Here is a 114,152-nt window from a genome sequence, read left to right on the forward strand (position 1 = left end):
GTCGATGGCGAGCGCGGTGCCCGCCGCGATCAGGGCGAGGATCAGGTACGCGGGATTGAGCAGCGCCACCGGGGTCTGCAGGAGCAGCAGGTCGCGGGCGATGCCGCCGGCGAGGCCACCGATGACGCCGAGCAGCAGTATGCCGACGACGGTGAAGTGTTTGTAGTGGTCGGGCCGGCGGGCCAGCAGCGCGGCGTTGAACGCGTTCGTCGTCGCGGCGATCAGGTCGATGATCGTGAAATCACCGAATCTCCAGTCCATCCACCTCGTCCTCAGCTCACCGGCTCGAATTGCAGCGTATGCCGGTTCCGGACGATACGAGATGGATAGTGGCATTCGGTGGCGCGCCCTGCCGGCCCGAGCGGTCAGCCGCCAGGGCGCGCCTGCCGGCGCTCAGCCCTGGTACGCGTTGGACGTGTAGGTGCGGGACAGGGCGCCCGGGATGGTGAAGTACTCCACGGCGACCTTCGCCGGGTCGGTGGCAAGCTGGCCGCGGCCCGGCAGGTCGTTGCCGTCGTCCCAGCCCCACGGCGCGTTCGCCGAGTTGGTGGTGCAGTCGTAGGTGCCCGCCCCGCAGTCGCCGGAGTCGTCCCCGGCGAACGTGCCCGCGCTCGCGAACAGGCTGGTGTTGGCGCGCTGCGCCCACAGGCCGCCCGACGCGAAGATGTCGATCAGCTGGTAGCGCACGTCGCGGTCGTCGCCGCTGCTCGGCGTCTCGGCGACGGTCGAGGGGTAGTACACCAGGCCGTCACCGTTGATGTTGTACTGCGGGAAGGCCTTGAGCCCGTGGCCCTTGGCCTCCTGCGCGGTGACCGGGTGCAGGAACCCGTCGTGCGGCGAGGACTGCAGCTGCAGGGTGCCGTCGACGCTCTCCCGGCCGCTGGACCAGGTGCTGCCGGACGGGGTGTAGGAGTAGAAGTCGGTGTGCGCGACCGTGACCGCGGCCCGCAGCACGCCGTAGTCGGAGCCGTCGCGCTCGACGACCAGCAGCACGCCCTCGCCGTCGTTCTCGTGCTCGGTCTCGAAGAACGGGTGGTCGGTCCAGTCGCGAGGGTGGAAGAAGAGGTAGGTCAGGTACCAGTGGGTGCTGGTCTCCACGACGGAGTAGTAGACGTGCGCGGCCAGCGAGACCCCGGCCTGGCCGGTGCGGTCCCAGTTGTTGCGGCCGTTGAGGTCGCCGTCGAAGTCGACCTTCGTGATGTAGTCGGACCTGCCGCTGAGCGCGTGGCTGCCGGTGGCGTCGACGTCCTGGTAGTGGATCGGCGCCCAGCGCAGCGCCAGCTGCGCCTGGGTCACCGCCGCGCCCGCGGGTGTCGGGGCGGCCAGCCCGGCGGTCGTGAGCGCCGCCGTCAGCACAGCCACCACCAGGGATCGCCCGGTGATCCTGAACCTGTCGAGCATGAGTGCTCTCCCTGCATCCGTGTCGATAGATGGATGCAGATGTTAGGCGCAACGGCGGTCCGCGCATATGGCCGCGCGGCGAATCGTCGATGGACGGTGATCGAAGATCCCGCCCGTCCCCGTTGCCCGCCGCCGAGACATATGCATGCGTCGGCGTGCACATCTTTTGATGTGGCCACATCAAAAAAGATGTGCACGCGAACCGGGACATGCCGCCGATCGGAGCTCGAGGGACGACTCGGACGCGCACACCGCCGGACGGTGACGCCCTGGGTGGCGCTCGCTTCTCAGGTCGCCTCGGCGGCGGCCCGGTGTGCCCGGTCGCCGGGCAGCCAGCGCACCGCGGCCAGGCCGACCAGCACGATCGGCACCGCGAACAGGGCCGCCAGCGGTGCGATGCCCAGCCACAACGAACCGAGCCCGAAGCAGCCGTAGACGGCCAGCGCGCCCAGCTGCGCACCGAACCCCGACACGGACAGCACGGTCGCCCGGGTATGGCCGCTCATCGTGTGCTGCAGCCGCGCCTCGGTCAGCACCCGGGTCAGCTGCAGCAGTCCGAAGCAGACCGCGATCGGCACCAGCCCGGCCACTCCCCCGGCCAGCGCACCCACCGCCAGTGCCACCCCGGCACCCGCGATGGTGAGACCGGTCGCCGGCGGTGTCGCGCGCCAGCGTTCGGCCAGCGCGCTGCCCAGCGCCATCGCCGCGATCAGGGCCGCGACGACCAGCGGCACCCCGGCGGTGGCCACACCCAGGTCGCGGACCAGCAGCGGCCCGTACTCGTCGAGCGCGCTCAGACTCGGCACCGCCGCCGCGATCAGCACCGCGTGCCACACCCGCCGATCCGTGCGCACCTCGGCGAGACCAGCCCGAAGATTACGCAGGTAGGCCCGGCCGCCGGTCGACCGCTCGCGGCGCACCCGGGGCCGCTCGGGCATGGCCAGCGCCGCCGCGACGCTCCCCAGGCAGGCCAGCACGCTGCCCGCGGCGACCAGCCCATAACCACCCAGGGCGTACGCCGGAAAGGCCAGCGCGCTCGCGGCCAGCATGGACACCATGGACACGGTCGCGGCCCGGCCCGCGAGCGCGGTGTAGCGGTCCGTCGCCCCCTCGGCCGCCAGCTCGTCGTAGAGCAGCGCCTCCTTGGTGCCGGAGCTGATCGCGCTGCGCACACCCCACAACACGAACCCGACCGCGAACCCGGCGTACGTCGGCCACAGGAACCAGGTCGCGAACCCGACCGCCCGCAGGAGCGCACCGAAGGCCAGCAGCCTGCGCCGGGAGTAGGTGTCCGCCCACGCCCCCGACGGCACCTCCAGCACGAACGCGACCGTGCTCCAGATGACCAGCAACGAGGTCAGCTGCACGGTGGACAGGCCCGAGTCGGCCATCAGCAGGGTGTACACCGGGAAGAACAGCACGCCCTCGTCGCAGGCGCGCAGCGTCGCGTAGAGCCGGCCCAGCCTGCGCACCGTCGCCGTCACCGCGGTCCCCCGTGGCTCCACCATGCGTCCACCCTGCCGGGACACCCGCCCGCCCGCAATCCGGTTGCCCGCACCGCCGCCGGTGAACGCGGCACCGGTCGGCGGCCCGCACGGGCCGCCGACCGAGGTGGGGTGCGGAGCGGATCAGTTCGGCGTCGACTGGCCCGGCGGCGTCGGGCGGGTCAGGCAGGACGGCACCGTGGTGACGATCACCGGGCGCACCATCGTGCTGCGCCCCTCCGTCCCGTGATCGATGGAGTAGCCGATCACGAGCGTGTCCGCGGCAGGGAGGTACTGCGGACGGATGATGATGAAGACCCCGTCCTCCCCCATCCGGTACTCGATCGGAGACGTCGCGAACTCGGGGGTGCCCGGCACCGGCAGCTCGTAGGTGACGTCGAACGACGGCCGGCCGGTGCACTGGCCGTCGGGCGCCATACCCAGCACGACGGTGCGCGCACCGGCGCGGGCCAGCGCGGCGTTCAGCTTCGCGGGGTCGGTCAGCTTGGCCGCGTCGAAGCTGACCTCGACCGACCCGTCGGCGTTCGTGGCCACGGAGTACGCCTCTGCCGGTGCGGACCAGGGTCCGGCCACCGCCAGCACACCAGCGGCCGCGAACACGGCCGTCCCGGCCAGCGCCAACGCCCACCGGCGGCGGGCGGGGCGGGGCCGGAGCTGCGGGATCTCCGTCCCGGTCAGGACGCGGTCGAGCATGGCGCGGGCGTACGGGTCGTGCGGGTCCGCGCCGGTCGGGGCCGGATCGGCGGCTCTCAGCCGGGCGAGGGCGGTGCTGCTGCGGTTGTTCATGAGGTGGTGTTCCCTTCGGCGACAAGCGACGGCATGGGCAGGCGGGAGGTCGCATGGGCGCCGGGTTCCTCGGTGGCCAGCAGCCGGGCGCCGAACCGGCGTCGGGCCCGGTGCAGGCGCACCTTGACCGCGGTCCGGCTGCAGCCCAGGACGAGGGCCGCCTCGGCCACGTCCAGGCCCTCCCACTCGGTCAGGCGCAGAACCTCCTGGTCGGCCTCGGACAGCCCGGCCAGCACGGCGCGTACCCGCAGGTGCTCGCCGACCTGCCCGGCGTGGTCCGCCACGGTGGCCTCGGCACCGACGGCGGCCTTCGCCGACAGCCGGTCCCGGCGGGCACGGGCGCGCAGCTCGTTGGCGATCACGTGCCGGGCCGTGGCGTAAAGCCAGGCCCGGGGGTTCTCGGCGGGCAGTTCGGCGAAGCGCCGCCATGCGACGAGGAACGTGCCGGAGACGACGTCTCCGGCCGCGTCGGGTCCCACCCGACGGGTGGCGAAACGCGTCAGTTCCGCGTAATGGGCGTCGAACAGCTCCTCGAAGCGCCCTCTGGCGGCCGCGTCATCTGGTTCCATGCCTGGGAATGTCCGCCTGTCGCGCTCGGGTTACCGGTCCGGGCCGATCATCTCGCGCCGCGGGCCGGACCGTCGCCGAGGACCGGCGACGAGGGTGCCCCCACGGGAGACCGCCACCGGGCCATGATGGCCGGATGCGGGTGTCGGTGGGTGACGTGGCGCTGTACTTCGACGTCGACGGCGGCGGGCTCGCGCCCGACGGCGACCGCATGCGCGAGCGGCCCACGCTGCTGCTGCTCCACGGTGGGCCGGGCGCCGACCACAGCCTGTTCAAGCCCGAGACGTCCGCGCTGACCGACGTCGCGCAGCTCGTCTACCTCGACCAGCGCGGATCGGGCCGCTCCGACGCGGGCGAACCGTCGGACTGGACCTGGACCCGCTGGGCCGACGACGTCGCAGCCTTCTGCCGGACGCTGGACGTCACCCGTCCCGTGCTGGTCGGATCGTCGAGCGGTGCACTCGTCGCCGTGGTCTGCGCCGCCCGGCATCCCGATCTGGTCGCCGGGCTGGTGCTGGACAGCGCCCTCGGCATGCCGACCACGCTGGACGAGACCCTGGACGTGTTCGAGCGCCGCGGCGGTCCGGTGGCGCGGGAGGCCGCACGCCGCTACCTCGGCGGCGACCGCAGCGACGAGTCGACCGCGGCATGGCGTGAGCACTGCCTGCCCCTCTACGGTGCCGCCGGAGCCGGCTCGGACCTGGCGTCCCGGATCGCCCGTGCCCGCATGAACAACGAGGTGCAGCTCCATTTCCAGGACGGTGGCTGCGGACCCGCCGAGATCGCGCCGTACGGGGCGGACATCACATGCCCCGTCCTGGTGCTCGCGGGCGCGCACGATCCGGTGTCGCCCGCGGCCGGAGCGCAGCGGCTGCCGGACGCGCTCCCGAACACCGACGTCGACGTCCACGTCCTTCCCGGCGTGGGGCACAGTGTGCTGCGTCAGGCCCCCGACGAGGCGACCGCCCTGATCCGCGGCTTCTTGAAACGGCTGGCTGCGGCCGCGTGAAACGCGTGGTTCGCCCGGAAACCCGACGGGTCAAGCCTGGACGGCGGCGAAGACGGCACTGGCCGCCAGCAGCACGAGGGCGAGCGCGAGGACGAGCCGGGTCACCAGGGCATGACGCATGGCAGCTCCCGCTCAGACCCAGTTGAAGCGTTCGGTGTGGATCCGCCCCGGGGCTACGCCCAGCGCGACGAGGGCGTCCTCCATCGCGTCCATCATCGGACCGGCTCCGCACACGAAGAACTGCCAGCGCTCGTAGCCCGGCGGCAGGTGGCGGCGCAGCATGTCCCCGCTGACCCGGCCGGTCTCCCCGGCCCAGCCGGGCGGTGGCTCGTCGAGGGCGTGCACCACGCGCACGTCGGGCCGGAAGGCGAGCCGCTCCAGCTCCTCGCGGAAGGTGACCTCGGCCCAGCTGCGGTTGGCGATGAGGGCGACGACCGGTCGGCGGTCGCCGCGCTCGGCGAAGGCACGCAGGATGCTGATCATCGGGGTGACGCCGACACCGCCGGCGACGAGGCAGAAGCCCGGCCCCTCGTACAGGTCGGGGCTGAAGACGCCATGCGGGCCGTCCAGGTACGCCCTGGTGCCGACGTCGAGGTCGGCCACCGTGGACGTGAAGTCGCCGAGCGCCTTGATGCTCACCTCGACGACGCCCGCCGCCTCGCCGCTCGACGACAGGGAGAACGGGTGCTTGCTGAGCGAGAACGGCGAGCGCCCGATCGCGAACCACGCGTACTGGCCGGGTGCGAACCGGAACCCCGGATGGCCGTCGGCGCGCAGCGTCAGCGTCGTCGTGCGGCCCCGCTCGGGCGTCACCCGCTCGACCGTCCACGGTCTGCGGCGCAGTGCCAGCGGTTTGCCGATCCGCACCCACACCAGCAGGGTGAGGAACGCGGCCGACATGACGATCCACAACACGCGTTTCCACGCGGCGTCCAGGTAGTGGTCGACGAGCAGCGCGTGCATCAGCGCGGCCACGATCACGACCACGGCGAGCACGGCGTGCAGCGCATGCCACGCCTCGTACGACAGCCGCAGGCGTTTGCGCCACAGCGACGACACGACCAGCGCCAGCAGCGCGATCGTCGACAGCAGCGCCCAGCGGACCCGCGCCGGGGTGTCCTCGGCGAAGGGCCGGACGACCAGGTCCCACGGCGCCGAGATCGCCACGTGCACGAGCACGAACACCAGGCCGACGAGCCCCATCTCGCGGTGGAACTGCACGAGCGCGTCGGTGCCGAACGGGGCGGCGACGGCCCGGAACCGGGCGACGAGGGCGAACTCCAGGCCCATCAGGGCGAGCCCGACGAAGCCGAGCGCGGCCGAGAACTCGGTGGCGAAGCCGCGGCCCAGACCCGAGAAACCGATCACGGCGAACACCAGCGGCGCGACCGCGACGCCGAGGAACAGCCCGATCCACAGCGCGCCCCGCACGACAAGGCTCATCGCGTCACCTCCAGCCGCTGCGGCCGCACTGGACGGGACCTATATACACCTTTGGTCGCTTTGCCCCGCCACTGTGCACCGTACCGTGCCGGCTAGGCGGATCAGTCCGGTTCGGCCAGGCTGAGCCGCCACGCGTCGACCAGCGGGGCGAAGCGCTCCGCGGCGTCGAACAGCGCGTCCGGGCCGAGCCGGTGCGCGTCCAGATGGGACAGCATCTCCATGCCGAGGTAGAGCGCGACCGCGGCGGTGGCGACCTCGCGCACCGGGATCAGCGCGGCCAGCGGCGTGCCGGCGAGCAGGCGCTCGATGACCCCGGCCGCGAAGTCCTGCCACACCGCCGTCTGCACCTTCACCTGCTCGGCCAGCCGGGCATTCGCGTTCGCCGCGGCGACCAGCTCCTGCACGGCGGCGATGTGCCCGGCCGCGCCGTCCTCGTCGTACAGGCGGCGCAGCCGGGCCAGGGTGTCCGAGGCGGTGCCGACGCCGTCGAGCTCGGCCCGGTAGCGGGCCAGCCGGGCCTCGCTGGTGAACTGCGACGTGGCCACGAACAGGTCGTCCATGTCGGTGAAGTGGTAGTAGATGACGCCGGGCGCGAACCCGCCGGTCTTGGCGATGGCGCGGGCGGTGCAGCGGCCGTAGCCCTCGTCGGCGAGGGTGCGGGCGGCCGCGTGCAGCACCCGCGCCCGGGTGTCGGCGCGAGGCGGCATCAGATGACCCGGACCGGGCGCACGCCCGCCGCGGACAGGTGCGGGTCGAGGCGGCGGGCCAGCTCGGGCAGGCGGTGGCTGGGGATCTGCGGGTACAGGTGATGCTCCAGGTGGTAGGTCAGCTCAAGGAAGATCGCGGGGATGACCCTCCCGCGCAGCGTACGCGTCTGCGTCAGCGGTTCGTCGCCGTAGGCGTGGTGCGGCAGGTAGACGGTGAGCAGCGGGTAGACCCAGCTGCCGACGATCGCCATCACCGCGTAGGCCAGCAGCGCCGGGGTGACCGGCCACAGCAGCACTCCCCCGGTCAGCGCGCCGAACGGCATCGCCCCCTCGACCAGTAGCCAGGTCCGCAGACCCCGGTCGCCGCGGGCGCGCCGCCACGACCACCACCACAGGCGGGCCAGGAACACCGGTCCGTAGAGGACCGCTCCGAACAGCGACAGGTTCGCCGGGTAGCCCTCCGGGTCCTCGTCGCTGGGGAACAGGCGGTGGTGCTGCAGGTGCGTGGACCGGTACGCGTGGCCGCTCTCCAGCAACACCAGCCCGGTGAAGAACAGCGCCCACTCGGTCTGCCGCGGGGTGAGGCCCAGGGCGCGGTGCACCACGTCGTGCGTCACGGTCACCACGGACACGAACACCCCGAACACCACCAGCGGCGTCAGCCACCACCAGCCGGCCCACGCCACGAGCGCGAAGACCCCGATCATCGCGTACGGCCGCACCAGCGCGACCCGGGTGCGCCACGGCGACACGGCCAGCAGGTCCGTGCCGACCTCGTTCAGGCTCGGCAGTCTCGTGCTCACGAGCGCACCCCCGCCCCGGCCGGCGCGTGGCGCTGCACGTCCTCGGCGACCAGGCGGCTGCCCAGCACGCAGGCCACGGTGCCCAGTCCGGGCCACGTCGTGTCGCCCACCTGCCAGAACCCCGGCAGCGCGGTGCGGTGCGGCACGGCGAACTGGTTGGCGTTGCGCAGCGTCTGCCGCACCCCGCCGACCGCGCCCCGGGGCCGCCAGGTGAACCGCTCGTAGCTGCGCGGTGTGCCGACCTGCCGGACCACGGCCCGCTCCCCCAGATTCGGGTACACCCGCCGGGCGTGCTCGATCAGGCGCTGCCCGATCTCCTGCTTGCGCGCGGCGTACTCCGGCTCGGACAGTCCCTGCCAGCCGGCCAGCTCGGTGTGCGTGGAGATCATGACGGCGCGGTGGCCGGGCGGCGCGCTGACCTCGTCACCGGGTGAGGACACGGACACGAACATGTTGTTGCCCTCCCCGAGCGGGCGCGCGTAGTCCTGCATCAGCTGGTGGTGGGTGAACTCCTGCCCGGCGACCTCGTGCTCGGGCACGCCGAGGAACACCACGACCGCCCCGCCCAGATCGGGCTCGTCCCGCTCCAGGTATGGCCGCAGCCCCGCCGCCACCGGAGTGCCCGCGGCCACCTGCGCCGTGATCTGCGCGGGCAGCGCGCTGACCACGGCGCCCGCCTCGACGCTGCCACGCGTGGTGTGCACGGTGAACCCGGCGGCACCACCCCTACGGTGTCCTAGGAGGCTGCCCTGCCGACTCGCGGCGCCGCGGCCGGTGACGTGCCGGACGCGGCAGCCGGTGCGCAGGTCGCCGCCGAGAGCGCGGTAGTGCGCGACCAGGACCCGCCAGAACCCGTGCATGCCGCCGCGGTGCCGGGTCAGCCCCGCCCCGCGGATGGTCACCCCGAGCGCCGCGTTGATCAGCGGGGCGCGGTCGACGGTGCTGTGCACGGTGTCCTCGACCAGCATGCCGAGCAGGGATACCAGCGAATCCTGATCTCGCAGGCCGTGCGCGCGCAGCGCGTCGCCCATGGTCCGGCCGAGATGGCGGACCAGCGGCAGGTGCCGCAGCCCGACCGCGCGCAGGTCGTGCAGCGCGTCGGCGGGCGTGCGCATTGGCAGGCGGATCCCGGCCCGGCTGGCCGCCCAGAACACCTCGGCCAGCCGGTCCAGCTCGGCCCAGAAGCGCCGGTGCGCCCGGGTGTCGCCGAGCGTGCGCAGCCGCTCCGCGTGCCACCGGGACTGCTCGCGGTGCAGCGTGACGACCCGGTCGGGCAGCCAGGCGACGTATCCGGGCAGCTGCTCGGCGTCGAGCGCGGGCGCGCCGGTCGTGGCCAGCAGCTCGTCGCCGACGCCGCCGGGTGCGAAGTCGACGAGGGTGGTCGCGCCGACGTCGAAGGAGAAGCCCCGGTGCCGGAAGTAGCCCGCGCAGCCGCCGGCGTGCCCGTGCGCCTCGAAGACGATCGTCGACAGCCCCGCGGCCTGCAGCCGCAGCGCGGTGGACAGCCCCGCGAGCCCCCCGCCGAGCACTGCGACGTCGCAGCGTCCGGGCAGGTCACGGGACCGGATGAGGGTCGGCGTCCGGGAGAAGCCCACGGGCGCAACATGATTCTGAACATCTGTTCTGAACACATGTTCAAATTAGAACGCCCGGTCCATCGAGTCAATGCCATGTTTCGAACCACCCCCCGACCGGCGGTTCGGGCAGATCTTCAGGCGGCTTCCAGCAAGTTTCGTGGATCAGCGGTTAGGGTCACGCCGATCACAGCAGCGTGGCGGGCCCGCCGACGGGCGCCGGCACGGCTCTATGATCGGCTCCGTCACCGCCGACCTCCTGGAGAATTCATGTCGAGCACCGCAGGCCGCTGGTTCCGCTACGCCGCCATCGCCGAGACCATCTCCTGGGCCGGCCTGCTCATCGGCATGTTCTTCAAGTACATCGTGGTCAAGAACGACATCGGCGTGTTCGTCTTCGGCCGGGTGCACGGTGCCATGTTCGTCTTCTACCTGGCGACCCTGCTCTGGACCGCCCGCGTCCACCGCTGGAGCTTCGGCCGCCTGGTCGTCGGCGGCGCGGCGTCCATCCCGCCGTTCCTGGGCCTGCTGTTCGAGCGCTGGGTCGCCAAGCGCACCCCGGACGCCGCCCCCGCCGAGGCCGAGCCCGCGACCGTCGCGGCCCGCTGAGCTACTCCAGCACGTCCGCGCCCGCCGGGGCGCGGCGGTGCATGTAGACGCCGAACGGCACGGTGATCAGCCACATCAGCACCGCGAGCGGCGTGCTGGCGAAGGCCACCGGGATCGAGATCAGGAACGCCACCACCGGCGACAGCGACATGATCGAGCCCCAGCGCATCACCTCCGGCGTCACCTTCACCCGCAGCAGATCGGCCTTCCAGGCGTAGCGCAGCAGCACCACCTCCAGGCCGCTGACGATCGCACCGGTGACGGCGTACGCGATCACCGCCAGCGGGTTGTCGAAGTAGTCGCCCAGCAGCGCGGTCGGGAACGGCATGAACGCGATGAAAGCCAGGTAGACGAGGTTGCGCGAGATCAGGCCGTAGTCGATCCCCCGCAGCACGCTGAACATCTGGTGATGGGCGACCCAGTACCGGCCGATCAGCACGAACGACAGGAAGAAGCCGACGAACTCCGGTATCAGCTCCTCCAGCCTGTCCAGCAGCTCGCGAACATCGCCGGTGTGGATCATGCGCGGCACCGCGACCTCGACGATGAGCAGCGTCATCGCGATGGCGAACAGGCCGTCGCTGAACCCGGTCACCCGGCCGAACTCCACCGTGTCGCGTCCCCAGACACGCGCGGAACCCCTGACCACATGATCACTTTAGTCGCGAGCAGGCCGTGAGCGGGCGAAATCCGGCATGCGCCCACGGTCAACGGCGCTGGCTGTGTCATGCCTCCTGTGCGGTCCGACGCCGGTTGCGCCACTTGGTGGCATACGGCAGTGCGAACAGGTAGAGCCCGCTGAGCAGGAGCAGGGCGAGCGGCAGCAGCGGCACGTAGGAGACCCAGACGGCCGGTTCCTCCTGCGCCAGGGCGATGAAGACGGCGATGACGCTCACCGTGAAGGCGACGGACACCCAGCGGTGCGCCTGCCTGATCCACTTGTTCCAGTTCACTGCGATCTCCGGTGGTCATGACGCGACACCCGCGTGCTTGGCCGTCACGCTAGGTGCGACCGTCCTCGCAGCGCTTCTCGAATCCTGACCGATCCGCGGGCCGGACAAGACGATCATCGACCGCTACCCTCGCCGCCATGGGAGCCTGGGCCAACTACGTCTGTGTACGCGACGGCGAGCACACCGTGCTGAGCAACAAACTCGGCGCGTACGAACTGCTTGAGATCAGCTTGATGGGACCCCAGGTGACCCGGCGCTACCTGGAGCGCTGGGAGCACGAGTTCGGACGGGACGACTGGCTCTCCGACGCCCTGACCGACGGCGGGCTGCTCGTCGACTGGGATCGCCGCGTCCTGATCGCATTCACCGTCCACCGCTCTGCGCAGGTGCGTGCCGCTTGGCTGGAGAACGCGGCCCACACCTGGCCGGGTTGGGAGGTGCGCTGGGCGTACGACGGCAACGGCGACCTCGCCCGCCACGTCGGCGCGGACGTCACCGCCATCCGTGCGCGGTTCGACGTATCGGGCCTGCTCTACGGCGTGGAGCAGCCGTGGACCTCGCCTGACCCGACCTGTCTCGTCACGATCGCCGACACCGCGGCCTACGCACTGACCCCGCTGGCGTTTCGGCCGTGGGAGACCGGTCCGGGCATGCTCGCGCAGCTGCGCACCGCCGACCGGGTAACCACCTGCGACTTCGTCCCGCAGGCAGGGCTGCACCTCGATCCCGCCACCCGCACCGCCGGGCTGTGGACCACGATCGATCCACTCGACGGCCTCGCCGAACGGTGGCCGGCCCGCTGGCCCGGCTGGACCCTCGAACTGTGGGACGACCGGCACGCCGAGCAGAGCGCACGCTGCATGCCCGGGGTGACCGTGCCGGACGCGGACCCCGGCGAGTGCCGCCGTCTGCTCGCCAAGGCGGTGGTGCAGGCCTGGGCGGTGTTCGTCGCCGAGGACGTCGACGGCAACCTGGCCGACGTCCATCCGGAACCCGAGATACGCGAGCACCTGCTCGAACCGCCGTCCTGGTACTCGGTGATGCGCCGCACCGCGGTCGGCCGTGCCGATCTGTCGGCTGTGCACCGCATGCTGACCGGCGAAGACCTGGCCCATCCCGTCTACGGACGCCGCCGCTGATCGGGCCGGGCCGCATCATGTCCGGGCGTTCCAGGCACGGGCCGGGCGATCAGGCGGAAACATCGTGAGGAGGGTGCGGCGGGAGGGGCGACGATGACGGGAGCGGGCGGCGTCCCGTACCGGACGTCACGGTCGCTGCGCCTGATCGTGCTGCTCACGATGGCCGCCGGGTTCCTCGACGCGTACACGTTCCTCGGTCGCGGCGGAGTGTTCGCAACGGCGCAGACCGGCAACGTGGTGCTGCTGGGCGTGCAGGCGGCGCAGGCGCAGTGGGACGCGGCGCTGCGGCACGTGCCGCCGATCATCGCGTTCGTGGCCGGGGTGTGGGTGGCCGAGACCATCCGGCTGCCACGCGTGGCCAGAGCTCTGCGCAAACCGGTGCGAGCCGCGCTGCTGCTGGAGATCCTGGTGTTGATCGTCGTCGGCCTGATGCCGTCCGGTGGATCCGACGACCTGGTCGCCGTGATGATCTCATTCGTGGCGTCGGTGCAGATCACGTCGTTCGGGATGATCGGCCGATGGACGTTCAACACCACGGTGACCACGACCAACCTGCGCAACGCCGCCCAGGCCCTGTACGGCGCGGTCGTGCGCCATGAACGCGACGCGACCGCACAGGCCCGCAACCTGTGGCCGGCCGTCGGTTCGTTCGCCGGGGGTGCGCTGCTCGGCGGCCTGTTCACCGTCCACCTCGGTGATCGCGCGGTGTGGGTCGCGACCGGCCTGCTGCTGATCGGCCTGGCGCTGTTCCACGCCGACGACCGTCGTCGCGGACTCTCCTGAAGGTCGGCGCAGGTGAAGGCCGACCGCGGCATTCCGCGCGTTCGTGCCGGTAGCTCCGAACCGCTCCCACGGCGCCGGGGTCCACCGCGGTGACCGGCGGCGTGCCTGCTTGCCGCGGGCTCGGGCGGCGACGAGACTCGATTCATGATCACGGTGGTGGGCGTGCCGATCGACTGCGTCGGGGTGCCCGAGGCGGGCGACCCGCCGTTCGGGACCGAGCTGTCCCCCGGTGCCCTGCGCGCCGCGGGCCTGGTCGCGGCCGTGGGCGGTCGCGACGGCGGGGATCTGCCGGTCCGCCTGGTCGGCAGGGTTCGCGACGAGCACACCGGCGTGCTCGCCTGGCCGTCGGTGCGCACCATGACCGACGTCGTCCGCCGCCACGTCCACCAGCTGCTCACCACCGGTCACCGGCCGCTGGTGGTCGGCGGCTGCTGCACCCTGCTGCCCGCCGTGCTCGCGGGGGCACGGGACGCGCTGGGCGGGGCCGGGCTGGCGTACCTCGACGGGCACCTGGACCTCTACGACGGCCGCACCTCCCCCACCGGTGAGCCGGCCGACATGCCGATCTCGGTGGTCACCGGGCACGGGCCGGTGGACTGGGTGGATCTCGTCGGCGGCCCGCTGGTCGCCCCGGACCGGCTGCGGCTGCTGGGCCCGCGCGACCGGGCCGAGGCGATCGAGTACGGCTCGGTGCTGCCCGAACAGCTCGGCTACCGGCCCGAGTCCACCCCCGACGACCTGCAGCGCGAGGGCATGGCGCAGGCGGGTGCGGCGGCTTGCGAGGCGCTGGCGAACGACGGCTCCTACTGGCTGCATCTGGACGTGGACGTGCTCGACCAGCAGGCCTTTCCCGCCACCGACTACCTGATGCCGGGCGGGCTGCGGCTGGCCGAGCTGCGCGAGCTGATGCGGCCGCTGACCGCTTCCGACGCCCTGGCGGGGGTCTCGGTCGGCTGCTACAACGCCGAGAAGGACCCCGACGGCTCCTGCGCGACCGCGCTGGTCGACCTGTTCGCCGACGTGCTGCGGCCGCGCTGAGGCAACGCCGGGGCGGACGGATCAGGCGCGCTCGGCGGCGCGGGCGATGTTGCGGGCCATCTCGCCGAAGACCATCGAGTGCAGGGGTGCGACGGCCCGCCAGTACACGTGCCCGGCCAGGCCGCGGGGGGCGAACACGCTGCGCTGGGTGTACCGGCTGCCCCGGGGGTCGTCGCCGACCCGCATCTCCAGCCAGGCCCGGCCCGGCAGCCGCATCTCGGCCCGCAGCCGCAGCAGCCGGCCCGGCTCGATCTCCTCGACCCGCCAGAAGTCCACCGTCTCCCCGGCGCGCAGCACGGCGGGGTCGCGGCGGCCGCGGCGCAGGCCGATCCCGCCGAAGGCCTGGTCGAGCAGGCCGCGCGCGGTCCAGGCCAGGTCGGAGGAGTACCAGCCGTTGTCGCCGCCGACGCCGGAGACGACCTCCCACAGCGCCGACGGCGGCGCCTTGACCCGCTCGGCGTGCTCGTCGACGTAGAGGCTGCCGCCGGACCAGTCCGGGTCGGTGGGCAGCGGCTCGGCCGGGGCGCGCGTCCACGACGCGGTCGACCAGTGGGTCTCCACCTCCGCGTCGCGGATCCGCAGCAGCGCCAGCCGGACCGCCTCGTCGAACGGCTTCAGCCCGCCCGTCGGGTCGGTGACGTACCGGCTGATGTCGTGCTCGTGGCAGACCGCCTCGTGGATCAGGCTCTCCACCAGCGGGGTCGCGATGGCGCCCGGGACGGGCGTCACCAGGCCCACCCACAGCGAGGACAGCCACGGCGACAGCGGGGGCACCGGGACGACGACCCGGCGGTTGAGCCCGGCCACCCGCGCGTAGCGGCTCATCATCTCCCGGTACGTGAGCACGTCCGGGCCGCCGATGTCGAAGGAGCGGTTCACGTCGCCGGGCACGCTCGCCCAGCCGACCAGGTAGTGCAGCACGTCGCGGACGGCGATGGGCTGGATGCGGTTGCCGACCCAGCGCGGCGTCACCATCACCGGCAGCCGCTCGGTCAGGTGCCGCAGCATCTCGAACGACGCCGAGCCGGAGCCGATGATCACCGCGGCCCGCAGCGTCACCGTGGGCACGCCGGAGTTGGTGAGGATCCGGGCGACCTCGTCGCGCGAGCGCAGGTGCGCCGACGCTTCGGCGGTCCGCTCCGGTGCCGGGCCGCCCAGGTAGACGATGCGGCGGACGCCCTCCTGCCGGGCCGCGTCGGCGAAGGTCTGCGCGGCACGCCGGTCGAGGTCCTCGAACCCGGGCGAGCCGAGCGAGTGGACCAGGTAGTACGCCACCTCGATGCCGCGCAGGGCCCGCCGGGTCGAGGCGTGGTCCGAGACGTCGGCCTCGACGATCTCGGCCCGGGCCGCCCAGGGCACGTCGCGCAGCCGGGTCGCCGACCGGGTCAGGCAGCGCACCCGGTGCCCCGCCTCGATGAGCCGCGGGGCGAGCCGTCCGCCGATGTACCCGGTCGCCCCGGTGACCAGCACCCGCCGGCCGTCCCCGGCCCGCCCGACCATGTGCCCAGCCTAGGACTGTCCGCGCCGTGCGCACGGCGGATTCGACCGGGCCGGGAACGGGACGGCGTCAACCGGAGCAATCGGCTATATCGGACCGCCGATCTCGATACTCTCGCGTGGGACGACCTGGACCGAAAGGGTGTGCAACCGTGAACCGTGTGCCGGCCGAAGGTCTCGTGCTCGTGCCGGGAGGCAGCCTGATCACGGCGACGCCCGAGGAGGGCCGCGCGCTCGCCCTGATGATCGCCCGGCACACCGTCCACAACATCCAGCCCGACCTGGACGTGCTCAAGGGCGGCCGGCCCAACTACGCCACGACGCCCGAGAGCATCATCGCCGCCGCGCACGTGGTCGCGATCGAGTTCGCGACGATCGCCGCGGCGAACGGCTACTGGCGAACGGGCGCCTGATCACCGCGACAGGAGCGCACATGGTCTCGATCGGACTCATCGCGACGCTGCACGCCGCGCCGGGCATGGAGGACGAGGTCGCCTCGTTCCTCGCCGGCGCGCTGCCCCTGGTCCAGGCGGAGCAGGGCACCGTGGCGTGGTTCGCGTTCCGCATCGACGAATCGACCTTCGGCCTGGTCGACGCCTTCGACGACGAGGCCGCGCTGCAGGCCCACCTCGACGGCGACGTCGCCGGGGCGCTGATGGGCCGCGCCGGCGAACTCCTCAGCAAGCCCCCCGAGATCCGCACGGTGCAGCTCCTGGCCGCCAAACTCCCCGGCTGAGGCGCGCGGCGACCGGCGGTCAGGACCGGAGGTATGCCAGCACGGCCAGGACGCGGCGGTGCTGGTCGGCGTCGGGGGCCAGGTCGAGCTTGGCGAAGATGTTGCCGATGTGCTTCTCCACGGCCCCGTCGCCGATGACCAGCGCCCGGCCGATGGCGGTGTTCGAGTAGCCCTGCGCCATCAGTTCCAGCACCTCGCGCTCGCGCGGGGTCAGCGTCTGCACCGGATCCCTCCTGCCACGCATCATCAGCTGGGCGATGACCTGCGGGTCGAGCACGGTCGCGCCGGACCCGACCCGGTCCAGCGCGTCCAGGAAGCCGTCGACGTCGACCACCGCGTCCTTGAGCAGGTAGCCGACCCCGCCCCGGCCGTCGGCGAGCAGCTCGTCGGCGTACGCCAGCTCCACGTACTGCGACAGCACCAGCACCCGGGTGCCGGGTGCCGCCCGCCGGGCCTGCACCGCGGCGCGCAGGCCCTCGTCGGTGTGGCTGGGCGGCATGCGCACGTCGACGACCGCGACGTCGGGCGTCTGCGAGGCGATGGCGTCGACCAGGGCCGGCCCGTCGCCGACCGCGGCGACGACCTCGTGCCCGGCCTCGATCAGCAGGCGGACGATGCCCTCGCGCAGCAGCACGCTGTCCTCGGCGACGACGACGCGCATCGGCTCACGCCACCGGCACGGTCGACGGCGCCTGCGCGACCAGGATCGTGGGTCCGCCGGCCGGGGAGTCCACGGCGAAGTCCCCGTCGACCGCGCGCAGCCGGTCCGCCAGCCCGGCCAGCCCGTGGCCCTTCGCCACGTGCGCGCCGCCCACCCCGTCGTCGGTCACCATCAGGTACACGCGACCATCCTGCTCGGTCACCTCCAGGCGGACGGAGGCGGCCCCGCTGTGCTTGGCGATGTTGGACAGCGCCTCCGCCGCGGCGAAGTACAGGGCGTTCTCGGTCGCCGCGGGCAGCCTGCCCTCGACGGCCAGGTCCAGCGTCACCGGCACGGTCGAGCGCTCGGCGAGCGAGGTCAGCGCGGCGGCCAGGCCCCGGTCGGCCAGGATCGGCGGCGCGATGCCGCGCGACAGCGCCCGCAGCTCGTCGAGCGTCTCCTTGGCCTGGCCGAGGGCACCGTCGATGGTCTGCCCGGCGGCGTCCGGGTCGTCGGTGAGCTGGCGGCGGGCCCGGGACAGCTCCATCGCGAGCCGGATCAGCCGCTGCTGCGGGCCGTCGTGGATGTCGCGCTCCAGTTTGCGCAGCGCCACCGCCTCCGCCGACACCGCCGCGGCCCGGCCCTCGGTCAACGAGTCGATGCGACCCTGCAGCTGGGCGAGCCGGGTCAGCAGCATCGAAGCGAAACCGGCGTGCAGCGCCGCCACGCCGCGCTGCACCACGTATACGGTGAGCAGCGCGAACACGCCGACCAGGGTGTTGAACAGGGTGCGGGTCGCTTCGGTGTCCGAGCCGAGCAGCTTCTCGATGACGATGTTCTGGCCGTCCTCCTCCGGGACGAAGCGACCCCAGATCCAGTACGTGAGGCCGCCGAGCGCCATCGCCCACCAGGTCACCGTGAACACGAACGCGATGATCGCCAGGGGCAGGTTGAGGATGCCGTGCAGCAGGTCGAGCCAGCTCTGGCCCTGGCGCAGCGGGGTGGCCATCCGGCGGATCCAGCCGGCGCCCTCCGGCGCGGCCTGGTAGCGCGGGCGCGGCACGGGGCGGCCGTACAGCTTCTGCAGGCGCAGCCGCTCGATGTCGGCGAACCCCCGGGCGACCAGCAGCGCGGCGGCGAGCACGGCGACCCCGACGAAGAAGGTCACCAGGGTGCCGACACCGGCGGCGAACAGCGCGATGCACAGCGCGAAGGAGGCCACCGCGAGCGGCAGACCCAGCAGGTTGTACGCGGCGTCGAGGCCGAGGCGGCGAAGGATCGTCATGCCGCAGACGCTATGCGCCCGGCCGGCCCGTTCCCATCCCGCTGCCCGCCGAGGTGATGGTGGGGACAGCCCTACCATCGCCGACCGCCCGGCCGCGGCCGAAACCCGCACGACGCCGGGGCCGCGCGCGGCCATCATGGTGCGATGGGTGCGGATCAGGTCGAGGTGCTGTTCATCGGTGGTCGTTCGGGCGTCGGCAAGTCGACCGTCGCCCTGGAGGTGTGCGCCCGGCTGGAGGCGGCCGGAATCGGGCACGTCCAGCTGGAAGGCGACTTCCTCGGACAGGTGTTCCCGCCTCCGGCCGGCGATCCGGACCGGTCCCGGATCGTGCTCGACAACCTGGCCGCCCTCTGGCGCAACTTCGCCGCGCTCGGCTACCGGCGGCTGGTCTACACCAACACCGTCAGCGTGCTGTACGCCGACGAGCTGGCGCGGGCGCTGCACGCGCCGGTGAAGATCGTCCGGGTGCTGCTCACCGCGTCGGACGAGGTCGCCAACGGCCGCCTCGCGACCCGCGAGCTGGGCAGCGGCCTGGACGTGCACATCGCCCGGAGCGCGCGGGCCGCCGCCCGGCTGGACCGCGACGCCCCGGCCGACGCCGTCCGGATCGCCACCGACGGCCGGTCGGTGGTCGACGTCGCCACCGATGTCGTCGCCGCGACCGGCTGGTCGGCGCCCTGATCCGGCTCGGCAGCGGCCTGCCCGGCAGAGCGCGGGCCGTGCCCGGCCATGGCGGTCAGGCGGCGTGCACGCCCCACTGCCCGCGGTGGATGACCTCGGCCGTGCCGCGGCGGCGCTGGGCGACGTGCGAGCCCTGGGCGGGGGCGTCCTCGGCGCGGTAGCCGATGCAGATGCCGCCGATCGGGACGTACTCGGCCGGGATGCCGAACTCGGCGCGCAGCGCGTCGGTGTGCGCGGGGACCTCGGTCACCGCGTCGAAGTCGGGGCCCTGCTGGGGCATGATGCCGAAGAAGCACGCGCTCAGGCCCTCGTCGACCGCGGACAGCAGCATCATCAGCGAGGCCATCCCGGTGTCGATGTGCCAGTAGGGCACCGGCCAGCGGGCCTCGGCCTGGTCCTCCCAGCCCTTGTCCGGCTGGGCATACCGGGCCAGGTAGGCGGCCTTGTGGGCCAGCGGGATGACGACCAGCGGGGCGAGCCGCATGGTGGGCGTCTGCGCCATCCGGGTCGGCACGAAGGGCCAGAACCGTGCCCGGTCGGCCGGCTCGGTCAGCGCCAGGAAGGCCCAGCCCTGCGAGAACCCGGCCGAGGGTGCGCGCAGCGCGCTGGCCAGGATGCGTTCCACGACCTCGGGGCTCAGCGGCCGGTCGGCGTAGTGGCGGACCATCCGGCGGCGGCGAATCACTTCCTTGAACTCCATGCGTCGGATCTTGTCACGCGGCCGCGACGTCGTCCGCCCGCTTGATCGCCGGTACGCTGCCGCATGAGGGCACCCATCGAACGGAGTTGTCGTGGTCGACGATACGGATCTGGCGCACCTGCGGCGCTGCGTCGAACTGGCGGAGCTCGCGCTGTCGGTCGGCGACGAGCCGTTCGGGTCGGTGCTGGTCGACGCGGACGGCGAGGTGCTGTTCGAGGACCACAACCACGTCGCGGCCGGCGACGAGACACGCCACCCCGAGTTCGAGATCGCCCGGTGGGCCGCCGAGCACCTGACGCCCGCGCGGCGCACCGCCGCGACGGTCTACACCTCCGGCGAGCACTGCCCGATGTGCGCGGCCGCGCACGCCTGGGTCGGGCTCGGCCGCATCGTGTACGCCGTGTCGTCCGCGCAGCTCACCGCCTGGCGCGACGAGATGGGTCTGCCGCCCGGCCCGGTCCGGCCGCTGCCGATCCAGGAGGTCGCACCGGGTGTGCCGGTCGACGGCCCAGCCCCGGAGCTCGCCGCCGAGATGCGCGAGCTGCACCGCAGGCAACACGGCGCGTAGACGGCATCGCCGGCGAGGTCCCTCCGGGCCGAAGGCGCAGGTCACCGGCTGGGCGGGCGGGTCGCGCCCGGCCTGCCGCGGCCAGTATCGTGCCCGTCCATGCAGCGCATCGTCGTACGTCCCAAGGTCCAGGCACCGATCCTCGTGGTCCTGTTCACCATGTGGGGTCTGCTCGGACTGACCTATTTCACCTCGGGCGACGTGGTGGCCGAGCGCAACTGGTTCGGCCTGGGACTGGGCGTGTTCGCGATCATGTCCGGCGTGCTCGGGGTCTGGCGGGCGCTGCGGATGGGTGTCGTCATCGACGCCACCGGGGTCCGGGTCCGCAACTTCGACAGCCGGGACGTCGTCACGCCCTGGCACGCGGTCCAGGCGGTGGACTGCGAGCAGGTCGACTCCCGTGCGGGCCTGCCGCTGTACGCCCCGGTCCTCCATCTGGCCGGAGGCCTGGTGCCGATCACGGCGCTCGGGTCCTATTCCCGTGACGGCGCCGAGCACAAGACCGAGCGGCTGCGGGCATTCCTGCCCGCCTGACGCGCGTCAGGTCCGGTGGGAGCCGATCGTGTGCGGGGTGAAGCAGGCGCCGTTGCGGGTGATCAGGCCGTCGGTGCCGGCGCCCTCGCGGATGCCCATGCCGGCCGGCTCACCGTCGATCATCCAAACCCCGAGGACCGGATGGTACGGCCCACCGGGCCCGTCGAAGGTCGGCAGCTCGGCCAGGCCCTGGACGATCATGCCGGTGTCCCCGTAGTCGCCGCCCGTGCTGGCCAGCACGATCCCGTCGCGGACCAGTTCGACGTTGGCGCCCTCGCGGGACCAGATCGGCTTGCGGGCGTAGCCGGTCATGTCGGCGGGCCGCTCGTCGGCGAAGTAGGCGGGCAGCAGCAGCTCGCGGTGCACCGGGTCGTCGCGGTACAGCTCCCACAGCACCGGCAGCAGCGCCTTGTTGGACCACAGCGCGGCCGTCCACGGCGGCTCGATCCACACGGTGCCGCGTTTGGCAGGGTCGGCCATGTTGGCGAAGATGGGCCGGCCGCCCTCCTCGTGCCACAGCCACTCCCACGGGTACAGCAGGAAGATGACGTCGATCGGGGTGGCGGGCGCGCCCTTGCTGGGCTCGTACACGATGCGGCCGTCGGCCATGTCGACGCCGATCTGCGCCACCTCGATCAGCTCGACCGGGTAGCCGGCCTGCCGGGCCGTCTCGGCGAGGTAGCCCGCGTTCATCAGGTCCTCGCCGGAGGCCTCGCTGCCGTCGTAGGCGAACCACACGGTCGGGCGCTGCGGGAGCCAGGGGCGGGCGGCGACGAGTTCGCCGAGGTTGCGCCGCCAGGCCTCGATCAGGCGCTCGTGCACGCTGGTCCACTGCCGGTCGTAGTGGTGGGTGTGGCCGGTCTCCTCCAGCCACCGCCACTGCACGACCGCTGCCTCCAGCAGCGACGTGGGCGTCTGCGCGTTGTATTCGAGCAGCTTCGGGGTGGTGCCGCGGCCGCCGTACCAGATGTCGAAGCGCCCGTAGACGTGCGGCGAGAAGTCGGGGCTCTGCCGGGTGTGGGCGTGCGTGCCGAACAGGTCCTTGTCGCTGTGCGTCCAGGTCTGCGGGCTGTTGTCGTACCAGGTGCGGATGACCTGCTCGTGCACGTACTCAGGCACGCCGGCGCGGCTGAGCAGGCACGTCCGCGGGGTGCACACCGAGGTCAGGTAGGCCTCGCGGCGCATCGCGGCGTCGGTGCGCGGGCAGCCCTCGACGATGCGGTCGCCGGCCGCCACGCACATGCGGTGCAGGGTCGCGGCGGCCTGCTCCAGGGTCAGGATCTCGTCGAGGTCGAAGTCGTAGAACGGTCCTTCGCGCCAGTACGACGCGACGGAGCCGTCCTCGGACACGGTGTCGTTGAACACCAGGCCCAGCGAGCGGTTGGTCTCCGCCCAGCCGGGCCGGGGCGTGCCGTGGTGGATCCGGCGCACCGCTCAGCTGCCCGCGGTGGTGCCGGAGCCGGTGCCGCCGACGATGCCGGAGCGCACGGTGCTGCCGTTGGTGACCTTCGACGGCAGGCCCCAGTCCGATCGGGTCGCGCTGTCGCCCGCGCTGAACAGGCTGCCGCCGGTGGGCACCCGCTGGCCGACGCGCAGGGTGCGCGGGAACACGGTGGCGGCGCCGTAGACCAGGTAGTAGGGCCAGTCGGCACCGTAGGCGCGGTCGCCGTCGCACTCGATCGGGTCGACGATGACCTCGCTCGCGTCCACGCAGTAGAAGACGTAGGTGTCGTCGTACACGGGCTGCGCGACGACCGGCTGCGGGGCGGCGGTCGTGCGGACCGGCGACGGCTTGGCCACCGGGGTCGGGCTCAGCGACGGCAGCGGCGTCGGCGACGGCACGACCACCGGCTCGGGCTGGTACGCCGGCTGCTGGTAGTCGACCGCGCTGGGCTGGTACACCGGGTCGTCCGGGGCGTCCGACCCGAGCCCGCAGGCGGCCGTGCTGCCCGCCAGTCCCAGGAACGCCGCGCTCAGCATCACGCTGCGCGACCTGAGCCGTACGCCGTCTGCCATGTGTCTCTCCCCGTAGCCGGATGTGGGTCATCACTGTGACAGGGGTCCGCAAGCCGCTCAAGGTTGATCTAGGGTGGTCCGAATGGACGACATGCCGGTACAGCTGGCCGTGGTGCTGCTCGTGAACCGCGCGGGCGAGCTGCTGCTGCAGCTGCGCGACGAGCACGCGCCGAACTTCCCGAACATGTGGGCCCTGCCCGGCGGGCACATCGAGCCGGGCGAGACGCCGGAGGAGGCCGCGCCGCGCGAGCTGATGGAGGAGGCGTCGCTGCGCCCCGACTCCCCGCTGCGGCTGTTCCTGGTCCAGCCGGTGCCCGAGCACCACCGGGTGAAGCACTACTTCTACGGGGTGACCTCGGCGGTGCAGGACGACGTGGTGCTCGGCGAGGGCGCGGCGATGGTGTTCACGCCGGCCGACCAGGTGTTCGAGGGGCGCGAGTTCACCCCGGGCACCGCGCGGGCGATCACCGACTTCCTGGCCTCCGCCGCGTACGCCGAGCTGCGGGCGCGGCGATGAGCGCGAACCGGTTGCTGTACCTGGTCCGCCACGGCGAGGCGACCGCGGACGGCGAGCTGACCGACGCCGGGCGGGAGCAGGCCCGGCTGACCGGCGCGCGGCTGGCCGCGGTGCCGTTCGCGTCGGTGCAGCACAGCCCGGTGGCCCGGGCGGCGCAGACGGCCGCGCTGATCACGGCGCACCTGCCGGGGGTGCCGGTCGAGCAGACGCCGCTGGCCGGCGACTACGTGCCGTACGTGCCGCCCGCGGCCGAGCTGCCCGCGTTCGCCAGGGGCTTCCTCGACGGCTACTCCCCTGCGGAGATCGCCGAGGGCGCGGCCCTGATCGAGGCCGCGCAGGCCCGCTACACGGCCCCCGCCGAGCATGACACGCACGAGCTGGTGGTGACGCACAACTTCCTGATCGGCTGGCTGGTGCGGCACGCGCTGGACGCCCCGCCCGCCCGCTGGATCGGCATCAACCAGGCGAACTGCGGGATCACCGTGCTGCTCTACCGAGCGGACCGGCCGCCGTCGCTGGTGTCCTTCAACGACCTGGCCCACCTGCCGGAACGCCTGCGCTGGACCGGTTTCCCGCCGCGGCTGCACGTCTGATCGCGGACGTGGGGCTGGTGTTCCATCCAGCGCAACCACTAACCTGCCCCCGAGCGTAAAAGCTGTAGTCGGAGAGGGGCGGAGTCATGGACCGGGCCCTGCGCGGATCGCGCCGGAGCTGAGGGGTCGCGGATCGTCGTGTTCTGCATCCATTTCACGCCGCGCGACCTCATGCAGACGCGGATCGTCACCGCCCCGGACCCGCTGTGGGAGATCACACTCAGCTCCCACCTGCTCGGCCGGCGCAACGAGGATCCGCTGCTGCTGGGCTGGCACCGTGCCGCCCAGCAGTCGCTGCGGGCCGGCACGGCGCTGCGCGGGAGCGCCGAGCTGTTCCTCGGCGTCAACTGGTCCCACGGCGACTTCCCCGACTTCCTCACCCCGGGTCCGGGCGGCGGCATCGACGACGGGCTGGAGGCGATCGGCGGCACCTGCCCGCGCCAGCTGCGCCGGGACGTGGCGCATGTCGCCGCCGGTCGCGCGACGGCGCTGCCCGCGGCGGCACAGGACCTCGGCGCGGGACGCGCGGCGGCGCTGCACGAGCTGACCTCCGGCATCCGCCAGTACTACGAGGCAGTGGTCCGGCCGCAGTGGCACTGGGTGACCGCCTCCTTCGCCGCCGACCACGCCGCACGGTGCCGCGCGGTCGCCGCGGGCGGACTCGCCGCGCTGCTCAACTCGCTGCATCCGTCGTTGAGCTTCGAGGACGGCGTGCTGCGCATCGCGGACTACCCCCGCGACCGGCACCTGCACCTGGGCGGCCGGGGCCTGGTGCTGGTGCCGTCGTTCTTCAAGCGCGCCACCCGGCCGATCACGATGATCGACGACGCGCTGCCGCCGGTGCTGGTCTACCAGGTCGACCGCGGGGCCGGGCTGCTCGCCGTCCGGCATCAGGAGGCGCTGTCGGCGCTGGTCGGCCGGACCCGGGCGGCGATCCTCGAACTGTGCGCCGAAGGCGGCTCGACCAGCTCCATCGCCGCGCGGCTGCACCAGTCGCCGAGCACCGCCAGCGAGCACCTGGCCGTGCTGCGCCAGGCCGGGCTGGTGTACAGCGAGCGGCGGCGCAGCAGCGTCGAGCACCGGCTCGCCCCGCTCGGCATGGCGCTGCTGGAGGGCAGGCCCGGCCAGGCCGAGCAGTGACGGCGCGGGCTCAGGCAGCGCGCGGGGTCGCGAACAGCAGCGCGAGCAGGACCGGGAACTCCAGGTACGCGTGGTAGCTGGCCAGCGCCTGGTACAGGGTGCGGCCCTGGCCGTAGTCGATGCCGAACAGCACGCCGAGCACCAGCGCGGCGGCGACGCCGAGCGCCCACGGCCGCCGGCCGGCCAGCCACGGCACCCGCTGCTCGAACGCGGCCGCGGCCTCGGGCGCGTGGCGCGGCAGGAAGCCCAGCCACACCACGTAGTGCATGGCCTGCAGGAACGCGAACACGGCGAGGAACCGCAGCCCGGCGGTGACGCCCGGTGGGCTGACCGGGGCGGCGATGGCCTGCGGCGTGCCCGCGAACTCCACCACCGCCGCCGAACCGTCGGCCAGCAGCGGGTCGAACACCCCGGCCAGCAGCAGCGCGGGCACCACCAGCACCCAGCCCAGCTGCGCGGCCCGGAACAGCGTCCGGTCGCGCCCGGCCAGCCGCCGCGACCACTCCCACAGGAAGAACAGCGGCACCACGTTGTGCAGGTGGGCCAGGACCACGAAGTGGTACGCGGGCCAGCTCAGCGACACCGCCGCCGCCCCGGCCAGCCCCAGTCCCGCGAGCGGCAGCCAGCGGCGCGGCACGGCGTGCCACACCCCGGCGGCCAGCACGCCGTAGCAGAGCACGATCTCCGGCCCGCGCAGCGCCAGCAGGCGGCAGAAGACGATCGCGGTGACCAGCGCCAGCGCGGTCCACAGCAGCCGTCCGGTGAGGATGTGCGCGAAGCGGCCCGCGACGTAGCGCAACTCCAGCACGTTGTGCAGCACGCCGAAGGCGATCAGCCCGAGGACCGTGGTCGCCAGCGGGGCGCGCAGCGCGGCGGCCAGCGCCACGGCCGCGCAGGCGGCGAACCCGAGCGCGAGGGCCGACGCCCGCGGCGCAGCGGGGGTGCGCGGGGCGGGCAGGGTCGCTAGCGTCATGCGGATGCTCCGTTACCCGGCCGCGCTCGCGCTGACGCTGGCCGTCGAGATCCCCGTGTACGCGGCCGCGCTGCGCTGGGGCTGGGCGGCGCCGGTGCGCCGGGCGCTGCTGGGCGCGCTGGGCGTGAACCTGGCGACGCATCCGCTGCTGTGGTGGCTGCTGGTGCCGTGGACCGGACGGGAGGCGTACCCACTGGTCCTGGTCTTCGCGGAGCTGCTGGTGTGCGGCGCGGAGGCCGCGCTGCTGGCCTGGTGGCTGGGCCGGCGTGACCCGCTGCTGGCGGTGCTCGCGGTCGCCGCGAACGCCGCCTCGGTGCTGGCCGGGTTCATTTTCGCGAGCGTTTGACCAGCACGACGACCAGGACGACGGCCGCCACGACGGCGAGCAGGCAGACGCAGACCGCGGCCAGCCCGAGCCCCATGTACTCCGGCGGCGGGGCGGCGTCGGCGAGAATTCTCGGCATCGGTCCAGTATCGCGACCGCGGCGCGGGCGTCCACCGGCCGAACGTGGCGTCCACGATGGCCGGTCGCCGCGACATCCGCCCGCGGGCCGCACCGCGCACGGGTGGATCATGTGGTCAGATGAGCCATGGGCGACGGGTGGCGCGAGGTGGCTCTCGACGAGGCGGACTGGCTGGCCGAGCTGCGGCCGGACGGCGCGTTGACCGGCTACGACCCCGGTGGCAGGCCGGACGCGGTGTGGATCCTGCACGCGATGTACGAGTGGGAGACGGGCGCGACCCTCACCACTCATCACGACCTGCGGCGCAGCCTGCTCGACGCGAACCTGGTCGAGCCGGAGCTGGTCGGCGGGATCAACCTCGACGAGTGGGGCGTCGTCGACACCGGCGGGGCCGTGGGCCGCTCGCAGCACCCGGGGACCGGGTGGCGGCGGCTGACCTGGGCCGAGCTCGCGGCGCGCACCGACGAGCCGGTGGTGCCGCCCGGCAGCGCGCCGGACTTCCGCAGCCTGCCGGGCGCGCATCCGGACGGCAGCTGGCCCGCCAGCATCGAACCGCCCGGCGAGGGTTCCCTGGACCGGGAGGGCTGGCTGCGGCTACTCGACCTGCTGATCGCCTGGTCCGGCCCGGACACGCCGTGCTTGGCCTACATCGCCCGGGGCGCGGCTCCCGACCAGGAGCCGCACGTGCTGGCCGGGCCGCTCGGCGAGGCGGCGGCGCTCTACGACGACGAGCGCGGCAGCGGCTCGCCGGCCAACCTCTGGCCCGCCGACCGGTCCTGGGTGACCTGGTCGGACTGGGACCTGTGGGGCACCAAGGTCGCCGGCCCGCCCGCCCTGGTCGAGGCGATCCTCACCGACCCCGAACTCGAAGCCCTCCGCCTGCCCTGGGCCTGACCGCTGTGGTCCTTGATCGCTGTGGTCCTTGATCGCTCGACTTGCCTGGCACCTGTGCGTATCTTGAGCCCGCTTCCGCACACCTGCCAGGCAAGTCGGACGATCATCGCGGCGGTCAGGGTTCGGTGAGGTCGATGGCGGCGGCCGGGCAGTTGTAGGCGGCCTCGCGCACCGCGTCGTACTCGGACTCGGGCGGTTCGGGTTGGCGCAGGACGACCAGTCCGAGGTCGGAGTCCTGGTCGAAGACCTCGGGCGCGGTGCGTACGCAGTTGCCCGAGCCGCAGCACGCGTCCCGGTCGACGGCGACCCGCAGCCGTCCGCTCACCACGTCACCGGCAGCCGCTGCACCCCGAACACGACCGCGTCGCGGTAGCGCACCTCGTCGGCGTCCACCGCCAGGGCCAGGCCGGGCAACCGTGTGATCATCTCGGACAGGGCGATGCGCAGTTCGGCGCGGGCCAGCGGCTGGCCGATGCACTGGTGGATGCCGAACCCGAACGCCATGTGCTGGTGCGAGCCGCGGTGCAGGTCGAACTCCGCGCCGGCGGGGAACACGTCGGTGTCGCGGTTGGCGGCCGACAGCAGCGCGATGACGCCCTCCCCGGCCGCGATACGGTGCCCGCCGACGTCGGTGTCGGCCACCGCGACCCGGGTCAGCCCGGTGCGCACGATGGTCAGGTAGCGCAGCAGCTCCTCGACGGTGTCGTCGATCAGTTCGGGCCGCTCCCGCAGCTGGCGCAGCTGCTCGGGGTGCTCCAGCAGCACGAGCGTGCTCAGGCCGATCATGTTCGAGGTGGTCTCGTGGCCGGCGATGAGCAGCAGCACGGACAGCCCGACCAGCTCCTCCTCGGTCATCTCGCCGGTGGCGACCCGTTCGGCGGCCAAGCGGCTGATCAGGTCCTCGCCCGGTGAGTCGCGGCGGTCGGCGATCAGCCGGGCCAGGTAGTCGCGCAGCTCCTCGATCGCGTCGCGGACCTGTTCGGGCGGGCTCGACCAGGCCAGCAGGATGCGGCTGCGCTCCTGGAAGTAGTCGTGGTCGGCGTACGGGACGCCGAGCAGGTGGCAGATCACCATCGACGGGACCGGCAGCGCGAAGTGCTCGACCAGGTCGGCGGGCGGCCCGGCGGCCCGCATCTGCTCCAGCGCGTCGACGACGGTCTGCCGGATCAGCGGTTCCAGCGTGCGGATGTGCTTGATCATGAACTCGGGGGTGAGCATGCGGCGGAACTTCGTGTGCTCGGGAGGGTCCATGCGGATCAGTGAGCCGTCCGGGCGGCGCGGCATGTCCTCCGGGATCGGCCTGATCAGCGGGAACCCGGGCCGGGTGAAGTCGCTGGAGAAGTCCGGGCTGCGCAGCAGCTCGCGCAGGTGCTCGTGCCGGGTGAACAGCCAGGCCTGCTGGCCGGTGGGCAGCCGCACCCGGCCCACCCCGTCGGGGCCGAGATCGGGCAGCAGCGGGTCGAGCCCCGCATTGCCGAACGGGTAGGTCGGGACATTCGTGGCCAGCGTGTCGGACATGTCAGACTCCCCCGTCGAACCCCCAGGACCACTCCAAGTTACTAGGATTTGACCCTTTTGGCAGAGTTCTGGCCGACCGGCCGGCTGGTCAGGGGACCACGACCACCGGCCAGCGGCCCTGCTTGACCAGCCGGGTCGCCACCGAGCCGACGAACCGGTGCCCTGCCTGCGCGGACGCCCCGACGACCACCATGTCCGCCTTCACCTCGTCCGCCGCGGCGCGCAGCTCACCGTACGGATCACCCCGGCGCACCATGAACGTCACCGGCAACCCCATCTCCTCGGCCGCCAGGCGCACCTGCTCGCGCAGCTCCCCGGCCAGCTCCTCGGCGGTCTCCAGCGCCGCCACCGCAGCCTGCCCGTAGACCGCGGCGACCAGCCCGGCCGACTCCCCCACGAACACCACCACGAGGCGGCTGCGCTGGCGGCGGGCCAGCCCCGCGGCGTAGGAGGCAGCCCGTTCCGAGGGCGGGCTGCCGTCCACGCCGACCATGATCACGCGGGGTCCGTCGGTGCCGCGCTCGAACGCGCACGGGGCGGCCGCCGGGCCGTAGTGCTCGGTGCGCTGCTGCGGAACGTCCACGGCCGTCTCCGCTCAGGCCCGGCCGAGCGTCGGGGCGGACTCGGTGAATCCGCCCGCGGCGACGGTGGGCAGGTCGCCGGGGCGGGGCCCGAAACCGTCGGGCACCCGGACCGCGCTCGGCGCGAAGCCGTACGACGGCGCGCCCTGCGGCGACCACCCGCCCGCCTGCACCGGGGCGTACGACTGGTCGCCGTAGGCGGGGGCCGGCAGGCGGGTGTCGCTGTGCGGCGGCCACGGAGTGGACGGCGCGTAGGCGAACGCGGGCGCCGGGGTGTGCGGGCGCGTGTCGGCCGTGGCGGGGGCAGGCGCGTAGGCGTACGCCGGGGCGGGGGCGTGCAGGCGCGTGTCGGCCGTAGCCGGGGCGGCGGCGGCGTACGCGTACGCCGGGGCCGGGGTGTGCGGGCGGGCGTCCGCGTGCGACGGGACCTGGGCGGCGAGTGCGGGGGCGGCCGGCGCGGGTGCCGGGGCCTCGGCGCCGGAGCGCAGCACGATGTCGGGCAGCAGCATCGCGGCGATCACGCCGACCACGCCGATGGTCGCGGAGATGAGGAAGATGTGGCCGGTCGCGTCGCCGTACGCCTCCCGGACGATGGTCTGGGCCATCGGCGGCAGGGCGTTGAGGTTCAGCGAGCCGCCGCCCGAGCCCGCGGGCAGGCCCGCGGCGGCCAGGTGCGCGGCGATGATCGACTGGACCCGGTTGGCCAGCACGGCGCCCAGCACCGAGACGCCGATCGTGCCGCCCAGCGAGCGGAAGAAGGTCACCGAGCCGGTGGCCGCGCCCAGGTCCTTCATGGCGGCGGTGTTCTGCACGGCGAGCACCAGGTTCTGCATGGTCATGCCGACGCCGAGACCGACCAGCAGCATGCCCACGCTGATCATCGTCAGCGGCGTGTCGTGGTCGATGAACGACAGCCCGAGGAAGCCGGCCACCAGCACGATCGCGCCGGTGACGATGTACGGCTTGACCTTGCCGGACTTGGTGACCATACGGCCGGTGACCGTCGAGGAGACCAGGACGCCGAGCATCAGCGGCATGGTGAGCAGGCCGGCCTCGGTCGGGGTGTAGCCGCGGCCGATCTGGAAGTACTGGCCGAGGAAGACCGAGCCGCCGAACATCGCCATGCCGACCGCGAGGCTGGCGAGGATGGACAGCGCGGGGACCCGCTTGCTGATCACGGTGATCGGGACGACCGGGCTCTCCGCCCGCAGTTCCACCCACACCGCCGCGGCCAGCACCAGCAGCGCCGCGCCGACCATGGCGAAGGTCTGCCAGGACAGCCAGTCGAACGAGTTACCGACGAACGACACCCAGACCAGCAGCGTGCTCACCCCGACGGCGATCAGGGCCGCGCCCACATAGTCGATCTTCGCCTTGATCCGGTGCCCCCGGGGCAGGTCCAGGGTCAGCCACAGCAGCGCGAAGGCGATAGCCGCGATGGGCACGCCGATGAAGAAGCACCAGCGCCAGCCCAGCCACGAGGTGTCCACGATCAGGCCGCCGAGCAGCGGCCCGGCCAGCGTCGCCACGGCCATGACGCCGCCGAGGTAGCCGTTGTAGCGGCCGCGCTCGCGCGGCGGGATCATCGCCGCGATCACGATCTGCACCAGGGCCTGCAGGCCGCCGACGCCGATGCCCTGCACGGCGCGGGCCGCGATGACCTGGCTGGTGTCCTGGGCGAAACCGCTGAGCAGCGAGCCCACGACGAAGATCACGATCGCGATCTGGACCAGGAGCTTCTTGCTGAACATGTCCGCCAGGCGCCCCCAGACCGGGGTCGTCGCGGTGGCGGCGAGCAGGGTGGCGGTGACGATCCAGGTGTACTGCGTCTGGGTGCCGTTCAGTTCGCCGACGATGCGGGGCAGTGCGGTCGACACGATGGTCGAGCTGATCATGGCGACGAACAGCACGAGCAGCAGCCCGCTCAGGGACTCCAGGATCTCGCGGTGGCCCATGCGCAGGTGGCGGGGGGTGTGGCCGGGGTTGCTCATGGCATCGAATATGGCACTCAATTTGCGCAGTGTGCAAAGTTTCCCGATGTGCATTTCGCCACGGCGGCCGGTATCGTCTCCTGCTCGTGGAGCCCACGACGACCGAGCCGACGACGACCCTGCGCGAGCGCAAGAAGGAAGCGACCCGGCAGGCCCTGCACGAAGCCGTGCTGCGCCTGGCCGTCGAGCGCGGCCTGGACGCGGTGACCGTGGACGCCATCGCCGACGAGGCCAACGTGTCGCGGCGCACCTTCTCCAACTACTTCGCCAACAAGGAGGACGCTCTCCTGTACGGCGACCGGATGCGCGTCAACACGCTGCTCGAACTGCTGCGCGCCCGCCCCGCCGAGGAGACTCCGTGGCAGGCGCTCACCAACACCGCCGTGAGCCACTTCGAGCAGATCGGCGAGGTCGACCCGAACTGGGTCGCGCAGACCCGGCTGCTCCGCCGCCACCCGTCCCTGCTCGCCCAGCAGGCAGCCGCCCAGACCTCGCTGGAGCAGGAACTGGCCGTGGAGGTCGCCGCACGCGACCCGGGCCATCCCGACGAGCCGATGCGCTCGCGGGTGCTCGCCGCCGTCTTCATGACCGCGCTGCGGACCGTGTTCGGCCTGTGGGTCGAGCAGGGCGGCGGAACCGCCCTGCCCGTCGCCGTACGGGCCGGGCTGGACCGCGCCGCCGAGCCGTTCGCGTAGCCCGTGCGCCCCCCGGCAGCGGCCGCCCGTGATCGGCATTCAGCAAACTTTGCGCTGTGTGCAGCGTTACGAGTCGCTCGACAAGCGACCCGCGAGCGGTATGGTCCGTGATCGTGAAGGCACTTCGCCGACGTAGCGCGCCGAAGGTCTGCCGACGCCTGGCCCGGCCGTACCGGTCCCCGCGCCGGCACGCCGCAGTACCCCGGGAGCGGGCCGCGGTGCGCCGCAACCCGCGCCCGCCCGCCGTGTCGGAGCAGCCGCCGCCGGAGGGCTGCAGACCGTCGACACCCGGCTGGCGTCGCTGGCTGCGCAGGCTGCTGCCGGTGGTCGTGGTCGTGCTGGCCCTGCAGACGGTCAGTGGCCAGATCCCCGGCCTCGACCAGATCGAGCCGGTCGTGGCCGACGGCGAGCTGGCCTGGATCGGGGTCGCGCTGCTGGCCGAGATCCTGTCGATGTCGCTGTTCGCCCGCCAGCAGACGAACCTGCTCAAGGGCGTCGGGGTGCACGCGAGCCTGGGCGGGGCGCTCGCGCTGGCGTACACCCGCTCCGCGCTCTCGATCAGCATGCCCGCCGGCACGGCGGTCTCCGCCGCGTACGCCTTCCAGCGCTTCCGCCGCTGGGGCGCGAGCCGCGAGGCGGCGACCGCCGTGATGATCATGTCGGGCGTCAGCTCGTTCGTCGCGCTCGCGCTGCTCTACGTCGCGGGCTACCTGCTCATCTTCCTCGCCTCGCCCGTGTCGACCTGGCAGGCCCAGCCGACGCTGACCCTCGCGGTCCTCACGGTGAGCGCCGGGACGGCCGCCCTGCTGGTGCGCCACCGGCTCCGGGCGCGCGCCTCGCTGACCATCGACGGACCGGTGAACGAGGAGGATCTCGACTTCCTGGCCACCGCCCCGGACCCGGCCGCCGGCGACGCCGGACGACCCACCCGCTCGGGCCTCGTCCGCGCGCAGCTGCGCCGGCTCGGACAGCTGCTGCGCGACGTGGCCGCGGTCGCCGAGAGCATGCCGCGACGCCACCGCACCGCCGCGCTGGGCCTGTCCGCGCTCAACTGGCTCGCCGACCTGGCCTGCCTCGTCGCCGTCGCGCAGGCCTTCCACCTGCCGCTGGACCTGCTCCAGCTCGGCACGATCTACGTGGCCGCGCAGCTGGTCCGGCAGATCCCGATCACCCCCGGCGGCATCGGGGTCATCGAGGCGACCCTGCTCGCCGCGCTGACCGCCGCGGGCGCGGAACCGGCCGCCGCCGCGGCGACCGTGCTCGGCTACCGGTTGCTGTCCTGCTGGCTGGTCATCCCCGCCGGCCTGACCACCTGGGCGTTCCTGCGCCGCGCCGACCGCCGCGCGACCGCCGAGCCGGCGACGGCACCCGAGGCCGGGCCGGCGGCGACCGGTCCGGTCACGGCGACGGCAGCGGTTCCGGAGACGACGACTGTCGCAGCCGGGACGAAGACCGTCGTGGCGAACGGCTGACGCGGCGAGTCACCGGCGGGGCGCGGGTTGCGCCACGTCGGGTCCGCCGGTGTGCACGCTGGGCACGTGGTGGGCCGCCGGTTTCGGCAGCGCCTCGACACAGGCCTGCGAGCAGGCGTTGACCAGCAGCGGGAGCACATCGGAGCCGACCGCTCGCGAGATCCAGACCTGTCGCGCCGCGCCACCCGACAGGACCTGGTCGCAGACGCCGCAGGTAAGGATCTCGTCGGCGCCCCATACTCCGGGACCGGCCGTCGCCGGCCGCGAGCCGGGTTCGGCGAGCCGCGGGAACGACAGTCGCGTCTTGTGGTTGCCGTACACCGCCCGGGTGCTCACGGTGCTGGCGACCAGCCGAGAGCAGCGGGTCAGCTCGTACGGGAACCAGTGCAGCCGGTAGGAGGTGTACGGCTCGAACCGTTCCAGGCTGCGCATCAGCCCGATCTGCGGCGGGATCCGCACGAGGTTGCCGCCGTACAGCACCAGGTGCTTGACCTCGGTCAGCATGCCGATCGACGCGGGCAGGGTCACCACCTGCCGCCGCTCCTGCGGGCTCAGCTCCGTCAGCGGCGCGAACCTCTCCCGGCCGTCGGCCGCCGCCTGCTCGATCAGCACCAGCAGCCGCAGCCACCCCGGCGCTCGCGTGTCCTGCAGGTCCTCGTGGAAGCGGGTCGCCCGCCTGGGCCGTTCCATGCAGCGGCAGGTGTCGCGGGCATCGCCGGCAACGGTCGTGTCACCGAACCGGTTGGTGAGCACGTGCGGCTGCTCGACATCAGACATGGCGGCACGATAGCCCGCCGGTCACCGGCCTGGGGCTGTGGCGGCGGATTCGCCGTCGGCGGGCGTGGACGACGCGCGCCACGCCCAGCGGCCCAGTGCCAGCACCGTGAGCACCTCGAAGGTGGCCATGCCGCGTTCCACGAAGCCGAGCGGGATGACGTCCCACCACGGCAGCCCGGTGTACGGGGTGAGCAGGTAGGCGCCGATGATGACGCTGATGAAGGCGAGGGCGGCCAGCGCGGGGATCGCGGTCAGCCAGACGCTGCCCCGCCAGCGCCGCTCCCGCCGCCACATGACGGTGACCAGCAGCGCACCCAGGGGCAGGCTGAGGAACGCGACCAGGCTCGCCATCCGGTGGATGGTCCCGTGCGTCGACGGGCCGACCGACCAGTCGTGCTTCGGGAAGTACACCACCGCGGCCAGGCCCGCCGACCACAGCAGCAGCCCCAGCGATGCGACCGAGGCGGGCCGGATCAGCTTGGCGTACGCCAGCGCGACGAACACGGCCAGTGAACCGGCGGCGAGGATCAGCACCCCGAGGTTGAACACCCAGCCGGTCTCGGAGTACGCGTACTCGCTGATGGTCCGGCGGACCGGGCTGATCGACGCCGTCGGCGGCAGCACGTGCAACGCGGACACGGCCAGCACACCGGTGAGTACGGCGACGAATCCGGTGGCGGCGAACGCGCGAGCCAGTGCGGTGGGCGGCATACCTCCGATCATCCCGTAACCGCCGCGTCAAACGGAGGCGGCCACCGGTTCCGGGGCGGTGGAATCCGCAGGGGCTCCGACACGGCCCGATCGCCAGGCGAGCACCCCCGCGCCGACGGCGAGCGCCGCGCACACCGGCCACAGCGCGCCCGGAGCGACCCCGTACAGCAGCGCGCCCAGCGGAGCCGCCAGCATGGTGCCGCTGGTCGCGGCACCGCTGTAGAGGCCCTGGTACTGGCCTGTCAGCTCGGTCGGGGCGCGGTCGAGCACGTGTGCGGTGGCGGTGGTCTTGTAGAGGATCTCGCCGGCGGTCAGCACCACCATCGCGGCGATCACCACGGCCGCGGTGGAGCCGAGGCCGAACAGCGCCATGCCGGCGCCGACCAGGGTGTATCCCACGGCGACGATGCCGGTCGCGGGCAGCCGCCGCAGCAGCATGGTCACCGGGATCTCCAGCAGCAGGATGAGCCCGGACCCGACGGCGAGCACGGTCGCGTACACGGTCAGCTGCTGGCCGTTGTCCCGCAGGTAGACCGGCAGCGTCGAGTAAAGCTGGCGGTAGACCACGTCGACCACGACGATCGCGGGCAGCAGGAGGAGCAGGCCGCGGTCGGCGAGCACGCTGCGCCACAGCCCGGCGGGACGGCCCCCGGCCGGTGTGGTCTGCCGCTCGGGCTCGGCCCGCAGCAGCGCCGTGGTGACCGCCCGGACGGCCAGGATGACCAGGCCGTCGATGACGAACAGGGCGGTGAAGTGTTCCACGGCGAGCAGTGCGCCGACCGGCGGTCCGATGACGCAGCCCGCGTTGAACGCGGCCCGGCTGATCGCGACGGCCCGCCGCCGGTCGCCGGCGGGCACGGCCAGCGCGGTCAGCGCGCCCTGCGAGGTGCCCGCGGTCGCGCCGGTGTAGCCGAGCAGTGCCGTCGACACCGCGAGCAGCGCCAGCGGCGTCCACGGGATGAGCAGGGTGGTCACGCCGGTGACGGTGGAGGCGAGCAGCATGACCCGGCGGTGGCCGAACCGGTCGCCGAACCAGCCGCCGGTGAAGTTGCCCGCGAGCAGGCCGACGCCGAGCGCTCCGCTGATCAGGCCGGCCTGTTCCAGCGGCAGCTGCCGCGGTCCGGTGAGGTACAGGAACAGGAAGGTGAAGACGAAAGATCCGGCAGCGTTGACGAATCGGCCGACGGCGAGGATCCACACGACCCGGGGTATGTCACGCACGCACGCACCCTAGAACGCGTGATCATGTTCGCGCAAAGGCGTTACCGCCGTCCGAGCAGATCACGTCCGGCTCGACGACGGACACGTTCATCATCGCCGGTCAGCTGCTCGACAGCACGATCACCCGGTCGATGGGCGGCATGACCTGCTCCTTGTCGGGGTTCAGCACCACCCCGTGCTCGTCGCCGCTGTCGGTCACCCGGTAGCCGATGGCGACCTCGCCGCGGCGGGCCGCCGCCGCGACCACGGTCGCGAAGGTGATCGTCGCGCCGGCCCGCAGGTAGTAGCTCGCCGGGCGGATGTAGATCTCCGCGCCGTCGGCGTCGAACAGGTCCGCGAAGACCGACTCGAGGTGGCGGTTCTCCGAGATCTGCGTCATCAGCAGGCTCACCAGCTGCTCGCTGACCACGAAGTCGTCGGCCTTGGTCAGCTGGGCCAGCGCCCGGTCGCGGTCGTCGCGCATCTCGCTGACGATCGACCCCGGCCCTCGCCCGGCGAGGATGTCGCGTAGGTGCAGCAGGGTGACCAGCACCCGCGAATCCGCGGTCAGCGCGTCGAGGTCGTCGTCGGACAGCACGATGACGTTGTGGTACGACGCCACGTCCAGCGTCTCCAGCACTCCGCGGTCGCGGGTGTCGCCCGCCTTCGACCGGATCAGCAGGCGGCGCAGCCGGGGTGCCAGCCGCCCCACGGCCGGGGTCGCGTCAGCCCGGTCGGTGACCACGTCCACCGTGGACCCGGCCGCGACGTACACGTCGAGCTGCTCGACGATCCGGGCGGCGCGCCGGTTCCAGCCCAGGATGAGTGTGCTCTCCGGAGCCGCCGGGCCGCGCACCCCGTGCACGATCGCGGTGTCGTCGACGGCGAACGGCGCGGTCGCCAGGGTGATCATCGAGTCGTCGCGAGCCAGCAGCACGATCCGGTCGCCGGGGCTGATCATCGTGCCGGGCGGCGGGTTGAGCACGGTCTTGCCGTCGGCCAGCAGCAGGCCCAGCGGGCAGCACTGCTTGTACGCCAGCAGCGCCTGCGCGAACGGCCGCCCGACCAGGGACGGCTCGACGGTCATGTAGATCTCGTCGCCGCCGAAGTCGAACAGGTCGTGGTAGACCACCGACAGCTTGGACTGCCGGGCGGTCTGCACGATGAGCCGCGCGCCGATGTCGTCGCCGTCGAGCACGATCGCGTCGCCGCCGGCCAGCTTGGCCACGGCCCGGTTGCGGCTGTCGCGCACGGCCGCGACGACGTGGTGCGGGCGGCCCCGGAACGCCGGACCCTTGTTGATCGCGAGCAGCGTCTTGAGCACGTACGCGTCGGCGTCCTCGGCCGTCGCGCCGTCCGGGGCCAGCACGATGATCGACCGGGCCTCGTTGAGGTTGACCATCTCGAGGTCCTTGAGGTCGAGCGGGCTGCCGGTACGGAAGATCAGCCGGGTGCGGCCGGTGTCGCCGATCCGGTGCTCCACCCGGTCCTCCATGGTGACCTTGTCCTGCTCGGCGAGCACGACCACGGCGGCGCGGCGGCGGCTCGCGTTGGCCTCCACCATCTCGGTGATCACCGTGTAGATCTGGTCGGACCACCCCAGCACCACGGTGTGGTCGCGTTCGAGCACCGCGGAGCGTCCCTTGCGCAACTGCTCCAGGCGGCGGTTGATGCCGCTGGTGAGCAGGCCGATCAGGGCGCTGGCGACGAAGATGCCGCCCAAAGCCAGCACGAACCACATCGGCAGCAGAATCCAGCCGGCGTCGGTCGGCGCGGACAGGCTGAAGGCGGTGACGAAGGTGGTCCACAGCACCCGCAGCGGGTCTCCGTCCATGGCTGACGGGTCCACGATCTCGATCGCCACGGTGACGAGCAGCACCAGGCCGAAGGAGGCGACGGCGAGCCAGCCGATGAGCCCGGTGGTGCCGCGCGACATGGTGTTGTCGAACCAGTAGCGCAGCCGGGCGCGGAGGCTCACCTTACGGGCCATGAGCTGGAAGTCCTTTGAACGCAGGGAGGGGGCATGCGCTGCGGTCGATCCAGGTGCGGTGGCTCACTCTAATGGCGGCCGCATGCGTGACGCGGCGGGGTGCCGGACCGGCCGGTAACGACGGAGCGGGCCGGTGCGCTCGGCACCGGCCCGCTCGCCCTCCCCTGCGGTTACGGTTGCTGGACCAGCCGGAACGACTGCGCTCCGGTGCCGTTGCAGGCGTACTGCACCAGCTGGACGCTGTCGGCCATGGACGCGGCGGGCACATCCAGGCACTTGCCGCTGTTGCGGTTGACGAGGTGGTAGTAGCCGCCGCCCTCGGCGACGGGCTGCCACTGCTGGTTGTTGCCGCCGCTGTAGGTCCACAACTGGATCGGCGCGTTGTCGGCCGTGGACACGTTGGTCACATCCAGCGAGCGGGCGCTGTTGAGCCTGATGTCGACGTGGGTGTAGCCGCCGGTGGTGGGTGTGAAGCGGAACTGCTGCGCGGTGGTGCTGTTGCAGGTGTACTGCTGGATCGCGGTGCCGTTGGCCGATGCCGCGGCGCGGGCGTCGACGCACTTGCCGCTGTTGCGGTTGACCACGCTGTACCAGGCGGTCGGCGAGATCGGCCCGGACGACGCCGACGGCGCCGGGGAGGCCGACGGGCTGGGACCGGTGGTCGCCCCGCCCAGCCACAGCAGGCCGTCGATCAGCCAGCGGTTCTGCACCTCGCTGGCGAACGTCGAGGACAGCCGCGTGTTGGTGTTGTAGTTCATCGCGTTGTGCCCGAAGTTCGCGTACAGCATCTTGTAGTTGCGGTTGGTCCAGATGAGCGGGTGGTAGCCGCTGTACCAGGTCTGGTTCGGGTCGGTGCCGACCGGGTAGCTACCGGGGTCGATCGAGGCCAGGATGTCGATGTTGGGGTTGGTGCGCAGGTCGTTGCGCCACGAGTACCACTCGCTGACCGCCGAGGTCCAGGTCGCGGGCAGCCGCGTGGTGGACGGGTGGGCGCGTTCGGTGCGCATCGTGACGCTCGTCGGCCCCCAGGTGTTGGAGACGAACGCGCCGGTGCCCAGGAAGGTGTTGTAGTACCAGCTCCAGGTGTTCGGGTCGGTGTTGAACGCGGTCACGTGGAAGCCCATCCACGCGCCCCCGTTCTGCATGTACTGCTGGAACGCGGCCCGCTGCCCGGACGGCGGCGCGTCGTCCAGGAACATGATCACCTTGTACTGGGCGAGGTTGCCGGTGTTGAGCCGGGTCCAGTCGGTGGTCGCCTCCCAGGTGAAGTTGTTCTGGGCGGCGGCCTGCGGGAACCAGACCAGCGCCTCCTTGTCGAAGTCGATGTGCGCGGCGTCCCAGGTGCCGTTGTAGAAGGCGAGCACCTTGAACGCGGGCGCGGCCTGTGCGGTGCCCGCGCCCGTGACCACCGTCGCGGTGATCGCGGTGAGCAGGGCGGCGAGTGCGGCGAGCCACCACCTGGCGGTGGTGCGCAGTGTTCTGGACACGACGGATCCTCCGGTTTCGTGCATAGCGGGGCGAGGAACGGGTTCTGCCCCTCCAGGACCACCTGGTGAAACCGTTCGTAAACATTCTTAACTGACAATCCGTCGATAGGCAAGATTGGTTTCCTATTCGGAGCGCCCGTCCACTCCGTGAAGAGGACTCACCTCCGGCTCACCCCGGTGGACCGGCGGCGCTATCCTTGCGGCTCGTTGATGGATCATCGGGATTCAGGAGGGCAGATGGCCGACATGGCGCACGACCCCGTTCCCGACGCGGCTCCGCTGACCGGCCACGATCCGCGCTCGCTGGGCCCGTACCGGCTGCTCGGACGGCTCGGCAAGGGCGGCCAGGGAGTCGTCTACCTCGGCGTCGACGCCAGCGAACGCCGCGTCGCGGTCAAGACGATCAATGTCGACCTGCAGCACAACCCGAAGGCCAAGGCGCAGTTCGCCAAGGAGATCGCCGCCGCCCGGCGGGTCACCCCGTTCTGCACCGCGCAGATCCTCTTCGCCGAGATCGACACCGAGCTGCCGTACGTCGTCAGCGAGTACATCGCCGGGCCGACGCTGCACAAGCAGGTCCGCGACCTCGGACCGCTCGCCGACAACGCGCTCTACCGGCTCGCCGTCGGCACCGCCACCGCACTCGCCGCGATCCACCAGGCCGGCATCGTGCACTGCGACTTCAAACCCGACAACGTCATCCTCGGCGGCGACGGCCCGCGCGTCATCGACTTCGGCATCGCCCGCGCGCTCGGCGCGGAGACCATGTCCGGGCACGTCATGGGCACCGTGCCGTACATGGCCCCGGAGCGCTTCCACAACGTGGACGTCGGTCCGGCATGCGACATCTTCGGGTGGGCCGCGACCATCGGGTTCGCCTCGTCCGGGCGCGGCCCGTTCGGGCACGACTCGATGGCCACCGTGATGGCGCGCGTGCTGTCGGAGCCGCCCGACCTGGACAACCTGACCGGGACGCTGCGCGAGCTGGTCGTCGCGTGCCTGGCCAAGGACCAGCACGCCCGGCCGACCGCGCAGCAGCTCCTCATGCGCCTGCTCGGCCACGAGGCCACGCCGGCCGCCCCGGTGCCGCTGGTCGAGGCACTCCAAGAGGGCAGCGACGCGGCAACGGCCCTGCTCCAGCCGGGCGACTCCCCCGCCGCGCCCGCGCCGACGGCGACCGCCCCGGCGACGCTCACCGCGACGGCGGCGCAGCCGTCCCCGCCGACCGTCACCGCGCCTGCCGTCACCCCCGCGGCGGCACCTGCCGTGTCTACCGTCACCGCTCCCCGACTGCCGACCGATCCGAGCGCGCTTGCGCCGCAGGCCCCGACGGTCCCGCAGCCCCCGGCCGCCAAACCCGCACCGCCGGCTCCCCAGCCAGCCGGTAGCCACGGCTCGCCCGCTCCTGCCGCGCGCCGCGCCACCCGGTCGCGGCGGCTGCTGCGGCAGGTCGGGGACCCGCTCGGCATCGCCACCGCGCTGGTGCTGGGCGCGGGTGGCTTCGCAGCCGGTTACGTCCCCTCCGCGCAGACCGGCACCGGCATGGCAGTCGGCGGCGGCGTGCTCGTTTTCGTCTACCTGGTGCGCCTGTTCACCGCCGTCGCACTCGACGACGGCGCACCCGACCCGACCGAGCTCTGAACCGATCGCAACAATGGCGGACAAGTGATGGCCAGGAAGCCGACCTCGCCAGGCAAGCGGCCTGATCGCGATCTTGCGGCCCTGCGTTGGGCAACCGTCGCGGCTGGGGGCTGGTCGGTCTGGCTGTTGGATCGAGGCAGCCGATGAAGGTGACCCGGATTGCGTACTCTGATCGGCTTAACCCGGGTAAGTACGCCGCGCTGGCCGAGCAGGCCCGCCGGTTGGGTCGGGTCCGTTCGGCGGTCTGGCAGCGTTACGGCTCGGTCGCGGGTGCCAGTTCGACGGACCGGCAGGTCCGGGACCGGTGGCCGGCCGACGGCACCCACCGGCAGTTCGAGGTCCTGGCGAACGCGTGGAAGGACACCGTCCGGGACGCGATGGCCGACATCGCCGCGAACCGCGCCGCGGCCAAGGCTGTGGTGCGCCGGGCGATCTGCCGCCACGCCGGAGACCCGGCCGAGCGCAAGCGGCTGTTCACCCTGCCGCGGGCCGACAAGTGGTCCGACGACCGTTACCTGACCCGGCAGATGCGGCAGCACGGTAAGCCCGGCAAGAACCGCACCCACAACCAGATCGTGGTGCGCGCCGACCAGCACAACACCCAGGCCGACGCCCGCGGCCGGCTGTGGCTGGCCATCCCTGGCCTGCAGCGCCGCCAGCTCGTGAGGATCGGGCTGAACACCACTGTCGCACCGACCGGCACGCTGCGGCTGATCCTGCGCGAGGGCCGGGTCGAGGTCCCGACATCACCCTGCGCACCCCGCACCGCATGGTGAAGCAGATCCTGCTGGACAGGACCGATCGCCGCCGGACCAGACTGCTTGTCCAGGACTCCAGCCAGGCACCAGCCGGGCGGAGAGCGAACTATCCGAACCGCTCGGCAACGAGCACCAAGTAGGAAAGCAGGAGTGCCATGGCTTCGCGCCGGACCCAGAGGTGGCTGCCGGTCGCCTTCGCCGCGACTGTCGGCTTCGCCCTGATCGCGGGCTCCTACGTGTACGTGTCGGCCGTCGCGGGCGACCGCAGCGACTGCGTCGCACTCGACGTCGTCTCCTCCACCGAGAAGAGCGACCTGGTCCAGGAACTGGCCGAGCGGTACAACGACACCAGGCGGCGCTTCGGCGGGCGGTGCGCCGACGTCACCGTCACCGGGCTCACCTCCGGGCAGGCCATGGAGGCGCTGGCCGGCGACTGGGCCGCACTGTCCGGCACCGGCAGCCCCCGGCCGCAGGTGTGGCTGCCGACCTCGACGCTGTGGACCGGGCAGCTGCGGCTGCTCGACAAGGCCGCCGGACACCCGGAGCAGACCCCCGGTGAGTACGCGTCGATCGCCAACAGCCCGCTGGTCATCGCCATGCCCGCGACCAAGGCCCGGTTCCTGCAGCAGCAGGGCGCGCTCGGCTGGGGCGACATCCTCGGCATGTCCGGCGACAAGGGCTGGGCCGAGTTCGGCAAGCCCGAGTGGAAGCGGTTCACCTTCGGCAAGGACAACCCGAACCTGTCCACCTCGGGCCTGGCCGCGACCATCGCGACGTACTACGCGGCCACCGGCACCTCCAGCGACCTCACCGCCGCCGACGTGCGCGACCCGAAGGTGACCAGGTTCGTCCGCCAGATCGAGGCGAACGTCTCCCATTACAGCGACGACGTCGTCGACCTGCTGCGCTCGCTGGCCGCCGCCGACCTCGCCAGGGTCGACGGGGAGGCCGCCGGCTCCGACCTCAGCGCCGTCGTCACCCAGGAGGAGCTGGTCTACCTCTACAACACGGGCGCGCTGAGCAACAACCGCAAGCCCCGCGAGCAGCTGGTCGCGCTGTATCCGAAAGAGGGCACCTTCAACCTCGACCACCCGTACGTGGTGCTGCCGCAGGCGAGCGACGCGCAGCGGGCCGGGGCCGCGGACTTCCTGGCGTTCCTGCAGGAGGCCCCGCAGCAGCGGGAGTTCGCCGCGATCGGGTTCCGCGACCACGAGCAGACCGCGTCCGACCAGCTGGTCCAGGTGGTCGGCGGCGCCAAGGCCCCGGGCACCTACTTCGAGCCGCCGTCGCCGGAGGTCGTGCAGGGCATCAAGGCCGGCTGGGAGACGCTGCGCAAGAAGGCCAACATCCTGATGGCGGTGGACGTGTCGGGGTCGATGACGGCCAACAAGGTCGGCACTCACACCCGGCTCGAATACGCGATGGACGCCGCGAAGAACGGCATCAAGCTGCTCAACAGCGAGGACCGGGTCGGGCTGTGGGCGTTCTCCGCCAAGCAGGCGGGTTCGCCCCTGCCGTACCGCGCGCAGCTGCCGCTGTCGCGGCTGGACGACCGGCAGTTCGGCGCGAAGCTGGACGCGATGCGCTCCGGCGGCGGCACCGCCCTGTACACGACCATCCGGGCGGCGCACCGGCACATGCTGGAGAACTACGACCGCACCCGGATCAACGCGGTGGTGGTGCTGACCGACGGGGAGAACGAGTACCCGGAGGACAACGATCTGGCCAAGCTGCTGCGCGACATCGCCCTCGACCCGGACCGTCCGGTGAAGGTGTTCTGCATCGCCTTCGACCAGGGTTCCGACCTGCCGACCCTGGAGAAGATCGCGGCCGCCGCCGCGGGCAAGGCGTTCGACGCCCAGGACCCGGCGAAGATCGACGAGGCCTTCGTGAAGCTGCTCAGCAGCTTCTGAGTCCGGTCGCCGGCCGGCTCACGCAGAGGCGGCGAGCCGGCTTTCGAAGTGCTCCCGGAAGTTGTGATGAGAGAGCCGGTAGACGCTCTGGCCGTCCTCGACGTCGAGCAGGATGTAGGGTGCCGCCGCGTCGAGCAGCTGGTCGATGTCGCCCTCCGTCACCGCGCGACCCGAGGTGAGCGCGGTGGCGACCGTGGCCCAGATGCCGTCGGACCTCGGCAGACCACGACCGCGGGAGAGCGCGAGCGCTTCCATGAGGGGATCGAACGTCGCGGAGACGGCGCTCAGCCGGGTGACAGCCGCCGCGAAGAGCTCCCGCTGATCCTTGCCGAGAAGTTCCGCCAGAGCCTTTGCCTGCTTGGGGGCGAGGATCCTCGGCCGGGCGAGGATCTCGTGCACGGCGAGCCGCGCGAACAGGAACTCGCCGTTGCCGGCGACGGTCGCCGCCGCATCGGCGACGGCCGTCGCCGTGGCCCGCAGGCGTCCGGCCTTGCGGGCCCCGTTCAGCCGCAGGCGCACGTACTCCTCCGTGGCCTCGGTGTCGCGGGGCACCCACAGCACGGACGTGGTCGGCCCCGCCCCCAACGCGTCGAGCAGCTCGGTGACCGGATTTCGACGCTGCGGGTCGTGCACCGACGGGCGGGTGCCGACGACGACTCGCACTGCCGGCAACGCGGCGATGCGGCGCAGCACGGACCCGGCGATGACCGCGGGTTCTTGGGCTTCGTCCATCGCGTCCAGCAGCACGGTCAGCGTGCGTTCCGACAATGCCTTCACCAGCGCGTCCAGATCGGCAGCGGCCCTCGCAGCGGGATTGATGCCGGCGACTTCGGCCAGCCGGCGAACGAGGTCCGCGGTGGTCATGCCGGCCAGGTGGATCACGCCGTCGAAGACCTCGGGTGGCGGCTGCTCCGCGTCAGGCAGCGCCACGATGAATCCCGCGTCGACCAGCAGATCGCGCAATCGCGTATTGCTGTGCACCACCACGTTTCCGAGCAGCGCGGACTTTCCCGAACCAGCCCCGCCCGTGACGACGAGCATGCCGCAGGCGGTGTCCTTGAGCCAGCCCGCGACTCTGCCGCGCTCCCTGCTCCGGCCGACGAAATACCAGGCGAGCTCGCTCAGCTCCGCGCCCTGGGCCTTGGGCACGAAGTGTCCACGCACGTCCGGCGGCTGGCGCTCGAGAAAGGCGCGCAGTTCGTGGTAGACGTTCACGGGTGCGGTGACGCCGCCCGGCACCACCGGCGACCGCCGCAGCGGTGTGCCGCCGTCGGGGGCGAACTCGTGCACGACCAGATCGGCCCCGACTCGCCTGCCGAGGTATGCCCGGAGCCGGTAGGCGAAGTCGGCGAGAGTGATGCTGTCGTCGTTGTCGCTGAAGCCCTTCTCGAGCATCTCCTCCAGGGCATCGCCGACCGCGCCGAGGTACGCGGCGCCTTCGCTGCCCACCCCGATCAGGATCAGCCGCTGGGGGTCGCGGGGCTTGCCCAACAGGTTCGCGATGAGGCGCTTGGCGAAGGTTCCGGCGCCGCAGGCCTGGATGAGCACGATCGACCAAGCGCCCTCGTCGCCGCTGCGTTCCAGCCACTCGTCCGAGACCGGGCCCGCGACGGTGTCGACGCTGATCCCCCGCCGGACGATGGTCGCCGCCGTGTCGTAGGCGGCCAGCCAGCCGCTGTCCTGGTTCGCCGCACCGTGGCCGATCCAGGCCAGCATCGAGTGCGGCAGGTCGTGCTCGCGGGAGGCCCAGCTCTGCATCCGGGCCTTGGCGTTGGCCTCGGTGCGCGACTCGGGCTCCAGGGGCCAGTGGCGGATGCTCGCACCCAGGTGCGCCAGCGCAGCGCCGATCCGGTCGACCTCACGGTCTGCGTCGACCAGCGCATCGTGGTGCAGATAGGCGGGAAAGGCGACGGGCACGAGCGCGAACACGGGTCCGGCGGCGCCGGGCTGCTGGAGTGGACTCACCGCGGCGCCTCGACTAGGCGATCGCCGGGACGGCCAGCATGAGCTGTTCCACCGCCGAGTAGCTGCCCTGCTTGACCGCGACACGGTAGAGGCCGGGCTGGACCACCCTCGCGGTGGCGACCAGCACGCCGTCCCGCCTGACGAACAGCGGCGGCGGCAGCTGGTCGCCTGTCGTGGCCTCCTCCAACGTGCAGGAGACGGCGGCCGGTCCGTCCGCGGTCTCGACGACGATGTCGAACGGCTCGCCCACCGCCACGACGTCCGGCAGGTCGACGCGGACCTCGTCGCCCCTGCCGGCCATCGGCGGCCCCTGCCGGTGTCCGGTGATCTCGGCGTGCACGAACGCGATGGACTCGCGGCACTTGGCCAAGGCGGCGTGGGATTGCGGCAGGACACCGGGCGGCGGCCCCGGCGGGCTCGCCGAGTCGCGGTAGACGGTGGAGTCGCCGCGCCGGTCCTCGCGTCGAGCGCCCCGGCCGAGGTCGCCCTCGATGGTGTAGCGCGGGTGGACGACGCCGTCGACGACGGACATGCTCTGCATCGTGGGCAGACCGACGCCGATCAGCGAGCGCAGGCCGCCGCCGTCGGCGCGGCGCAAGCGTTCGTGCATGGCGAACGACTGCTCAGCCAGCAGCGGGTCACCGCCGATGGCGGCGATGTCGGCGGGGGTCAGGCGCCGGGACCGGTCGCCCTCGCCCAGGCAGCGGTACACGGGAAGCAGGTCGTAGAGCCCCGGCATGCCCAACACCAGTTCCCGCAGCCGCATCCGCGGTAGCGGGACGGGACTGCCCTCCCCCGTGGACAGGAGGTACGCCGCCTTCACCGCGCCGTAGAACGGGGTGCCCAGGGTCAGCGTCGTGCGGACCATGCCGCCGTCACCCAGCACACCGGTCAGGTAGCGGGCGATGAGTCCGCCCATCGAGTGCGCGACGAGAACCAGGCGGGCGTTGCGGGAGCCGCGCGGGTGTGCCCGCCATCGCTCGAGATGGCGAGCGGCGGCGTCAGCCAGGCGCGCGGCGTTGTACGCGACCGGCAGCCGCCAGTCGTACGGGAACTCCGCAACCGCGTCCGGGTGCGCGGCCGCCGTCCGGACGCCCGCGAGCAGCGCGGTATAGGGCTCGACTCCGCGCAGCACCGGAATTCCGGCCGGAACCCGCAGCAGCCGGGTGGGCTTGATCCGGCCTACGACCCCCTCGCGCTCCTGCTCGGTGAGAGCCAACTCGCGCAGCGAATCCCCCGTGGTCCACGCCGATGCCAGCCATCTCGGATCGCTGATGCCCCACAGCACCCGCCCGGTGGCGGCGTGGACGAGCTCGGTGCCCATGATGCCGGGCAACACCATGACCGCGTCGGGGCCCGGGTCGTCCTCCACGCGCGATGTCCGCGGTTCTGCCATCCGGTGCGCCCGTCCTTCCGTCCGGTACAGCTCATGATTCTTCAGTGCTGGTCGTTGATGGTCCAGGGCAGGCCGGGCCTCCGGTCGGATACCGGTCACCGCTCGGTGAGCAGTGACTGCACCGATTGCGGATCGACGTCGAGGGCGAGCAGTCCGAGCGCTCCGCCCACCATGATCCGTCGGCCGAGTAGAACCAGGCAGTGAATCTGCATGCCGATCGGGAGCCGGCTGAGCGAACGGCCGCTGCCGACGTCGATCAGCTGGAGCACCTGATCGTCACCTCCGGTCGCCGCGATGACCCGGCCCCCGGGCAGCCGCATCAAGGCGATGCTCCGAACCGGACCCTCGTGGCCGTGCCGGATGCCCGCCCGGTGCCCCGCGATGTCCGGGCCAGGGTGCGGGGCCCGGCCGGTCGACGGCTGGACGGCGACGTCGTCGACGTCAGCGGCTGACAGCTCACGTGCGGTAGCCGCGTCCCAGAACCGGATGGAGGCGCCGACCGCGGCAGCGATCACGCAGCGACCGTCGGGCGTGGTCAGCGTGGTCAACGCCGTCGGCGGCCGGCCAAGCGTGATCACCGGAGAGTCGGGCAGGCCGGTCAGCGGATTCCAGATCCGCATCGTGCCGTCGTCCCCGCCGCTGACGAGCACGCCACGACGGGCGGGCGTCGCGGCCACGAGGTGGCGCACCGCTCCTTCGTGCCCGTTCAGCCGGCGGTAGGTCGGCCGGATGGCGGTGAGGTCCCACAGGCCTACGGTGCCGCGCTCGCCCCCGGTCGCCAGGTATGCCGGACCCGCCGGCATGGGGAGTGCGGTCAGGGCGGTCAGCCGGGCCGACGAGGCGGCCGGCAGCGTCGCCACGGGGTCCCCGGTGGCGGCGTTCCAGATCCTGACACTCTGGCTGCCCGCGGTGGCGAACAGCGGACGACCCTCCGCGTCGGGTAAAGCAGTGATCATGGCTGCGATGCCCGTGCGGCCGAGCAGGTGTCGGGCTCCCGGCCACCCGTCGACCGGGTTCCACAGTTGCACGCTGTCCGCGGTGACGCCGGAGGTGGCCAGCCGTGGGGTGCCGTCGGCGCCGGGCACCACCGTCATCGCCATGACGGACTCGGTGGGCGCCGCGGACAGGGCGGGGTCGGGTTTCGGGTTCCACAATCGCACGGTGCGGTCGGCGCCACCGGTGGCCAGCAGCGTGCGGCCATCAGGGAGTTCGACCGCACACATCGCGGTCAGCGCCGCGGTGTGGCCGGTGAGCAGCGCTACGGATCCGCCGTCCGCCAGAGTCCACAGCCTCGCCGTGCTGTCGGCGGCCCCCGTGGCGAGCAGCGGTAGGCCGTCGCCGGACGGCACCACCGTCGTGGCCGTCACCGGCCGCGCATGCCCCACGAACGGTGCCACGGCCTCGGCGGCGGTGTGCAGATTCCACACCCGCGCCGTCAGATCCCGGCCGGCGCTGGCGAGCTGTCGGGACGACGGCTGCGGGATCGTGGCGACGCACTCCACGCGGTCGGTGTGTCCTTTCAGCGGCGCGCAGACGGCGGTGCCGGTGAAGGTGTCGTACAGGTTGATCGCATGGTCCGGTCCGATGACGACGGCCACCGCCCGACCGTCGAGACCGACGAGGCCGACGATGGACATGCCGACCGCGAACCGGGTCGGGTTCAGGCCGGGATACGGCCCGCCGTCGATCGGGTGCCAGAAGCGGACCGTCTGATCCTCGCCCGCGGTGACGATCGCGGTGCCGCCGTCCGGTGCGGCGACGGTGGTCACCAGGGTCGCCCGCGCGCGATCCGCCGCGAGGTCGCGCCGGCCACCGCTCGTCGGGTTCCACGCGACGAGCGCGTCGACGGATGCCGAGACGAGCAGCGTGGCTCCGGCCACGGACATCGCCGCCAGCGCACGGATCTCCCGCCGGTGCCCGGTCAGGGGCATACCGACAGGATCCCCGCTGGACGGGTCCCACAGCCTGATCCTGCCATCCGCGCATCCGGCGGCGAGGAGCACGCGGCCGTCGGGCAACGGGACCGAGGCCAGCGCGGTGACCCCGGCGGAATGTCCGGCCAGCACGACCTGCCACGGATCCCGGCGCAGCCGGGCCCAGACCAGTCGCCACACACAGCCGCGGCGGGCGGTGCGCGACGGTGCGCCGCCCGCGTGCCGGATCGCCGTGATCGCCCGGACCAGCGCTCTGTCCCGAGCGGGCACGGCAGCGAGCAGATGGCGGCCGGCGAGCGTCGCGGAAATCGCCTCCGGCAGGTCGGCCCGGCCGAAGGCGGTACGCAGCGCCACCGATGCGACCGCTTGCGGGTCCAGTTCATCGAGCACTTCCGGGGCCGCTGCCAGACCGGACCACGTACCGGCTTCCGCGACGTGCTCGGCGAGATATCGCACGACATAGGCGTTCGGCGTGGTGGCGGGCAGCGCCCGCCGCGTCCGTTCCAGCAGCGCCTCGGCCACCAGCCGATGGCGCTCACCCGGTCCGGCCACGGGGCCTCCTCACCACGGTGACGCCCGAGGCCGGTCGGGCGCCGAGCCGGTTCGGCACGTCGTCTCCAGAATGGCCCATGCGAAACGGCGCCTTCATGCCGGCAGTCGCACCTGCGTGGTGCTCAGCCGGTGCTCCGCCGCGTCCACGGCCCGCACCGCGTCCCGGTGAACCGCCGGCGGGACGTCGTGGTCGGCGAGCTCCTCGACTGCGGCGGCCAGTCCGGCGACAAGGCGGCGGCCGGCGGCGGTGAGTCCGGATGCGAGCGGCAGCGGCCGCGCGGCTCTGCTCAACTGAGCACGAATGAGCGCGAAGTGGCGTGTCGCAGCCTCTTCCACGGTCGGCACGTGCCGCACCGCCTGCCACATCTGAGCGACGGCGATGAATGCGAAGATCCCGTGGATCAGCGCCTCCAGCGGACGCGCATCCCGGCGCCACGGCGCGAAATAGAGATCCGCGGAGGTGCCGTCGACCAGCGTCACCAGATCGGTCAGCGCATTGAGCCTACTGTGCTGGAATTCGTGGATCATCGTGGCCGCGACACTGTACGGATCGTCGACCAGGCTCATCGCGAAGCCACCGAAGGCATCGCCGTTGGTCGCGCTGTCACCCCCACGTGAACCGGAACTCGACAGCGGCGTCACGGCTGACAGCCCGGCCTCGATCTCCAGTGCACGCAGCGGCGTGTGCTCAGCGATCACGTCCCAGGCGCGCCGTAGCATTTCTGTCCACGTGTCCCACGTCGGTCCGTCGAGGCGTTCTGCGGCAGCCGAGCCATGGCAGTCGCGATAGGGATCCACGTCGTCCGTCGCGAGCGCCCATTCACCACCATCCGTGCATGGCAGGCGGACATGCCTGACCGGCAGCCACGATGTCCCGGTGAGGTCCGCTGGTGCGACCCTGCGAGGGTGCCGCTCACCTACGAACGCACCCAGCGTCGGCAGGGCGATCGTGCCGCCGGGACGCACCGACAGCAGCGGCACCGCCTCAGGGACGCCTGCACGCAGTGCGGCGGCACCGGCCACGGCGCTGAGATGAGCACGGTCACCGTCGTCTGCCGACGATCGCACGTACCGGGCGGCCCATACGCCCACCCAGGGATACGCCATGACCCGTTCGAATGCGGCGGCATCGGCCGTCTGTGCGGCAGCGAGCGCGGCCACGGCAGGTTCATCGTCGAGCGACAGAGCAATGTGCCGAATGAGGAGAAGCGTCCGGCTCAGTCGCACCTTGCGGAGAAACGCGGCAACCTCCGGATCGGCAGTGACCCGGGACAACGAGTCGAACGCGTCGGGTGCGATGGTGTGATAACGCATCATTCCACGTCTATGGCACTGTGCCAGCCAAGCCGCACGTCCGACGATCGCCGCAGAAGGGGAATCAGCTGCGTGACGGCTTCTATCAGCACCGGGTCTGAACGGTCCAAAAGCTCGTGGATGCCGAGCGGGGAAACGTCCGCAAGCGCGCGCTGCTCCGGCGGTTCCGGGGTAGGGCCTGCCATCCTGTCTCCTTGTGCATCACCCACCGTTGCCGGGCGGCAGGTCGGCTTTGCACTCAGCGTACGTCGAAGATAACGAATCTGTAAGGACAGCTTATGCCGAAGTTTCTGTCGCCTTCCGCGCGCGGGCACACGGCGGGGCTCGGTGGTGATTCCCGATCGCGCAGGCTTTGACGGGCTTCGGTCACGCCGGCAGATCGCTTGCGGCGCAGGCACTCCGGCCCGTCATGTCCGCCTATTTCGATGTCAGATTTCTGGCTAATGCCACTTTCAGGACGGCCGGGTATCGCGATTTAAGGTGGAGTGCGGCAGAGTAAGCGCGCGCCCTGTGCGCGAACAAGAGATTCCGCCCAAGTGTGTGGACGCCGACAGCGGTGCGACGGCCACGCACCTATAGCCGTTTGTTTGTGAGGTACCGAGACGTGACGAGCGGGCCTTCTCCGGCTGCCGCTGACAACGGACCGTGGGGAGTCCGCCGTCTGTCGCTGCGAGACAAACGGCAGCTGCGTGCCGCCGTGGCAGCGGTCGAGACCATGAGGGACCCGCGTCGACGCGCGGAGGTCGTCAGGGAGTTGGCTCGGGAACTCGGCAGCGGCTTCGCCGTGGACCCCGATGCCGACACCTGGGCGATCGTCTCGGCATGCCTCGATGTCAACGGGATCCAGGAGTTCGTCGGTGTGCTGAACCTGGTGGAGGGCGACACCTCCGCCTGGCAGGCGCTGGCCGCCCTGGTCGAGGACCTGTTCCCGCGACGCCCGCTCGACGCGGGCGACCGAATCCGGATCACCGCCGTGCTCGACGGGCTTCCACCGGCGACGATCCGACGCGCGATGCTGCTCAGCGACGCGATCTCGGTGTCCGGGTGGGACGAGGAGAACGTGCGCGGCGGCACCGCGCTGGAGCTGATCGAGAACGCGGTGGCCCAGCACCAGGTCGACGGCGAGACGCTCTGGCGGTTCCTCGAAGCCGTCGCGCACACGGGCGGGGAACCGGTCGCGGCCGAGATGCACGGGCTGATCCGCGCGGCCGCGGCATCGATGCGTGTTCCCGACGAGGTGAGCGCCATCTGTCGGTCCATGCCGTGGCGCGGGCGCGACTCGGCCGGAGACCCCTCCGAACAGGCGATTTTACGCGAAACGGACGTTAGCATACAATCAGAGCAAGATCTGATTTCCGGAGACGACGAGATGAATCGCGGCATAGTAATCAATTCCCTATCGGTGCAGTCCGTGCCCGCCGTCATGCGCGGCCTTCCACCAAGGAACCCTTTCTTTGCCGGCCGCGATGAGGCACTGGAGTCGTTGCACAGCACACTCGAGGCCAAGACGTCAGCTATGGCTCTGCCCTATACGCTGCAGGGACTAGGCGGCGTCGGCAAGACTCAATTAGCCATCGAATACGCCTATCGATACAGCGGTTCATACGATCTCGTATGGTGGATTCCGGCGTCCGGAGAGGATTCCATCCGCAGGTCGCTCGTCTCCCTGGGCAAAGCTCTCGGAGTGCCGGAGAACAGCGACGTCCAATATGTGATCGACTCCGCGCTCGACGAGTTGCGCCTGGGTCGCCTTTACAGCCGCTGGCTGCTCATCTTCGACAACGCCACCGAGCCGCAGGACATCCGCAAGTATTTCCCGCAGGGCATGGGCCACATCCTGGTGACGACGCTCAGCCGGAGCTGGGCAGCCAATTCCAACCTGGTCGAGGTCGACGTGTTCTCGGCTGAGGAGAGCAGCGCATTCCTGGCCACGCGTTGGCCGGCCCTCACACCCGAGCAGAGCCTCGCTCTCGCCGACAAACTCGGCCATCTGCCACTGGCCCTCGACCAGGCCGCATCATTCCACGAGCAGACGGCGATGCCCGCGGAGACCTATCTCAACGAGGTCGACCTGGTCAGCATGCTGTACTACAGCACGCCCACCGAATACCCGCAGCCCGTCGGCGCCACCTGGCGGATCACCTTCGACAAGTTGCGCGAGCAGTCCCCCGCGGCAGCGCAACTACTGCAGCTGTGTGCCTTCATCAGCTCGGAGCCGATCGCCATCCCGCTGCTGCGCGGAGGCCGCGGCGCCGACCTGCCCGCCGAGCTCAAGGAAGCCCTCCGGGACGAGCTGGTCTTCCGCAAGGCCGTCCAGGAGCTGGGCAAGTTCGCCCTGGCCCAACTGGACGCCCGCCGCGACTTCATCACGGTGCACAATCTCGTCCGCGCGGTCCTGCGCGACTCGCTGAGCCCGCAGGAGCGGGTCGAGAACACGCACAGCGCGCACGAGGTGCTCGCGTTGGCCAACCCGGGCACCCCCGACCGCAGCGACACGTGGTCCCGGCACGCCCAGCTGGCCCCGCACATCGAGGATGCGGGCCTGGTCGCCTCCGAGGACCCGCACGTGCGGCAGGTCGTGATCGACCAGATCCGGTACCGGTTCGCCATCGGCGACTCCACGTTCAGCCGCCAGCTGGCTCAGCGCACCTTCGACGTCTGGAGAGACAAGCTCGGCTCGGACGACGTCATGACGCTGCGAGCACGGTTCCATCTCAGCAACGCCCTCCGCGCGCTCGGCGAATACGAGCGCGCCCGGACCGAGTCCCACGAGACCTACCAGCTCCTGGAGAGCACGCTCGGTCCCGATCACACGTACTGCCTCCAGGTGTCCAACTCACTCGGCGCCGACTTGCGGTTTCTCGGAGACTTCGCGGCTGCTCGGGTCCAGGACGAGGAGACCCTCGAACGACACCGGCGCGTCCTGGGCGATGACGACCTGGGCACGGTGCGCGCCTCGCACAACCTGGCCGTGGACCTGCGGCTGCTGGGCAAGTTCGACGCGTCGTTGCAACGCGACCAGGACAACCTGCGCCGCCGCCTGGCAGACGACGGCGGCAATGCCAGCCCCGAGACGTTCGACCTGGTCATCAACATCGTCCGTGATCTCACCGGGCTGGGCCAGTACTCCCTCGCCCTGCGGCAGCAGCAGGAACAGCTCGCGCTGTTCGAGATCCACCTCAAGAACAGCCGGCACCGCTACCTGCTCGACGCCCGCCGCAACATCGTCATCCTGACCCGCAAGCTCGGTGAGTACGGCAAGGCCGCGAAGCTGGCCGAGGCCGAGCTTGACAGCTCGCGGGCCGTCAACGGTCCCCGGCACGCGCTCACCCTCGCCGCCACGATGACCCTCATGAATACCCTGCGGGCCAAGCGGGACCTACTCAACGCCCGTACGGTCGGCGAGGAGGCGCTCGCGGGCTACCAGGAGCGGTTCGTCAGCGAGCACCCGTTCATCCTCGCGTGCGCGGTGAACCTCGCGATCGTGTACCGGGCGCTCAACATGCGCGAAGAAGCCCATGAACTCGACGAACAGACGCTGCAGAGCCTGCGCCGCACGCTGGGCGACGAGCACCCCTACACCATCGCGTGCATGGGCAATCACACCAACAACCTCGCCGCCGCGGGATTGGCCGAGCAGAGCCATGCCCTGTCCCAGGAGGTGTACGACCTGGCCGTGGCCGCCCGGGGCGCCCATCACCCCGATACCCTGGCCAGCGCGACCAACCTCGCGCTCGACCTGTCCGCTGTCGGCCGCCACGCCGAAGCGAACAACATCCGCCTGCAGGCGCTGCAGAAACTGTGGGAGACCCTCGGCACCGAGCACCCGGACACCATCAATGTGGAACGCGGCCGGCGAGCCGAGATCGACATCGAGGTTCCGTCGCTCTGAGCGCGGCGCCTCAGCCCGCGCCGGACATCAACGGTTCCGGCCGACGGCTCCCACCGTCGGCCGGAACCGTGGACTCGACGCGGTGCCGACCGGCCGTCCAGCTGGGCGTCGGCGATCCGTCACCAGCGTGCGCCGGCCTGCTCCGGATAGTGGACCGGGGCCCCCGCCACCGGCAGCTCGTGCTGCTCGGCGAGGTCGGCCATGGCGGCCGACGACGTGGCCGCGGCGTCGGCGACCAGGTCCGGGATGCGGTCGGCCGGCACCGCCGGTGACAGCAGGTAGCCCTGCATCAGCGAGCAGCCCGCCGACCGCAGCTGCCGCCGGGTCTGCGGGTCCTCGATGCCCTCGGCGACGGTACGCAGGCCCAGCGTGCCCGCCAGCGCGATGACCGACGACACGATCGCGCTGTCGTGCTGGTCGGAGGTCATGCCCGAGACAAAGGACCGGTCGATCTTGATCTCGTCGAGCGGGATCATCCGCAGGTGCTGCAGCGACGAGAATCCGGTGCCGAAGTCGTCCAGCGCCAGCCCGACACCCAGGTCGCGCAGCTGGTCGATGGTCCGCATGGCGCGGGCCGGGTCGGCCATCAGGGCGCTCTCGGTGATCTCGAGCTGCACCATGCGGGCGGGCACCCGGTGCTCGGCCAGCCTGTTGCGCAGGCGTTCGACGAGGTCGTCGCGGAACAGGTCCCGGATGCTGACGTTGACCGAGGTGCGCAGGTCGAGGCCCGCGGCCCGCCAGCGCCCGGCCTGGGCGACGGCGTCGTCGATGATGCGGTCGGTGAGCTGGTGCATCACCGGCGTGTGCTCGATCACCGAGATCACGGTGGCGGGCGAGACGGGCCGGCCGGTCGGGTCGGTCCAGCGCAGCAGCGCCTCCACGCCGACGATCCGGCCGCTGGCCAGGTCCGCCTGCGGCTGGTAGTGCACGGCGATGCGGTCGCGGTCCTCGGTCACGATGGCGTGGCGCACCTGGTCCAGCAGGGCCAGGCGCTGCGGGTGCCGGTCGGTGCCGGGACGGTAGACGGCCACGCACACGTTGTCGCGCTTGGCCTCGTACATGGCGATGTCGGCGTGGCGCATCAGGGTGGCGAAGTCCTCGCCGTGCTGCGGGCTGACCGCGACGCCGACCGCGGCCGTGACCTCGACCTCCAGGCCGCTGAGCCGGACCGGGCCGTTGACCGCCGCGCTGATGCGCTGTGCCGCCAGCAGCGCCCGGTCGGTGTCGGCCTCGTCCAGCAGCACGCCGAACTCGTCCCCGCCGAGCCGGGCGACCAGGGCGCCGGCCGGCAGGCCGGTGCGCAGCCGCTCCGCGACGGCGGTGAGCAGCTGGTCACCGGTCTCGTGGCCGAGCGAGTCGTTGACGTACTTGAAGCCGTCGAGGTCGAGCAGGAGCAGGGTCGGGCCCTGTCCGTGGCGCAGCGGCTCGGCCAGCGCCTCGGTGTACGCGGACTGCAGGCTGGCCCGGTTGCCCAGGCCGGTGAGCGGGTCGGTGAGCGCGGCCCGCTGGCGTTCGGTCGACAGGCGCGCCATGCGCTCGACCGCGTACAGCGGCATGATCACCAGGGGCACGAAGCCGAGACTGACGTGGCCGGCGACCGCGAGCACGGGGCTCAGCATGGTCAGCGCGCCGAGGTGCACGACCGGGTCGCGCATGTTCATCAGGCGTTCGCGCAGGCTCTCCTGCGGTTGGGCGCGACCGGCGGGGTGCGGCGCGCGGCGCTGGGTGACGACGATGGTCCAGCCGTAGACGAGCACGAAGACCAGGGCCGCGCCGGCCACCGCGAGGGTGTCGTTGACCAGGTCGGCCGCCGCCACCGAGTGGAACGGGTCGGGCTCGCCGACCAGCAGCACCACGTATGCGGCGCCGAAGGCGACGGCGTACCGGGCGGCGCTGAGCACCGCGTCACGCCAGGGTTGCCGGGCCCGGACCGCGATCACGGCCACGGCCAGCGCCTGGATCGCGATCGCCGGACCGAGTTCCCAGCACAGCAGGATCGCGAAGGTGAACACCAGGGACGGGCTGATCACCGCGCCGGTGGCCTTGCCGGTGGCCGGCAGGTAGGTGACGGTCGCCGCGGCCAGCGCCAGCGTCGCCATCACCCAGAACGGGACCTTCTCCATCGCGAGCGGGATCTGCGCCAGGGTCAGGATGGCCAGCACGGCTCCGGTCAACGTCAGCACGACCGGCACCGTCGCCGGTCGTCGGATCAGGGGCAGGCCACTTACAGCCAGTGGCGTCACATCGCCCTCCCAAGGCATTTCGTGGGCTGAGAACACACGAGCCGCCAGCCTAACCGACCAAATCGGGAAATCTGAGCAATCCCCGCTTTACTCAGATTTCGCCCACATCGGCAGCGCATCGGGAATGCCGCCCCGGACCATGCGGGCGCACCACTCCAGCAACAGGGGTGATCAGGCGCACCACGCCTGCACCGGGTCAGCTGTCTTCGATCATCCGGTCGAGTCGGCGGACCAGCGCGGCGTGCTCGTCGGCCAGCCTGCGCACACGCTCGGTGTCCCGCGCGTCCAGGGTGCGGCGCAGCTCGGCGACGGTGTTGAGCTCGCGCTCCCACCGGGCCACCTGACCGGCGTCTGGCGCGGTCCTGCCCTCCTCCTGCTCGATGAGCACGGAGTAGCACACGATCGCGATACCCATGATGTCCAGAGCCGTCTGGTGGCTCACCGCCAGCCCTGCCGGCAGGGCGCTCTCCGGCGCGTTGTGCGCCACCGACTCGGTCACCGACACCTCCATGTCGACCGGTGCGCCGCAAGATGATCGGCCACCGTGCTGGACGATACGCCCTGCCCGCAGGGCCACGACAGCAGCATCGGGCACAAGGTGAACGAGGTCATCCACCGCGCCGACGCAGGCGCGGAGCGGGCCGTCGGGCCACCCGCGAAGCGGGCGGGCCCGGCCACCGCGACCGCCTCGCGAGCGGGGTTACGGGCCGGACCGCAAGGCATCGATTGACATCACGATGGCGGCCGCGTAGGTTGCGTCGGAAAGCGCTTTCCATTTCCGTGCGGCGTCCCCCGTGGGACGCCGACGCCCCACAGAGTGGAGCCCACACATGCCCATCACCGACCTGTTCCGCCGTGCCCGATGGCGGCCGGTGGCGACCGCCGCCGCCGGCCTGGCCCTGGCCACCGCGCTGGCCACGCTGGCCTTCACCGCCACCGCCGCGGCGGCCACCCTCTACGCCGACGACTTCGAGGACGGCAACTCCGCCGGCTGGACCTCCTCCGGCGGGAGCTGGGCCGTCGCCACCGATGGCAGCAGGGTGCTGCGCCAGTCCGGCACCAGCGCGGACGCCCGCGCGCGGGCCGGGTCGTCGTCCTGGCGGGACTACACGGTCACCGCCCGGGTCAAGCCCACCGCCTTCAACGGGTCCAACCGCTTCACCGCCGTCATCGCCCGGGCTCAGTCGAACACCAGCTACTACTACCTGGCCCTGCGGTCCAATCACACCGTGGAGTTGAAGAAGCTGGTCGGCGGCTCGTCCACCACCCTGGCCACCGGTTCGGTCACCGTCACCACCGGCGCCTGGTACACCCTGGCGCTGTCGGTGTCGGGGACCGCCCTGCGCGGCACGATCAACGGCGCGACCGCGCTGACCGCCACCGACGCCCAGTTCGCCACGGGCGGTATCGGCGTCGCGACCTTCTACGCCGCCGCGTCGTTCGACGACGTGACCGTGTCCGACAGCGCCGCGCCCTCCCCCAGCGCCTCGCCACCGGCCTCGCCCACGCCGTCGAGCAGCCCGTCGGCCCAGCCGTCGGCCAGCCCGCCGCCGGTCGGCGCGATCGTGGTGGCCAAGGACGGCAGCGGCCACCACACCACCGTGCAGGCCGCCGTCGACGCCGTGCCCGCGAACAACACCGGCCGCGTCACCATCAGCATCAAACCCGGCACGTACCGGGAGCTGGTGACCGTGCCCGCGAACAAGCCGTTCGTCTCGTTCGTCGGCACCACCGGCAACGCCGCCGACGTCGTCATCACGTACGACAACGCCAGCGGCACCCCCAAACCCGACGGCAGCGGCACCTACGGCACCACCGGCAGCACCTCGGTGCTGCTGGAGGGCAACGACTTCACCGCCCGCAACCTCACCTTCTCGAACACCTTCGACGAGGCCGCCCACGACTACAGCGCCGAGCAGGCCGTCGCCGTGACGACCCGCGGCGACCGGCTGGTCTTCGACAACGTGCGGATCCTCGGCAACCAGGACACGCTGCAGCCGAGCTCGCCCAACGCGGCGACCGTCAGCCGGGCGTACTACCGGAACTGCTACATCGAAGGCGACGTCGACTTCATCTTCGGGCGGGGCACGGCGGTCTTCGACCGCTGCGAGATCCGCTCGCTCAATCGCGGGTCGACCAGCAACAACGGGTACGTCACCGCGGCCTCGACCACGATCACCAACCCGTACGGCTACCTGTTCACCCGGTGCACGCTGACCACCGCGTCCGACGTCGCCGCGCAGAGCGTCCACCTCGGACGTCCCTGGCACCCCAGCGGCGACGTCAACGCCATCGCGCAGGTGCTGTTCCGCGACTCCGTGCTGGGCGCGCACATCAAGGACGCCCCCTGGACGGACATGTCCGGCTTCTCCTGGCGGGACGCCCGGTTCTTCGAGTACCACAACACCGGGCCCGGCTCGACCGTCACCGCCGACCGGCCGCAGCTGCCCGACGCGGACGCGCCGCAGTTCACCGCACAGGCATACCTGGCGGGTGGCGACGGCTGGAACCCCGTCAGCTGACCTGTTAAGAAGGGCACCTTCTACAACGCATGGCGATGTGAAGGTGCCCTTCCTTCAGGAAAGCGGGCGGAGGAAGGCGTCGAGGGCGGTGCGGAAGGCGGCGGGCTGCTCCACCCAGGGGTGGTGTCCGCACCCGTCGATCACTGCGAGTTCGCCCGCCGGGAAGAGCGCGGACAGCGCGCGCACCGGGGCCAGCCCCGCGCTGCAGTCCTGCGCCCCGGCGACGACCAGCACGGGCGCGAGAACCTCGGCCAGGCGCGACGCGAGATCCGCGGGCGGCTCGACGCTGAAATAGGCCCGGTTCGCGGCGAAGCAGTACAGCGCGGTGGACGCGTGGTCCCGTTCCCGCTCGCCCCACGCGGCGTAGCCCAGCGGGGCGACCTGCTGGTACCACGCGTTGAAGCCCGCGTCGTCGTGGCTGCCGGGTCCGGTCGCCCAGCCCGCGACGGCGGCGTCGAACACCGGATCACCGCGCCGGGCGTCGATCAGCGCCGGGGTGTCGGACGGCTCGTCGACCAGGTAACCGGCGGGCGGGGTGACCAGCACGAGGCCCGCGAGCCGGTCGGGGAACCGCGCCGCGTAGCTGATCGCCAGCCGGGTGCCCGCCGAATGACCCAGCAGCAGCAACCGGTCGAGGCCCAGGTGGAGGCGCAGCTGCTCGACGTCCTCGGCCTGCCGCCAGAAGGACGCCGTCTGCACGGAATCGGGCAGCGGCGTACGCCCGACACCGCGCAGGTGCGGCAGGATCAGGCGTTGCGCGTCGCCGAGCCCGGCCAGGTCGCCCAGGTAACGCGGATGCATGGCCGCGCCGCCGGCGAGCGCCACGACCGGTGGCCGGTCGGCGCCTGCCTGGGTCAGCTCGTCGTAGTGCAGCGTGGCTCCGTCGGAGCCGAAGTAGGTCGGCATAGGTGGTTCGCCTTTCGCGGGGATGCCTCACGGGCGCCCCGGCGGCCGCCTACGTCAGATCGACCGCACTGCCTTGAGGAGGGGGAGCACCCAGCCTGATGTCGCGGTAATGGGTCTCACCTCCCCTGGTCGGTCGCGTGAGCGGTGACGTTACCAGACGATCATGCGAGGCTGTCGGCGGCGGCCAGCTCCGCCACGATGTCCAGGTGCCCGGCGTGGCGGGCGTACTCCTGCAGCAGGTGGAACAGGACGCGCTCCAGGGTCGGCGGTTCGGCCCCCTCCCAGCGTTCGCCGGGGCGGCCGACCGTCGACAGGTCCGCGGCCAGGACCACCTCGCGGGTGTGCTCGCCCTGCGCCAGCAGCACGGCGACCAGTTCGGTCAGCGACTCGGACGGGTCCACGTGCCAGCGGCCGTCGCGCCCGTCGCCCCACGGGTAGCCGACGTCGCGGCCCTCGAAACCCCACTCGATCCACCGCAGCTCCACGTACCGCAGGTGCTTGAGCAGCTCCACCGGCGTCCAGCCGGACGGCAGCCGGCTGTGCCGCTGCTCGGCCTCGGACAGCCGCTTGACGGTGGTGATGACGGTGGCCCGGTAGTGGTCGAGGTATGCGGTGAACACCTCGTTGCGGGAGCCGATCGGCACGGTCGGGCTGGGCGGGGAGTCGGTCACCTGTCCGAGTATGCCGTCCCCTGCCGCCGCTGCCCCGGGCTGCGGATCTCGACGCGCCGGTCGCCAGGCGGCGAGCACCGGCGGCGCGAGAACGTGCGGTGTGCCGGTGGTGAGACACCGGCACACCGCACGCCGTACGCGACCCGAACCGGGCTCAGAAGACCGGGACGCCCTCGCGGACCAGCCGCCAGTTCTGCTGGAAGAAGTCGGCCGGGTCGATCGAGCCCTTGGCCTGCGCCCAGTCGATGAGCAGCTGGCGGATCTCCTGCTGCTCGTTGTAGACCTGCGTCTTGACGATGCCGGGGAAGCCGCCGCCGCCGCTGCGCCGGTAGTTGTTCACCGCGACCACGAACTGGTCGGCGTCGGCGACCGGGGTCGTCGTGCCGGCGTGGTTGAGGACCGTGATCCGCTGGCCCACCGGCTTGCTGATGTCGATCTCGTAGTCGACGCCGGAGAACGTGTCGTAGTTGTAGTCCGGCACGGTCGGCTCGCTGATCGCGGCCGGGTCGACGGGCGCGCCCGGCGCGAGCGTGCGGAAGTACTTGGCCGAGTACTCCAGGTAGGCCCGGACCTCGGCGCCGGTGAGCACCACGGCCTCGAGGGTGTTGTCGTAGATGTACAGCCCGGCCAGGTCCTTGATCTTCACGTCGCCGGCCGGGAACAGCGCGGTGCGGCTGAACGGCGCGGCGATCGACAGCACGGGCAGGCCGGCCTGCGGGGTGCCGGCCATGGCCGCGGCCACCGTGTCGGTCTGCACCTTGTTGATGAAGTCGAGGATCGGCGTGTCGACGTAGCGGGACTGCTCCGCGGACAGCTCCACCACCGAGGTGGCGACCACCTGGTTGATGTAGGCCACGGTCTTGTCGTGCTGCGCCTTGACCGCGGCCACGACCTTCGGGTCCTCGACCACGGTGTTCGTGTTCAGCATGGTCGCGTGCTTGGCGGTGACCTTCCAGCGGCCGCGCTCGCGGCTGAGCGTGAAGTCCATCCGGGTCACCCGCTGGCCCCACTTGGACGGCTCGGACAGCAGCACCAGCTCGCCGGTCGCCTCGTTGGCGACGAACTTCTCCACGACCTCGTTGTGCGCGTGGCCGAACAGGATCGCGTCGATGCCGGGCACCTGCTGCGCGATCAGGGCGGTCGGGTTCTCGTTGGGCAGCAGGTCGCCGTAGCTGGACACGCCGTTGTCGCCGCCGTGCGCGGAGATCAGCACGATGTCGGCGCCGTGGTCACGCATGATCGGCACGTACTTCGCCGCGGTCGCGATCATGTCCTCGAAGCGGAGCTTGCCCTCGACGTTGGCCTTGTCCCAGATCGCCACACCCGGGTTGGTCAGGCCCAGGATGCCCACCCGCAGCGACGGCGCGCCGTGGCCCAGCGACACCTTCTTGATCACGTACGGCGTGAACGCCGGCTTGCCCGAGCGCGCCTTGACCGCGTTCGCGGCCAGCGCGGGGAAACCGAGCTGGCGGATCCACAGGTCCAGCAGCGGCAAGCCGTAGTTGAACTCGTGGTTGCCCAGCGTGATGGCGTCGTAGTCGATGACGTTCATCGCGCGGGCCATCGGGTGCCGCTCGCCCGTCGACGTGATCGGCTCCTGCTTGGCGTAGAACGTCGCCAGCGGGGTGCCCTGGATCGTGTCGCCCGCGTCGAGGACCAGCGTGGCCTTGCCCTTGCGCTCGGCGCGGATCTGGTTGACCAGAGTGGCCACCTTCGCGACGCCGACGTCGTTGTGCGCGCTGTCGTCGTACTCCTTGTCGCGGTAGTAGTCCCAGTTGAAGACGTTGCCGTGGGTGTCCGAGGTGCCGAGGACCGTCAGGTCGTAGGTCTTCGGCTGCCCGTGCCCGGCCGCCTGGGCCGGGACGGCGGCGACCAGCGGTCCCGCGACGACGGCCGCGGCTGCGCCGGTGAGCAGCTGCCGCCGCGACGGCATACCGGAGGGGGAGGTCATGTCTCGCGCCTTTCCATGGGGGTCGCGCCCGGTGGGGCGCCGCCCCGCACCCTAACCAAACAGGTGAACCCCTGCCACCCGATCGACCAAGACCGCTGGCCCGGCACCGACCACGCCCCGTGATCGCCCGACTTGCCGGGCACATGTGCGTATCTTGAACACTTTTTCGCACATCTGCCCGGCAAGTCGGGTGACCTTGGACGCGCGGTGCCGCGGCGGCGGAGTTACCGTGCTGCGATGGAGCAGCGCATCAGCATCGTCACGCTCGGGGTCGCCGATCTGGCTCGGGCCAAGGCCTTCTACGAGGGACTGGGCTGGCGGGGCCAGGAGATCGAGCAGACCGTCTTCTTCCAGACCGGCGGCATCGCGGTGGTGCTCTGGGGGCGGGACAAGGTCGCCGCCGACGCCGGTGTCGCGGACCTGGGCGGGGACGGGTTCGGCGGCGTGTGCCTGGCCCACAACGTACGCAGCCGCGCCGAGGTCGACGAGATCATGGCGGTGGCGGCCAAGGTCGGGGCCACGGTGACCAAGGGCGCCGCGGAGACCTTCTACGGCGGCTACGCGGGCTACTTCACCGACCCCGACGGCCACGTCTGGGAGGTCGCGCACAATCCGGGCTTCACGCTGGCTCCCGACGGATCGCTGATCCTGCCCGACTTCGGCGGCACGGCGGCCTGAGTCTTCGGCTTCGACCGTTGGGAAGGGCACCTTCCACAACGCATGGCGATGTGAAGGTGCCCTTCCTTGCTCAGAAGGCGATGAAGCCGTACAGGGCGAGGTGGTTGGATTTCGTGCCGCCGACGGTGTGGCCGATCGGCGAGGACTGCACCGTGCCCCGGATGAACAGGTAGTCGATCTTGCTGGAGCCGTTGGTCGCACCCGCGCCGTAGCCGGTCATCCCGTAGCCGCTGAGCGTGCTCGCCGGGATGCCGGTGCGGTTGGCGTCGATGCCGACGATCCTGATCGTGGAGGCGTTGAGCAGGCTGGTGGCGTCGGCCCCGAGGTGGATGCCGGTGCCGCCGACGCCCTTGTCGCCGGCGCCCGCGCAGGCGTTCTGCCGGTTCTCCTGCGGCAGATGCATGGTCGCCACGAACACGCTGGTGCCGGTCGCCTTGACGGTGAAGCGGGCGGCGATGGCGCTGGTGCGCTTCCACTTCCACTCGTCGGTGCCGCCGTCGTCGTTGTTCGGCGGCTTGTACAGCGTGCAGCCCGCACCGTTGCCGTAGGCCGTGCCCGGCTTGAGCCAGCCCGCGCTCCAGTACGCCGACACGTCGCCTGCGGCCAGGCTCAGCCGCTGCGTGTTGTAGATGATCCCGTTGGTCTGCTTCTTCTTCAGGTCGCCCAGGGACTGGTCATCGCACTTGTGGGTGCTGCCCCACGGTTCCGGGTCGTCCCAGACCACGATCGCGCGGTACGTGCCCGCCGGGTAGCCGAACTTCGCCGACAGCTGGTCGGCGTACGCGGACGCCTGCCCCGTGCCGCGCACCTGCTGCACGATGAGCACGTCGGGCGCGACGACACCACTGGTGCCGGTGCGTCCGGCGTCGTCGACCAGCATCGAGGTCAGGTGGTCCGGGCCGGAGATCCGGGTGCACGACCCGTCGGCGTTGTTGGTCACCAGGTTCTCGATGTTGTTGCTGTAGACCCGCAGCACCCGATCCGCGGCGGCGGCCGCCGGGGCGACCCCCGGCGCGGCGGACGAAGCGACCGGGGTCGTGATCCCCGCGGCCAGCAGCATTGCCGCCAGCGCCGCAGCCTGAGTGAACCTACGATGACGAACCGGCATGGGGCTTCCTTCCCGTCCACGGACAGCCGACCGGTTCACGATGGCGGCATTGCCTACATTCGCCCTACATCGGCGCTATACCCGGTGGCCGAGTGGCACAGCGGAACCGGGCGGTTCACTTCTTCGCGGCGGACACGTCGACGCAGAGGATCCCCTTGTTGCCGTCCTGGTCGGCGATCACGGTGAGCGAGGGCGCATTGCTGTCGTCGACGACGGTCCCACCAGCGGCGAGTGCGGCGGCGATCCGCTGCTCGGCCACCTCGGGCGCCACATAGACCTCGACGTGGAACCGCTGACGCGTGGACTCGTGCTCGTCGGCGTCCCCGAACCACAGGTTCGGCACCCGTCCCGTGGCGTCCCGGATCTCGTCGCTGGGGGACCCGTGGCCCTGGGACTCGGGGTTCCCGGTCAGCAGGGCGGCCCACACCGGGGCGATGGTCGCGGAGTGCGCCGTGTCGAGGCCGAGTTCGATCATGCTGACCGAGGCCGGGTCGGCGTCGACCTTGTGGTCGGCGGCGATCTCGGTGATCCGTCGCGCAAGGTCGACGTCCTGCTGGGTCACCCATTCGATGACGTGCTCGGTGCCCTCGCCGTCGCGGTAGACGGCGTCGTCGGTGATCAGCTTGAGGTCGACGTACCCGTCGCCGATGGACACGCGCGGGTGGTGGCCGAGCACGTCGCCCGCCTCGCCCACCGCGGTGACGAACCGAACGGCGGCGCCGAAGTCTCCGACCAGGTAGCGGGCATGCAGTCCCTGGGCCAACTTGCGCCAGTCGCTCAGGTCGGCCTCGGCGATCTTCTCGCTCCGCAGCATGTCCATAGACGGGACACTATCCCGGATCCCGCCGTGGCGCTCGCGCGCGTGGCCCGCTCACCGGTGCCGGTGTTCGCTGTGCCCGGCGCCGCTGCCCCACCTCTCCGCGACGGGACCGGGAATCGCTCGCCACGACACCCGCTGTCGGCGGCGGCAGATAGCCTGGTCTCCCGATGGCCATCCACGGCATGCATCCTGGAGCGACCACGCGGGACAAACGGTGACCGCGGGGTTGATCGGGCGCGCCCACCCGTCGGCGGTGCTGCACGACGAGGTCAACCGGGCGCTGGCCGGGCTGGGCGGCCTGGTGCTGGTCGCCGGCGAGGCGGGCATCGGCAAGACGTCACTGCTCACCGCCGCGATGGCCCAGGCGCGCGCCGCCGGGGCCCTGGTCGTCGCCGGGACCTGCTGGGACGAGCAGAGCGCGCCCGGGTTCTGGCCCTGGACGCAGGTGCTGCGGGCGATTCGCCGCGGCGTCGGCGAGGACGGCTGGACGGCGGCCCGGCAGGCCGGCGGAACCGGGCTGTCGGTCCTGCTCGGCGAGGGCGGCCCGGACGCCGTCCAAGCGGCGCTGGACGGCGAGTTCCCGCTGTTCGACGCGGTCACCACCGCTCTGGTCGCGCTGTCGCAGCGCCGCCCGGTCGTGGTGGTGCTGGACGACCTGCACTGGGCCGACGCGGCGTCGCTGCGACTGCTCCGGTTCGCCGCGCAGCACACCTGGTCGGAGCGGGTCCTGCTGATCGGCGCCTACCGCGACGTCGAGGTGGACAACCCCGGGCACCCGCTGCGGGCGCTGATGGTGCCACTGTCGGTGAAAGCCACCACGATCACCCTCACCGGGCTCGCTCGCGACGAGGTCGCCGAGCTGATGGCCCGCACCGCGGGGACCGCCCCGGACCCGGCCCTGGCCGCCGAGGTGCACCGGCGCACCGGCGGCAATCCGTTCTTCGTGGAGCAGACGGCACGGCTCTGGCACAGCGGCGGCGGCGTGACCGCGGTCGCGCCGGGGGTGCGTGATGCGCTGACCCGGCGGCTGGCGCTGCTCCCGGCAGACGTCACGGGAGTGCTGTCCGCCGCGGCGGTGCTCGGCCGGGAGTTCGATCAGCCGGTGCTCGCGGCGACCGCGGGCACCCCGGCGGCCGAGGCGGACCGGCTGCTGGCGCAGGCCGAGGAGGCCCGCCTGGTCGCCGCGCTCGGCTCGCAGCGCTACGGGTTCACCCACGACCTGGTCCGTGAGGCGCTGCACGACGGGCTGTCCGAGCCGGCCCGGCAGGAGCTCCATGCGGCAGTGGTACGGGCGGCCGCGGCGTCGCCGGAGCTCGCCGGGCAGGTGCTGCCCGCCGACCTGGCCCGGCACGCGTACGCGGCCGGCCCGCTGCTGGAACCGGAGGTCGCGGTGGCGCGGCTGCTGGCGGCGGCCACGGACGCGGGCGACCGGCTGGCCACCGACGAGGCGATCGCGCACTACCGGCGGGCCATGGAGCTGGTGCGGGAGCCCGTCCGGCGGGTGCGGGTGCTGATCGACCTGGGCCGGGCCGTGTACCACGTCGGCGACAAGGCGGCGGGCTGGCGGCTGTTCGAACAGGCCGCCGTGCTGGCCCGCGAGACCGGCGACGGGGAGCTGCTGGCCTGGGTGGCGCTGATCGTCTTCCGGCACGGCCGCGACGGCGACGCGCACACCGAGCTGCGGCACACGTTGCTCCGCGACGCGTACCGGACCCTGATCGGTGGCGGCGCGGACGCGGCGACCCCGGAGCAGCTGGCGCAGAGCCTGGTCATGCGCACCGAGCTGCTGGCCCGCACGGGCCGCGACGACGAGGCGCTGATGTTCAGCCTCTGGGCGCGCCACGACATCAGCTGGGGACCCGGCGGCGCGCGGGAGCGGGAGGCGCTGACCGCCGAGATGGAGCAGGTCAGCCGCCGCTCGGCGGACACCGGCACCGAGGCGCTGGCCGCGTCGTTCCGCTGGGTCGCGCTGCTGGAGCTGGGCGACCCGGGCTACCTGGCACAGCTGCGCGCGTTCGTGGCGGCGGCCGAGCGCGACGGCAGCCTGCGCATGCGCATCTCGCTGCTGGTCGACCAGGCGATCATCGCCACCACGACGGGCCGCTTCGGCGAGGCCGAGGCACTGCTCGCGCAGCTGCGCGGCATCGAGGGCCACGGCCACGCCGACTTCGCGTTCATGCAGTACCACCTGGACTGGGCACTGGCGATGCAGCGTGGTCGGTTCGACGAGGCGGCGCGGCTGCTGGCGCAGCTGGAGACGCGGGATCACCCGTACCTGCCGCTGATCCAGGCGATCACCGCGGTGGAGCACGGGGACACCGATGAGGCGCTGCGGCTGATCGCGGCCGCTGAGGCGCGCAGCGAGCACGACCCGTACCCGACCTCGGTCACCCGGTTGTGGCTGCGCCTGCGGGCGCAGCTGGCCGCCGCCACCGCCGATCCGGACCGGTGTGCCAAGGCCCGCGAGGCGCTGACCCCGTATCGCGGCGAATGGGCGCTGTCGCTGTGGGGCTGCGACGTCAGCGGCCCGTTGGACTTCTGGCTGGCCGAGGTCGACGCCGCGGCGCGGCGCTGGGACGACGCCGTCGCCGAGTACACGGCGGCCGCGGAGTCGGCCGAGCGGATGCAGGCCCGGCCTTGGGCGGTGCGGGCCCGCGCGGGACTGGCCCGCGCCCTGACCGACCGGGACGGCCCCGGCGATGCGCAGATCGCCGCCGTGCTCCGTGACCAGGTGTCCCGCGAAGCAGCCGAGCTGGGCATGGCGCACCTGACCACGACCGTCCCGGGACCGCCCGACGCCACAGCGAGCGCGGCGACCGACAGCCGGGACGGCACGGGCCTTCGGCCGGCGGACACCGACTGCGAGTTCCGGCGGGAGGACGCCACCTGGCGGCTGCGGTATGCGGGCCGCACCGTGCACCTTCCCGACGCCAAGGGCCTGCGCGACCTGCACGAGCTGCTCAGCCGTCCCGGCACCGACATCCCGGCCGTGGAGCTGGCCGACCCGCCCGGCGGTGCGACGGCCGTCGCGGCCCGGCGGATGGGCGCCGACCCGGTGCTGGACGAGACCGCGAAGGCGCAGTACCGGCTGCGGCTCGCCCGGCTCGACGACGAACTCGACGACGCCGCCCGACGGGACGACGCGGCCCGCCAAGCGGCGCTGGAGTCCGAACGCGAGGCGCTGCTCGCGGAGTTGCGAGCGGCCGCGGGCCTCGGTGGGCGCACTCGCCGGCTGGGTGACGACGGCGAGCGCGCCCGCAAGGCGGTCACCGGCCGCATCCGCGACCTGCTGCGGCGGCTCGACGACCTGCACCCGGAACTGGCCGCGCACCTGCGGGAGAGCGTGTCGACCGGCAACGCCTGCGGTTACCACCCGCAGCCGGCGCCGCCCTGGCGGCTGTGAGAGCCACCAGGGCGGCGGGCTGTCACTTGCGGTTGTACCGGTACATGGTCAGCGCGCCGAACACGGCGGTGCACACCGCGCTAGCCACCAGCACCCAGGTGATCGCCCCGGCGTCGGGAGCGCCGGCCATCACCGAGCGCACCGCGGCCACCAGGTGGGTGATCGGGTTGACGTCGACGAACGCCTGCAGCCAGCCGGGCATCGTGGTGGGCCGCACGAACACGTTGCTGAGGAAGGTCAGCGGGAACAGCACCAGCATGCTGACGCCCATCACCGACTTCTCGCTGCGCAGGATGAGGCCCAGCCAGGTCCAGATCCAGGAGAACGCGAACGAGAACACCACCAGCAGGCCGATGCCGGCCAGCACGCCCAGCACCCCGCCGCCGGGCCGGAAGCCCAGCACCATGCCCACGCCCATGATCACGGTCGCAGCCAGCACGTAGCGCAGCACGTCACCGAGGATCATGCCGACCAGCGCCGCCGGCCGCCACACCGCCAGGGTGCGGAAGCGGTCGAAGACGCCCTTCTCGATGTCGGTGTTGAGGCCGACCCCGGTGTACATCGTGATCATGACGACGCTGGTGACCATGATGCCGGGCAGCAGGTACTGCAGGTATTCGCGGGGCGAACCGGCCAGTGCGCCGCCGAACAGGTACGTGAACATCAGCGTCATGATGATCGGGAACATCGTGACGTCGAACAGCTGCTCGGGCACGTGCTTGATCTTCAGCATGGCGCGCCAGCCGAAGGTCAGCGACGCCGACAGCGGGCCGGGCCGGCGCGGTTTCTCGCCGGGTGCCAACACCGCGGCGATGGTCTCGGCCGACGGCGTGTAGGCCGTGGCGTCAGGGGCGACGGTCGTCGTGCTCATGCCTGCTCCTCGTTGCGGGCGGCCTTGTCGGTCAGGGCCAGGAACACCTCGTCGAGGCTGGGCTGGCCGAGCGAGAACTCGTCGACGACGATGCCCGCCCCCGCCAGCTCGGCCAGGGCCCGCGAGCCCGCCGCGGCGGCGTCCACCGCGGCACCGGAGCCGCCCACCCGCGCGGTCAGCGCCACCGGGTCGGCCTCCTGCTGCACGGTCGTGTCCAGCACCTTCGCCAGGATCCGTTCCGCCTCGGGTCGCTGGGCGGCGTCGCGCAGCCGCAGGTGCACGGTGCCGGCACCGATCGAGGACTTGAGCTGCCCCGGGGTGCCCTCGGCGATGACCCTGCCCTCGTCGATGACCGCGATCCGGCCCGCGAGCTGGTCCGCCTCGTCGAGGTACTGCGTGGTCAGCAGCACGGTGGTGCCCTGCGCCACCACCGCCCGGATGATCTCCCACACCTGGTTGCGGCTACGCGGGTCCAGGCCCGTCGTCGGCTCGTCCAGGAACAGCAGGTCGGGGGTGTTCAGGATGCTGGCGGCGATGTCGATGCGCCGCCGCATGCCGCCGGAGTACTTCTTCACCTGCCGGTCGGCCGCGTCGGTCAGCCCGAACGCCGCCAGCAGCTGCGCCGCGCGCTCCCGGGCGGCCGGCTTGCGGTAGCCGAGCAGCCTGCTCAGCAGGATCAGGTTCTCGGTGCCGGTCAGGTCCTCGTCCACGGACGCGTACTGGCCGGTCAGGCTGACCCGGGTGCGCACCGCGTCGGCCTCGGTGCGCAGGTCGTGCCCGAACACCCGGGCCTCTCCCCCGTCGGGGCGCAGCAGGGTGGCGAGCATGCGCACCGCCGTGGTCTTGCCCGCCCCGTTGGGCCCGAGCAGGCCGTACACCGTCCCGGCGGGGACCGCCAGATCGAGCCCGTCCACCGCCCGGGTCTTGCCGAATGTCTTGACCAGCCCGGATGTCTCCACCGCCAGGCCGGTTCGGTTCACCGCCATCAGAATCCTCTCGTCCACCACGTCAGCGGCCGGGTCGCACGGTGCACCGACCCCGCCACCCTGTATGCGCCAGACGCCCCGCCAGATCAGATCTGGCGGGGCGTGCGTCTCGCCGCCACCCGGTCAACCGGGAACGCGCGGCGGGTGGACACGGGTCAGCCGAACACGCGCAGTTCGTAGACGCGGGTGGCGATGTCGGCGTTCTGGGCGGGGGTGCCGACGTTCAGGCGGACATAGCGGCCGCTGACGCTCACCGGGTGGGTGCTGGTGGCCGCGGTGTTGGCGGTGACGTTGACGGCCTGCGTCCAGGTCACGCCGTCGGCGGACACCGAGATGGTGAAGGCCCTGGTGTTCAGGGTCGCCGACTCGCCGCCCGCCTGGGCGTGGGCCACCTCGAACCGGTTGATCGCCCGGGTCGCGCCGAGGTCGACGCGCAGCCAGGCCCCGGTCACGGCGGAGCAGAACTTGTCGCTGTTGCCGCCGTTGACGGTGCCGTTCACGGCCTTCTCCGGGCCTTCGGACGCCGTGCAGGCGGTGGTGCCGGTCGCCGGGCGGTTCAGTGCCAGGTTGGTCCCCACGCCGACGGGCGGGCCGACGGCGACGTTGTCGAAGGCGGCCGCGGCGCTGAACACCCGCAGCCCGGTCGCGCCCGTCGGGTAGGTCCCGTCCGTGACGCTGATCTTCGGGGTTGCCAGGTCGTCGACGTACACCTTGATGGAGGATCCGACGGCGGTCACCCGCAGCCGGTAGGTCGTGCCGACCGCGACGGTCATGGGTGTGGCCTGCAACTGGGTCCAGTTGTTGTTGACCCGGCCGAGCACCACGCGGCCCGCGGGGCTGATGCCCGCGTAGTAGCCGGTGTAGCTGTCGGTGCCGGTGCCCGCGTCGGTGACCCGGAAGATCACCCCGGCGTCGCCGCCGCCCGAGGTCACCACGACGTCGGCGTCGTAGGTGGCGTCGCCGAAGTTGGTGTCCAGCAGCGCCTTGCCGCCCAGCGAGGTCGCCGCCTGGTAGCGGCCGCCCGTGGCCGACCAGGAGCCGCCGTACGTGCGCCAGCCCAGCGTGTTGTTGTCGGCGAAGTTGTCGCGCACCCGCATCGTCACCGGGGCGATCGTGCCGTCGGCGTTGAAGACCATCCGGTCGTACGCGAGCTGCCGGCGGTTGCCGTCGGTCTCGCTGAGCGGGCGGCGGTGGTAGACGATGTACCAGGTGTCGGTGCCGGGAATGTTGACCACGGAGTTGTGCCCCGAGCCCCGGGCCACGGCCGCGTCCTGGGCGAGCACCTTGCCGAGCCGGGTGAACGGGCCCAGCGGCGAGTTCGCGATGGCGTACGCGACGGAGTAGTCGGGGCCGGTCCAGCCGCCTTCCGACCACATCAGGTAGTACCTGCCGTTGCGCTTGAACATCTGCGGGCCCTCGACATAGCCCGCGGGCGTGATCTCCTTGTAGACCGTGCCGTCGGCGTGCGTGCCGAGGCTGATCATGTCGGCGTTCAGCTTGACCACGTTGGCATGGCCCCAGCCGCCGTAGTACACGTACGCCTGGCCCTCGTCGTCGATGAAGACGTCCTGGTCGATGGGCTGCGCCCCGTTCTGGAACTGGGCGATCAGCGGGCGCCCCAGCGCGTCGGTGTAGGGCCCCTGGGGCTGGGTCGCCACGGCCACGCCGATGCCGCCGAGACTGGCGTTGTTCTGGATGTCGTTGGCCGCGAAGTAGAGGTAGTACTTGCCGTTGCGCTGGATCGGCGCGGGCGCCCACATCGCGTACGACGCCCAGGAGACGTTCGCCTTGGTCAGCACGTTGGGGTGCTTGGTCCAGTTGACCAGGTCGGTGGACGAGAACGCGTCGAGGTAGGTCTGCTCGGCGTAGCTCTTCGAGGTGGTCGGGAACACCCAGTAGCGGTCGCCGTAGACGACGGTGTCGGGATCGGCGTACCAGCCGTCGGTGAACGGGTTGCCCGCCTCGCTGGTGGTGTAGTCGGGTGGCGCGGCCGGGACCGCGGGCGCGCCGAGGAGCATTCCGGCGAGGGCGGCGAGCAGGGACGCGGCGGCGATGCGGCGGGGACGGATGCCCATCGGCTCTCCCATCAGGGGGTCGGGTCGGCTTCGTTCACGTTCCATCTCGAATCAACGAAACCGAACACACGGGAACGAGAAGTGGCCGCCGTACCACCGGTCATCAATATACGTCGACACATGACGATGCGGTGCGTGGATCTCATGCACCGCGGGCGAACCGGCGATTACACCGATGCAGACGGTGGGGCGCTGCTCCGATGCTCGTTGGCACCACGCATCTCGTCCCAACGGAGGGCTCCCCCATGCGTATCCGCCAACGCCTCACCGCCGTCGGCGCGGCCCTGGCCGCCGCCGCGGCACTCGTGGTCGCCCCGTCCTCGCCCGCGAACGCGGCGACCAGCACACCGGTGATCTTCGTGCACGGTTTCATCGGCAACTCGTCGAACTGGACGACCGCGCTGTCGGTCTTCCGGGCCGGCGGCTTCACCCGCCTCTACACCTACGACTACAACTGGGCCGGCTCCAACCAGATCAGCGCGGCCGGGCTGCGCGACAAGGTGAACCAGGTCAAGGCGCAGACCGGCGCGTCGAAGGTCGCCATCGTCAACCACTCGATGGGCGGCCTGGTCACCCGCTGGTACCTGGAGGAGATGGGCGGCTCGGCCAACGTCAGCCACGTCGCCTCGATCGCCGGCGCCAATCACGGCACCACGTACGCCGGCGCGTGCCTGATCAACGTCTCGTGCATCGAGATGTACCCGGGTTCGCTGTTCCTGCTCGACCTCGCCGACGGCGACGAGACGCCCGGCACCGGCAAGTACCGCACCTGGTACTCGGCCTGCGACGGCATCATCATCCCGTACACCAGCACCCGGCTGGACGGGGCGACCAACACCAACGTGGCGTGCGAGACCCACATCGGGTTCCTCACCAACACCAGCGTGCTGACCCAGATCCGCGGCTTCATCGCGGCCTGACCGGTGACCCGGCGCTCCCCGCCGCCCGGGCGGGGAGCGCCGCCGCGCTCAGACCGATTCGAGTTCCCGGGGCGCGTCCTCGCCGGACGGATCCTCGGGTGCGACCGGGCGCTTCTTCGGCAGGCCCGCCCTGATGGCGACGTAGTACAGCCAGCTGCCGACCAGGACCATCGCGGCCGCCACGGGCAACCGGTACGGACCGGGCAGGTACATCGCCAGGAACCAGGACTTGACGTCCACGCCGACCAGCAGGAAGACCAGCGGCACGAGGCCCTGCGGGAACAGCGCGATCGAGCCCAGCGTCCAGCCGATCAGCGAGGTCCAGACACCCTGCTTGGGCACCTCGATCCGGACCACCGGCTTGCTGCTGCGGCCGGTGCGCATCAGCAGGAGCAGCTCCGGCCCGCGCGCCCGCAGGCGCCCGCTCGCGACCCGGCCGAGCCACCACGCCAGCAGGACACCGGTGGCCACGCCCACGAGAACACCTGCCCACAGCAGGACAGCGTTGTCGTACGCCGTGCCGATGGCGAGCACGGCCGCCGCCGGGATGCCCGGCAGCAGCCCGCCCCAGAACATGACGTTGGCCTGGCCGGTCGTGTCGCCGTGTTCGAGCGGGTTCTCGGGGCGCTTGTGGGCGTCGGGACCAGGCGCGAGCGCCACCACGGACATCAGCGCGGCCAGCCCGGCCCCGCCGCCGAGCAGCGCCGGGACCAGGGCGAGCACCCAGGGCCACGCCCAGGCCAGCCCGCTCCACGCGGTGCACACCACCGCGACCACGACCGTCACCGGCCCGAAGACGAGCAGGTACGCCAGCTGGCGTCCGCGCACGTCGGCGCGCTCGCTGCCGGTGAGCAGGGTCAGCCACAGCGCGGTGCCGTCCTGCCCGTACAGGTTGACCGCGGACGCGCCCGCCATCACCGCCAGCGCCGGCGCGGCCCACGGCAGCAGCAGCTTCTCCCCGAACGTCAGCGGCAGCAGGGTCGTGCCGAGCGCCCAGGCGAGCGGCACGAACACCGTCTGCGTCCGCAGCGGGTCACGCCACCAGGTGCGCAGTTCCTTGCGCAGCACGGTCCCGGTGCGCCCGGCGAACAGGCCCCGGCCCGCCGCGGCGAGCCCGCGCGAGCCGCGGATGGTCGTCCGGGCCCGGCGCGGCGTGCCGAGGCTGCGGCTCCACGCGAGCAGCAGCAGGACGATCAGCAAGGCCAGCCCGGCCAGTGCGCCCAGCGCCCACCACCACCGCCCCTGGGCGGCCGACTCGACGGCGACCAGGCCCCAGCCGGACGGCACGGCTCGCACAGTGCCGGCGAAGCCCGGCCCGAAGCCGGTGGTGAGCACGCCGGAGACCTGGATCGCGACGGCGACCATCCAGCCGGACTGGGCGAGCACCATCATCGCGGCCACGAGCACGCCGGTGAACGCCGCACCCGTCCGCGACTTGGCCACCACCCCGAACGCGACCGCCGCGACCCGGGACAGCAGCACCACGAACACGAGCTGCAGCACGACCGCCGGGACCGCGACGAGCACCGCCGCCGGGCCGAGCCGCGCGGCGTAGACGAGCAGGCTGAGGAACGCCAGCAGGGTCACCGCGGCGGTGACGGCGACGAAGGCCGCGCCGAGCAGGCCGACGGCGAGCCGCCGGCGCGGCACCGGCAGCAGGCCGAAGTGGTCGGCGCGCAGCAGCGTCGAACCGCCCCAGGCCGGCCCGACCACCCAGCCCAGCATCCACATCAGGTAGACGGCGGCGAGCAGGTCGGCGACCACGGTCGGGTGGGCGGTCCGCACCAGGCCGAGCCAGATCGTGCCGGCCGCGAGCCCGAGCCCGAGGACGCCGCCGACGACCATCAGCGCGGCCTTGCCGCCGGTCATGGAGTGGCGCAGGATCGCCACCTTCATCCGGATCAGGATGCGGGCCTCGGCCGGCAGCGCGCTCAGGACGCCAGCCACGACAAGCCCTCCCGGTCGCCGGTGTCGACGCCGACGAGCCGGACGAACGCCTCCTCCAGCGTGCCGTCGCCGCGTACGTCGCCGAGCGGGCCGGCGGCCACGACCCTGCCCTTGGCCATCACCGCGACGGTGTCGCACAGCTGCTCGACCAGTGCCATGACGTGGCTGGACAGGATCACCGACCCGCCCGCGGCCACGAACCTGACCAGGATCGACTTGAGCGCGGCCGCCGAGACCGGGTCGACCGCCTCGAACGGCTCGTCCAGCACCAGCAGCCGGGGACCGTGCAGCAGCGCGGTGGCCAGGCCGATCTTCTTGCGCATGCCGGTGGAGTAGTCGACCACGAGGGTGCGTTCGGCGTCGTTGAGCTCCATGACGTCGAGCAGCTCCTGGACGCGCCCGGTCAGCACGTGGTCGGGAATCCCGCGCAGCTGGCCGAGGAACGTCAGCAGTTCCCGGCCGGTGAGGCGTTCGGGCATGGCGAGCCCGTCGGGCAGCACGCCCATGAGCGCCTTCGCCCGGTCCGGGTCCGCCCAGACGTCGACGCCGAGCACCGCCGACCTGCCGCCGTCGGGCCGCAGCAGGCCCACCGCCATCGACAGCGCGGTCGTCTTGCCCGCGCCGTTGGGCCCGACCAGGCCGAAGAACGAGCCCTGCGGCACGGCCAGGTCGACGTGGTCGACGGCGACGGTGTCGCCGAACGCCTTGTGCAGGGCGGTCAACCGCAGCGCCGCCACCGGTTCCGCACCGCTCGACTGCCTCGTCTCCACCGTCACTCCCCCGCCTGCCGCGTCCCGCGCGGTGGTGATGTGGTCGCCGGCACCCGCCCCGACCAGTTCGTCGCGCTCGCCTCGACCGGATGGCCGTTCGGGGCGTCGATCGAGGCCATGCTCGCGTGCAGCCGTTGCTCTGCGGACATTCCCGCTCACGCCCCCTCCGTGCCGGTGCCCCGGCCCGACGCAGGCTCCATATTAGAGGTTCGCCGGGTGGGGCGCGGTCCCGGAAGGCCGACGGTCAGGCCGGGTCGAGGACGAAGACCGGGATCTCGCGGGTGACCTTCCGCTGGTAGTCGGCGTACATCGGGAACGCCTCGACGGCCCGGTCCCACCACACGCGACGCTCGTCGCCGGTGGCCAGGCGCGCGGTGTACGCCCGGCGGTCAGGTCCGTCCTGCAGCATGACCTCGGGATCGGCGACGATGTTGTGGTACCAGTCGGGATTGCTCGGCCGGCCGCCGACCGACGCCACGATGGCGTAGCTGCCGCCGTGCTCGACCCGCATCAGCGGCGTCTTGCGGATCTTCCCTGATTTCGCCCCGCGCATCGTCACCACGACGACGGGCTTGCCCATGATCGTGGTGCCCTTCGTGCCCCCACTCGCCTCGTAGGTCTCGACCTGCTTGACCGACATGTCCCAGGTCCCGGGCACGTATTCCCCCGTCAGCTCCATTCGTCACACTTTAGGGCGGAAGACAGCCGATCGCGCGGCCGGTGCCGGCCGCGCGATCGGTGTCCCGCCCTGGTGCTACAGGGCCTGGCGGACCTTGGCCGCGTACTCCGCGACCGTGTCCGCCCCGCCCCAGGCCTGGCCTAGCTCACCGGCCTCGGCCCCGAGCCCGAACATCACGGTGTCGGCCGCGCCCTGCAGCCAGAGCCCGTCGGTGTACGCCGCGAACAGCGGGGCCGCGGCCGGCACCGTGGTGGGCCGGACGACGGTGGCCCCGCCGCCGGGGGCCCAGCCGGAGAGGTTGTCGAGCACCGCGACCACCTTCGGGTTCGCGTTGGCCCCGGCCAGCGCCTCCGGGCTGACCGCCTTGTTCTTGAGCACCTGCACGAACACCTTGCCGTTGTGCACCTGCGCCGGGTTGCCGGCCACCACGCGGTCGACGGTGACCACCAGCGTGACGTAGGCGCCGTCCCAGCGTTGCGTGTACGCCGTGTTCGCGAACTGCAGGTCGATCCCCGTGGTCACGCCGGTCAGGGTGCCCTCGACGATCAGCTCGCCCGCGGCGACCGCGGCCGCCGGGGTGGCCAGCGGCGTGTAGTCCACGTCGACGCCCCTGGTCACCAGGGCCGCGAACGGCTCCGCGGAGTCCGGCGCGCGGTCACCGGCGCAACCTCCGGCGAACAGGCTCAGTGCCGCGGCCAGCGCCAGGGCCGGTACGGAATGGATCTTGCGCATGACTCTTCCTCTCCAGCTCAGTAGGCGGCGTTGATGTCGGCGATCTCGTCGGCGCAGTAGGTGCGCCACTGCAGGGTGGCGTCGGGCACCTGGCCCGACATCATCGCGCAGTCGGGGTCGTGGTCCAGGCCGACGCTGTGGCCGACCTCGTGCACCGCGGTCTTGCGCCGGTCCTCCCAGTCGAACGCGCCGACGTCGAGCTCGGCGTAGTCGAGGGTGAGGTCGGAGGAGGTGCAGATGCCGACCGGGCTCTCCAGCCAGCAGCTGCGGGTGCCCCGGATGCCCGCGGCGAGGTTCAGCTCCCACCACCACACGTCGGTCTCCATGAAGGAGCAGGTCGGCGGGTCGATCGGGAACAGGTCGTCCATGTCGGTGGTGTTGCCGAGCACCGCCATGGCGTACCCCCCGACCGAGGCGTCGGTGGTGAAGCCGCTGGTGTAGCAGTAGGTGTGCGTCGCGTTGTCGGCGAGCGTGCTGTCGCCGTTGTCGGGGAACGCGTACGCCGATCCGGGCGTGGCGAGCAGCAGGGCTGCCGCGCACGCCATGGCGAGTCCGGCGAGCGACCATCTGCTCCCCGGTCGCCGGCTGACGTTCTTTGCCATCTGACTTCCCTTCGTGGGATCGGTTGCCGACCACGGTCGCGAGGGGGTGTCAGCGCCGCGTCATGGCGCGGTCATGGCGGGTTTGCCGGAAGTGCGCACACGGTCGGACCGGCGGGCATAAAATGATCTCCATCTGCGCCGGTCGCTGCCCCGATCCGGGAGATGCGACAGCGGTCCGGCGGATCGAGTCACGGCACTGACCTCCGGCGCCGACCGGTTCCGGGAGGCGCGCGAGGAAGGCGGACCCGATGGCACCGTCACCCGACCCGGCACCCGACGCCGAACAGCTGATGCTGGGCGCCGTGCCCGGCGCGGCCGCGATGGGGCGCGGCCCGGTCCCGGACGGCGACTTCTCGCGGCACGAGTATCACCACCCGGCGGCGGGCTGGGGCGCGGCGCGCAGCGTCGGCAAGGTCCTGCTGCGCAGCCCGGAGCCCGTCGAGGGCGTTCGGGCGATCTTGACGATGAACCAGGAGGACGGCGGTTTCGACTGCCCCGGCTGTGCCTGGCCGGACGATCCGACCGGGCTGCGCCTGGACATCTGCGAGAACGGCGTCAAGCACGTCACCTGGGAGATGACCCCACCGCGGGCCGACCGGGAGTTCTTCGCCGCGCACCCGGTCGCCGAGCTGACGAACTGGACCGACTACGACCTGGAGGCCGTCGGCCGGCTCGCCGAGCCGATGACCTACGACCCGGACAGCGACCGCTACGTCCCGATCTCCTGGGAGGACGCGTTCGCCCTGGTCGGCAGCACCCTGCGGGGCCTGGGCAGCCCGGACGAGGCGGCGTTCTACACGTCCGGGCGGCTGAGCAACGAGGCCACGTTCCTCTACCAGCTGTGGGTGCGCGAGTTCGGCACGAACAACCTGCCGGACTGCTCGAACATGTGCCACGAGGCCAGCGGCCGGGCGCTGACCGCCGCCCTCGGCTCCGGCAAGGGCACCACCGACCTGGAGGACTGGGAGCAGGCCGACGCGATCTGGCTGATGGCCGACAACGCGGGCAGCAACGCGCCCCGCATGCTCACCTGGCTGGCCGAGGCCGACCGGCGCGGCGCGGCACTGGTGCACATCAACCCGCTGATCGAGGCGGCCTCGCGCCGCACCATCGTGCCGCACGAGTTCGCCGACATGGCCACCTTTCGCACCACCCGCACGGGCACCAGGAACGTCCAGGTCCGCATCGGCGGCGACCTGGCCCTGATGCGCGGGGTCGCCAAGGCCGTGTTCGACGCCGCCGAGAGCGATCCGGCCGTGCTCGACCGGGACTTCATCGACAGCCACACGGCCGGCTTCGAGGACTACCGCGCGGCCGTCGTGGCGACGTCGTGGGCCGACATCGTGCGTGACTCCGGCATCACCCAGTCGGACATCCGCTCGCTGGCCGAGTCGTACGTGAAGTCGCAGCGCGTCATCATCGCGTGGTGCCTCGGGCTGACCCAGCACGAGCACGGTGTGGACACGGTCCGCGAGCTCACCAACGTGCTGCTGCTGCGCGGCAACATCGGCCGCCCGGGGGCCGGGCCCGCGCCGGTGCGCGGGCACAGCAACGTGCAGGGCAACCGGACCTGCGGCATCGACCACCGGCCGACCGCGGCCTTCCTGGACAAGCTCGCCGAGGTGTGCGGCATCGACCCGCCGCGGGAGCACGGCCTGGGCACGGTGGCGGCGATCGAGGCCATGCGGCGCGGCGACGTGAAGGTGTTCGTCGCCCTCGGCGGCAACTTCGTGATGGCCGCTCCCGATCAGCCGCGGACCTTCGAAGCGCTGCGCAACTGCGATCTGACCGTGCAGGTGAGCACCAAGCTCAACCGCAGCCACCTGGTGCACGGGCGGCGCGCCCTGATCCTGCCCTGCCTCGGCCGGTCCGAGCGCGACGTGCAGGCCGCCGGGGCGCAGGGCATCACCGTCGAGGACTCGATGGCGATGGTGCACATCTCGTTCGGCATGAAGGATCCGGCCTCGCCGCACCTGCGCTCCGAGTGCTCGATCCTGGGCGGGATGGCCCAGGCCACCCTGCCGGACAGCCGCACGCCCTGGCAGGACTACGTCGACGACTACGACCGCATCCGCGACACCATGTCGCGGGTGCTGCCCGGCTTCGAGAACTTCAACGCCCGCGCGCGCCAGCCGCACGGGTTCCGGATCGCCCAGCCGGCCCGCGAGCGGGTGTTCCTGACGCCGTCGGGCAAGGCCGAGTTCTGGTCCGGGCCGCTGCCCGACGACGTCGACCCCGGCGAGGGCCGGCTGACGCTGACCACCGTGCGCTCGCACGACCAGTTCAACACGACCATCTACTCCAATGACGACCGCTACCGCGGCGTACGCGGCCTGCGCACCGTCATCTTCATGAATGAGGACGACATGCGCGCCCGCGGGCTGGCCGAGTTCGACCTGATCGACGTGACCAGCTTCTCCCGCGACGGCACGCAGCGCACCGTGTACGGGTACCGGGCGATCGCGCACTCGATCCCGCCCGGCAACGCGGCCGGCTACATGCCCGAGCTGAACGTGCTGTGCGGCCTGGCCGACATGAGCAGCCAGAGCGAGCAGCCGGTCACCAAACACCTCGTCGTCGAGGTGACCAAGCAGGCACGAGCCTGACCCGTCGGCGCGACCGCGTCACGGCTGGTGGGTGAACGCCCCCGGGTTGCGGGCGGTCCAGTCGAACAACGGCTGCAGCGCGTCCATCAGCTCGACGCCGCGGGCGGTGGGCGCGTACAGGATCTGCACCGGGGTGCTGGGGATGACCTGGCGCTCGATCAGGCCGTGGTGTTCCAGTTCACGCAGGCGCTGGGTGAGCACCCGGTCGGAGATGCCGTCGGCGAAGGCCCGGTAGTGCCCGAACCGCCGGGCGCCACGCCGGCCGGCGAGCATGATCATGCCCACCCAGCGGCGGCCCAGCAGCTCCAGGACCGGCTGGAAGCCGCGGCAGGCGGCGTCGCTGGCGTCATGGTGGTCGGGCACGTAAGCCGAGAGTTTCGTGGTCACTTACTCATAGTAAGCAGCTAACCGGAGTTTTGCCCACTCGCGACGACCCACGCCAAGCTGGGGATACGCGACGATCAAGAGCGTGCCGCGGGTCGGCGGCCACGCCGGCCGACCGGTTACGGGAAGAGAGACCACGACATGCACATCCAGGTCATCAACGGCACGACCCGCGAGGGACGGTTCAGCGAGCGGATCGCCCACTGGGTGCTCGACTTCGCCAAGCAGTACGACGGGGTCGAGTTCGAGCTGGTCGACCTGCGCGACCATCCGCTGCCGTTCTTCGACGGGACCGCACCCATGTGGACCCCGCGGCAGTACGCCAACGACGAGGTCGCGCGGTTCGGCCGCACCGTGGACCGCGCCGACGGCTACATCGTCCTGGCCGCCGAGTACAACCACGGCTACTCGGCGGTGCTGAAGAACGCCATGGACTGGACGTACGCCGAGTGGCACCGCAAGCCGGTCAGCTTCGTCGGCTGGGGCAGCGTCGGCGGCGCACGGGCGATCGAGCAGCTGCGCCAGGTCGCCGTCGAGTTCGAGATGGCGCCCCTGCGCCACGCCGTGCACATCGCGCCCGACCTCTACCTGCCCGCGCTCGAACAGCCCGACCCGACCGACACGGCCGTGTTCGCACCCGCCGAGCCGTTCCTGAAGCTGCTCACCGACGACCTGCTGTGGTGGGCCGGGGCGCTGCGTACCGCGCGGACGCGCGACGCCGCCTGACCCGGCCAGGCGGCCGGCGCCCGCCGACGGAGGCGGGCGTCGGCCGCGTCCGGGCACATGTGATCATTCACGCCGTGAACAGGCAGCGCAGCGCACCGGTCCGCATCATCGCAGCGGTCGGCCTGCTGGCCCTGGGCTGCGCGACGTGGGTCGTCGTCCGTTCCGCCGGGGCTGCCGAGAATCCTGACGCCGAGCGCGTCGTGCGGTCCTACCTCGATGCGCTGATCGCCGGCGACCACGCGACCGCGTACGGCCTGATCTGCACCGACGAGACCGGCGTCGAGCGTGCCGAGTTCGAGCGCGCGGCACGGCGGGACCCGGTCCGCTCGTACGAGATCGGATCCTCGGTCGCCTGGTCGTCGCCGGTCGACGGGAGCGGCCGCGAGTATCGGGTCACGGTCACCGCAGCGACCGGCGCGCGGGCCGCCCAGCGGATCCGCACGCAGGGCGGCAGCTGCGTCCAGTACGACAACATCAGCGCCGGGTGAGCCGGCCCTTGACCTGAACCGAGCTTGAACTTCTAGGTTGCCTCCAGGGCCGTGGCGCACGACGGCGCCGCCCGCTCAAGGAGGTTCACGTGACCGAGCAGACCACCCGCGCCGAGATCCCCGACCGCTACCGCTATGCCGTGATCCCGCACATCATGGTCGACGACGCGGCCGCGGCGATCGATTTCTACCGGCGGGCGTTCGGCGCCCGCGAGGACATCAGGATCGACGCGCCGGGCGGCGGCATCCTGCACGCCGAGATCAGCATCGGACGGTCGGTGCTGATGCTGGGTGACGCGAGCGTGGACGAGGCCGAAGCCGGCTCCTTCGCCGCGCCGACGTCGCTCGGCGGCGGCACGACCGTCACGCTGCACGTCTACGTGCCGGACGTGGACAGCCTGGCCGAGCGGGCCGAGGCCGCGGGCGCCGAGATCCTCCAGCGGCCGAAGGACATGTTCCACGGTGACCGCACCGTCATCCTCAAAGACCCCGCGGGCCACATCTGGGTGTTCCTCACCCACCTCGAGGACGTTTCCGAGGAGGAGCTGCACCGCCGCCTCAGTCGAGGGTGATCTTCCCCGCGGCGACCGTGATCGTCTTCGGTGCGAGCGGCAGGGTCGCCGGGCCCTTCAGCACCGACCCGTCGACCGCCGAATACCTGCTGCCGTGGCACGGGCAGATGATCTGGTCGTTCTCGACCGAGCCGACCTGGCACTGCTTGTGCGTGCAGATCGACGTGAACGCCTTGAACGAGCCCGCCACGGGCTGGGTGACGACGACCTGCTCGGTCGTGTACACCTTCCCGCTGTGCACCGCGACGTCAGCCGACGGTCCCAGCACCACCGGTCCGGTCGGCGGCGCGGCCGGCGATTGCGGCGCGGAACCACCGGGCTCCCCCGACGATCCGCAGGCTCCGACCAAGCTGATCGCGCTCACTGCGGTGCCGGTGAGCACCACTCGTCGCGTCGTTCCCATCGCACACCCCCGCCGACAGCAGACTCCCCCAGCCTAGTGCCGCGAATAGTCGCAAACGCCCAGTTCACCGGCCTGGATCCGCCCCCCGGGACGCGGCCAGGCGGACAGCCCGTGGTGCGCCCCGACTGACCAACCGCGACCGAGCGCCCACGTCACCTACATTGCGTAGGATCGTTTCGGCGGGGAACTCGTTGTCCGATACGTGGTGGGCAGACAACGACGTACGGCGCCCCGCTGGGCGCGCTGGAGCGTGCTCGCAGGCACGGCCCTGATGCTGTTCGCCGGGACGGCGCTGGTCGCCGTGGACCGGGTGGTCGCCCGCTACGAGAACGCGGTGCACCACGCGGACCTGTTCGGCGACCAGGGCGACGGCTCGGACGCCCCGGTCCCGGTCCGACACGACGACGTCAAGGGACCGCTCAACATCCTGCTGGCGGGCATCGACCCGCGCAACGACGACCCGTTCTGGATCCCCCGCGCGGACTCGATCCTGGTCATGCACATCCCGGCCGGGTTGGACCGCGGCTACCTGTTCTCCCTGCCGAGGGACCTGCTCGTCACGATCCCGCCGTTTGCGAAGTCCGGCTACGGCGGCAACCCGTCGGACAAGCTCGCCCACGCCATGTTCTTCGGCGCGCAGACGCCGGGCAGCCGCCGCGCCGACAACGCGCAGGGCTTCGAGCTGCTCGCCGCGACCGTCAGCCGGTACACCGGGATCGCCCGGTTCGATGCCGGCGCCATCATCGACTTCAGCGGGTTCAAGGACGTCATCGACGCCCTGGGCGGCGTCGACATGGTCGTCGACCAGCGGGTCGCCTCGATCCACCGCGAGCCCGACGGCGATCCGCGCGACCACGGCAAGAGCAGCACCGGCTACGTCGGCCCGCAGATGGTGTACGAACCCGGGCGGCGGCACTTCAGCGGCTGGCAGGCCCTCGACTACGCCCGCCAGCGCTACATCCCCGGCGGCGACTACGCCCGCCAGCGGCACCAGCAGCAGATGGTCCGCGCGATGCTCGCCAAGGGGTTCAGCGCAGACCTGCTGGCCGACCCGTTGCGCCTGGACAAGGTGCTGCGCGCGGCAGGCAGTTCGCTGACCTTCAGCGGACGCGGCCGCAGCCTCGTCGACTGGGCGTTCGCGCTGAGCGACCTCCGCCCGGACCAGATCGCCATGGTCAAGCTGTCCGGCGGCGGTGTCGGCCGCTGGGTCGAGGACAAGAGCAAGAAGGCCGACGACAAGCCCGACGTCAAACCGTCGGGCCCGGTCGACGCGAGCCCGGACCCGAAGAAGTCGGAGAAGCCGGCGAAGCCCAAGCTGAAGTACGAGTACCTCGGCGAGCAGTTGGACGCCCCGGCACGCCGGTTTCTCGCCTCGGTCGCCGCGGGCTCGGTCGAGAACTTTCTCGCCCTGCACCCCGAGCTGCTCAACAAGTGATCCGCCCGCCTGGTCGGCGGATCGGCGGCTATCGTCAGGCGGATGCGGCTCAGGGTGCTCGGTGCGTGCGGCGCATGGCCGCAGGCGGGCCAGGCCTGCAGCGGCTACCTCCTGGAGCACGACGGGTTCCGGCTGGTCGTGGACCTCGGCTACGCGACCGTGCCCCAACTGCTGCGGCATGTCTGCGCCGAGCAGGTCGACGCGGTGTTCGTCAGCCACGGACACCCCGATCACTGCGCCGACCTGAATCCGCTGCTGCGTGCCCGCGCGCTGCGGGACGATCCGCCGCCGCCGCTGCCGGTGTACGCGCTGCCGGGGGCGTTGGACGCGGTGCTGGCCCTGGACCGGCCGGGGATGCTGGCCGGGGCCTACGAACTGCGCGAGGTCACCGATGGGGGCGCGTTCGACGTCGGGCCGTTTCGCGCGTCGACTCGGCTGCTGCCGCACTCGGTGCCGAACGCCGGTGTGCGGCTGACGGCGGGTGGCCGGACACTCGTGTACACCGGCGACAGCGGTCCGAGCCCCGACGTCGTGGAGCTGGCGCGCGGGGCCGACGTGCTGCTGGCCGAGGCCACCCACGTGGACGAGGTGCCGGAGGGCTCACGCCGTCACCTGTCGAGCGCGCGCCAGGCGGGTCGGCAGGCCGCGGCCGCCGATGTCGGCCGGCTGGTGCTGACCCACCTGTGGCCGGGCACGGATCCGGCGGCGGCACGGGCGGCGGCCGGTGCGGGATACGACGGCGAGGTGGCCGTCGCCACCACCGATCTGGTGCTGGACCTGCGATGACCGTCACCGAGCCGGCGAAGGGCCGAGACTCTTCGCCATGATCTGCTCCCGGCGCACGCCGTCCGGCATCAGGTCGCCGAGTTCCGCGGTGAGACGGAAGCCGTTGCGGCGGTACAGGGCGGCGGCCGCCTCGTTGCCTTCCGCCACGGCCAGCTTCAATACGCCCGCGCCCGCCTGCTCGGCCCACCGCTCCACCGCCGCCAGCAGGTCGCCCGCCACGCCTCGGCCGCGAGCCGCGGGATCCACCCACACCGAGATCAGCTCCACCACACCGCGGTCGTCGGTCGGCACACCGCTGGCCATGGCCACCGGGCGGCCTTCGAGCACCGCCACGAGGTTGTAGGAGCCGGGGATCTCCAGCCGTGCCCGCCACCGCTCGCTGCGATCGCCCTCGCCCTGCCAGTCCGCCAGGCGGGATCCGAAGGCGTCGGGCGCTTCCGCCAAGGCGGCGAGCCGTAACTCCCGCCAGATCGGCCAGTCATCCGAGGTCAGCACACGCATTTCGATCATGACGAGCAGAATGCCGCCGACGGCGCGGGGCCGCCACCGCTTTTGGCGTACCACGCGACACACCTGCCAGTCGACATGATCCGGAAGTACTCCAAAACTTTCGGACTCGACCGTCTCATGAGGTGTGTGACGTTTAGGTTTCCCATGGCCATCGTGGCATTCGGCCGTTTTCAACCTGGCCCGATGTGGCCATCAGAGTCGACGCTCGCCAACTGGCCATCCGATAGTTTCCGGAAGTCGTTGACAGTCCGAAGTTATCGAGCAAATACTTTCGCCATCGACGAGGCTCGACATCGTCGATCCGGGTCACCCGAGCCGCTCCACCGGGCGTCGCGCGCACGACGACCGTCCTGCCCGCCGGCTTCTCCCGAGGAGGAAGCACCCCCATGATCGACGCACCCGCCCCACCGACCCGTCGCCGCCGCGCCAGGCTGCTGCTCGGCGCCGCCTGCATCGCGGCGATGGTCGCGGCCAGCACGATGCTGCCCGGCGCCGCCAGCGCGGCCGTGACCTCGAACCAGACGGGCACCAACAACGGCTACTTCTACTCGTTCTGGACCGACAGCTCCGGCACGGTCTCCATGGAGCTGGGATCCGGCGGCAACTACAGCACCTCGTGGCGCAACACCGGCAACTTCGTCGCCGGCAAGGGCTGGAGCACCGGCGGACGCCGGTCCGTCACCTACTCCGGCAGCTTCAACCCGTCCGGCAACGCCTACCTGACGCTCTACGGCTGGACGACGAACCCGCTCGTCGAGTACTACATCGTCGACAACTGGGGCACCTACCGGCCCACCGGCACCTACAAGGGCACGGTCACCAGCGACGGCGGCACGTACGACATCTACCAGACGACGCGGTACAACGCCCCCTCCATCGAAGGCACCAGGACCTTCAACCAGTACTGGAGTGTGCGGCAGCAGAAGAAGACCGGCGGGACCATCACCTCCGGCAATCACTTCGACGCCTGGGCGAGCAAGGGCATGAGCCTCGGCAACCACAACTACATGATCCTGGCCACGGAGGGCTACCAGAGCAGCGGCAGCTCCAACATCACGCTGGGCTCCGGTGGCGGTGGCGGCGGCGGTGGAGGCGGCGGTGGTGGCGGTGGCGGCGGCTGCACCGCGACGCTGTCCGCGGGCCAGCAGTGGAGCGACCGGTACAACCTCAACGTCTCGGTCAGCGGCGCGACCAACTGGACCGTGACCATGAACGTGCCCTCCCCCGCCAAGGTCCTCGCCACCTGGAACATCAGCGCGAGCTACCCGACGGCCCAGCAGCTGGTCGCCAGACCCAACGGCAGCGGCAACAACTGGGGCGTGACCATCCAGCACAACGGGAACTACACCTGGCCGACCGTCTCCTGCAGCGCCGGCTGACCCCGATCCCCCGACACCGCACCGGCGGCGCGGCGGCCCACGGCAGCCGCGCCGCCGGTGGGCGTGCCCGTGGTGTGGTCAGCTCGTCCGCAGCCGGGCGACCAGCTCCCCGGCGCGGCGCCACCAGTACTCGTACCGGCCGGGGAACAGGTCGTTCAACGTGTTCAGTCGCTCGAACGCCTCGGCCGCATAAGCCGGGTCGTCCTCGGCGTCGCCGATGAGCAGGCAGGCGTTGGCCAGGGAGCCCGCCACCAGCATCGGCGCCTGCTCGGCGTACTCGCGCAGGATGGGTTCGGCCAGGCGCGCGGACCTCGCCGCGTCCGCCCGGCGTCCCTGCGCGAGCAGCACCTCGGCCTCGGTGGACAGCGGCATCGCCCAGCGCCGGCGCTGCGCCGCCGTCACCGGCTCACCGTCGAGCGCCCGCAGCACGTCCATCGCCTCACCGACCGCGACGAGCGCCTCGTCGAGGCGTCGGGTGCGGGTCAGCGTGCTCGCGTGGTTGGTCAGCGCGGTGGCGAGCAGCTGTCGCGCGGGCCGGTCGGTCTCGGTGCGGGCGAGCGCGATCGCCTCCGTCTCGGCGGCCTCGGCGTCGGCGAAGCGGCCGAGCAGGGTCAGCGACGTGCCCCGCAACACGAGCAGCTCGATCTCGATCTCGCGGTGGCTGCCGGGGGCGGTGGCCCGCAGCACGTCGAGGGCCTGGGCCAGCGGAGTGAGGGACTCGGCGGTCCGGCCCAGGTCGGCCAGCGCCGCGCCCCGGTTGAGCAGGAGCGGCACGCGTCCCACCGCGGACAGCACCTCCGGCGCGGTCTGCTCCAGCTCGGTGAACAGGTCCAGGGCCTGCTCCACCGCCGCGAGGCTCTCCGCGGCGTGGCCGAGCTGGCGCAGCACGAAGCTGCGCAGGGACATGAGTTCGGCGCCCAGCACGTGCACCAGCTCCGACCCCTGGACGGCCGGCGAGCGCCAGGCGGCCTCCGCCGCGTCGAGCACGGTCAGCGCGGCCGGCCGATCCGGCTCCTGCTGCACGGCCAGCCAGCGCGCCATGAACAGGCGGACCCAGACCAGCATGGTCGCGCCGTCGTCGCCCTCCAGCGCGTACTGTGCCTCGAGCTCGCGGGCGAGACGGAGCGCGCCGGCGTGGTCGCCGAGGCTCGCGAGCCGCTGGGCCGAGGTGAGTGGATCCTGTTGCACCCGCCCAGCGTCCCACACCATGATCGCGGAGGACGTTGCGCGCCCTCATACCTAGAACTAGTATGCATAGCAGTTCTAGGTATAGGCGGTGTCCTCGTGCACATCACGAAAGATCTCGTCGCGGCCTCGGCTACCCCCCTCGTGCTGGGCATCCTGGCCGAGGGCGAGAGCTATGGCTACGCGATCCTCAAACAGGTCAACGAACTGTCCGGCGGCCACCTCGAGTGGACCGACGGCCTGCTCTACCCGCTGCTGCACCGGCTGGAACGGCTGGGTCACGTCGAGTCGACGTGGCAGACCCCGGCGGAGGGGCGGCGCCGCAAGTACTACCGCATCACCGACCAAGGCCTGAAGGAGCTGGCTGAGCAGCGCCGCCAGTGGGCCGCGGTCGTCGACACCCTGCGCGGGGTGTGGAACGCCGGGGCGTCGCTGCGCCCGATCCCCGCACCCGCGTGGGGCGTGACCGGATGACCGTCGACAGCAACAGCGACCTCGAGAAGCAGATCGCCGAGTGGCGCGCCTACATGCGCCGACGGCGCGAGCTGCACCAGCCCGACGCCGAGGAGCTGGAGGACCACCTGCGCGACCGGATCGCCGAGCTCACGGCGGCGGGCCTGCACAGCGACGAGGCGTTCCTCATCGCCGTCAAGCGCATGGGCAGCCTCGACGAGCTGTCCCGCGAGTTCGCCCGGGAGCACTCCGAGCGGCTCTGGAAGCAGCTGGTGCTGACCGGCGACGGCGACGGCACGCCGACCTCCCGTACGCGGCGCGAGCTGCCCACCATGATCGCCTTCGCGGTGGCCGCGGCGGTGGCGTTCAAGGTGCCCGCCCTGTTCGGCGTCGACTTCACCGACGACAACAACGGCGGCTTCTACCTGCGTAACTTCGGCCTGTTCGCGCTGGCCCCGCTGGCGGCCTACTTCGCGTGGCGGCGACGGGTGAGCCCCGGCGTCATCGGGGTGCTGGTCGCGCTGTTCGCCCTCGGGGCGGTGGCGGCCAACGCGTACCCGATGTCCATGGACTCGCAGACCATCGTGCTCACCATGATCCACCTGCCGATCGCGCTGTGGCTGGTGGTCGGTGTCGCCTACACCGGCGGCGAGTGGCGGTCCGACCGGCGGCGGATGGACTTCATCCGGTTCACCGGCGAATGGTTCATCTACTTCGTGCTCATCGCCCTCGGCGGCGGTGTGCTGACCGCGTTCACCGTCGGCACCTTCTCGGCCATCGGCGTGAACGCGGAGACGTTCGTCGGGCAGTGGCTGGTGCCCTGCGGCGCCATGGCCGGGGTCGTGGTCGCGGCCTGGCTCGTGGAGGCCAAGCAGAGCGTCGTGGAGAACATGGCGCCGGTGCTGACCCGGGTGTTCACCCCGCTGTTCACGGTCACCCTGCTGGTCCTGCTCGGCGCGATCGTCTGGACCAGCAACGGCATCGACGTCGAGCGCGACGTGCTGATCATCTTCGACCTGCTGCTGGTCGTGGTGCTCGGCCTGCTGCTGTACGCCATCTCGGCCCGCGACCCCGCGGCCAAGCCCGGCGTCTTCGACAAGCTGCAGCTCGCCCTCGTGGTCACCGCGCTCGTCATCGACGTGCTGGTGCTGGCGGCGATCACCGGCCGGATCACCGAGTTCGGGTTCACCGCCAACAAGACGGCCGCACTCGGCGAGAACCTCGTCCTGCTGGCCAACCTGTCCTGGTCGGCGTGGCTGTTCCTCGGCTTCGTCCGCGGCCGGCTGCCCTTCGGCAAGATGGAGCACTGGCAGACCCGCTACCTCGTGGTGTACGCGGCCTGGGCCTGGATCGTCGTGCTGGCGTTCCCACCCCTGTTCGACTTCGCCTGACCGCGGGGTCACCGAGGAACGTGCGATGGCGCGGCTGATCCCAGCCGCGCCATCGCACGTCGCCTACCCGAGCGAGTCGTAGGCGTACCACGCGGACGCGTCGAGCACCTGCGCGGGCGTCAGCGGGTCGCCGAGCAACGTGACCATCGTGTCGTTCAGGCCCTGCCCGCTCGGCACCTGCTCGTCGCCGTCGCCCGGGGAGTAGCTGCGCCCGCGACGGGTCAGCCACGCCTCCCACAACCGGTCCACGTTGCAGTGGTTGAGGTAGAACAGCGGATCGTTGGGCGAGGTGCCCGGGCCCATGTCACCGCCGACCCACACGTGCACCCGGTTGTGCATCTGCGGGCTGCCCGCCTGGCCCACCCGGCGCGGGTCGAGCCAGCCCTCCACCCGGTTGCGGAACCCGTCGGAGCTCACGTCCCACGGCGCGCTGTCGTAGGCCAGCCCGTCCTCCAGGACCCACTTGGCGTCATCGGCGACGGGCAGGCCGGGCACGTCCGTGTCGGTGCCGGCGTTGCGCTGCAGCGGGCGCGGCGCGACCGACCACAGCTGCGTGCCGTAGCCCATCAGCCGCACCCGCATCGCGGCCAGCGGGCCGCTGACCACGTCACCTCGCGCGTCGCCCAGCGCCGCCGCGCCCCACAGCGAACTGGTGTGCTGCTGGTCGGCGGGCAGGCCGCCGTCGACCGTCCAGTCCCAGTACGGCAGACCGGCCTCCGGATCGCCGGTGACCCGCTGGATCTGCTGCTCCAGGCGCAGCAGGAACATCCGGTGCCAGGGCAGGAAGATCGGCCCGCCGTGGGCGAGGTTGCGCATCGGGCGGGTCGGGCTGCTGGGCATCTGCATCGCCACGAAGTGCCACAGCACGAACAGGTCCCAGGTGGTCAGCTGCTGGTCCACGCCGTACAGGCGGAAACCCGGAACCGACGGCGACAGCAGCTGGTTGAGCTGCGAGGTCGTGTAGCCGGACTGTTCGGCGTTGAGCGCGACGACACCGGCGAGGAACCGCTCGCGCGCGGTGTCGGAGTTCTGGATGTCAGCGCGGACGGCGGTCACTGGTGACCCTCCCCCTGGTGCTGGTGCTGGCCGTGGTCGTGGGACTGCTGCGGCTGCGCCGGGACGGGTGCCGCCGGTTGCGGCTGCTCACCGTGCTCGTGGTCGGTGCCGTGCTGGTGGTCGGTGCCGTGCTCGTGGTCCTTGTCGTCCACGCAGCAGGTGGTGCCGTTGCCGCAGTGCTCGCCGTGCTCGCCGAGCAGGCAGCCGAGCTCGTCGACGGCCGGCGGCTCGGTGCCGAAGTAGTCCAGCACCCGCTTGCACATGTCGATCGCCGACGGCAGCGCGTACTGCGGCAGCCCGTGATAGTGCACCGCGCCGTTGTCGAGGACCTCAAGGCCGCCCTCCAGCGGCTTGCCATCAATCGTGATCTTGTATGTGGTCTCGATCCGGATCTCCCGCCCGCGGTGCACCGCGGTGCGCACCGACGTCGACACGCCGTCCGTGCCGTGCGCGTGCCCGTGACCGGCCACCGACGGATCGGGCATCCCGTAACCGCCGGCCTGCAACGCGGCCGTGAACCCGGCCGGCGCCGGGCCGTCGTCCTTTGTGAAACTCACTGTTCCTCCACCGTGCTACCGCAACGCCCGGGGCAACACCGCCGCAGGCCAACGCACTGTGGCACCCGGACAGAGCCCCCACAACGGCACGACGGCATTCCGACAACGGAAACACCGAAGCGTATGACCGGACGATCAGAGCCCGGTCAGCCAACGGCCGACGACAGCGAAGTCGGCAGCGGTGAGACCGGTGCGCGCGTCCACGCGGTGCAGCAGCGCCGGCCCTGGGTGGTGTGCGGACACCCAATCGCGATCCGCTTCGGTGATCTCGTCGTCGACCCAGACGAACGACCGACCTGCCGCCCAGCCGACCAGGCCGCGGGTCTTCCAGTGCAGCCGGATGTCCGCATCGTCCTCGTCGGGCCAGGTCACGACGGGCAGTTCCGGCAACCCGAGTCGCGGCGCGATCACCTTGTTGGCTTCGTCCATCCAGGTCGTGGCCCAGACCAGGTCGCACGGCAACCGCGACAGCGCGCGCCCGTGCTCGGGGTCGAGCCGGGCCAGCAACGGGTTCACGCCGGGCTGCGGGGGTGCTGCGGACCGTTGCGGCGCGGCGGGCATGCCGAACGGAAGCAGTGGTCCGTCGACGTCGAGGAACAGCAGCGGACGGTTCGCAGCACCCGGCATCGTCGCAGGATAACCGGGATCAGGCGCGCGTGGTCAGCACGGCGGCGTCGAGGATCCGGTGCCAATCCGGCTCCGCCAGCGGCCGGGTCGCCAGCGAGCCCAGCCCGGCCATGGCATGCAGCAGGCGTTCCCGCATCGATGTCTCGGGCGACTTGGCGGCTTCCGCCATGCGCGCGGCCTCGGTCGAGAAGCGCGCGGACCGCGAGAACTGCAACAGAGAGTCGGGCAGTGCGGCAGGTGCTTCCACCACCGGTCGATCGCCTTCGGCGAGCTCCACGATCAGCGTCGCGCCGAGCGCGGCCGCGAGATTGCTCACCGCGGACAGCGTCGGGTTTCCGCGCCCGTTCTCCAGGTTGGCGATGTAGGGCACGGACAGTCCGGCATCCGCGGCGACCGAGGCGATCGTGCGACCGGCCGCTGTACGGCGTATGCGGAACCGGGTGCCGAGATCTTCTATCCTCACACGACAGATATTGCCACATAGTGTTTCCTGAGAATATGGTCGGCAGCCATGTGGCCGAACGTGCTGCGCAACCCGAGTTTCCGGCGCCTGTGGGCAGCCTCCACAGTCGACTCCTTCGGTTCCTGGCTGCTGGTGATGGCGGTGCCGCTGCAGGCCTTCCTACTGACCGGCTCGGCGATGTCGACCGGACTCGCCCTGGCCGTCCAGGCCCTGCCCGCGGTGGCGGTCGGGCCGTGGGCGGGCGTGGTGACCGACCGGTGGCACCGCAGGAAGATCATCGTCGTCGCCAACCTGGCGAGCGCGGCGGGCGTGGCGCTGATGGCACTGGCCACGGCACCCGATCGCGTGGCGTTCATCCACGTGGGCCTGCTCGTGGAGAGCGTCGCGGTCTGCTTCCTGCGGCCCGCGCTCGCGGCCGTGACACCCGCCGTCGTGGCCGGTGAAGCCGACCTCGCCTCGGCCAATGCCCTGTCGGCCTTCGTCAACAGCGCCTTCCGGATGCTCGGTCCACTGCTGGGCACCTTCCTCGTGGCCCGGGGCTGGTTCCAGGCCGTCGTCCTCGTCGACGTCGCGAGCTACCTCGCCGCCGCCGCGATCGTCATGACCATCACCGTCATCCCGGTCGCGCCGCCGCGCCGGGCCACCCGACGGGTCACCGCCGAGCTGCGCGCAGGGGTGCGTCACATCATCCGCACTCCCCTGCTGCGGGGGCTGCTGACGACCAGCGGGATCTACTGGACCGCCAACGCCTCGCTCACCGCGCTGCTGATCCCCTTCGTCGCCGACCGGCTCCACGCCTCCGGCCAGACCCTGGGCCACCTCATCGCCGGCCTGGGCGTCGGCTACCTGTGCGGATCCGCGATCAGCAAGACCCTGATCTCGCGGTATGCGACCCGCGCGGTCCTCACGATCGCCTACGCGGCGGTCGGGTTCTGCTTCTTGGCGATGTTCACGGCGACGACGCCGCAGGCCGCCGTCATCGCCGTGACGGTTTGCGGGGTGCCCGGGGCGGTGGCACAGATCGTCACCGGACACCGGATACAGGCGTCGACGCCGAACGAGGTGCTCGGCCGGGTCTCGGCCGCCTTCTACGCCGGTGATTCCACGGCAGCGGTCGTCGGCGCGCTGATCGCCCCGGCAGTCGTGGCGCTCGCCGGACTGGACACAGCCCTGTACGCGTTCAGCGCCGCGGTGCTGGGCACAGCGGCCGTGGCCGCCGTCGTGCTGCCGCCGCCGACGCCGGGCCGACCCGGTGGGGACTCACGCACCCAGCGCCACCGCCGCGCCGAGGCACACGAGCGTGCCACCGGTGAGCAGCTGCAGCCTGCGGTGGACGGCCGGCTTCGACACGAGAGCACGCCCGCGGTTGACCGCCCAGGTGAACAGGACGTACCAGCCGGCGGTGACCAGTGCCCAGAGCGCGCCGAGGGCGACGCTCGAGGCGAACACCGGCCCGTCGTGGGTGACGAACTGGGGCAGCAGGGAGACGGCGAAGACCCCGGCTTTGGGGTTGCCGAGGTTGGTGGCCAGTCCGGCGGTGTACGCGCCCCAGCGGCCTCGCGCGTCGATCTCGGATGACGGCGCCGGGCCGGCCGCCGGCGGCCGGCGCATGGCCCGCAGCGTGCTGACGCCGAGCAGGGCGAGCACGACACCGCCGGCCAGTCGCAGCAGGATGTACGCGTGCGGGTTGGCCAGCAGCACGGCTGACAGCCCCGCGGCGGCGGCGACGGTCCAGGTGAGCAGACCGGTGCAGGTGCCGGCGATGCTGGCCCAGGCCGCGCGGGGTCCGCCGTGCAGGGTCTGGCGCAGCATGAGCGCCTGCCCGGCGCCGGGCAGCATGGCGAGCAGCCAGGTGGTGCCGATGAACAGCGGAAGGTGCGTGGGCATGCCTCCACGATGGCAAGGAATACGTGTTCAGAGAAGTTAAAGATCACGTGGCCTGACTTAAGATTTGTGTATGCCACTGGGACCTGACGCGCTGCGACTGTTCGCGCTGATCGACCGGCACGGGTCGCTGGCGGCGGCCGCCCAGGCGCTCGGGCTGACGCCCGCGGCGGTGACGCAACAGGTCGCCAAGGCCGAGCGGGACTGCCGGGCGAGCCTGGTGCGGCGCGGACCCCGGGGCGCCGCGCTGACGGAGGCCGGGATGCTGCTGGCCGGCCACGGCCGGGTCATCGACGAGGCGACCGCCAGGGCCGCGGCCGACCTGGACGGTCTGCTGGGGCGGCTGTCGCTGCGGCTGCGGATCGGCGCGTTCCAGGCCGCCGCGCTGCACGTGCTGCCGCCCGCGCTCATCGCGCTGCGGCACAGGTATCCGGCCACCGATCTGTCGATCATGGACATCACCTCCGATCGCGGTGTTCCCGCGGTCGCCGCGGGCGAGATGGACGTCGCGGTCGTCGCGGCGTGGGATCGGCCGCCCGTGCCGCCGGACCACGTCCGGCTGCATCCCCTGCTCGTCGACCCCATGGTGGTCGTGCTGCCGGACGACCACGAGCTGGCACGGGACACCTCGGCGTCCGCGATCGATCTCGGGCGGCTGCGCGACGAGGCGTGGGTGACGATCCGGGCGGGTCATGCGGCCCGCGCCCAGTTCGACCGGGCCGCCGCCGCGGCCGGGTTCGTGCCCCGGGTGCGGTTCGAGACGGAGTCCTACGACGTCGCGCAGGCGTTCGTGGCCACGGGCGTCGGGGTCGCGCTGGTGTCGCGCCTGGCACTGACCCATCTGCCCGGCACCGTCCACCGCGGACTGGCCAGGTCGGAGCTGAGCCGCAGCCTCTACGCCGTGACCGCGGCCGACCACGGCGTCACACCCATGGTGGCGACGTTCCTGCGGTTGCTGCACGAGGTGGCCGACGACATCACCGGCTCCTGGCCGGCGGCCTGACGGGTCCGCGGTTTGCCGGGACGCGATCGGGGTAGCCGTCTTTTGACCTGATTTGTCGAGGAGGAACTTGATGAGCACCGTTACCGAGTCCGTCGACGTGCACGTACCGGTCCGCACGGCCTACAACCAGTGGACCCAGTTCGAGTCGTTCCCGCACTTCATGAAGGGCGTGGAGTCGGTCAGGCAGATCGATGAGACGCACAGCCGCTGGGTGGTCGACGTCGCCGGGGCGGTGCGGGAGTTCGACACCGAGATCACCGAGCAGCATCCGGACGAGCGGATCGCCTGGAAGAGCGTCGGCGGCGAGATGCACCACGCCGGAGTCGTCACGTTCCAGCGCCTGACCGACGACGACACCCGGGTGACCGTCCAGCTGGACTGGGAACCGGAGGGTTTCGTGGAGAGCCTCGGCAGCGCCATCGGCGTGGACAGTCGCCAGGTCAAGGCCGACGTCGAGGGCTTCAAGGAGTTCATCGAGGACCTCGGGCACGAGACGGGCGCCTGGCGCGGCGAGATCGACGCGCCCGCCACCTGAGCTCGACATTCGACGGGGCGGCTGCCGCGGCAGCCGCCCCGTCGGCAGCGGTGCGCGAGTCCGTCGGGTCAGATCTCGACGGTGTGCCGCCGCCCGCGGACAGGCACGTTCTCCAAGCGCATCGGGCCGTCGAACCCCGCGGGGCGCGCCGCCCAGCGCAGCGTCCCGTCTTCGACGTCGAGGCCGAACAGGGTGCGCAGCACCAGCAGCACCGATCCCGCCGACCAGGCCTGCGGCGAGGAGGGCGTGGGGTACTCCACCGGCTTGTCGCCCTTGCGCTGGAATCCCGCGAAGACCTCGGGCAGCCGGTAGCCGAACGCGGCCGCGGCCTCCAGCAGCTTGACCCCGAGTTCGGCGGCCTGCTCGCGGTGGCCGTAGCGGCGCAGGCCCTCGGCGATGAGCGCGGTGTCGTGCGGCCAGACCGTGCCGTTGTGGTACTCGATCGGGTTGTAGCCGTGGTCGGCGCTGGACATGGTCCGCACCCCCCAGCCGGAGTTCATCTTGGAGTCGAGCAGCAGCGCGACGGTGGCCTCGGCGTGCTCGTCGTCGACGATGCCGCTCCACAGCAGGTGTCCGATGTTCGAGGTGGCCGCGTCGACCTGGCGTTTGCCGCCGTCGAGGGCGAGCGCGAAGTGGCCGCGCCCGGCGATCCAGAAGTCGGCGTTGAACCGCTGCCGCAGCGCGGCCGCCTCCTGTTCGAGCTGGTCGGCGAGCCCTGGGTCGTGCCAGACCTCACGGGCCAGGCGCGCGGTGCGCATCCGCGCGTCGTAGGCGTACCCCTGGATCTCGCAGGTGGCGATCGGCGGGTCGGCGACCTTCCCGTCGGCGAACATGATCGAGTTCCAGGAGTCCTTCCAGCACTGGTTGACCAGACCCTGCGGGGACCGGGTGCGGTATTCGAGGTAGCCGTCGCCGTCGGGATCGCCAGGCCCCCGCATCCAGGCGACGGCGGCGCGCGCGGCCGGTTCCAGGCGCTGGATGAGGCCGGTGTCGGCGGTCCACCGCTCGTATTCGTCGAGCAGGATGAGGAACAGCAGGGTCGCGTCGTGCGTGCCGTAATAGGGGCTGTGCGGGGTTCGGCCGCAGAAGGTCAGCTCGCCGTGCCGCAGCTCGTGTGGGATCTTGCCCGGGTCGGCGTCGCGGAAGTCGTCGGACCCGGTCGCCTGGACCATGGCCAGGGCTTCCAGGGTGGTGGCGGCGAGCCGCGGGTGGAACGGCAGCGCCTGGTAGGCGGTGATCAGGCTGTCCCGGCCGAACAGTGCCATGAACCAGGGCGCTCCGGCGGCCGGCACCGAGTGCTCCATGCCGCGCAGGGGGTGGAAGCGCAGCGCGGCCAGGTCCATCAGCGCGTGCCGGTATGCGTGCCGCGCCGGGTCGAACATCGTGTGCAGGACGGGAGCGTCGTCCAGCCACTGCTGCATCGTCTGCGGCATGTCCGGCTGCAGCAGGCCGAACCCGCCGTGTCCCACCCGCAGTTCGTGCTCGCCGTCGTTGTCGGTGCAGGTCACGTCGATACAGGTGGACCAGGTGCCGCGGGCGGGCAGCCGGATCGCCCAGCGCACACCCGCCGGGTGGAGGATGCCGGGCTCGGTGAAGACGATCTTCGTGGCCCGGGTGAAGCCGTCGTGGCGATACCCGACGGTGATCGTGTCGGTGTCGACGGTGGTGGTCACCTGCCTGGAGCCGATCTTCTGGTCCTTGACCTCGAAGACGTCGGCGAAGTCCGCGCCCAGGGCCAGTTCCAGGGTCAGCTCCCGCTCCTCGTCGCTGTAGTTCTCCAGGTGCAGGTCCTCATGCACACCGGTGGCGACGATGCGTTCGCGCCGCAGCGACAGGGTCGGGTTCACCCCGACGCTGACCGAGGGCAGGGTCGCGTGGATCCGGGCCGAGTAGTACTGCGGCGTGTCGACGCTGAGCAGGTGGAACTCGGCGCCGTCGATGGTCAGCCGCCAGGTCGACAGGTGCCGGGTGTCGGCGAAGTACAGGCCGTCCTCGAGTCCGTCGGTGTCGCCCAGGCCGTTGGTGGTGAAGAAGGTGCTGCCATCGAGCAGTGCCAGCCGCGCCTGCGACATCCCCATCACCAGCCCTCGCTCGACCCCCGTTCAAAGGCTAGACCGGACCGGGGTGACAGCCGGGCCGGTCGCCGCAATCGCCGGACGGCCGGCGGGAGATGAGGCCTGCGACTCACTCAACCGAGTCGGCTTGCATAGTCATACGGCGGTGTGCATATACTTTGCAGGTGTCCAAGGTGCTAACGTCCCTTCCTGTCGGTGATCACGTCGGAATCGCCTTTTCCGGCGGTCTCGACACCTCAGTAGCTGTCGCGTGGATGCGCGAAAAGGGTGCGATTCCGTGCACCTATACCGCAGATATCGGCCAATATGACGAACCGGACATCGCTTCGGTGCCCGGCCGCGCCACCGCCTACGGCGCGCAGATCGCCCGGCTGGTCGACTGCCGCGCCGCGCTCGTCGAGGAAGGGCTCGCGGCCCTCGCCTGCGGCGCGTTCCACATCCGGTCCGGCGGCCGCGCCTACTTCAACACCACCCCGCTCGGCCGCGCCGTGACCGGCACGCTGCTGGTGCGGGCCATGCTCGACGACGGTGTGCAGGTGTGGGGCGACGGCTCGACCTTCAAGGGCAACGACATCGAGCGGTTCTACCGCTACGGACTGCTGGCCAACCCCTCGCTGCGGATCTACAAGCCGTGGCTGGACGCCCAGTTCGTCAGCGAACTCGGCGGCCGCAAGGAGATGTCCGAGTGGCTGCTCGCCCGGGACCTGCCCTACCGCGACAGCACCGAGAAGGCATACTCCACCGACGCCAACATCTGGGGCGCGACCCACGAGGCCAAGTCACTCGAACGCCTCGACACCGGCATCGAGATCGTCGAGCCGATCATGGGCGTGCGGTTCTGGGACAGCACCGTGGAGATCGAGCCCGAGGACGTCACGATCGGCTTCCAGCAGGGCCGCCCGGTGACCATCAACGGCAAGGAGTTCGGCTCCGCCGTCGACCTGGTGCTGGAGGCCAACGCCATCGGCGGCCGGCACGGCCTGGGCATGTCCGACCAGATCGAGAACCGGATCATCGAGGCCAAGAGCCGCGGCATCTACGAGGCGCCGGGCATGGCGCTGCTGCACGCCGCGTACGAGCGCCTGGTCAACGCGATCCACAACGAGGACACCGTCGCGGCGTACCACAACGACGGCCGCCGCCTGGGCCGGCTGCTGTACGAGGGCCGCTGGCTCGACCCGCAGTCGCTGATGCTGCGCGAGGCGCTGCAGCGCTGGGTCGGCTCGGCGATCACCGGCCAGGTGACGCTGCGGCTGCGGCGCGGCGAGGACTACTCCGTCCTCGACACGACCGGCCCCTCGCTCAGCTACCACCCGGACAAGCTGTCCATGGAGCGCACCGAGGACTCCGCGTTCGGCCCGGTCGACCGCATCGGCCAGCTGACCATGCGCAACCTCGACATCGCCGACTCGCGGTCCAAGCTGGAGCAGTACGCGCAGCTCGGCATCGTCGGCGGCGGCTCGCACCTGCAGGTGACCGCCGCCGTCCAGCCCGGCCCGCACCAGCTGATCGGCGTCCTGCCCGAGGGCGGCGCCGACACCATCGCCTCCCGCGGCCACGCCCCCGGCGACGACGAACTCCTCGACAACGCCGCCATGGAATCCGGCACCGACTAGTTCAAAGGAAGGGCACCTTCTTGACGCTTCGCGTTGTAGAAGGTGCCCTTCCTAACATCGGGCGGGCTGCGAGCAGGGCAAGCCTGGCGACTACCGGCCGGTTTCGCCCAGGACGGCCGGCAGCGGTTCGCGGTGCAGGACCTCCAGTCGGGCGACCGCGCGGGTCAGCACGACGTACAGCCGCTGCTGCCCCCGCGGTTCGGCGGCCACGATCTCGGCGGGCTCCGCCACGATCACGTGGTCGTATTCGAGGCCCTTGACGAGGCCAGCGGGCACGAGCGTGACGTGCGGCGCGTCCACGGCCGGCGCGAGCGCCTCGATCAGGTGATCGGCCGCGACGACCGCGACACTGCCCTCGCTCGGCGCGCGGCGCACGGCCTCGCGTACGGCCGCGGCGAGGTCGTCGACCTGCCGCACCGACAGCTCTCCCCCGGGCCGGTAGGACCGGGTCGGCGCGATGCCCGGGGCGAGTGCCCGCGCCGCGAAGTCCGCGAGCGCCTGCGGCACCCGGTAGCCGGTGCGCAGGTCCAGCATCCGCGCGTCGCGCCGGTCGAGTCGCGCCAGCAGCTCCCGCCACGACGCGGCGGCCAGCGGATGGGTCGCCTGGCCGAGGTCCCCGACGATCGTCATCGACGCGTACGCCGCCCGGCGCGCGATCATCCGGCACTCCATCGGCGACAGGTCCTGGGACTCGTCCAGGATCACGTGCGCGTAGTCGTCCCAGGTGGCCGGCTCGTCGTCCACCTCGGCGACCGGCAGCGGCTCGGCCAGCACCGGCACGTACCCGTCCTCGCCGTACGGGTCGTACCCGTCGATCCAGCTGACCACCTGGTGCCCCTCGCGCAGGATGATCGCCGCGGCCCAGCGCTGCGCCTGTGCGGTCGCGTCGTTGTCGATCGACTGCCCGGCGACGGCCATCGGGGTGGGCAGGCCGGGCGCGTACAGGCTCCAGCCGTCGTGCAGCCCGAGGCTGACCACGAAGGTGTCCACCAGCTGCGGGCCCATGGTCAGTTCCCGCAGCCGGGCGGGCTCGACGGGCGCCTTCGGGGTGGCGGGCGGCTCGCCGAGCAGCTCGGTGAGCTCGTCGAGCAGCGGCACGTCGTCGATCGACCAGTCGCCGCCACCGCGGTACGACGCCGCGAGGACATCGGCCGCCGCGTCGCCGAGCACGCCGCGGACCCGGTCGGCGTCGCCGAGCCACGCCAGCACGGCCGCCGGGGTCAGCGGGGGCCACCACGCGGCCAGGAAGCGCCGTAACTCGGGCCGGTCGCCGACGTCGTCGGTGAACAGCTCCCGATCCAGGTGCTCGCCGTCGACCGCAGCCCACAGCGCCTCCAGCAGGGCCTTGGCGGCGACGGGCCGGGCGGCGTTGGGCAGTGTGCCGGATGCCGTGGCAGTGGTGCGGACCCGCTCGCGAACGGCGGCCAGGCCGGCGGGCCCGAGCTTGAGGACCTGGCCCGCGTACACCAGTTTCAGCTGGTCCGGTGCGGTCGGCGGAGCCTGCCAGATCAGCTCGGCCAGCACCGCGTCCATGCGGGTGCTGCCCTTGATCTCGGCCACCGGCGCGGCATCGCGGCGGGTGGCGGTCACCCCTTCGACGAGTTCGCCGATGGCGCGCAGGTGGATGCTGTCCTCGCCGAGGGCGGGCAGCACCCGGCTGATGTAGTTGGTGAATACGGTGGACGGCCCGACGACCAGCACCCGGCCGTCGGCGAACCGGCCTCGGTCGGTGTAGAGCAGGTACGCGGCCCGGTGCAGCGCGACCTGCGTCTTGCCGGTGCCGGGCCCGCCGGTGATGAGCGTGACGCCGCGGGCGGGCGCCCGGATCGCCTCATCCTGCTCGCGCTGGATGGTGGTGACGATGTCGCGCATCTGCGGCCCGCGGGCGCGCTGCAGCGCCGCGAGCAGTGAACCCTCACCGAGCACGCGCAGCTCGCCGGCGTCGTCCGGGGACAGCAGGTCGTCGTCGAGGTCGACGACCTCGCGGCCGCGGCTGATGATGACGCGGCGACGGACGACGCCGAGCGGTTCGCCGGGCGTGGCCCGGTAGAACGCCGCCGCGGCGGGCGCCCGCCAGTCGATCAGGAGCGGTTCACGGTTCTCGTCGCGTACGCCGAGCCGCCCGATGTGGTAGGTCTCGCCGTCGTCGAAGTCGAGCCGGCCGAAGACGAGCCCTTCGGCTTCGGCGTCCAGCGCCCGCAGCTTGCCCGCCGCGTGGTGGACCATCGCGTCGCGTTCCACGAGTCCGCCGGCGGGCCCGGCGGCGGCCCGGCCGTGACCCTCGCGGGCCAGCTGCTCGGCCTGGGCGCGCATGGCGTCGGACCGGTCGTAGACCCGGTCGACGACCTGCTGTTCGCTGGCGATCTCCTGCGTTCGTGCGTCAGGCACAGTGCTCCCCGGTGAGTGGCGAATGGGGTTGAGTGACGAGCATATGTGCGTCTCAGCGCACAAAGATCGTCATTCGGGCCGATTCGGCACGGGGTGCGCGTCCGTTAGACTGGAACCGCGGGAGGGACAAGCCGAGGGCTTGCACACCTCCCGTTCGCCGTATCCGGTGACGCGCCCCGGACCGCCGGCACGCCCGCACCGAGAATCATGGCGGTGAATATTTCCATCACGAGGCTCTGCCGCTAAGGTCAGGGCACCGATTGCGGATCTATCGGTCGGCAGCATGGAAATCACGCGCAAACACGGAGAACCGGAGGGGTGGGCAGATGCGGGGAATTCCGGTCGCCTCCCTGGTCATCGGCATCGCGTCCTCTCCCGCCGAGCGCCGCCACCTGGCCCGCACGCTCGGCGGCAGCCCGGCCTTGCTGATCGTGTCCAGCGTCGAGCAGGCCCGCGAATTCCTCGGCGTGCCCGGGCCGCCCGCCGTCGCCGCCCCTCCCCCGGTCCTGCCCGCGCCGGTGCGCGCCATGGAGCCCACCCCGACGCCCTCGACCGACCTGGCCGTCGACTCCGACCGCCGGATGCTGCGCTGGCGCGACCGGGAGGTCGACCTGACCCGCCTGGAACACGACTTCCTGATCTGCCTGACCGAGACGCCCGGCCAGGTCTGGACCTACGAGCGGCTGCACCTTGAGGTATGGGGCAACAAACACCTCGGCCGCGGGTCCGACATGCACTCGGTGGTGCGGCGGGTGCGGCGCAAACTCGCCCGGCTGAACGCCTCGGTGACGGTCCACGCGGTCCGCGGCGTGGGTTTCCGGCTCGCCTCGGCCTGATCCCTGCCGGCGTTGCGCGTTCGCCACGGCATACCGCCGGGCGCGCCCGCCCCGGACATGGTCCGGCCCGCCTGGTCGGCGACCAGGCGGGCCGGATCAGCTAGCGGTCAGCCGTCAACACCGGATGGGAGACAGTGCGAAGTCCTCCACCGTGGGCGTGCTGGTGTTGATCCTCGTCTGGCGGGTCTGGGGCTTCCAGCCGTCCTTGGCGACGATCAGCGTCAGCGGGTTGTTGCGCCGGTCCATCCAGTAGGCGTACTTGCCCTGGGCGTCGGTGGCGAACGTGTACGAGTTCGCCCACGAGTCGACCTGGACCACCGCGCCGACGATCGGCGAGCCCACGCCCTGGCAACTGGTCCCGGTGACGGTGCCCAGCAGCTTGCCCCAGGTCTTCGGCGGTGTCACGGTCATCGTGACGGCCACCGGCGACACCGAGTACGGCGTGTTCTCCTTGATCCCGACCGAGGCGGTGTACGTGCCTGGCTGGTCCACGTTCGCCGTCATGGTGACGGTGACGACGACCTTCGCGCCCGGCGCCAGCGTGACGGCGGTCTTGTCGAGCGTCAGCCAGCTGACGTCGGCGGCCGCTTCGGCGCAACCTTCCAGACCCGGCAGCACCTCGCTGTCGGGCATCGCGCTGAAGTTGCCCGACGAACCTCCGATCTTGTAGAAGCCGCATGCCGCGCCGCCGCGGTAGCGCGCGGTGTTGGCGTTGGGCAGGTTGGACCACGAGTTGAGGGCCGGGTCGTAGGCGAAGCCCGCGTTGGTGATGGCCCCGCCCTGCGACCCGCCGACCACCAGCAGCTTGCCGCTGGCGACGGCGAACGAGCTGGCCCAGTTGTCGGTCGGCGCGTCGGCGATGGGCGTCCACGAGTCGGCGCCCGGGTCGTAGGCGTAGCCGGCCTTCTGCGCGGCGGATCCGTCGTTGCCGCCGGTGCAGTAGACCGTGCCGTCGATCCCGCCGCAGGATGCGAACGCCACCGACTTCGGGTAGTCGGCCACGGCCGTCCAGGTGTCGGTGGCGGGGTCGTAGCGGACCACGTCGTTCGACATCGGGGTGCAGGCGGCGGTGGTGCAACCGCCGATGGCGTACAGCTTGCCGTCGGCGACCGCCTGCCCGGCCGCGGACCGCGGCGCGGGGTTGGCGGCCTTCGCCGTCCAGGTGTTCGCCGCCGGGTCGTACGACCAGGTGCCGGCATCGGGGCCGGAGTCGCCCCAGCCGCCGGTCGCGATGATCTTCCCGCCGACGACGCCCACGGTCATGGCGTTGCGGGCCCCGGGCAGGTCGGCGATCGCCGTCCAGGTCTGGGCGACCGGGTCGTAGACGAAGTTCTTCGTCGTGGAGGCCGACCCGTTGCCGCCCGCGATCGAGTAGACCTTGCCGTCGAGGGTCACCACCCGGTTGTCCATCACGTTGGCCGGGTAGTCGGCGATGTCCGTCCACGGTTCGGCCTGCGGGCCGACCGCGGGGGACGCCACGTTCGCCGACTTGCCGGACGCCGCGTTCGCCGCGAACGACGTCGGTGCGTCGAGCCGCTGCTCAGGCGCCCCGGCGCTGCCGAGGACCTCCTGCTTGGTGGTACGCGAGCCGTCGGCCCGCTGCAGTTCGAACCCGCCCTCGCGCTCGCTGAACTCGACCTCGACCGGCGCCCCGCCGGTGTTGGTCACCGTGAACGTCTTGGCCGCCTTGCCGGTGGGCATCTGGACCGTCGCGCTGACCGCGGCCGGGGACACCTTCAGCTGGCCTGCCGCGAGCGCGTAGTTCGCCGCGGTCGCCCAGTCGGGCTGCACGTCGACCTGCTTGGTCAGGCTGACGTAGTTGCCGGCCCGCGCGGTGAACGGGTGCGTGCCGGTCAGCGACGAGAACAGCCAGTAGAAGCCGTCCTCCAGCGCCGGGTCGTCCGGGGTGGCCGCGGTGACGGCCTTCTCGGCCGGCTTGGCGTCGCTGGTGACGGTCGCGCCGTTGACGTAGCTGCTGTCGTTCTTGTCGCGGACGTTGCCGACCACCAGGCCGCCGTCGACCGGAGCGCAGAGGACCTGGCTGCCGATCAGCACGTTGTCGACCTCCCACCACCACTCGTACGACGCGTCGTAGTAGTGGAAGCGGACCTGGACCTGTGCCTTGCCCGCGGCCTGCGGGATCGCGATCTCGGTCGTGCGCGGCCCGCGGAAGTCGGCCGCCTGCCGGAGCACGTTGCTCCAGGTGGCACCGCCGTCGAGGCTCAGGTCGACGTCGGCCCGGTCGGAGCCGAGCTGGTTGAAGTCCTGGTTGAAGCGGATGACCGGAGCCGTGACGGCCGTCAGGTTGACCACGGGGCTGACCAGGGAGCTGTCCTGCGCCCCGCCGATCCCGTAGTCGTCGCTGTCGATCATGGCGAAGTTGCCGCTGCCGCCGGTGAGGTTGCCGCGGTTGCCGTCGTCGGTGAACTTCCAGACCTGGCCGGTGCCCGCGTTGTCCACCACGGACCAGCCGGCCGGCACGGTCGTGCCGTCGAAGGTCTCGTACTCGCCGTCCGAGCCGTAGTGGTAGCCGGGCGCCGTCGTGCACTTGGTGGCGTCGACCGGCACGGAGACGTTCGCCGTGACGTTGCCCGAGCCGACCACGACCTGCTTGGTCACGGTCTGGTAGCCCGGGTACAGCGTCTCGACCTTCAGGTTGTAGGTCGCCCCGGCCGGCAGCTTGACGGTGTAGCGGCCGTTGACCGGAGTGGTGTGGTCGTAGACGCCCGACGGGCCTTCCACGGTGACCTTCGCGTACAGCGGCCAGCCGTGCCCGGAGCCATCGGTGATCGAACCGCTGACGTTGACACTGGGCACCGGGCTCAGCGCCACGTCGACGGTCGTGGTCGCGCCGTCGGTGAGGGTCGCCGACCGGGTCGCGCCGGTGTACCCGAACGCCGCCACGGCGACCTGGTAGTCACCGACCGGGAGCAGGGTGGAGAACTTGCCGTCCGCACCGGTGGTCACCTCGCGGCCGACCGAGCCGGTGATGGTCACCGTCGCGCCGGCCAGCGGGCTGCCGGTGGACGCGTCGGTGACGGTGCCGGCCAGCGTGCCGGTGTCGCCGATCGGGGCGGAGTTGAGCAGCACGAGCGCGTCAAGCCGGCCTTCGCCGTAGACGTTGTTGTCGGCCGCGGTGCCGCCGCACTGGCTGTCGGCCTTGTCGATCGCGGCGCCGTTGAGCAGCGCGCGGGTCGCGTCGATGTCACCGACCAGCGCCGGGGCCGCCGACCACAGCAGCGCGATCGCGCCCGCGAGGTGCGGCGCGGCCATGGAGGTGCCGCTGATGCTGGCGTAGCCGTCACCCGGCACGCTGGAGCGCACGTTCACCCCGGGTGCCGAGATGTTGGGCTTGATCTCGCCGTTCTGCCCGGTGCCCCGGGACGAGAAGCCCGCGATGTTGTTGTTGACGTCGTACGCGCCGGTCGAGTAGTTGCTGATCCGGCTGCCGGGCGAGCCGCTGGTCTGGCACGCGGAGCCGTTGTTGCCGTTGGACCAGGTCCCGAAGATGCCCGACGCGGCCCAGGCCAGCGTCACGTCCTCCATGAACGGGTCGTTGGAGGGCAGCTCGGTGCCCCACGAGTTGTTGATGATGTTCGGCCGCTTGGCGGCGTTCGGGTTCTGGCCGTTGAGGTCTGTCGGCTCCAGCATCCACTCGCCGGAGGTCACCAGCGCTGCGTCGCTGGGGCAGCAGCCGTTCGCGGCGATCCACTTGACCCCGGGGGCGACGCCGATCTGGTTCGCGCCGTCGGCGCCGGCCATGGTGCCCATGGTGTGCGTGCCGTGGCCGTCGTCGTCGCAGGGCGTGTCACACGTGTCCGCCGCGTTGAACCAGTTGTAGTTGTGGTCGAACGTGCCGTCGCCGTTGTTGCCGCGATAGGAGGCGACCAGCGCCGGGTGGTCGAACTGGACCCCGGTGTCGATGTTGGCGATGGTGATGCCCTCGCCCTTGACGCCGTACTGGGACCAGACGTCGTCGGCGTTGATGTTCGCGATGCCCCATTCGAGGGCGTTGACGGTCTGCTCGTCGGTGCCCTTGGTGGTCTCCGGCACCTTGTAGGCGATCGGGGCGTACAGGCCCTCGACCTCGGCGTGCGCGGCGTACTTCTGCACCATGGCCAGCGAGCCGGTGCTCACCTTGATGGCGTTGGTCGCCCAGAAGGCCTGGTACTTCACGCCCGCGGCGTCGAGGTCGGCCCGGATCTTGGCCTGGCTCACCTCGGCTGTCTTGCGCAGGGCCTCCGCGACGGCGGTGCCGCGCCGGGCCCAGTCCTTGATGTCCTTGGCCTTGCTGAGGTCGGCCCGGTCGGTGAACCGGATCCAGAAGTCTCCCTCGCTCTTGGCCTGGAGCTGCTTGGCGAGCTCCGGTCGTATCTTGTCGCCGACGGCGGTGCCGGTCCCCGACGCGGCCTGCGCGCCGGAGCCCGCCGCGGCCACGCCGGTCACGGCGAGGATCATCGCCGCTCCGGCACTGACCAGTGATCTGGCTGCGCGCCGCCGCCATGGTGGACGTCTGAACATCGGTGCTACCTCCCTCAGAACGACCCAGATTGAAACGAGCCACGGTGAGGGTGCAGGGGGAACCGTCGTGACACAGCGAACCGACGAACCCCCTCCATGCCCACCAAACAAAACCGCGCGGGTCACGCCGGTTGCCCGTTTGGACACTATGATCGAGCAGAAAGGACGATCAATAACTTGACGTGAGCAACTTGTCGCTAACGGTTGCCAGGTAAGCGGCACGCTTGCCCATCACTGTCAGGGCCATGACGAAAGTGGGCACCATGCCCCATCGATCCCGGGCGGTTGCGGTGACCGAGGATGACACGAGAACGGCGACGCGGTCCGATCCGGACGGCGGACCGTTCCCGCTGCTGATAGCGGTGGCGCCGTCACCGGACGAACGGATCCGGCTCGCCGAGCAACTCGACGGCATCGCACCGCTGCTGCTGGTGGCCGACCTCGACGAACTGCGCCGGCTCATCGCGCCCGCCCAGCAGCGTGCCGAGACGCCGCCCGCGACCGTCGACGCCTCCCTGGTCATCGACTCGACCCGGGCCACGGCGCGCTGCCGCAACCGTGAGGTCGACCTCACCCGGCTCGAACTCGACCTGCTGACCTGCCTGACCACCGAGCCGGTCCGGGTCTGGAGCTACGCCGAACTGCACCGCACGGTATGGCGCGACGAAGGCCTCGACGGCAAGTCCGACGTGCAGTCCGTGGTCAAGCGGCTGCGGCACAAGCTGCGCCAGCTAGGCACGGGCGCCACCATCGACGCGGTGCGGGGGGTCGGGCTGCGGCTGACCGATCGCCGGCAACCGCGGATCGGGCGTGCCTGATTCCTGCCCTAATTGGGCAGCGTCGATGGGCCGTCGGAAGCCCGACATCGCCCGCCCGCGGTCACCGGAGGGGCCGCGGTCAGTCGCCGCGCAGCAGATCGTCGACGAGGGCCTGGACCCGGCCGCGGATCTCGTCGCGGATCGGGCGCACCGCGTCGATGCCCTGTCCGGCGGGATCGTCGAGCTTCCAGTCCTCGTGGCGCTGGCCGGGAAAGTAGGGGCAGACGTCGCCGCAGCCCATGGTGACGACCACCGTGGAGGCCGCGGAGTCCGCCGGGGTGAGGATCTTCGGCGTCTGGCCGGTGATGTCGATGCCGACCTCCCGCATCGCCTCGACGGCGACGGGATTGATCCGGTCCGCGGGCGCGGAGCCCGCTGACCGGACCTCGACGGCGTCACCGGTGAGATGGCGCAACCACCCGGCGGCCATCTGGGAGCGGCCGGCGTTGTGCACGCACACGAACAGCACGCTGGGCTTGGTCTCGGTCATCCTGGTTCTCCCTGAGTCGGTTCTTGCTCGACGTGTCGCCCACCCGATGCCGTCGAGTGCAGCGGGGCCGCGGTCACCGCGCGGCGGCGGCCGTCTCGGCGCGGGCCGGCTGCTGCGGTGCGGGTTCGGCGGCCGTCACCGTGCCGGCCGAGGCGGGGTACAGGGCGAGCGCCAGGCCGACGCCGATCAGCGCCCCGACGACCTGCGCCGCGACGAATCCCGGAACCGAGGCCGGCGCGACGCCGGCGAAGGTGTCGGTGAACGCGCGGCCGATGGTGACGGCGGGGTTGGCGAAGCTCGTGGAGCTGGTGAACCAGTACGCCGCGCCGATGTAGGCAGCCACGGCCGGGGCGGCCAGCGCGGCCCGGCCGGTGCGGATCAGCGCGAGGACGAGCAGCAGCAGACCGGCGGTCGCGACGGCCTCGCCCAGCCACAGTCGCGGCTCGTCACGTCCGGTGGCCGACAGGCCCTGCGCAACCCCGAACATGGCGTTGGCCAGCATCGATCCGGCGATCGCGCCGCAGGTCTGGGCCACGATGTACGGGCCGACGTGGCTGCCCGGAAGCCCTGCGCGGCCATGACGATCCGACCACCATGCCGCGACGGTCACCACCGGGTTGAAGTGAGCTCCGGACAGGGGTCCGAGGATCAGGATCAGCACGGCGAGGGCGAACACCGTCGCCGTCGAGTTCTCGAGCAGCTGCAGGCCGACGTCGTTCGGCGACAGCCGGGTGGCCATGATGCCGGAGCCGACGACGGCGGTGACCAGCAGCATGGTCCCCAGGAACTCGGCGAGCAGGCGGTGGGCCAGAGTGGCGGGCATCAGCACTCCCGGCGGCTGTCGGCGGCGGCACGGGCACGGGCCGCCAGCGCGGAAAGGTGGGCGGCCGCGGCGTCGAGGGCGTCGGCGTTGAGGTGGTAGTAGGTGTAGCGGCCATGGGGTTCGGCGCTGACGACTCCGGCGTGGCGCAGCGCGCGCAGGTGGTTGGAGACGTTGGGCTGGGTCAGACCGAGGTCCTCGACGAGGTGGCAGGTGCAGGCGGGACCCGCGGCGAGCACGTCGACGATGGCGGCGCGGGCGGGGTCGGCCAGCAGGCGCACGACCTCCACCGGGGCATCACCGGAAACTGATATCACCACGCGGTTATCAAACAGTGCGGCGGCTCAGCCCCGCAACTTCGTGATCATGAACATTGGGTGACACAGCCGCCGACGGCGTTTGACTCAAGCGACGGGCGTGATGTCCAGGACAGCCGAGAGGGCGGCCATGCGCGGGCGGTTCGCCCGGTACCAGACCCAGGTGCCGCGGCGATCGGACTCGACCAGACCGGCCTCGCGCAGCACTTTCAGGTGGTGCGAGATGGTGGGACCGGTCAGGTCGAAGGCGGGGGTCAGATCGCAGACGCAGATTTCTCCCCCGTCGGCTGAGGCGATCATCGACAGCAGCTGCAGGCGCACCGGGTCGCCCATGGCCTTGAACGCGGCCGCGAGGTCGGCGGCGGCCTCGGCCGGCACCGCGGCGGCGGCCAGGGGTGTGCAGCACACCTCGGGTTCGAGCACGGTCAACTGCTTCGCCATGCCCCTAGGTTGACAGATTTCGAAGCAGGCGGCAACGCCGGTTGGCTCACCTCACCGGACGTCACACCTTGCTGAGTTGACAGATATCTAAGTAGGCGGCACTCTAAACAAGTCGCTTAGAGAAACTTCTAAACAAGGAGTCACGATGCACCAGCAGGACGACCTCCCGATCGTGGTGATCGGCGCCGGCCCGGTCGGCCTCGCCGCCGCCGCCCACCTGGCCGAGCGCGGCCTGGGCTTTCTGGTCCTGGAGGCAGGCGACGGGCCGGCCGCGGCGATGGCGAGCTGGGGCCACGTGCGGGTGTTCAGCCCTTGGCGGTTCAACCTCGACCACGCGGCCCGCCGCCTGCTGGAGGCCGACGGGTGGATCGCGCCGGACCTGGCCGAGCTGCCGCTGGGCGCACAACTCGTCACCGACTACCTCGAGCCGCTGACCAAGCTGCCCGCCCTGGCCGGACGGGTCCGGTACGGCGCGAAGGTGCTCGCGATCAGCCGCGACGGCCTCGACCGCGTGCGGACCACGGGCCGGGACAGTGCCCCGTTCCTGATCCGCCTCGCCACCGGCGAGGAGCTCACCGCACGAGCGGTCGTCGACGCCTCCGGCACCTGGCCCACCCCCAACGTGCTCGGCGGCTCCGGCCTGCCCGCGCACGGCGAGCCCGAGGCCGCGGCATTCGTCGAGACCGCGCTGCCCGACGTGCTCGGCGCCGACCGCGACCGCTTCGCCGGACGGCACACCCTCGTCGTCGGCGCGGGCCACTCCGCCGCCAACACCCTGCTCGCCCTCGCGCAGCTGGCGTCCGAAGCACCCGGCACCACCGTGAGCTGGGCCATCCGCACCGGCGCGGCGACCCGCACGTACGGTGGCGGCGACGCCGACGCCCTGCCCGCCCGCGGCGCGCTCGGCTCGCGGGTGCGGGCGCTGGTCGAGTCCGGCGCGATCACCCTGCACGCCGGGTTCTCGGTGCACGCCGTCACCGTCCAGGGAGACCAGGTCACGGTGACCGCCCGCAGCGGTGCCCGCGTCACCGCGCACCGGATCGTGTCGGCCACCGGCTTCCGGCCCGACCACACCATCGCGTCCGAGCTGCGCCTGGACCTCGACCCGATCCTCGGCTCGACCCGCGCGCTGGCCCCGCTCATCGACCCGAACCAGCACTCCTGCGGCACCGTGCCACCGCACGGCGTCGACGAGCTCACCCAGCCCGAGCCCGGCTACTACACCGTCGGCGCGAAGTCCTACGGCCGCGCCCCGACGTTCCTCATGGCCACCGGATACGAGCAGGTCCGGTCCGTGGTCGCCGCGCTCGCCGGGGACTGGGACGCCGCTCGCGACGTGCAACTCGAACTGCCCGAGACGGGTGTGTGCTCCAGCAGCGCCGCCCTGGGCGCCGACGACGAGGCCGCCTGCTGCGGCACACCCGCACCGGCCGCCGCCGACGCGCCCCGGGGGCTGGCCACCGGCGTCGCGGGCGGCCTGCTGACCCTGCCGGTGGTGCAGACCGTCACGGCCGAGGCCGGAACCGGCGGATGCTGCGGCTGATGCCTGCCGTCACCACGCCGGCCGCCGCCTCCCACGAGGCCGGCGGCCGGCACCGCCTGCGGTCCGTCGTGGCCGCGCTGACCGTCACCCAGACCATCGGGTACGGCGTGCTGTACTACGTGTTCAGCGTCTTCCTCGCGCCCATGACCGCCGACCTGCACGCCTCCCCCGCCGCCGTCACCGGTGCGCTGACCGTCGCCGTGCTCACCACCGCGGCCGCGGCCGTCCCCGTCGGACGGTGGCTCGACCGGCGCGGCGGCCGAAGCCTCATGACCTTCGGCTCGCTCCTGGGCGCCGGCGCGGTCCTGGCCTGGTCACAGGTCACCGACGTCCGTCAGCTGTACGCCGTGTTCACGGTGCTGGGCATCGCCTCCGCGATGGTCCTCTACGAGGCGGCGTTCGCCGTCGTCGTCGCCACGAGCACCGCGTCGCAACGGGCCGGCGCCCTGCTGGCGGTCACGGTGGTGGCCGGCTTCGCCAGCACGATCTTCCTGCCGCTGGCCGCCGGCCTGCAGGAACGCCACGGCTGGCGGACCACGCTGGTCATCCTCGCGCTGGGCTACTGTGCCATCGCCGTCCCCCTGCATGCGCTCGCCGTCCCGGCCCGGCCGCGCCGCG

The 114,152-nt window shown here is 71.8% G+C and carries 103 protein-coding genes and 3 pseudogenes (2 of these 106 running past the window's edge); 42 read left to right on the forward strand and 64 right to left on the reverse strand.

Features of this window, described 5'->3' with window-relative positions; translation table 11 throughout:
• From HAV39_RS05250 to HAV39_RS05270, 5 genes are all read right to left on the reverse strand, one after another.
• Positions 1-261, reverse strand: partial view of a trimeric intracellular cation channel family protein gene (locus tag HAV39_RS05250; RefSeq protein WP_191838048.1) — the 5' end (the start) only. 441 nt of this gene lie to the left of the window's left edge; the window shows 261 of its 702 coding nt (coding positions 1-261); the start codon lies at positions 259-261; its stop codon lies beyond the left edge, outside the window.
• Positions 262-393: 132 nt separating this feature from the next.
• Entirely contained in the window at positions 394-1,401 is a 1,008-nt protein-coding gene (locus HAV39_RS05255; protein ID WP_239120768.1) for a hypothetical protein, read from the reverse strand.
• A gap of 287 nt (positions 1,402-1,688) precedes the next feature.
• A complete protein-coding gene (locus tag HAV39_RS05260; RefSeq protein ID WP_191838049.1) occupies positions 1,689-2,909 on the reverse strand; it encodes an MFS transporter in 1,221 nt (406 codons plus the stop codon).
• Positions 2,910-3,029: 120 nt separating this feature from the next.
• Positions 3,030-3,692, reverse strand: coding sequence for a hypothetical protein (locus HAV39_RS05265; protein ID WP_191838050.1), 663 nt, complete (start codon positions 3,690-3,692; stop codon positions 3,030-3,032).
• Positions 3,689-4,261: an RNA polymerase sigma factor gene (locus HAV39_RS05270; protein WP_191838051.1), complete on the reverse strand. Its 573-nt coding sequence runs from the start codon at positions 4,259-4,261 to the stop codon at positions 3,689-3,691. The genes HAV39_RS05265 and HAV39_RS05270 overlap by 4 nt, the downstream gene beginning before the upstream one ends.
• A 134-nt stretch (positions 4,262-4,395) precedes the next feature.
• Between HAV39_RS05270 and HAV39_RS05275 the strand changes: the two genes are divergently transcribed.
• Positions 4,396-5,268, forward strand: coding sequence for an alpha/beta fold hydrolase (locus tag HAV39_RS05275; protein ID WP_191838052.1), 873 nt, complete (start codon positions 4,396-4,398; stop codon positions 5,266-5,268).
• A gap of 132 nt (positions 5,269-5,400) precedes the next feature.
• Here the strand turns inward: HAV39_RS05275 and HAV39_RS05280 are convergent, their stop codons facing one another.
• The 4 genes from HAV39_RS05280 to HAV39_RS05295 all read right to left on the reverse strand — a co-directional run bounded on the left by HAV39_RS05280 (position 5,401) and on the right by HAV39_RS05295 (position 9,816).
• Positions 5,401-6,711, reverse strand: coding sequence for a ferredoxin reductase family protein (locus HAV39_RS05280; protein WP_191838053.1), 1,311 nt, complete (start codon positions 6,709-6,711; stop codon positions 5,401-5,403).
• 101 nt (positions 6,712-6,812) lie between these two features.
• Positions 6,813-7,418: a TetR/AcrR family transcriptional regulator gene (locus tag HAV39_RS05285; protein ID WP_191838054.1), complete on the reverse strand. Its 606-nt coding sequence runs from the start codon at positions 7,416-7,418 to the stop codon at positions 6,813-6,815.
• Positions 7,418-8,221: a fatty acid desaturase family protein gene (locus tag HAV39_RS05290; RefSeq protein ID WP_239120769.1), complete on the reverse strand. Its 804-nt coding sequence runs from the start codon at positions 8,219-8,221 to the stop codon at positions 7,418-7,420. The genes HAV39_RS05285 and HAV39_RS05290 overlap by 1 nt, the downstream gene beginning before the upstream one ends.
• Positions 8,218-9,816, reverse strand: a complete 1,599-nt coding sequence (locus tag HAV39_RS05295; protein ID WP_239120770.1) for a phytoene desaturase family protein — start codon at positions 9,814-9,816, stop codon at positions 8,218-8,220. Before HAV39_RS05295 ends, HAV39_RS05290 begins: the two co-directional genes overlap by 4 nt.
• Before the next feature lie 249 nt (positions 9,817-10,065).
• Between HAV39_RS05295 and HAV39_RS05300 the strand changes: the two genes are divergently transcribed.
• A complete protein-coding gene (locus HAV39_RS05300) occupies positions 10,066-10,404 on the forward strand; it encodes a DUF3817 domain-containing protein (RefSeq protein WP_191838055.1) in 339 nt (112 codons plus the stop codon).
• Position 10,405: 1 nt separating this feature from the next.
• Here the strand turns inward: HAV39_RS05300 and HAV39_RS05305 are convergent, their stop codons facing one another.
• Together HAV39_RS05305 and HAV39_RS05310 are read right to left on the reverse strand one after the other, a co-directional pair.
• Entirely contained in the window at positions 10,406-11,053 is a 648-nt protein-coding gene (locus HAV39_RS05305) for a TMEM175 family protein (RefSeq protein WP_191838056.1), read from the reverse strand.
• Positions 11,054-11,129: 76 nt separating this feature from the next.
• Entirely contained in the window at positions 11,130-11,357 is a 228-nt protein-coding gene (locus HAV39_RS05310) for a hypothetical protein (RefSeq protein ID WP_191838057.1), read from the reverse strand.
• 137 nt (positions 11,358-11,494) lie between these two features.
• Between HAV39_RS05310 and HAV39_RS05315 the strand changes: the two genes are divergently transcribed.
• The 3 genes from HAV39_RS05315 to HAV39_RS05325 all read left to right on the forward strand — a co-directional run bounded on the left by HAV39_RS05315 (position 11,495) and on the right by HAV39_RS05325 (position 14,317).
• Positions 11,495-12,496: a hypothetical protein gene (locus HAV39_RS05315; protein WP_191838058.1), complete on the forward strand. Its 1,002-nt coding sequence runs from the start codon at positions 11,495-11,497 to the stop codon at positions 12,494-12,496.
• A gap of 93 nt (positions 12,497-12,589) precedes the next feature.
• Positions 12,590-13,279, forward strand: a complete 690-nt coding sequence (locus HAV39_RS05320) for a YoaK family protein (protein ID WP_191838059.1) — start codon at positions 12,590-12,592, stop codon at positions 13,277-13,279.
• A 144-nt stretch (positions 13,280-13,423) separates the two neighbouring features.
• Positions 13,424-14,317, forward strand: coding sequence for an arginase family protein (locus HAV39_RS05325; RefSeq protein ID WP_191838060.1), 894 nt, complete (start codon positions 13,424-13,426; stop codon positions 14,315-14,317).
• Positions 14,318-14,338: 21 nt separating this feature from the next.
• Here the strand turns inward: HAV39_RS05325 and HAV39_RS05330 are convergent, their stop codons facing one another.
• Positions 14,339-15,817: an SDR family oxidoreductase gene (locus HAV39_RS05330; RefSeq protein WP_191838061.1), complete on the reverse strand. Its 1,479-nt coding sequence runs from the start codon at positions 15,815-15,817 to the stop codon at positions 14,339-14,341.
• Between the two features lie 149 nt (positions 15,818-15,966).
• Between HAV39_RS05330 and HAV39_RS05335 the strand changes: the two genes are divergently transcribed.
• Both HAV39_RS05335 and HAV39_RS05340 read left to right on the forward strand, forming a co-directional pair.
• Positions 15,967-16,227 carry a hexameric tyrosine-coordinated heme protein gene (locus HAV39_RS05335; protein ID WP_191838062.1) on the forward strand — a complete coding sequence of 87 codons (261 nt, stop codon included), beginning with the start codon at positions 15,967-15,969 and terminating at the stop codon, positions 16,225-16,227.
• Positions 16,228-16,247: 20 nt separating this feature from the next.
• Positions 16,248-16,550, forward strand: a complete 303-nt coding sequence (locus HAV39_RS05340) for a putative quinol monooxygenase (protein WP_191838063.1) — start codon at positions 16,248-16,250, stop codon at positions 16,548-16,550.
• A gap of 19 nt (positions 16,551-16,569) precedes the next feature.
• On the opposite strand, the gene HAV39_RS05345 is transcribed toward HAV39_RS05340, so the two are convergent.
• On the reverse strand, positions 16,570-17,211 hold the full coding sequence (locus tag HAV39_RS05345) for a response regulator transcription factor (RefSeq protein ID WP_191838064.1): 642 nt from the start codon (positions 17,209-17,211) through the stop codon (positions 16,570-16,572).
• A gap of 4 nt (positions 17,212-17,215) precedes the next feature.
• Entirely contained in the window at positions 17,216-18,475 is a 1,260-nt protein-coding gene (locus HAV39_RS05350; protein ID WP_191838065.1) for a sensor histidine kinase, read from the reverse strand.
• 144 nt (positions 18,476-18,619) lie between these two features.
• Between HAV39_RS05350 and HAV39_RS05355 the strand changes: the two genes are divergently transcribed.
• Entirely contained in the window at positions 18,620-19,156 is a 537-nt protein-coding gene (locus tag HAV39_RS05355) for a P-loop nucleotide/nucleoside kinase family protein (RefSeq protein ID WP_191838066.1), read from the forward strand.
• Between the two features lie 55 nt (positions 19,157-19,211).
• On the opposite strand, the gene HAV39_RS05360 is transcribed toward HAV39_RS05355, so the two are convergent.
• Positions 19,212-19,856: a nitroreductase family protein gene (locus HAV39_RS05360; RefSeq protein ID WP_191838067.1), complete on the reverse strand. Its 645-nt coding sequence runs from the start codon at positions 19,854-19,856 to the stop codon at positions 19,212-19,214.
• 91 nt (positions 19,857-19,947) lie between these two features.
• Between HAV39_RS05360 and HAV39_RS05365 the strand changes: the two genes are divergently transcribed.
• Complete coding sequence (locus HAV39_RS05365; RefSeq protein ID WP_191838068.1) at positions 19,948-20,424, forward strand: nucleoside deaminase; 477 nt, start codon at positions 19,948-19,950, stop codon at positions 20,422-20,424.
• Positions 20,425-20,523: 99 nt separating this feature from the next.
• Positions 20,524-20,958: a PH domain-containing protein gene (locus HAV39_RS05370; RefSeq protein WP_191838069.1), complete on the forward strand. Its 435-nt coding sequence runs from the start codon at positions 20,524-20,526 to the stop codon at positions 20,956-20,958.
• A gap of 6 nt (positions 20,959-20,964) precedes the next feature.
• Here the strand turns inward: HAV39_RS05370 and HAV39_RS05375 are convergent, their stop codons facing one another.
• Both HAV39_RS05375 and HAV39_RS05380 read right to left on the reverse strand, forming a co-directional pair.
• Entirely contained in the window at positions 20,965-22,389 is a 1,425-nt protein-coding gene (locus tag HAV39_RS05375; protein ID WP_191838070.1) for a glutathionylspermidine synthase family protein, read from the reverse strand.
• 3 nt (positions 22,390-22,392) lie between these two features.
• A complete protein-coding gene (locus tag HAV39_RS05380) occupies positions 22,393-22,974 on the reverse strand; it encodes a hypothetical protein (protein ID WP_191838071.1) in 582 nt (193 codons plus the stop codon).
• 82 nt (positions 22,975-23,056) lie between these two features.
• Here HAV39_RS05380 and HAV39_RS05385 point away from each other — a divergent pair, with 82 nt between their 5' ends.
• The 3 genes from HAV39_RS05385 to HAV39_RS05395 all read left to right on the forward strand — a co-directional run bounded on the left by HAV39_RS05385 (position 23,057) and on the right by HAV39_RS05395 (position 25,224).
• Positions 23,057-23,491, forward strand: a complete 435-nt coding sequence (locus HAV39_RS05385) for an NUDIX hydrolase (protein ID WP_239120771.1) — start codon at positions 23,057-23,059, stop codon at positions 23,489-23,491.
• Positions 23,488-24,084: a histidine phosphatase family protein gene (locus tag HAV39_RS05390; protein ID WP_191838072.1), complete on the forward strand. Its 597-nt coding sequence runs from the start codon at positions 23,488-23,490 to the stop codon at positions 24,082-24,084. The genes HAV39_RS05385 and HAV39_RS05390 overlap by 4 nt, the downstream gene beginning before the upstream one ends.
• Positions 24,085-24,222: 138 nt before the next feature.
• Positions 24,223-25,224: an ArsR/SmtB family transcription factor gene (locus HAV39_RS05395; protein ID WP_191838073.1), complete on the forward strand. Its 1,002-nt coding sequence runs from the start codon at positions 24,223-24,225 to the stop codon at positions 25,222-25,224.
• Positions 25,225-25,234: 10 nt separating this feature from the next.
• Here the strand turns inward: HAV39_RS05395 and HAV39_RS05400 are convergent, their stop codons facing one another.
• The gene (locus tag HAV39_RS05400; protein ID WP_239120772.1) at positions 25,235-26,197 is read right to left on the reverse strand and encodes a hypothetical protein; all 963 of its coding nucleotides are present in this window, start codon (positions 26,195-26,197) and stop codon (positions 25,235-25,237) included.
• Between the two features lie 4 nt (positions 26,198-26,201).
• On the opposite strand from HAV39_RS05400, the gene HAV39_RS05405 reads away from it, so the two are divergent.
• Positions 26,202-26,543: a hypothetical protein gene (locus tag HAV39_RS05405; RefSeq protein WP_191838074.1), complete on the forward strand. Its 342-nt coding sequence runs from the start codon at positions 26,202-26,204 to the stop codon at positions 26,541-26,543.
• Here HAV39_RS05405 and HAV39_RS05410 read toward each other — a convergent pair.
• A complete protein-coding gene (locus HAV39_RS05410; RefSeq protein WP_170213448.1) occupies positions 26,524-26,661 on the reverse strand; it encodes a hypothetical protein in 138 nt (45 codons plus the stop codon). The two genes, HAV39_RS05405 and HAV39_RS05410, sit on opposite strands and share 20 nt — an antisense overlap.
• A gap of 126 nt (positions 26,662-26,787) precedes the next feature.
• On the opposite strand from HAV39_RS05410, the gene HAV39_RS05415 reads away from it, so the two are divergent.
• Positions 26,788-27,555, forward strand: coding sequence for a hypothetical protein (locus HAV39_RS05415; protein WP_191838075.1), 768 nt, complete (start codon positions 26,788-26,790; stop codon positions 27,553-27,555).
• 115 nt (positions 27,556-27,670) lie between these two features.
• Here the strand turns inward: HAV39_RS05415 and HAV39_RS05420 are convergent, their stop codons facing one another.
• The 4 genes and pseudogenes from HAV39_RS05420 to HAV39_RS05435 all read right to left on the reverse strand — a co-directional run.
• Complete coding sequence (locus tag HAV39_RS05420; RefSeq protein WP_239120773.1) at positions 27,671-27,880, reverse strand: ferredoxin; 210 nt, start codon at positions 27,878-27,880, stop codon at positions 27,671-27,673.
• Positions 27,877-29,073 (reverse strand): cytochrome P450, encoded by a 1,197-nt coding sequence (locus tag HAV39_RS05425; RefSeq protein WP_191838076.1) that lies wholly within the window; start codon positions 29,071-29,073, stop codon positions 27,877-27,879. The genes HAV39_RS05420 and HAV39_RS05425 overlap by 4 nt, the downstream gene beginning before the upstream one ends.
• Before the next feature lie 88 nt (positions 29,074-29,161).
• Positions 29,162-29,656, reverse strand: a complete 495-nt coding sequence (locus HAV39_RS05430) for a universal stress protein (RefSeq protein ID WP_239120774.1) — start codon at positions 29,654-29,656, stop codon at positions 29,162-29,164.
• Positions 29,657-30,088: 432 nt separating this feature from the next.
• Positions 30,089-31,645: pseudogene (locus HAV39_RS05435) on the reverse strand (MDR family MFS transporter); the annotation flags it as partial.
• Between the two features lie 86 nt (positions 31,646-31,731).
• On the opposite strand from HAV39_RS05435, the gene HAV39_RS05440 reads away from it, so the two are divergent.
• Together HAV39_RS05440 and HAV39_RS05445 are read left to right on the forward strand one after the other, a co-directional pair.
• On the forward strand, positions 31,732-32,340 hold the full coding sequence (locus HAV39_RS05440; RefSeq protein ID WP_203736628.1) for a TetR/AcrR family transcriptional regulator: 609 nt from the start codon (positions 31,732-31,734) through the stop codon (positions 32,338-32,340).
• Positions 32,341-32,453: 113 nt separating this feature from the next.
• Positions 32,454-33,812, forward strand: a complete 1,359-nt coding sequence (locus tag HAV39_RS05445) for a lysylphosphatidylglycerol synthase transmembrane domain-containing protein (RefSeq protein ID WP_203736627.1) — start codon at positions 32,454-32,456, stop codon at positions 33,810-33,812.
• A gap of 9 nt (positions 33,813-33,821) precedes the next feature.
• On the opposite strand, the gene HAV39_RS05450 is transcribed toward HAV39_RS05445, so the two are convergent.
• The 5 genes from HAV39_RS05450 to HAV39_RS05470 all read right to left on the reverse strand — a co-directional run bounded on the left by HAV39_RS05450 (position 33,822) and on the right by HAV39_RS05470 (position 39,977).
• Positions 33,822-34,589 carry a leucine-rich repeat domain-containing protein gene (locus tag HAV39_RS05450; RefSeq protein ID WP_203736626.1) on the reverse strand — a complete coding sequence of 256 codons (768 nt, stop codon included), beginning with the start codon at positions 34,587-34,589 and terminating at the stop codon, positions 33,822-33,824.
• A 21-nt stretch (positions 34,590-34,610) separates the two neighbouring features.
• Entirely contained in the window at positions 34,611-35,300 is a 690-nt protein-coding gene (locus HAV39_RS05455; protein ID WP_191838078.1) for a DUF998 domain-containing protein, read from the reverse strand.
• Positions 35,301-35,327: 27 nt separating this feature from the next.
• On the reverse strand, positions 35,328-36,521 hold the full coding sequence (locus tag HAV39_RS05460; protein WP_191838079.1) for an MFS transporter: 1,194 nt from the start codon (positions 36,519-36,521) through the stop codon (positions 35,328-35,330).
• 100 nt (positions 36,522-36,621) lie between these two features.
• Positions 36,622-38,490: a CASTOR/POLLUX-related putative ion channel gene (locus HAV39_RS05465; protein ID WP_191838080.1), complete on the reverse strand. Its 1,869-nt coding sequence runs from the start codon at positions 38,488-38,490 to the stop codon at positions 36,622-36,624.
• A 170-nt stretch (positions 38,491-38,660) separates the two neighbouring features.
• Positions 38,661-39,977 carry a ThuA domain-containing protein gene (locus HAV39_RS05470; protein ID WP_239120907.1) on the reverse strand — a complete coding sequence of 439 codons (1,317 nt, stop codon included), beginning with the start codon at positions 39,975-39,977 and terminating at the stop codon, positions 38,661-38,663.
• 237 nt (positions 39,978-40,214) lie between these two features.
• On the opposite strand from HAV39_RS05470, the gene HAV39_RS05475 reads away from it, so the two are divergent.
• The 3 genes from HAV39_RS05475 to HAV39_RS05485 all read left to right on the forward strand — a co-directional run bounded on the left by HAV39_RS05475 (position 40,215) and on the right by HAV39_RS05485 (position 44,289).
• Entirely contained in the window at positions 40,215-41,618 is a 1,404-nt protein-coding gene (locus tag HAV39_RS05475; RefSeq protein ID WP_191838082.1) for a serine/threonine-protein kinase, read from the forward strand.
• A gap of 149 nt (positions 41,619-41,767) precedes the next feature.
• A complete protein-coding gene (locus HAV39_RS05480; protein ID WP_191838083.1) occupies positions 41,768-42,394 on the forward strand; it encodes a hypothetical protein in 627 nt (208 codons plus the stop codon).
• Between the two features lie 137 nt (positions 42,395-42,531).
• The gene (locus HAV39_RS05485) at positions 42,532-44,289 is read left to right on the forward strand and encodes an extracellular solute-binding protein (protein ID WP_191838084.1); all 1,758 of its coding nucleotides are present in this window, start codon (positions 42,532-42,534) and stop codon (positions 44,287-44,289) included.
• A gap of 18 nt (positions 44,290-44,307) precedes the next feature.
• On the opposite strand, the gene HAV39_RS05490 is transcribed toward HAV39_RS05485, so the two are convergent.
• From HAV39_RS05490 to HAV39_RS05510, 5 genes are all read right to left on the reverse strand, one after another.
• Positions 44,308-46,254: a hypothetical protein gene (locus HAV39_RS05490; protein ID WP_191838085.1), complete on the reverse strand. Its 1,947-nt coding sequence runs from the start codon at positions 46,252-46,254 to the stop codon at positions 44,308-44,310.
• Positions 46,255-46,267: 13 nt separating this feature from the next.
• Positions 46,268-47,626, reverse strand: a complete 1,359-nt coding sequence (locus HAV39_RS05495; RefSeq protein ID WP_203736625.1) for an alpha/beta hydrolase — start codon at positions 47,624-47,626, stop codon at positions 46,268-46,270.
• Positions 47,627-47,745: 119 nt separating this feature from the next.
• Complete coding sequence (locus tag HAV39_RS05500; RefSeq protein ID WP_191838087.1) at positions 47,746-50,136, reverse strand: WD40 repeat domain-containing protein; 2,391 nt, start codon at positions 50,134-50,136, stop codon at positions 47,746-47,748.
• A 93-nt stretch (positions 50,137-50,229) separates the two neighbouring features.
• Entirely contained in the window at positions 50,230-51,453 is a 1,224-nt protein-coding gene (locus tag HAV39_RS05505) for an aKG-HExxH-type peptide beta-hydroxylase (protein WP_191838088.1), read from the reverse strand.
• Positions 51,450-51,635, reverse strand: a complete 186-nt coding sequence (locus HAV39_RS05510; RefSeq protein ID WP_191838089.1) for a hypothetical protein — start codon at positions 51,633-51,635, stop codon at positions 51,450-51,452. The genes HAV39_RS05505 and HAV39_RS05510 overlap by 4 nt, the downstream gene beginning before the upstream one ends.
• A 512-nt stretch (positions 51,636-52,147) precedes the next feature.
• Between HAV39_RS05510 and fxsT the strand changes: the two genes are divergently transcribed.
• A complete protein-coding gene (gene fxsT / locus HAV39_RS05515) occupies positions 52,148-55,342 on the forward strand; it encodes an FxSxx-COOH system tetratricopeptide repeat protein (protein ID WP_191838090.1) in 3,195 nt (1,064 codons plus the stop codon).
• A 119-nt stretch (positions 55,343-55,461) separates the two neighbouring features.
• Here fxsT and HAV39_RS05520 read toward each other — a convergent pair whose 3' ends face one another.
• The gene (locus HAV39_RS05520; protein WP_191838091.1) at positions 55,462-57,525 is read right to left on the reverse strand and encodes a putative bifunctional diguanylate cyclase/phosphodiesterase; all 2,064 of its coding nucleotides are present in this window, start codon (positions 57,523-57,525) and stop codon (positions 55,462-55,464) included.
• A 256-nt stretch (positions 57,526-57,781) separates the two neighbouring features.
• Positions 57,782-58,084 carry a hypothetical protein gene (locus tag HAV39_RS05525; RefSeq protein ID WP_191838092.1) on the reverse strand — a complete coding sequence of 101 codons (303 nt, stop codon included), beginning with the start codon at positions 58,082-58,084 and terminating at the stop codon, positions 57,782-57,784.
• A gap of 331 nt (positions 58,085-58,415) precedes the next feature.
• On the opposite strand from HAV39_RS05525, the gene HAV39_RS05530 reads away from it, so the two are divergent.
• Positions 58,416-60,107 carry a pectinesterase family protein gene (locus tag HAV39_RS05530; protein WP_191838093.1) on the forward strand — a complete coding sequence of 564 codons (1,692 nt, stop codon included), beginning with the start codon at positions 58,416-58,418 and terminating at the stop codon, positions 60,105-60,107.
• Between the two features lie 54 nt (positions 60,108-60,161).
• On the opposite strand, the gene HAV39_RS05535 is transcribed toward HAV39_RS05530, so the two are convergent.
• The 3 genes from HAV39_RS05535 to HAV39_RS05545 form a co-directional block, all read right to left on the reverse strand.
• Positions 60,162-61,013, reverse strand: a complete 852-nt coding sequence (locus tag HAV39_RS05535) for an alpha/beta fold hydrolase (protein ID WP_191838094.1) — start codon at positions 61,011-61,013, stop codon at positions 60,162-60,164.
• 161 nt (positions 61,014-61,174) lie between these two features.
• Complete coding sequence (locus HAV39_RS05540) at positions 61,175-61,684, reverse strand: mycothiol transferase (protein ID WP_191838095.1); 510 nt, start codon at positions 61,682-61,684, stop codon at positions 61,175-61,177.
• A 154-nt stretch (positions 61,685-61,838) separates the two neighbouring features.
• The gene (locus HAV39_RS05545; protein ID WP_191838096.1) at positions 61,839-63,635 is read right to left on the reverse strand and encodes a bifunctional metallophosphatase/5'-nucleotidase; all 1,797 of its coding nucleotides are present in this window, start codon (positions 63,633-63,635) and stop codon (positions 61,839-61,841) included.
• Between the two features lie 237 nt (positions 63,636-63,872).
• Here HAV39_RS05545 and HAV39_RS05550 point away from each other — a divergent pair, with 237 nt between their 5' ends.
• The gene (locus tag HAV39_RS05550) at positions 63,873-64,313 is read left to right on the forward strand and encodes a VOC family protein (RefSeq protein WP_191838097.1); all 441 of its coding nucleotides are present in this window, start codon (positions 63,873-63,875) and stop codon (positions 64,311-64,313) included.
• A 70-nt stretch (positions 64,314-64,383) separates the two neighbouring features.
• Here the strand turns inward: HAV39_RS05550 and HAV39_RS05555 are convergent, their stop codons facing one another.
• Together HAV39_RS05555 and HAV39_RS05560 are read right to left on the reverse strand one after the other, a co-directional pair.
• Positions 64,384-65,421, reverse strand: coding sequence for a hypothetical protein (locus HAV39_RS05555; RefSeq protein ID WP_191838098.1), 1,038 nt, complete (start codon positions 65,419-65,421; stop codon positions 64,384-64,386).
• A gap of 115 nt (positions 65,422-65,536) precedes the next feature.
• Positions 65,537-66,241, reverse strand: a complete 705-nt coding sequence (locus tag HAV39_RS05560; protein ID WP_191838099.1) for a VOC family protein — start codon at positions 66,239-66,241, stop codon at positions 65,537-65,539.
• A 214-nt stretch (positions 66,242-66,455) separates the two neighbouring features.
• Between HAV39_RS05560 and HAV39_RS05565 the strand changes: the two genes are divergently transcribed.
• Positions 66,456-69,644 (forward strand): ATP-binding protein, encoded by a 3,189-nt coding sequence (locus tag HAV39_RS05565; RefSeq protein WP_275413974.1) that lies wholly within the window; start codon positions 66,456-66,458, stop codon positions 69,642-69,644.
• Between the two features lie 22 nt (positions 69,645-69,666).
• Here the strand turns inward: HAV39_RS05565 and HAV39_RS05570 are convergent, their stop codons facing one another.
• From HAV39_RS05570 to HAV39_RS05580, 3 genes and pseudogenes are all read right to left on the reverse strand, one after another.
• The gene (locus tag HAV39_RS05570; protein ID WP_191838101.1) at positions 69,667-70,515 is read right to left on the reverse strand and encodes an ABC transporter permease; all 849 of its coding nucleotides are present in this window, start codon (positions 70,513-70,515) and stop codon (positions 69,667-69,669) included.
• On the reverse strand, positions 70,512-71,501 hold the full coding sequence (locus tag HAV39_RS05575; RefSeq protein WP_191838102.1) for an ATP-binding cassette domain-containing protein: 990 nt from the start codon (positions 71,499-71,501) through the stop codon (positions 70,512-70,514). The genes HAV39_RS05570 and HAV39_RS05575 overlap by 4 nt, the downstream gene beginning before the upstream one ends.
• A 155-nt stretch (positions 71,502-71,656) precedes the next feature.
• Positions 71,657-73,447, reverse strand: a pseudogene (locus tag HAV39_RS05580) (family 43 glycosylhydrolase); the annotation flags it as partial.
• 374 nt (positions 73,448-73,821) lie between these two features.
• On the opposite strand from HAV39_RS05580, the gene HAV39_RS05585 reads away from it, so the two are divergent.
• Complete coding sequence (locus HAV39_RS05585) at positions 73,822-74,496, forward strand: esterase/lipase family protein (protein WP_203736624.1); 675 nt, start codon at positions 73,822-73,824, stop codon at positions 74,494-74,496.
• Between the two features lie 48 nt (positions 74,497-74,544).
• On the opposite strand, the gene HAV39_RS05590 is transcribed toward HAV39_RS05585, so the two are convergent.
• The 5 genes from HAV39_RS05590 to HAV39_RS05610 all read right to left on the reverse strand — a co-directional run bounded on the left by HAV39_RS05590 (position 74,545) and on the right by HAV39_RS05610 (position 79,226).
• Positions 74,545-76,443, reverse strand: a complete 1,899-nt coding sequence (locus HAV39_RS05590) for a hypothetical protein (protein ID WP_191838105.1) — start codon at positions 76,441-76,443, stop codon at positions 74,545-74,547.
• Entirely contained in the window at positions 76,428-77,213 is a 786-nt protein-coding gene (locus HAV39_RS05595) for an ABC transporter ATP-binding protein (RefSeq protein ID WP_373311853.1), read from the reverse strand. The genes HAV39_RS05590 and HAV39_RS05595 overlap by 16 nt, the downstream gene beginning before the upstream one ends.
• A gap of 244 nt (positions 77,214-77,457) precedes the next feature.
• Positions 77,458-77,892 (reverse strand): nitroreductase family deazaflavin-dependent oxidoreductase, encoded by a 435-nt coding sequence (locus tag HAV39_RS05600; RefSeq protein ID WP_191838107.1) that lies wholly within the window; start codon positions 77,890-77,892, stop codon positions 77,458-77,460.
• A 75-nt stretch (positions 77,893-77,967) separates the two neighbouring features.
• Positions 77,968-78,624: a hypothetical protein gene (locus HAV39_RS05605; protein WP_191838108.1), complete on the reverse strand. Its 657-nt coding sequence runs from the start codon at positions 78,622-78,624 to the stop codon at positions 77,968-77,970.
• 17 nt (positions 78,625-78,641) lie between these two features.
• Positions 78,642-79,226: a hypothetical protein gene (locus tag HAV39_RS05610; protein WP_191838109.1), complete on the reverse strand. Its 585-nt coding sequence runs from the start codon at positions 79,224-79,226 to the stop codon at positions 78,642-78,644.
• A 248-nt stretch (positions 79,227-79,474) separates the two neighbouring features.
• On the opposite strand from HAV39_RS05610, the gene HAV39_RS05615 reads away from it, so the two are divergent.
• A complete protein-coding gene (locus HAV39_RS05615; RefSeq protein ID WP_203736623.1) occupies positions 79,475-81,832 on the forward strand; it encodes an FdhF/YdeP family oxidoreductase in 2,358 nt (785 codons plus the stop codon).
• An 18-nt stretch (positions 81,833-81,850) separates the two neighbouring features.
• Here HAV39_RS05615 and HAV39_RS05620 read toward each other — a convergent pair whose 3' ends face one another.
• A complete protein-coding gene (locus HAV39_RS05620; protein WP_203736622.1) occupies positions 81,851-82,219 on the reverse strand; it encodes a winged helix-turn-helix transcriptional regulator in 369 nt (122 codons plus the stop codon).
• Positions 82,220-82,357: 138 nt separating this feature from the next.
• On the opposite strand from HAV39_RS05620, the gene HAV39_RS05625 reads away from it, so the two are divergent.
• The 3 genes from HAV39_RS05625 (at position 82,358) to HAV39_RS05635 (ending at position 84,002) form a co-directional block, all read left to right on the forward strand.
• On the forward strand, positions 82,358-82,942 hold the full coding sequence (locus HAV39_RS05625; RefSeq protein WP_191838110.1) for an NADPH-dependent FMN reductase: 585 nt from the start codon (positions 82,358-82,360) through the stop codon (positions 82,940-82,942).
• A 74-nt stretch (positions 82,943-83,016) separates the two neighbouring features.
• Positions 83,017-83,430: a hypothetical protein gene (locus HAV39_RS05630; RefSeq protein WP_191838111.1), complete on the forward strand. Its 414-nt coding sequence runs from the start codon at positions 83,017-83,019 to the stop codon at positions 83,428-83,430.
• A gap of 89 nt (positions 83,431-83,519) precedes the next feature.
• Positions 83,520-84,002, forward strand: coding sequence for a VOC family protein (locus HAV39_RS05635; RefSeq protein WP_191838112.1), 483 nt, complete (start codon positions 83,520-83,522; stop codon positions 84,000-84,002).
• Here the strand turns inward: HAV39_RS05635 and HAV39_RS05640 are convergent.
• Positions 83,989-84,405, reverse strand: coding sequence for a Rieske (2Fe-2S) protein (locus tag HAV39_RS05640; RefSeq protein WP_191838113.1), 417 nt, complete (start codon positions 84,403-84,405; stop codon positions 83,989-83,991). The two genes, HAV39_RS05635 and HAV39_RS05640, sit on opposite strands and share 14 nt — an antisense overlap.
• 205 nt (positions 84,406-84,610) lie before the next feature.
• On the opposite strand from HAV39_RS05640, the gene HAV39_RS05645 reads away from it, so the two are divergent.
• Both HAV39_RS05645 and HAV39_RS05650 read left to right on the forward strand, forming a co-directional pair.
• The gene (locus HAV39_RS05645) at positions 84,611-85,840 is read left to right on the forward strand and encodes an LCP family protein (protein WP_191838114.1); all 1,230 of its coding nucleotides are present in this window, start codon (positions 84,611-84,613) and stop codon (positions 85,838-85,840) included.
• A gap of 42 nt (positions 85,841-85,882) precedes the next feature.
• Positions 85,883-86,626 (forward strand): MBL fold metallo-hydrolase, encoded by a 744-nt coding sequence (locus HAV39_RS05650; RefSeq protein ID WP_191838115.1) that lies wholly within the window; start codon positions 85,883-85,885, stop codon positions 86,624-86,626.
• A 3-nt stretch (positions 86,627-86,629) separates the two neighbouring features.
• Here HAV39_RS05650 and HAV39_RS05655 read toward each other — a convergent pair whose 3' ends face one another.
• Complete coding sequence (locus tag HAV39_RS05655; RefSeq protein ID WP_191838116.1) at positions 86,630-87,136, reverse strand: GNAT family N-acetyltransferase; 507 nt, start codon at positions 87,134-87,136, stop codon at positions 86,630-86,632.
• Positions 87,137-87,522: 386 nt separating this feature from the next.
• Here HAV39_RS05655 and HAV39_RS05660 point away from each other — a divergent pair, with 386 nt between their 5' ends.
• Positions 87,523-88,515, forward strand: a complete 993-nt coding sequence (locus tag HAV39_RS05660) for a glycoside hydrolase family 11 protein (RefSeq protein WP_191838117.1) — start codon at positions 87,523-87,525, stop codon at positions 88,513-88,515.
• 78 nt (positions 88,516-88,593) lie between these two features.
• Here HAV39_RS05660 and HAV39_RS05665 read toward each other — a convergent pair whose 3' ends face one another.
• Complete coding sequence (locus HAV39_RS05665) at positions 88,594-89,703, reverse strand: tetratricopeptide repeat protein (RefSeq protein ID WP_191838118.1); 1,110 nt, start codon at positions 89,701-89,703, stop codon at positions 88,594-88,596.
• 96 nt (positions 89,704-89,799) lie between these two features.
• On the opposite strand from HAV39_RS05665, the gene HAV39_RS05670 reads away from it, so the two are divergent.
• Together HAV39_RS05670 and HAV39_RS05675 are read left to right on the forward strand one after the other, a co-directional pair.
• Positions 89,800-90,174, forward strand: a complete 375-nt coding sequence (locus tag HAV39_RS05670; RefSeq protein ID WP_191838119.1) for a PadR family transcriptional regulator — start codon at positions 89,800-89,802, stop codon at positions 90,172-90,174.
• Complete coding sequence (locus HAV39_RS05675; RefSeq protein ID WP_191838120.1) at positions 90,171-91,544, forward strand: permease prefix domain 1-containing protein; 1,374 nt, start codon at positions 90,171-90,173, stop codon at positions 91,542-91,544. Before HAV39_RS05670 ends, HAV39_RS05675 begins: the two co-directional genes overlap by 4 nt.
• Positions 91,545-91,607: 63 nt before the next feature.
• Here the strand turns inward: HAV39_RS05675 and HAV39_RS05680 are convergent, their stop codons facing one another.
• From HAV39_RS05680 to HAV39_RS05695, 4 genes are all read right to left on the reverse strand, one after another.
• Positions 91,608-92,600 carry a tyrosinase family protein gene (locus HAV39_RS05680; RefSeq protein WP_191838121.1) on the reverse strand — a complete coding sequence of 331 codons (993 nt, stop codon included), beginning with the start codon at positions 92,598-92,600 and terminating at the stop codon, positions 91,608-91,610.
• Entirely contained in the window at positions 92,597-93,157 is a 561-nt protein-coding gene (locus tag HAV39_RS05685; RefSeq protein WP_191838122.1) for a hypothetical protein, read from the reverse strand. The genes HAV39_RS05680 and HAV39_RS05685 overlap by 4 nt, the downstream gene beginning before the upstream one ends.
• Before the next feature lie 135 nt (positions 93,158-93,292).
• Positions 93,293-93,784, reverse strand: coding sequence for an HAD domain-containing protein (locus HAV39_RS05690; RefSeq protein ID WP_191838123.1), 492 nt, complete (start codon positions 93,782-93,784; stop codon positions 93,293-93,295).
• Between the two features lie 19 nt (positions 93,785-93,803).
• Positions 93,804-94,247, reverse strand: a complete 444-nt coding sequence (locus HAV39_RS05695) for a helix-turn-helix domain-containing protein (protein WP_191838124.1) — start codon at positions 94,245-94,247, stop codon at positions 93,804-93,806.
• Positions 94,248-94,295: 48 nt separating this feature from the next.
• Here HAV39_RS05695 and HAV39_RS05700 point away from each other — a divergent pair.
• Positions 94,296-95,507, forward strand: a pseudogene (locus HAV39_RS05700) (MFS transporter); the annotation flags it as partial.
• On the opposite strand, the gene HAV39_RS43585 reads toward HAV39_RS05700, so the two are convergent.
• Positions 95,508-96,134, reverse strand: coding sequence for a LysE family translocator (locus HAV39_RS43585; protein WP_425321541.1), 627 nt, complete (start codon positions 96,132-96,134; stop codon positions 95,508-95,510).
• Between the two features lie 70 nt (positions 96,135-96,204).
• Between HAV39_RS43585 and HAV39_RS05705 the strand changes: the two genes are divergently transcribed.
• Together HAV39_RS05705 and HAV39_RS05710 are read left to right on the forward strand one after the other, a co-directional pair.
• Complete coding sequence (locus HAV39_RS05705) at positions 96,205-97,134, forward strand: LysR family transcriptional regulator (RefSeq protein WP_191838126.1); 930 nt, start codon at positions 96,205-96,207, stop codon at positions 97,132-97,134.
• A gap of 70 nt (positions 97,135-97,204) precedes the next feature.
• Positions 97,205-97,669 (forward strand): SRPBCC family protein, encoded by a 465-nt coding sequence (locus HAV39_RS05710; protein WP_191838127.1) that lies wholly within the window; start codon positions 97,205-97,207, stop codon positions 97,667-97,669.
• A 68-nt stretch (positions 97,670-97,737) separates the two neighbouring features.
• Here HAV39_RS05710 and HAV39_RS05715 read toward each other — a convergent pair whose 3' ends face one another.
• Positions 97,738-99,747 carry an amylo-alpha-1,6-glucosidase gene (locus HAV39_RS05715; RefSeq protein ID WP_191838128.1) on the reverse strand — a complete coding sequence of 670 codons (2,010 nt, stop codon included), beginning with the start codon at positions 99,745-99,747 and terminating at the stop codon, positions 97,738-97,740.
• 170 nt (positions 99,748-99,917) lie between these two features.
• Between HAV39_RS05715 and argG the strand changes: the two genes are divergently transcribed.
• A complete protein-coding gene (gene argG, locus HAV39_RS05720; protein ID WP_244958754.1) occupies positions 99,918-101,360 on the forward strand; it encodes an argininosuccinate synthase in 1,443 nt (480 codons plus the stop codon).
• A 90-nt stretch (positions 101,361-101,450) separates the two neighbouring features.
• Here the strand turns inward: argG and HAV39_RS05725 are convergent, their stop codons facing one another.
• On the reverse strand, positions 101,451-103,748 hold the full coding sequence (locus HAV39_RS05725) for a HelD family protein (RefSeq protein WP_239120488.1): 2,298 nt from the start codon (positions 103,746-103,748) through the stop codon (positions 101,451-101,453).
• Between the two features lie 326 nt (positions 103,749-104,074).
• Between HAV39_RS05725 and HAV39_RS05730 the strand changes: the two genes are divergently transcribed.
• Positions 104,075-104,584, forward strand: coding sequence for a winged helix-turn-helix domain-containing protein (locus HAV39_RS05730; protein WP_191838130.1), 510 nt, complete (start codon positions 104,075-104,077; stop codon positions 104,582-104,584).
• Positions 104,585-104,698: 114 nt separating this feature from the next.
• On the opposite strand, the gene HAV39_RS05735 is transcribed toward HAV39_RS05730, so the two are convergent.
• The gene (locus HAV39_RS05735; RefSeq protein ID WP_239120487.1) at positions 104,699-109,042 is read right to left on the reverse strand and encodes a S8 family serine peptidase; all 4,344 of its coding nucleotides are present in this window, start codon (positions 109,040-109,042) and stop codon (positions 104,699-104,701) included.
• A gap of 353 nt (positions 109,043-109,395) precedes the next feature.
• Here HAV39_RS05735 and HAV39_RS05740 point away from each other — a divergent pair, with 353 nt between their 5' ends.
• On the forward strand, positions 109,396-109,923 hold the full coding sequence (locus HAV39_RS05740) for a winged helix-turn-helix domain-containing protein (RefSeq protein ID WP_191838132.1): 528 nt from the start codon (positions 109,396-109,398) through the stop codon (positions 109,921-109,923).
• A gap of 79 nt (positions 109,924-110,002) precedes the next feature.
• On the opposite strand, the gene HAV39_RS05745 is transcribed toward HAV39_RS05740, so the two are convergent.
• The 4 genes from HAV39_RS05745 to HAV39_RS05760 form a co-directional block, all read right to left on the reverse strand.
• On the reverse strand, positions 110,003-110,413 hold the full coding sequence (locus HAV39_RS05745; RefSeq protein ID WP_191838133.1) for an arsenate reductase ArsC: 411 nt from the start codon (positions 110,411-110,413) through the stop codon (positions 110,003-110,005).
• Positions 110,414-110,486: 73 nt separating this feature from the next.
• Entirely contained in the window at positions 110,487-111,236 is a 750-nt protein-coding gene (locus tag HAV39_RS05750; RefSeq protein WP_191838134.1) for an aquaporin, read from the reverse strand.
• Positions 111,236-111,553 (reverse strand): ArsR/SmtB family transcription factor, encoded by a 318-nt coding sequence (locus tag HAV39_RS05755; RefSeq protein ID WP_191838135.1) that lies wholly within the window; start codon positions 111,551-111,553, stop codon positions 111,236-111,238. The genes HAV39_RS05750 and HAV39_RS05755 overlap by 1 nt, the downstream gene beginning before the upstream one ends.
• 84 nt (positions 111,554-111,637) lie before the next feature.
• Positions 111,638-111,991: an ArsR/SmtB family transcription factor gene (locus HAV39_RS05760; RefSeq protein ID WP_191838136.1), complete on the reverse strand. Its 354-nt coding sequence runs from the start codon at positions 111,989-111,991 to the stop codon at positions 111,638-111,640.
• 145 nt (positions 111,992-112,136) lie between these two features.
• On the opposite strand from HAV39_RS05760, the gene HAV39_RS05765 reads away from it, so the two are divergent.
• Positions 112,137-113,534 carry an FAD-dependent oxidoreductase gene (locus tag HAV39_RS05765; RefSeq protein WP_191838137.1) on the forward strand — a complete coding sequence of 466 codons (1,398 nt, stop codon included), beginning with the start codon at positions 112,137-112,139 and terminating at the stop codon, positions 113,532-113,534.
• Positions 113,534-114,152 carry the 5' end (the start) of an MFS transporter gene (locus HAV39_RS05770; RefSeq protein ID WP_191838138.1) on the forward strand. The gene runs 653 nt beyond the window's last position, so 619 of the gene's 1,272 nt are visible here — the first part of the coding sequence; it begins with the start codon at positions 113,534-113,536; the stop codon falls past the right edge of the window. Before HAV39_RS05765 ends, HAV39_RS05770 begins: the two co-directional genes overlap by 1 nt.

Source organism: Catellatospora chokoriensis (genome assembly GCF_011297315.1).
Lineage (GTDB): Bacteria > Actinomycetota > Actinomycetes > Mycobacteriales > Micromonosporaceae > Catellatospora > Catellatospora citrea.

Coding starts and splice junctions, on each gene's coding strand:
- HAV39_RS05255 (WP_239120768.1), bottom strand. CDS start 1,401: ATGCTCGACAGGTTCAGGATCACCGGGCGATCCCTGGTGGTGGCTGTG.
- HAV39_RS05260 (WP_191838049.1), bottom strand. CDS start 2,909: ATGGTGGAGCCACGGGGGACCGCGGTGACGGCGACGGTGCGCAGGCTG.
- HAV39_RS05265 (WP_191838050.1), bottom strand. CDS start 3,692: ATGAACAACCGCAGCAGCACCGCCCTCGCCCGGCTGAGAGCCGCCGAT.
- HAV39_RS05270 (WP_191838051.1), bottom strand. CDS start 4,261: ATGGAACCAGATGACGCGGCCGCCAGAGGGCGCTTCGAGGAGCTGTTC.
- HAV39_RS05275 (WP_191838052.1), top strand. CDS start 4,396: ATGCGGGTGTCGGTGGGTGACGTGGCGCTGTACTTCGACGTCGACGGC.
- HAV39_RS05280 (WP_191838053.1), bottom strand. CDS start 6,711: ATGAGCCTTGTCGTGCGGGGCGCGCTGTGGATCGGGCTGTTCCTCGGC.
- HAV39_RS05285 (WP_191838054.1), bottom strand. CDS start 7,418: ATGCCGCCTCGCGCCGACACCCGGGCGCGGGTGCTGCACGCGGCCGCC.
- HAV39_RS05300 (WP_191838055.1), top strand. CDS start 10,066: ATGTCGAGCACCGCAGGCCGCTGGTTCCGCTACGCCGCCATCGCCGAG.
- HAV39_RS05315 (WP_191838058.1), top strand. CDS start 11,495: ATGGGAGCCTGGGCCAACTACGTCTGTGTACGCGACGGCGAGCACACC.
- HAV39_RS05320 (WP_191838059.1), top strand. CDS start 12,590: ATGACGGGAGCGGGCGGCGTCCCGTACCGGACGTCACGGTCGCTGCGC.
- HAV39_RS05325 (WP_191838060.1), top strand. CDS start 13,424: ATGATCACGGTGGTGGGCGTGCCGATCGACTGCGTCGGGGTGCCCGAG.
- HAV39_RS05330 (WP_191838061.1), bottom strand. CDS start 15,817: ATGGTCGGGCGGGCCGGGGACGGCCGGCGGGTGCTGGTCACCGGGGCG.
- HAV39_RS05340 (WP_191838063.1), top strand. CDS start 16,248: ATGGTCTCGATCGGACTCATCGCGACGCTGCACGCCGCGCCGGGCATG.
- HAV39_RS05345 (WP_191838064.1), bottom strand. CDS start 17,211: ATGCGCGTCGTCGTCGCCGAGGACAGCGTGCTGCTGCGCGAGGGCATC.
- HAV39_RS05350 (WP_191838065.1), bottom strand. CDS start 18,475: ATGACGATCCTTCGCCGCCTCGGCCTCGACGCCGCGTACAACCTGCTG.
- HAV39_RS05355 (WP_191838066.1), top strand. CDS start 18,620: ATGGGTGCGGATCAGGTCGAGGTGCTGTTCATCGGTGGTCGTTCGGGC.
- HAV39_RS05360 (WP_191838067.1), bottom strand. CDS start 19,856: ATGGAGTTCAAGGAAGTGATTCGCCGCCGCCGGATGGTCCGCCACTAC.
- HAV39_RS05370 (WP_191838069.1), top strand. CDS start 20,524: ATGCAGCGCATCGTCGTACGTCCCAAGGTCCAGGCACCGATCCTCGTG.
- HAV39_RS05380 (WP_191838071.1), bottom strand. CDS start 22,974: ATGGCAGACGGCGTACGGCTCAGGTCGCGCAGCGTGATGCTGAGCGCG.
- HAV39_RS05385 (WP_239120771.1), top strand. CDS start 23,057: ATGGACGACATGCCGGTACAGCTGGCCGTGGTGCTGCTCGTGAACCGC.
- HAV39_RS05390 (WP_191838072.1), top strand. CDS start 23,488: ATGAGCGCGAACCGGTTGCTGTACCTGGTCCGCCACGGCGAGGCGACC.
- HAV39_RS05400 (WP_239120772.1), bottom strand. CDS start 26,197: ATGACGCTAGCGACCCTGCCCGCCCCGCGCACCCCCGCTGCGCCGCGG.
- HAV39_RS05405 (WP_191838074.1), top strand. CDS start 26,202: ATGCTCCGTTACCCGGCCGCGCTCGCGCTGACGCTGGCCGTCGAGATC.
- HAV39_RS05410 (WP_170213448.1), bottom strand. CDS start 26,661: ATGCCGAGAATTCTCGCCGACGCCGCCCCGCCGCCGGAGTACATGGGG.
- HAV39_RS05415 (WP_191838075.1), top strand. CDS start 26,788: ATGGGCGACGGGTGGCGCGAGGTGGCTCTCGACGAGGCGGACTGGCTG.
- HAV39_RS05425 (WP_191838076.1), bottom strand. CDS start 29,073: ATGTCCGACACGCTGGCCACGAATGTCCCGACCTACCCGTTCGGCAAT.
- HAV39_RS05450 (WP_203736626.1), bottom strand. CDS start 34,589: ATGTCTGATGTCGAGCAGCCGCACGTGCTCACCAACCGGTTCGGTGAC.
- HAV39_RS05455 (WP_191838078.1), bottom strand. CDS start 35,300: ATGCCGCCCACCGCACTGGCTCGCGCGTTCGCCGCCACCGGATTCGTC.
- HAV39_RS05465 (WP_191838080.1), bottom strand. CDS start 38,490: ATGGCCCGTAAGGTGAGCCTCCGCGCCCGGCTGCGCTACTGGTTCGAC.
- HAV39_RS05475 (WP_191838082.1), top strand. CDS start 40,215: ATGGCCGACATGGCGCACGACCCCGTTCCCGACGCGGCTCCGCTGACC.
- HAV39_RS05485 (WP_191838084.1), top strand. CDS start 42,532: ATGGCTTCGCGCCGGACCCAGAGGTGGCTGCCGGTCGCCTTCGCCGCG.
- HAV39_RS05505 (WP_191838088.1), bottom strand. CDS start 51,453: ATGATGCGTTATCACACCATCGCACCCGACGCGTTCGACTCGTTGTCC.
- HAV39_RS05510 (WP_191838089.1), bottom strand. CDS start 51,635: ATGGCAGGCCCTACCCCGGAACCGCCGGAGCAGCGCGCGCTTGCGGAC.
- HAV39_RS05530 (WP_191838093.1), top strand. CDS start 58,416: ATGCCCATCACCGACCTGTTCCGCCGTGCCCGATGGCGGCCGGTGGCG.
- HAV39_RS05535 (WP_191838094.1), bottom strand. CDS start 61,013: ATGCCGACCTACTTCGGCTCCGACGGAGCCACGCTGCACTACGACGAG.
- HAV39_RS05545 (WP_191838096.1), bottom strand. CDS start 63,635: ATGACCTCCCCCTCCGGTATGCCGTCGCGGCGGCAGCTGCTCACCGGC.
- HAV39_RS05550 (WP_191838097.1), top strand. CDS start 63,873: ATGGAGCAGCGCATCAGCATCGTCACGCTCGGGGTCGCCGATCTGGCT.
- HAV39_RS05555 (WP_191838098.1), bottom strand. CDS start 65,421: ATGCCGGTTCGTCATCGTAGGTTCACTCAGGCTGCGGCGCTGGCGGCA.
- HAV39_RS05560 (WP_191838099.1), bottom strand. CDS start 66,241: ATGGACATGCTGCGGAGCGAGAAGATCGCCGAGGCCGACCTGAGCGAC.
- HAV39_RS05570 (WP_191838101.1), bottom strand. CDS start 70,515: ATGAGCACGACGACCGTCGCCCCTGACGCCACGGCCTACACGCCGTCG.
- HAV39_RS05575 (WP_191838102.1), bottom strand. CDS start 71,501: ATGGCGGTGAACCGAACCGGCCTGGCGGTGGAGACATCCGGGCTGGTC.
- HAV39_RS05585 (WP_203736624.1), top strand. CDS start 73,822: ATGCGTATCCGCCAACGCCTCACCGCCGTCGGCGCGGCCCTGGCCGCC.
- HAV39_RS05600 (WP_191838107.1), bottom strand. CDS start 77,892: ATGGAGCTGACGGGGGAATACGTGCCCGGGACCTGGGACATGTCGGTC.
- HAV39_RS05605 (WP_191838108.1), bottom strand. CDS start 78,624: ATGCGCAAGATCCATTCCGTACCGGCCCTGGCGCTGGCCGCGGCACTG.
- HAV39_RS05610 (WP_191838109.1), bottom strand. CDS start 79,226: ATGGCAAAGAACGTCAGCCGGCGACCGGGGAGCAGATGGTCGCTCGCC.
- HAV39_RS05615 (WP_203736623.1), top strand. CDS start 79,475: ATGGCACCGTCACCCGACCCGGCACCCGACGCCGAACAGCTGATGCTG.
- HAV39_RS05625 (WP_191838110.1), top strand. CDS start 82,358: ATGCACATCCAGGTCATCAACGGCACGACCCGCGAGGGACGGTTCAGC.
- HAV39_RS05640 (WP_191838113.1), bottom strand. CDS start 84,405: ATGGGAACGACGCGACGAGTGGTGCTCACCGGCACCGCAGTGAGCGCG.
- HAV39_RS05650 (WP_191838115.1), top strand. CDS start 85,883: ATGCGGCTCAGGGTGCTCGGTGCGTGCGGCGCATGGCCGCAGGCGGGC.
- HAV39_RS05655 (WP_191838116.1), bottom strand. CDS start 87,136: ATGATCGAAATGCGTGTGCTGACCTCGGATGACTGGCCGATCTGGCGG.
- HAV39_RS05660 (WP_191838117.1), top strand. CDS start 87,523: ATGATCGACGCACCCGCCCCACCGACCCGTCGCCGCCGCGCCAGGCTG.
- HAV39_RS05675 (WP_191838120.1), top strand. CDS start 90,171: ATGACCGTCGACAGCAACAGCGACCTCGAGAAGCAGATCGCCGAGTGG.
- HAV39_RS05690 (WP_191838123.1), bottom strand. CDS start 93,784: ATGCCGGGTGCTGCGAACCGTCCGCTGCTGTTCCTCGACGTCGACGGA.
- HAV39_RS43585 (WP_425321541.1), bottom strand. CDS start 96,134: ATGCCCACGCACCTTCCGCTGTTCATCGGCACCACCTGGCTGCTCGCC.
- HAV39_RS05705 (WP_191838126.1), top strand. CDS start 96,205: ATGCCACTGGGACCTGACGCGCTGCGACTGTTCGCGCTGATCGACCGG.
- HAV39_RS05710 (WP_191838127.1), top strand. CDS start 97,205: ATGAGCACCGTTACCGAGTCCGTCGACGTGCACGTACCGGTCCGCACG.
- HAV39_RS05715 (WP_191838128.1), bottom strand. CDS start 99,747: ATGGGGATGTCGCAGGCGCGGCTGGCACTGCTCGATGGCAGCACCTTC.
- HAV39_RS05730 (WP_191838130.1), top strand. CDS start 104,075: ATGCGGGGAATTCCGGTCGCCTCCCTGGTCATCGGCATCGCGTCCTCT.
- HAV39_RS05735 (WP_239120487.1), bottom strand. CDS start 109,042: ATGATCCTCGCCGTGACCGGCGTGGCCGCGGCGGGCTCCGGCGCGCAG.
- HAV39_RS05745 (WP_191838133.1), bottom strand. CDS start 110,413: ATGACCGAGACCAAGCCCAGCGTGCTGTTCGTGTGCGTGCACAACGCC.
- HAV39_RS05750 (WP_191838134.1), bottom strand. CDS start 111,236: ATGCCCGCCACTCTGGCCCACCGCCTGCTCGCCGAGTTCCTGGGGACC.
- HAV39_RS05760 (WP_191838136.1), bottom strand. CDS start 111,991: ATGGCGAAGCAGTTGACCGTGCTCGAACCCGAGGTGTGCTGCACACCC.
- HAV39_RS05765 (WP_191838137.1), top strand. CDS start 112,137: ATGCACCAGCAGGACGACCTCCCGATCGTGGTGATCGGCGCCGGCCCG.